Origin of the sequence: Nonomuraea aurantiaca (assembly GCF_020215705.1) — a bacterium.
Classification (GTDB): domain Bacteria; phylum Actinomycetota; class Actinomycetes; order Streptosporangiales; family Streptosporangiaceae; genus Nonomuraea; species Nonomuraea aurantiaca.
The window spans coordinates 56,471-168,642 of record NZ_JAIWNB010000022.1 but is presented as its reverse complement, the minus strand read 5'-3'; the positions used below and the strand labels follow the sequence as shown (position 1 = coordinate 168,642).

The window sequence follows — 112,172 nt, the reverse complement described above, 5'->3', positions numbered from 1 at the left end:
AGCGCGTCGCCGTCGGGTGACACGTGGCAGGCCAGCGCGATCTCGTCGGCCTTGCCGATCAGGTCGAGCGCGCGCCGCCAGGCGGGCTCGGGGATCACCGAGCCGGAAGGCGGCAGCGCGCCGTCCGCGCCGCTGGGCGGCGGAGCCTGGATACGACCCGGCCCCGCCGCGCCCGAACTCGCCGCGTCTGAACCCGACGTGTCCGGACCCATGCGGGGCGGCCGATCGGTTCTCTCGCGCACGTCGGGCGTCACGTCGCCGGCTGCCCGTCCTCGTCGGGCTTGCCGAGGAGGTCCGGCTCGTCGTCCTCCTCCGGCTTGCGGTAGGGATCGGGGTCGCCGGCGTAGGTCGCGCCCTCGGCCTTGCGCGCCACCTCGGCGTCCCTGGCCTTGGCGGCGTTGATCAGATCGTCGAGCTGGCGCGCGCTGTCGGGCAGCGGGTCGTGCTTGAACTCCAGCGTCGGAGTGAAGCGGACACCGGTCTGCCGGCCCACCTCGGAGCGGATGATGCCTCTAGCGCTCTCGAGGGCGGCCGCAGTGTCGGCCCGCTCGGCTTCGGAGCCGAACACCGTGTAGAAGACCGTGGCCTCACGCAGGTCGGCGGTGATGCGCGTGTCGGTCACGGTGACGAAGCCCAGGCGCGGGTCCTTGATCCGACGCTCCAGCATCTCGGCGACGATCTGCTGGATGCGGTCGGCGAGCTTGCGCGCTCGTGCTGCATCCACCATGTTCGCTCCCCCTCACGCACGACCCGGAGGCCGTGCAGTCGTTCAGTCTTCGTCGTTGTAGAGCCGATGTCTCGCCGACAGCAGCTCGATCTCAGGGCGGAAGGCCACCATGCGCTCGCAGGCGTCCAATACCTCTTGGCAGTTGCCCGCCGAACCCGAGACTACGGCGATGCCGACTTCCGCCCTGCGGTGCAGGTCGAGGTGGCCGGTCTCGGCCACCGCGACACCGGGAAAACGCCTGTGCAGCTCGGCGACCAGCGGTCGCACGACGGAACGCTTCTGCTTCAGCGAATGTACGTCGCCGAGCAGGATGTCCAGGGTCAGAGCACCCACATACATCGTTGGCAACCACCGCTTGTCCTGGAGTGTGAAGCGCACCCCGGCCCCGCTGCGGTGGAAAGCAGGGCCGGGCGTGCGAGAGGCGCCCGGCGGACGGTCCGCCGGGCGCCCGGCCGCGTGTTACGCGCGCGGCTTCTCCCGCATCTCGAACGTCTCGACGACGTCGTCGATCCGGATGTCGTTGTAGCCGACCCCGATACCGCACTCGAAGCCCTCGCGGACCTCGGTCGCGTCGTCCTTGAAGCGACGCAGCGACGAAACGGTCAGGTTGTCGGCGATGACGACGCCATCGCGGATGATCCGGGCCTTGCTGTTGCGCACGATCGTGCCGGAGCGGACCAGCGAACCGGCGACGTTGCCGATCCTCGGCACCTTGAAGACCTCGCGGACTTCGGCGGTGCCCATCTGGACCTCTTCGAACTCGGGCTTGAGCATGCCCTTGAGCGCCGCTTCGATCTCCTCGATCGCCTGGTAGATGACCGAGTAGTAGCGGATGTCGACGCCCTCGCGCTCGGCCAGGTCGCGCGCCCGGGGCTCAGGCCGGACGTTGAAGCCGATGATGACCGCGTTGTCGTCGGCGACGGCCAGGTTGACGTCGTACTCGGTGATCGCACCGACGGCGCGGTGCAGGACACGGAGCCTGACCTCGTCGCCGACATCGATCTTGAGCAGAGCGTCTTCCAGGGCCTCCACCGAACCGGACACGTCACCCTTGATGATGAGCTTGAGCTCGTCGACGCGACCCTTCTCGAGGTTGCTGAACAGCTCCTCGAGGGTCAGGCGGCGGCTCGACCTCGCCATGTCGGCGCTGCGCTTGCGCGCCGCGCGCTGCTGGGCGATCTGACGGGCCATCCGGTCGTCGGTGACGACGATGAAGTTGTCACCCGCGCCCGGCACCGCCGTCAGACCCATCACCAGGACCGGACGGGACGGCGTGGCCTCTTCGACCAGTTCGCCGTTGTCGTCGAGCATCGCCCGGACGCGGCCGTAGGCCTCGCCACAGACGATGGAGTCGCCGACGCGCAGCGTGCCGCGCTGGACCAGGACGGTCGCGGTAGGGCCACGCCCCTTGTCGAGGTGCGCCTCGATCGCGATGCCCTGAGCGTCCATCGCCGGGTTGGCGCGCAGGTCGAGCTCGGCGTCCGCGGTGAGCAGGATGGCCTCGAGCAGCTGCTCGATGCCGGTCCCGTTCTTGGCGGAGATGTCGACGAACAGCGTCGAGCCGCCGAACTCCTCCGCCACCAGGCCGTACTCGGTGAGCTGGGCACGGACCTTGTTGGGGTCGGCGCCCTCCTTGTCGACCTTGTTGACCGCGACCACGATCGGCACGTCGGCCGCCTGGGCGTGGTTGAGGGCCTCGATCGTCTGCGGCTTCACGCCGTCGTCGGCCGCGACCACCAGCACCGCGATGTCGGTCGCCTTGGCACCACGGGCACGCATGGCGGTGAACGCCTCGTGACCCGGGGTGTCGATGAAGGTGACCTTGCGCTCTTCGCCCTCGTGCTCGGTGGCGACCTGGTAAGCGCCGATGTGCTGGGTGATGCCACCCGCCTCGCGCGCCACCACGTTGGTCTTGCGGATGGCGTCGAGCAGCTTGGTCTTACCGTGGTCGACGTGACCCATGACGGTCACCACCGGCGGACGCGCGGCCAGGTCGGCCTCGTCGCCCTCGTCCTCGCCGAACTCGATGTCGAAGGCCTCGAGAAGCTCGCGGTCCTCCTCCTCCGGGCTGACGACCTGGATGTTGTAGTCGAGCTCGGAGCCGAGCAGCTGCAGCGTCTCCTCGTTGACCGACTGGGTGGCGGTCACCATCTCGCCGAGGTGCAGCATGATCTGCACCAGCGAGGCGGGGTTGGCACCGATCCGGTCGGCGAAGTCGGACAGCGACGCACCGCGCGGAAGGCGGATCGTCGCGCCGTTGCCGCGAGCGACCTGCACGCCGCCGATCGCCGGGGCCGACATGTTGTCGAACTCCTGGCGCCTCTGGCGCTTGGACTTGCGGCCACGCGTGGGACGGCCACCGGGACGACCGAACGCGCCCGCTGTGCCGCCACCGCGGCCACGGCCGCCGCCACCGGGACGACCGGCGAAACCGCCGCCGCCACCGGGACCACCGGTGCTCGTGCCCGGACGACCGGCGCCACCGCCGCCACCGGGACGACCGGCGAAACCGCCGCCACCGCCACCGGGACGACCGCCGCCGCCACCGCCGCCAGGACGGCCACCGCCGCCACCGCCACCGGGACGACCGCCGCCACCACCGGGACGGCCACCGCCGCCGCCACCGCCGGGACCGGCGGGACGACCCTGAGGCATCATCATCGGGTTGGGACGCGGACCGCCGGGACGGGGACCACCCGCACCGGGACCGGGACGCGGACCGGCCGCACCGGGCGGACCAGGACGCGGACCGGCCGCGCCGGGCCTGCCGTCGCCACGACCCTGCGGCGGACGCGGGGCCGCGCCGTCGCGCGGCGGACCGTCACGACGCTCGCGCTGGCCGGGACCGCTGGGGCCACCGTCGCGGTTGGCACCGGGACGCGGCGGCCGGGACTGACCCATGCCGCTGGCGTTGGACGAGAACGGGTTGTTGCCCGGACGCGGGCCGCGCGGACCCGGCTTGGGACCCGGACCCGGACGAGGACCGCCACCCGCGGGGGAACGGTCGGACGGGCCACGGTCGGACGGGCCACGATCGGACGGACCACGGTCGGAACGCGGAGCCGCCGGGCCACCGCCACCGGAGGGTGCGCCGGAACGCGCCGCGGGGCCGGGCTTGGGACCCGGACGGGCGGCGGGACCGGGACGCGGGCCCGGAGCGGGGGCGCCCGGAGCGGGCGCAGGACGGGTGCCGCTGTCGAAACGCGCCTGCGGAGCGCCGGACGTGTCGGCACGCTCCGGCTCAGGCTGCGGCTGGTGCGGCATCGGCACCGGCGGGCGCGGCTGACCGCCGCCCGCGGGACCTGCCGGACCCGGACGCGGACCAGGCCTGGGGGCCGGACCCGGACGCGGAGCTGATGTTGGGGTCGGCGCCTCCGCGGCGCCGTTACCGGCCAGGCTGTCCGCCGGCCGGGGAGCAGCCCTTGGCGGCTGCGGCTTGGACGACGAACCGCCGCCCCTCGAGGACCCACCCTTGGATGCGCCCAATGCTTCGGTGAGCCTGCGGACCACCGGCGCCTCGATGGTGGAGGACGCCGAACGGACGAACTCCCCCATCTCCTGGAGCTTGGCCATGACGACCTTGCTCTCTACGCCGAACTCCTTAGCGAGCTCGTATACCCGGACCTTCGCCACTGCACTCCCTTACTCGGCCCGGGAGGCTGGCTGTGCCGTCCGGACCGTCGCTACCTTGACATCTTCATCGCCGCGTGCTCATCAGGCGCTCATAGCAATCTGACTCCGCCCATCAACTCGGCGTCCTACATGACATTTCTTGGTTCTCCTTCTCCAGGTGCACCCGCACGCGCGAGACGTCAAGCGGACCCGGCACGCGGAATGCGCGCGGAAACGCTCGGCGACGCTCGGCAAGCTCCAGACACTTCTCGGACGGATGCAGTGACGCACCTCGACCAGGAAGCCGTCCTCGCAGGTCAGGGATCACGTGATCCTCGACCCGCACCAAGCGGAGCAGGTCGGACTTGGCCGTACGGACCCTGCAGCCCACACAGGTGCGCTGTGGAGCCGCGTGGCCACCATATTCCAGCTTACCGTGTTGACGCATCTACGGAACCGGCAGCATCCTCGGCCTGGGTGTCAGGCCGGATGTCAATCCGCCATCCAGTGAGCCTGGCGGCAAGCCGGGCGTTCTGCCCCTCTTTGCCGATTGCCAGGGACAACTGGTAGTCGGGCACGGTCACCCGCGCGACCCGGCCTTCGAGATCGAGGACCTCAACGTGGGAAACGCGGGCGGGCGACAGGGCATTCCCCACGAACTCGCCGGGGTCCTCGGACCAGTCGATGATGTCGATCTTCTCGCCGTGCAGCTCGGTCATCACGCTGCGCACGCGCGAGCCCATCGGGCCGATGCACGCGCCCTTGGCGTTGACGCCCTGCCTGCGTGACCTGACCGCGATCTTGGTACGGTGACCGGCCTCCCTGGCCACGGCGGCGATCTCCACCGTGCCGTCGGCGATCTCCGGCACCTCCAGCGCGAACAGCTTCTTGACCAGGCCGGGATGGGTACGCGACAGCGTGACCGAGGGGCCCTTGTGGCCCTTCTTCACCTGCACCACATAGGCGCGGATGCGCTCGCCGTGCACGTAGTCCTCGCCGGGCACCTGCTCGTTGTGCGGCAGGACGGCCTCGATCTTGCCGAGGTCGACCAGCGCCACGCGCGGGTCCTTGCCCTGCTGGATCACGCCGGAGACCAGCTCGCCCTCACGGCTGGCGAACTCGCCGAAGTTGATCTCGTCTTCGGCGTCGCGCAGCTGCTGCAGGATGACCTGCTTGGCGGTGGTCGCCGCGATTCTGCTGAAGTTGCCCGGCGTATCGTCGAACTCCCTGACGATCTCGCCCTCGTCGTCGATCTCGGCGGCGAAGATGGTCACGTGCCCGCTCGTCCTGTCGAGCTCCGCGCGCGCCTTGGGCGCGGCACCCTCGGTGCGGAAGTAGGCGATCAGCAGCGCGTCTTCGATCGCCTTGACGACCAGGTCGAAGGAGATGTCCTTCTCCCGCTCCAGGCTGCGCAGGACGCTCATGTCGATGTCCACGAGGCTTTCCCCTTAGCCTTCGTCGCCGTCGACGTCTTCGTCGTCGAACCGGCGGAACTCCACCTGCACCCGTCCACGGGCCAGGTCCTGATAGTCGAATCGGCGTCCGGCGCCGTCGACGTCGAGCTCGACGCCGCTCTCGTCGGCGGAGCGCACGCGGCCCTCCACCACGGAACCATCTCTCATCTCGGCCTTGACCAGCCGCTTGGCCGCGCGCCGCCAGTGACGCGGCTCGGTCAGCGGGCGGTCGACGCCCGGCGAGGAGACCTCCAGCGTGTAGGCCGACTGGCCCATCGCGTCGGCGTCGTCGAGCGCCGCGGAGACGGCCTGGCTGACGTCGGCCACGTCGTCGAGGCTCACGCCGCCGTCGCGGTCGACGATCACACGCAGCAGCCGGCGCTTGCCGGCCTGGGTGACCGTGACGTCCTCCAGATCGAGGCCCTCCGCGCCGACGACGGGCTCAAGGAGCTTCATCAGGTGGTCGCGGGGTGATGCGCTGCCCATATCGACCTCCCTATTGTCATGTCTCAGCCGGGCGGACCTCGCCTCTGGCTCTCAAGTCGCCTGGCCGCTCAGCCAGCTACGACAGTTGACACCCTATCTGTACGAGGGCACGAAGAGAGCGCCACTCGGCACGCGCGAATGGCGAGCGTCGCCTGACACGGGGAGCGAGCGCAAGACCGTACGATGCTATCTGCGTTCCGTTTACAGGAGGTCCCTGCCCGTGCGCCCGCGTTCCCTCTCACGGCGAGCCGTGCTGGCGGGCGGAGCGGCCGCCGCGGCCCTGTCGGGATGCGGCGCGTCCGACACCCCCCAGCCGTCGCCCACCCCGTCGGACGATCCTGAGCGGGCGCTGCTGCGGCAGCTGATCGCCGACAAGGAACACACGATCGCCCTCTACTCCGCGCTGATCGCGGGCGGCGCGACCAAGCTGACCCCGTTCCGCGACCGCCACCAAGCTCACCTCACCGAGCTGCGCAAACGCCTGCCCGGCGGCCCCGCGTCGTCCGCACCCTCGCCCAAGACGGCCGCCCCCGTCCCCAAGACGTCGCTGTCGCGGCTGCGCGAGGCCGAGCGCCGGTCGGCGGCGCTGCGTGTCCGCCAGCTCGCCGGCGTCTCGCCGCCGCTGGCCCAGCTCATCGCCGCCATCGGCGCCTGCGAGGCGGCCCACGCCCTGGCTCTGCCGAGGTCGCTGTGACGCCGGCCGATGTGGAGAAGCTGCGCAAGGCGCTGTCGGCCGAGCACGCCGCCGTCTTCGCGTACGGGCTGATCGGCGCGCGCACCACGGGCTCGCTGCGGACGCGGGTCACGAACGCGTTCGACGCCCATCGAGCCAGGCGCGACCAGTTGCGCACCGCCATCACCACCCGGGGCGGCACGCCGTCCGAGGCCGAGGGGGGCTACGCCCTGCCGATCGTGCCGTCCACGGCGGCGCAGGCGGTCCAGCTCGCGGTCCACGTGGAGAGCGGGATCACGGCCGCCTATCTGGAGCTGGTGGCCTCGGAGGACGCGTCGCTGCGCCGGTACGCCGCGCTGGCCATGCAGGAGTCGGTGGCCCGCTCCTACTCCTTCCGTCCCGCGATCACCACGGCCTTCCCCGGCATGTCGGGACCGACCGGCTGAGAGCGGCTCACCGTCCACACGACCGTCTCGATCCCTGTGACGGTCCGTGGTGGCTGAGGTCCTTGGGAGGAGACCCCTGCGGGGGCGAGGAAGAAGACCGTCCGTCGTGGCAGGGGTCCCCAAGGAGGGGGAGCCGGCCCGTCGTGGCTGAGGTCCCACAGGAGGGACACCCCCTCCGGGGAGCGGGTGAAGACGGTCTGTTGTGGCTGAGGTTCCTATGGGGTGATGCCCCCTACGGAGTGAGGGAGAAGACGGCGGGGACCCCGTGGAGGGATGGCCCCTCTGTGGGGGCGGGAGCAATCGGCTGCGAGCGGCTCAGCGGTAGAGCACCGTCAGCAGGTCGGTGCCCAGGCGTTCGATCGCCTCGGCGTCGAGTTGGTAGTAGACCACCGAGCCGCGCCGGTGCACGTGCACCAGGGCCGCCTCCCTCAGGTGGCGTAGGTGTCTTGAGACCTGGGGGGCGGTCATGCCCAGCTGGTTGGCGAGTTCCGAGGTGGCCACCGGGTTGCGCAGGATGGCGTAGCAGAGCTTGAGACGGGTCGGGTGCTGGAGGACGGCCAGCCGCTGCCGGGCGGTCTCCAGTGACACCCCGGCCGAGGTGCCCACGCCGTACTGGATGACCACCGGATGGCCCGGGTAGTGCTTGACCACGAAGTGCGGGCGGCCGTACAGGCTGGGGACGAGCAGGCAGGGGCGGTCGGCGCCGATGCGGGCCGTGGCGTTGTAGAGCTTGTCAAGGACGATCCTGCGGCCGCCCTCGACGGCCGTGGCGGTGGGGAAGTCGGCCAGCGCCATGGGGCCGTGCACCGCGATCGCCCGCTCGCGCACCGCGGCCTCGGCGGCCAGCGCCGTCCGCAGGCCCGGCCAGTCCGCCTCGAAGGCCGCGGCGGCGAAGTCCGCCAGGAAGCCGGTCAGCTCGCGCCGGAAGGCCCACGGGTCATCGTGTACGCGGGTGCCGAGCTCCACCCGGCTGGAGGAGATCAGCCTGAGGCGCTGGAGCACGTCGCCGCCGACGCCGGCGCTGTTCTTGCCGATGAGCGCCTGGAGGGTCATGGCGGTGAAGTCGCCGATCGGCAGCGCCTCGATCGCGGCCAGCTCGTCCTCGAGCGTCCTGGACCGGCCGGCGGACAGCGGCAGCAGGTAGCGGGCCCGGAAGGCGCTCCACAGGGGCGCCCACGCCGTCGCCCTGGCCAGCAGGTCCTCGTCGGTCTCCGTGTGGACCCTGGCCACCCAGCGGGCCGCCGCGGGGTGGTGCCCCGGCTCGTCGAGCGCGTGCAGGCAGGCGCAGAGCTCGGCCAGCGGGGAGACGCCCACGGTGATCGAGGCCGGGTCGGTGGAGGACAGGAGGAGCGTGACGGGCACGTTGCACATTACCGCGTTGGCGGCAATCTCCTTGTCCGGAACTGGATATATGTCCAGGCTGTGGCGCCATGGCCACGGCACCACTACACGAGAACGGCGGAGTGAAGCACCCCCGGGAGTTCTACTTCAGCGGGTCCACCACCATCTTCGCCTCCCGATACGACCAGCGCTTCTCCTACTGCCTCTACGTGCCGACGGCCCATACGCCCGACGGCCCGCCGGTGCCGATCGCCGTCCTGCAGCACGGGACGGGACGGCGCGGGCCGCAGTACCGCGACAACCTCGCCGAGTGGGGTGAGCGGCAGGGCTGCCTGGTCCTGGCGCCGCTGTTCCCCGCGGGCATCGAGGACGCGGACGACCTGCACGGCTTCAAGTTCATCAACTACCGCGGCATCCGCTTCGACCACGTGCTGCTGGCGATGGTCGAGGAGGTCGGCGAGCGCTTCAACGTCGACACCGAGCGGTTCCTCCTGCACGGCTTCTCCGGCGGCGGCCAGTTCGCCCATCGGTTCGCCTACCTGCATCCGGACCGGCTGGCCGGAGTGTCAATTGGGGCACCAGGGCGGATATCGTACATCGACTGGGAGAGCCCGTGGTGGATCGGGCTCAAGGGGTTCGAGGAGGAGTTCGGCCAGCCGCCCAGGATCGAGGAGCTTGGGGCGGTGCCGGTACAGATGGTCGTGGGTGCCGAGGACGTCGAGACCTGGGAGATCAACAACCAGGGCGATGCCAACTGGATGGACGGCGCCGACGCCTACGGAACCACCCGTGTCGAGCGGCTGGCGGCGCTGCGTGACAACTTCGCCGCGCACGGCATCAACGTCAGGTTCGACGTCGTGCCCGGCGTGGCGCACCAGCCGATGAGCGTGCTGGAGCCGGTCAAGGACTTCTTCACCTCGATTCTCACCCCCCGGGAGACCTCATGAAGATCATCGTTGCCGCGGCCGCCCTGACGGTCCTGGCCACCGGCTGCGCGGTCGGCGAGAGCGCCGAGGCGGGCGCCGAATACCCGAGCAAGCCTCTGACGATCATGGCGCCGGGCAGTCCCGGCGGCGGCTGGGACACCCGCGCCCGCGGCATCGCCGGCGCGCTCAGCCAGTGCAAGATCACCACCGCGAAGGCCACGGTCGTCAACGTCCCCGGCGCGGGCGGCACGATCGGGCTGGCCCAGTTCGCCAAGAGCAAGGGCGACCCCTACCAGCTCATGGTCATGGACAGCGCGACCATGCTCGGCGGCATCGTCAACAACCACTCGCCCGTCGACCTGACCACGCTCACCCCGATCGCCGGGCTGAGCAGGGGGCCGAGCGCGATCGTGGTGCCGAAGTCCGCCCCGTACGCGGACCTGAAGTCCCTGCTGGCCGCGATGAAGAAGGACCCGCACGGCGTCAAGTGGACCGGCGGCTCGCTCGGCGGCCCCGGGCAGATGACGGTGGCGGGGCTGGCCAAGGGCCAGGGCATCGACGCCAAGCAGGTCAACTACGTGCCCACGGCGGGCGGCGGCGAGTCGATGAACCTGCTGCTCAGCGGCGCCGCCACCGCGGGCATCGACACCGTCGCCGAGCTTCGCGCACAGCTCCAGGCCGGAGAGCTCAAGGCGCTCGCGGTGGACGGCGACAAGAGGATCGAGGGCATCGACGCGCCGACGCTGAAGGAGCTGGGGCTGTCGGATCAGGCCATCTCCACGATGGCCGGCGTGCTCGCCCCGGCGGGGCTGTCGGCCGAGCAGCAGCAGGACGTCGTCAAGATGATCGACAAGATGCGGCAGACGTCGTGCTGGCAGCAGGTGCTCAAGCAGAACAACTGGGTCGATGCCTGGACCCCGGGCGACTCGTTCAAGCAGGTGCTCACCGAGCAGCGCGGCCAGATCACCACGATCCTGGGCGAGCTGGGACTCGGCAAGTGAGCACCCGGCTCGTCTCCGCGGGGTTCCTGGCGGTCGCGCTGGTCGTGCTGGCGCAGGCGTTCATGATCCCCGACGGCGGCGGTTACCAGGCGGTCGGGCCCCGCGCCTTCCCGCTCCTGGTCGGCATCGGCATGGGGGTGGTGGCCGTGATCGGGGTGGTGCAGGCCTTCCGCGAGCCGGCGACCCGCGAGGGCGAGGACGAGGGCGTGCACTGGCGTCCCGTGCTGCTGCTCATCGGCGCGCTCGCCCTGTACGCGGTCCTGCTCGCGCCCGTGGGCTACTGGCAGGCCACCACGCTGTTCTTCGTCGCGGTCGCCCGCGTGCTCGGCAGCCGCAAGCCGGTGCGCGACCTGGTCGTGGGCCTGCTGCTGGCACTGGCCACGTATTTGCTGTTCGACCGGGTGCTGGGCATCACGCTGCCTCCGGGCCTGATCAGATTGGCGATCTGAGATGAGCGTACTGGGCCACCTGCTCGACGGCTTCGCGCACGCGCTCACCCTGCAGAACCTGCTGCTCGGCCTGCTCGGCGTCACCGTCGGCACGCTCGTGGGCGTGCTGCCGGGCCTCGGCCCGGCCACGACGATCGCGCTGCTGCTGCCGCTGACGATGGTGTTCGACCCGGTGGGCGCGTTCGTGATGTTCGCCGGGATCTACTACGGCGGCATGTACGGCGGCAGCACCACCGCGATCCTGCTCAACATCCCCGGCGAGACGGCGTCGATCCCCACCACACTCGAGGGCTACCCGATGGCGCGCAAGGGCCGGGCCGGGGCCGCACTGGCCACGGCGGCCATCGGCTCGTTCGTGGCGGGCACGATCTCCACCGTCGTGATCACGTTCCTGGCGCCCGGGATGTCGGCCATCGCCAAGTCGATCCAGCCCGCCGAGTACTTCTCGATCATGGTGCTCGCCTTCGTCACCGTCACCTCGCTCATGGGCGACTCCATCGTGCGCGGCCTGTCCAGCCTCTTCCTCGGACTGGCGATCGGCATGGTGGGCATCGACCAGATGACCGGCCAGCCGCGCCTGGCCTTCGGCGTGCCCGACCTGTACGAGGGACTGCCGGTCGTGGCGCTGGCCGTGGGCCTGTTCGCCGTGGCCGAGGCGGTCGCCACCGCGGCCCGGCGCAACCTGCAGGAGCAGCCGCCGGTGAAGGTGACCGGTCGCATCGGCATGACCCGCGACGACTGGCGCCGCTCCTGGCGGCCGTGGCTGCGGGGCACCGCGTTCGGCCTGCCGATCGGCTCGCTGCCCGCGGGCGGCGCCGAGCTGCCCACCTTCCTCAGCTACAACGTCGAGAAGCGGCTGGCCAAGGATCCCGAGGAGTTCGGCCACGGCGCCATCGAGGGCGTGGCGGGGCCCGAGGCGGCCAACAACGCGGCGTTCTCCGGCGTGCTGGTGCCGCTGCTCACGCTCGGCATCCCCACCTCGGCCACGGCCAGCATGCTGCTGATCGCCTTCCAGATCTACAACGTGCAGCCGGGACCGCAGCTCTTCGACCAGCAGCCGGTGCTCGTGTGGACGCTGATCGCCAGCCTCTACATCGGCAACGTGATGCTGCTGGTGCTGAACCTGCCGCTGATCCGGCTGTGGGTGAAGCTGCTGAGCGTGCCGGCCGCGCTGCTGACGGCGGCGATCCTGACGTTCGCGACGCTGGGTGTCTACGCCACCTCGCAGAGCGTGTTCGAGATCCTGGTGGCGTACGGATTCGGGCTGGTGGGGTTCGTCCTGCGGCGGGCCGGTTATCCGGTGGCGCCGCTGATCCTCGGGGCGGTGCTCGGGCCGTTGATGGAGGTGCAGTTCAGGCGGGCCCTGGCGTTCAGTGAGGGGGATCCGGCGGTGTTCTTCACCCGGCCCGTGTCGCTGGCCATCCTGGTGATCGCCGCCGCCTGCCTGATCGGGCCAGTGGTGCTCCGGCGCCGCGGCAAGATCTCCATGCCCGCCGCCATGGACTGACAACCCCTGGCAGAGCAGCACGGCTCCCCCTTGGACGAAGGAGGAGCCGTGCTTCGCGTTATGCGCAGGCGGCCAGCACGCGGTCGGCGGCCGTGTCGAGCGGGATCTCCTCCTTGACGCCCGTGGCCCGGTCGCGGAGCTCGACCACGCCCTGGGCCAGCCCGCGGCCCACGACCACGATCGTGGGCAGGCCGAGCAGCTCGGCGTCCTTGAACTTGACGCCGGGCGAGACCCCGGCCCGGTCGTCGACGAGCACCCGCAACCCGCGGGACTCCAGCTCGTCGGCCAGCTGGAGGGCCGCCTCGATCTGGTTGTCCTTGCCCGTGCCCACGATGTGCACGTCGGCGGGCGCGATCTCGCGCGGCCACACCAGCCCGAGCTCGTCGTGGGCCTGCTCGGCGATGACCGCCACGGCGCGCGAGACGCCGATGCCGTAGGAGCCCATCGTGATGCGGATCGGCTTGCCGTCGGGGCCCAGGGCGTCGAGCCCGGCCGCGTCGGCGTATTTGCGGCCGAGCTGGAAGATGTGCCCGATCTCGATGCCGCGGTCGATGGACAGCGGCGAGCCGCAGCGGGGGCACGGGTCGCCGGCGCGCACCTCGGCGGCCTCGATCGTGCCGTCGGGGACGAAGTCACGGCCCGCGACCACGTGGGCGGCGTGCTTGCCGCGCTCGTTGGCGCCGGTCACCCAGGAGGTGCCGGTGACCACGCGGGGGTCGACGAGGTAGCGGATGCCGAGCTCGCGCAGGATCTGCGGGCCGATGTAGCCGCGGATCAGGCCGGGGTGCTTGGCGAAGTCCTCGGCCTCGAAGATGGCGGGCTCGCCGGGGGCCAGCGCGGCCTCCAGGCGCTTGAAGTCGACCTCGCGGTCGCCGGGCACGCCGACGATCAGCGTCTCGACCTTGTCGGAGCCGGGCGTGGTGACCTTGACGACGACGTTCTTCAGGGTCTCGGCGGCGGTGATCGACAGGCCGTGGTGCTCGTTGACGTAGGACACCAGCGACTCGATGGTCGGGGTGTCGGGGGTGTCGAGGACGCGCTGCGGCTCCAGCCCGTCGAGGGCGCGGGCCGGGGGCGCGGTCGTGGTGACGGCCTCGGCGTTGGCCGCGTAGCCGCAGGAGCGGCAGGCCACGAACGTGTCCTCGCCGGTCGGCGTGGGCGCCAGGAACTCCTCGGAGGCCGAGCCGCCCATCGCGCCCGACGTGGCGAACACGATCTTGTAGTCGATGCCGAGCCGGTCGAACGTCCGGATGTAGGTCTCGCGGTGCTGCTCGTAGGAGTGCTTGAGCCCTTCGTCGTCGAGGTCGAAGGAGTAGGCGTCCTTCATCAGGAACTCGCGGCCGCGCAGGATGCCCGCGCGGGGCCTGGCCTCGTCGCGATACTTCGTCTGGATCTGGTAGAGCGTGACCGGATAGTCCTTGTACGAGGAGTATTCGCCCTTGACCATGTCGGCGAAGAGCTCCTCGTGCGTGGGACCGAGGAGGTAGTCGACGCCCTTGCGGTCCTTGAGCCGGAAGAGCGTGTCACCGTATTCGGTCCAGCGACCGGTGGCCTCGTAGTATTCGCGCGGCAGCAGGGCGGGGAAGAGCACCTCCTGGCCGCCCATCCGGTTCATCTCCTCGCGGACGACCTTGGCGACGTTTTCCAGCACCATCTTGCCGAGGGGCAGCCACGAGTAGATGCCGGGCGCCACCCGCCGGACATAACCGGCGCGGACCAGGAGCTTGTGGCTCGGCACTTCCGCGTCTGCCGGGTCGTCCCGCAGGGTGCGAAGAAACAACGACGACATGCGCAGCGACACGGCTACTCCTTGTTCGGCCTGGATACAGAGGACTACAGGCTATCGACTCGGAGCCACCCGCCGCCCGGCCTTATCCCGCGACGGGGACCCAGCCGCCCAGCGCACCGGCCACTCCGACCGCGAACAGGCCGACGAGCACCGCCGCCAGCGACAGCGCGCGCACCCGGCCCGCCGTGCCGCGGCGCAGCGCCAGCACCAGTCCGACGGACAGGGCGCCGACCACGAGCGCGGGACCGGGCCAGAAGGCGGGGTCGCTGTGGATGAAGCCGGGCGTCGCCCGGTCGACCACGTCGGCGAGCAGCAGGGCGCCGATGAGGCCCGCGGCCAGGTCGCCCCAGCTATCCGCCCTCCTCGTCACGTAGGCGAGCAGGCCCAGTCCGACCAGCAGGCAGAGCGTCCAGTTCAGCCCGGCCGCGGAGGCGCCGACGCCGCCGCCGCCGATGTCGGGCGCGCCGCGCAGCATGCTGCCGCCCAGGGTCACCACGATCATGGACAGGGAGGCCAGGAACGTGGTGAGCAACGCCCACCCGAAGCCCGACGCGCTCGCCCCGACGAGCAGAGCCAGGCCCAGATACATGTAGGGGTCATAGAGATGGTCGAGCCATTGGGGGCCGCGGCCGGCGGCGAGGATGCCCACGAGCCCGACGACCAGTCCGCCGAGGAAGGCCCCCAGCACATGGCGCTCGATGCAACGCTGATCACGGTCGTACGCGGCGAAATCCGCGTAGTCGATCGTGCTCTCTTTTATGGCCATTGCCTGGTCAACCCTCCCTTCTCAGCTGGTCGCAATACCACAACCAGATTATGTGGCCGTCCAGAAAAGGCAAATTTCGGCCAACCAAATGTAACGAAGCAATCGCTTGGTTACACTGTCCCGGTGACCGTCACAGACGAGCTGCGCTCCGTCGTCCGCGCCTATCTCGCCGACCGCCCCGCCGCGCCCTGGGCGGCGTTCGCGCGCGACCTGGGCACCGCAGGGCTCGCCGTCCCGGAGGAGTACGGCGGAGCGGGCTGCGGCCCGGCCGAGATCGCGGTCGTGGCGGGAGAGCTGGGCAGGACCCTGTCCCCGTACCCCTTCCTGCAGAGCGCCGTCCTGGCCGTCGAGGCGCTCAAGGCGGGCGGCGACGAGGCGGCGATGGGCCGGCTGCTGCCCGCGCTGGCCGACGGATCGGTGACGGCGACCGTCGTCCTGCCGGGCGACGGCGACCTGACCCTCCGGGGAGGTCTGCTCACGGGCGTCGTCCCGTACGCGCTGGAGGGCGACGTGGTGCTCGCCTACGCGGACGGGCTCCTGTTCGAGGCGGTGCCGACGCGGCGCGTGGCGCACCGGACCATGGACGAGAGCCGCCCGCTGGCCGAGCTGTCGTTCGACCGCGTCCCGGCGCGGCCGGCGGGCGACGGCGCGGCGTGGAGCCGGGTGCGCGACCTCGGCGTCGCGGCGCTGGCGGCCGAGCAGGTGGGCGGGGCCGAGCGCTGCCTGGAGATGGCCACGGAGCACGCGAAGCTGCGCCACCAGTTCGGCAGGCCGATCGGCTCCTTCCAGGCCATCAAGCACAAGCTGGCCGACCTGCTGCTGCTCGTGGAGTCGGCCAGGTCGGCGGCGCAGGCGGCGGCCGGGTCGGAGGCCCTCGCGGCGATCGCCGGGTCCTACTGCACCGAGGCGTATCTCACGGCGGCGGGCGAGAACATCCAGGTCCACGGCGGGATCGGCGTGACCTGGGAGCATCCGGCCCACCGCTACCTCAAGCGGGCCACCTCCGACGCCCAGCTCTTCGATCCGCCGCAGGCGCACCGCGAGCGGCTGGGCGCGCACGTCTTCCAGGCCAGGCTAACCGCCCAATAGCGTTTCCCAAGGGCGCGGGGCGTTCGTGGCGCGGGTGGTGTCGAGCGCCTCGGCCAGCCGCCAGAAGCCCGGCTTGTCGCGTACGCGCTCGCGGCCCAGCGGATCGATGGCCCGCAGCTCGAAGCGGACGCCCATCACGTCGAGCACCGCCGACCGGCTGTCGCCCGGCCCGGCGGGCGTGCCGAGCTCGTCCTCGTAGGCGGGAGCGCGCACCTGCTCGGCCAGCAGCGCCGCCACCTCGGAGGCGTACGGGCCGTCGCGCCACTCGATGTGCCAGCTGTGGTCGGCGCCACGCCACCAGGTCAGATCGCGGCAGGACTCGATGAACTCGGCCTCGGTCGCGAGGGCGGCCATCACCCGGCCGAACGCCTCGTACGTGCGCCCGCTCGTGAGCGAGAAGTCATCGGCCCGCATATCGGGGAGCGTGCCATCTTTCGGCCGCCTTCGCGCGTGCTTTCGCCTCACGTGCATCACTCTGATCGCGAACGCGCCCTTCCCGCAAGTCTTTGGTGCTGGTAGTCTCTACCAAGCGAGCGCTTGGTTCACTACTTTCGCCGGAGGCGCGATGACGTCCCTACGGATCAGCCTGGGCTACGAGCTGGAGGTGCGCGGGCGCTCCCGCGAGGTCGAGCAACAGGCGTTCCAGAACGTGATCGATCAGGTCGTGCTCGGTGACAAGCTCGGCTTCGACACCGCCTGGTTCGTCGAGCACCACTTCACGCGGGGGTTCTCCCACTCCTCCGCGCCGGATCTCGTGCTGGCCGCGATCTCCCAGCGGACCGAGCGCATCCATCTCGGACTGGGCGTGGTGCTGCTGCCGTTCCAGTCGCCGATCCGCACGGCGGAACGCGTCGCCACCCTCGACGTGCTGAGCGGCGGCCGGGTGGAGTTCGGCACCGGGCGGGGGGCCTCGCCCCTGGAGTACCAGGCGTTCCAGCGGCCGTTCGAGAAGTCCCGGCAGATCTGGGAGGACTCGCTGGACGCGACGCTGGCCATCTGGCGGGCCGACGGGGAGCCGGTCAGCCGCTCGAACGAGTACTTCGAGATCCCGGACGTGGCGGTCTACCCGCGCCCCGTGCAACAGCCGCATCCGCCGGTCTGGGTGGCCTCGACGTCGCTGGAGGGCTATCTGGCGGCGGCCGACCACGGCTACAACCTGCTCGGCATGACCATGGTCAAGGGCATCGACGACGTGGCCGCCGACATCGCCCAATACCGCGAGCGCCTGGCCGCCGCCGGGTTCGACCCCGCCTCCCGCCGGGTCGCGCTGATGATCCCCTGGTTCGTCGCGCCCACCCGCGACCAGGCCAACGAGGCGGCCGCCGACGCCGTCCTCTGGTACATCCGCCGGCAGGTCAATCTCGTCACCCCGCCTGACTACTACGACGCCCGGCACGCCACCCATCGCGTCCTCGGCCAGCTCGCGGCCGGGATGCCGCCCGAGGAGGCGATGGCGACGCTGCGAGAGCACCTGATGGTCGTGGTGGACGACGTGGCGGGTTCGCGCAAGGCGCTGGCCAGAATCGCGGAGGCCGGGGCGACGGATCTGATCATCCAGGCGCAGGTGGGCGGGCTGGCGCACGGACGGGTCTGCGAGGCGATGAAGCTGTTCATGACCGAGGTGACCAAGTGACCAGCCCTGAGCCCGCCGGTGCGCGGTGGCTGACGCGGGACGATCTCCGTGCGGGCGCGCGGTCCGCGACAGGGCTGCTGCAGGTCGCCCCCGACGCCTCCAGCGCCTTCCCGCTGGCGCCCGGCGACCGCGCGGCGGCGGAGAAGCTGACCGGCGCGGCGCTGCGGGCGGCGGGCGTGGGCGACCGCGACCGGGTCGTGGTGGCGCTGGCCGAACCGGCGGGCGCGCTCTGGGCCGCCGCCGCGGCGGACGTGGCGTCGGCGGCCGCCTCGGTGGGGCCGCGAGGCCGCATGCGGTTGATCCACACGCTGTCCACCCTGGGGGCCACCACGCTGGTCGCCACCCCCACGGGTGCGATGGACCTGCTGGCCAGGCTGCACCTGGAGTTCCTGCTGGACCCCCTTGACCTGGGGCTGCGGCACATCGTCCTGACCGGGGAGATCGCCTCGAAGCGGACGCTCAGCCACCTGGCGGGCGAGTTCGACGCCCACGTGACCGAGGTGTACGCCGACCCGTTCGGCGGCGGCGCCCTGGCCTGGCGGGCGGCGGAGGGCGACCCGCTCACCCCGCTGGCGGACGGCCTGCTGCACCTGGCCGCGCTGACCAAGGACGTGCTGCGGCCGTCGGAGCCGTCAGGGGTGGCCGAGTTGGTGATCACGCCCCACGGCCACTCGGCGCTCGGCGACGCCGTCCTGCGTACGGGCCAGGTGGTGCGTACCGACTCGGCCGCGGCCGATCCCGGACTGCCCGCTCCCGTCCACACGGTCGGCGAGCACGTGCTGGTGCGGGGCGTGTGGCTGTCGCTGCCGCGGATCGACAAGGCCCTGGCCAAGATCGACGGCGTGTCCAGGTGGGAGCTGGCGATCAGCAGGCAGGGCACGCTCGACGCGGCGGTGCTCACCGTCACGTTCGGGAGGGAGAGTCTCGTGCGCAACCCGATGTGGCGCAACCGGATCCAGCAGGCGATCCAGGGGCTCACCCCGATCGCGCTCGGCGTGGAGATCGCGCCGGAGATCGCCGAGACGCCGAGCCCCGGCGTGCTGACCGACCTGCGCGGCCACCACCTGGGCCGCGACCGGGCGCTCATCGTGTAGCCGCCCGCCCGTCCAGGGTCCGTACGGGAGCCGAGGTCCGTACGACAGCCGGGCGCTCGGCCTGTGGAGCAGGAGGCGCGAACCGATGGGACCGATGCCGGACTGGGGGACGCTCCCCCGCATGCTCCGCGACCAGGCGGACCGTCATCCCGACGCGGTGGTGATCGTCGACGGCGACACGCGCGTCACCATGGCCGGGCTCCGCGCCGGAGCCGCCCGCGTCGCGCACGAGCTGATCGAGCTCGGCGTCCGGCCGGGCGACCGGGTGGCCCTCTGGGGCGTGAACGATCCGTACTGGGTGACGCACGCCTTCGGCATCTGGGACGCCGGCGCGGTGATCGTGCCGCTCTCCTCGCGCGCCAAGGGCCTGGAGGCGGCCGCGATGATCGAGAAGACCGGCGCCGAGGTGCTGGTCACGGGCGAGGGCCCGCCCGGCGTGGTGCTCGCCGATCTCCTGCCGCCGGGCGCCGCCCCGCGCCACGTCCTGAGCCCCGGGCGAAGTCTCCGCACGGAGCCGCCGGACGTCGAGGAGCGGGCGCTGGCCGTACGGCCCGGCGATCTGTGCGAGATCATGTCCACCTCCGGCACCACCGGCACCCCCAAGGGCGTGATGCTGGACCACGCCCAGGTCCTGCGCGGCTACTGGGACTGGTCCGAGATCGTCACCCTCGACGAGCACGACCGCTACCCGGTGATCGCCCCGTTCAGCCACGGCTTCGGCCTCAACGCCGGGCTGATCGCCTGCGTGCTCCGCCGGGCGACCATGATGCCGATCAGGGTCTTCACCCCTGACGCCCTCATGTCCCTGATCTCGGCAGGCCGAGTGAGCATCTTGGCGGGCCCGCCCACGCTGTTCCACCGGCTGCTCGACGAGCTGGACCGCGCCGACTGGGACGTCTCGTCGCTGCGCGTGGCCATCTGCGGCGCCGCCGCCGTACCGGCCGCGCTGATCACCCGCCTGGTCGAACGGGTCGGGCTGGAGCGGATGATCAACGCGTACGGCCTGATGGAGGGCACGGTCGTCTCCATGACCAGGGCCGGCGACCCGATCGAGGTCATCGCCGCGACGACCGGCCGGGCGGTGCCGGGCATCGAGGTGCGGATCGTCGACGACGACGGCAAGGAGGTGGCCGCCGGGGAGCGCGGGGAGATCCTGCAGCGCGGGTACGGGGTCATGCGCGGCTACTGGGGCGAACCCGGCAAGACCGCCGAGGTGGTCGATCGGGACGGCTGGCTGCACACGGGCGACATCGGCGTGCTCGACCCGGCGGGCAATCTGGCCATCGTGGACCGCAAGAAGGAGCTCTACATCGTCAACGGCTTCAACGTCTCGCCCGCCGAGGTGGAGTCGCTGCTGTTACGTGAGGGCTCACTGGCGCAGGCGGCCGTGATCGGCGTGCCCGACCCGGTCTCCGGCGAGGCCGGCTGGGCGTACGTGGTGCCCAGGCCGGGGATGGCGGTCGATCCGGGCACGCTGCTCGCCTGGGCGAAGGACAACATGTCCAACTACAAGGTGCCGAAGCGGGTCATCGTGGTCGAAGCTCTGCCGGCCAACGCCAACGGCAAGATCGACAAGATGGCCCTCCGCGCCCGCGCGTCCGCCTCCTGAAGGCGCTGCCGCCCCATTCGCGAAAGATGGGTTCATTCGTACCGGCGATCGGGGATACATCGATCACAGTGCCGGGTTGCACTGGTGGGACGCATGCCCCGTGTAACAGAATCGCCCACATAGAGGAGGCAGCGTGACGTTGCGCGTGGCGGTCATCGGGTCGGGCCCTGCCGGTATCTACACGGCCGAGGCCCTGGTCAAACAGGCGCAGGAGGACGTGCAGGTCGACGTCGTCGAGCGGCTGCCCACTCCCTACGGGCTCGTCCGCTACGGCGTCGCGCCCGACCACACCTCGATCAAGTCGATCGCCAACTACCTGCGCCGGGTGCTCGAACTCCCCGAGGTCCGCTTCCTCGGCGGCGTCACGCTCGGCGAGCACCTGTCGGTCGAGGACCTGCTGAGCAGCTATGACGCGGTCGTCTACGCCACGGGCGCGATGGTCGACAGGAAGCTCGGCATCCCCGGCGAGGACCTGCCGGGCAGCGTGGCCGCCACCGACTTCGTCAACTGGTACTGCGGCCATCCCGACGTCTCCGCCTCCATGTTCACCCTCGACAGCCCCGAGATCGCGGTCATCGGCGTCGGGAACGTGGCCGTCGACGTGGTCCGCGTCCTGGCCAAGACCGCCGAGGAGCTCAGCTCCACGGACGTACCGCACGACGTGCTCGAACGGCTCGGGGAGAGCCAGGTCAAGGCGATCCACATGATCGGCCGCCGGGGTCCTGAGCACGCCAAGTTCACGCTGAAGGAGCTGCGGGAGCTCGGCGAGCTGGCGAACGCCGACGTCTGCGTGCGCGAGGAGGAGGCCGTGGTGCTGGGCGGCGACTTCCCCCGGCAGATCCGCGGCAACATCGACGTCCTGCGCTCCTGGGCGGCCCGCGCCCCCGTCGGCCGCCCGCGCCGCCTCGACGTGCGCTTCTGGCTGCGCCCGGTGGAGATCCTCGGCACCGGCCGGGTGGAGGGGCTCAGGCTCGAACGCACCCGGCTGTCCGAGGAGGGCCGGGTGGTCGGGACGGGCGAGTTCGAGACGATCCCGGTCGGCATGGTGCTGCGCTCGGTCGGATACCAGAGCGTCCCCCTGCCGGGGGTGCCGTTCGACGAGCGGTCGATGACCGTGCCCAACGAGGCCGGCCGGATCCGTGAGCGCGAATACGTGGCGGGCTGGCTCAAGCGCGGTCCCACCGGCGTGATCGGCACCAACAAGTCGGACGCGGCGGAAACGGTCCGCACCCTGCTGGCCGACCTGGCCGGCCGCGATCGGCTACGGTCGGCGCCCATCGACGCGCTGCTGGACGACAGAGGCGTACGGCCGGTGACCTACGACGAGTGGCTGGCCATCGAGGCGGCCGAAGGCGCCCTGGCCAAGTCGCTGGGCCGCGGCGAGCGGGTCAAGCTGGCCGGCCTGGAGGCCATGCTGCGGGCCTGCCGGCCCTGACGGCATGCGTGTAACCGTGACCGACCAGTCCCTGCCAGGGTTCGCCGAGGCCCACCGGCTCCAGCGGGCCCGCTATCCGGCCGCCGAGCCGGGTTGGCGGCCGGATTGGCAGCCCGTGCACACCGTCTACGTCCCGGCCGACCGGGTGTCGCCGAGCACGGTCGCGGGGTGGGGCGCGCAGGCGCTCGACCTGGTCAAGGAGCATCTGAGCGGCCCGGACGAGCTGGCCGGCGTGTTCGGGCCGCCCGGGGCGCCGGCGCGGGACGTACACGAAAGGGTGCTGCGCAAGCTCGCCCGCGAGCCGATCGAGGACCTGCGGATCGACTTCGAGGACGGGTACGGCGGGCGGCCCGGCGACGAGGACGGCCACGTGGAGCAGGCCGTCGTGGCCGTGGCCGCGATGCGGGCGGCCGGAGCGCTGCCGCGCCGGTGGGGGCTGCGGGTCAAGTCGTTCGCCGACGGGGACCCCGGGCGGTCGGTGCGGACGCTCGACGGGTTCGTCACCGGGGTCGTCGAACGGGTGGGCGAGCTGCCCCCGGGGTTCGTGGTCACCTTCCCGAAGGTGCTGATGGAGTCGTATCTGGGGCAGTTCTGCGGCTTCCTGGAGCGGCTCGAACGGGAGCTGGACGTCCGGCTGCGGTTCGAGATCCAGGTCGAGGCGCCACAGACCGTGCTGTTCCTGCGCGGTGAGCTGGCCGAGTCGTTCGGGGGGCGGCTGGCGGCCGCGCACTTCGGGGTGTTCGACTACACGGCCGCCCTCGGGCTGCCGCCGCACGAGCAACGGCTCGACCATCCGGCCTGCGACCACGCCCGGCACGTGATGCGGACGGCGTTCGCGGGCACGGGGGTCGAGCTCTCCGACGGCTCGCTGGCCGCCTCTCCCGCCTCCGGATCGGCCGCGGACGTGCACGCGCTGTGGCGGCGGCACGCCGAGCTCGTCCGGCACTCGCTGGGACACGGCTTCTACCAGGGCTGGGACATGCACCCCTCACACCTGGTGAGCCGGTTCGCCACGGTCTACGCCTTTCACCTGGCGCGCTACGACTCCTACCGGGATCGGGTGCGGGCCTGGGAGGAGCGGCGCGCGGCCGGGGGCGGCGTCATGGACGAGCCGGCCACGATCAAGACCCTCGTCGCCGCGCTCCGCCGCGCCGACGCGGCGCTCCCGAGCTGAGCCCGCCCGACGACCCTCGGATCAGTCGCGGTCGACCAGGCTGCGCCACTGACGGACGCGGCGCTGGTCGACCGGCTGTGACCAGCTCTCCCGTACGGCCGAGCCCACATGGAACGCACGGATGCCGTAGTCCAGCAGCGACGGCACGTAGGCCGGTTTGAGCCCGCCGCCCGCCAGGATGATCGAGCCGTCGCCCGCGTCGGCCCGGCTCTTGAGCAGCGGCAGCCCGAACCGCACGCCGGCGGGCGAGCCCGCGGTGAGCACCGTGGCCAGGTTGGGCAGCAACCGCACCGCCCGCCACGACGCCTGTACGTCCGCCGCGTGGTCGACGGCCCGGTGGAAGGTCCACGGCAGCGGCGACACCGCGTGGATCAGCGCCTCGGTGGCCGCCAGGTCCACGACACCCGCGTCATCGAGGAAGCCGAACACGAATCCCGCGGCGCCCGCCTGGGCCAGCGCCTTGACGTCGAGACGGAGCCGGTCGAGCACCTCGGCGTCGGCGGTGAAGTTCGCCGCGCAGCGCAGCATCACCATCTGGGGCAACGGACACTCCGCGGCGATCGCGGCGACCGTCTCCGGAGCGGGGGTGAGCCCGTCGGCACCCATGTCGGCGACGACCTCCAGACGGTCGGCTCCGCCCTGCTCAGCGGCCACGGCGTCGCGCACGTTCAGCGCGATCACCTCTAGGAGGGATCCGGTCATGCTGGAGAGGTTATATGGTGCTGTGTCCCTTTGTGCCGGAAAGCGCCAGGTGACCTGGGCGGGAACGCGGCTGGGGCCGTGCCCCACCGGGGAGCAGGGCACGGCCGTGGCGGCCGAGGCCGATCAGGGCGTCAGACGCCGATCAGCTCGGCGACGGTGAGGTCGCGGAAGGCCGTCGTGGCGGCCTCCTCCGCGGGCCGCTCGAAGAGGGCGCCCGAGGAGCGGTGTGGCAGATCGACCGTCCGCACGTGCCGGAAGCCGCGGCGCCGGTAGTAGTCCTGCAGCCGCGGGTTGTTCTTGGCGCAGTCGAGCCGGAGCTTACGCAGCCCGGAGGCGTGCGCCGCGGAGCCCGCCCAGTCCAGCAGGGCGTCGCCGAGGCCGAAGCCGGCCCAGGGCCGGGCGACGGCGAGCTTGTGCACGTACATGGCGGCGCCCGGGTCGTCGGATCGGCGCCAGAACTCCGGGTCGGCGTGGTCGTCGAGGGCGATCGTGGCGACGGGCGGGGCCTCGTCATCCAGGTCGAGATACCGGAGCTCGTCGTCCACGAGGTAGAGCACCCGCTCGGCGATGAGGGGCTCGATCCGCTCGGGCCCGAAGCCGCCGCGCGGCCACTGCCGCACGCCCTGGGAGTACAGCCATTCGGCCGTGTCGGCGAGCAGGGTCAGGACGCCCGGCAGATCGGAGGCGTCGGCCCGGCGGAGAGCGAGCGGATGGAGCAGGGTGTTCGAAAGCACGGTTCAGCCCTTCATTACATCGGGTGTCCATGCAGCCACAGAACGTAATGGTTGGAGCGCGCGCTGGGTCGCATGGGGGGTTTGAGGCGACATCTATCGATAAATCGCGCATGAAGGGAGTGCGCAGGACTCCCTCTGCCCAGCGAGGCGGGAGGCTCGTCTTAGGCGGCCGGTGGGATCACCCCCAACCGAGCTCGCTCAGCGGCGATCGAGCTCGTATCTGATCAAGTGCTTGTCGGCGGGGAGCACCGACACCGCGACACGCACTGGCATGTCGCCGTTGTCGTAACCAACGCGGACGTAGACCACGACCGGTGTGCCGAGCTCCAACTGGAGACGCTCGACTTCTTCCTGGTTGGGCATCCGCGCCCAGATGTCATCCACCACCCGCACCTGCTCGTGACCGAGCTCTTCCAGGACCCGGTTCGCCCCCCGCGGAATGTCGCCCGGCCGGGCGATCTCCGTGCTGGCCACCAGGTCACGTGGAAAATAGGAATCATTGGTGTTGTACGGCTGCCCGTCGACGAACCGCAGACGCCGCCGTACGACGGCCAGTTCGCCTTCGGCCAGCTCGAGTCGGCTGGCGATCTCCTCGACCGGAGAGACGGTCAAGACCTCTATGTACTGGCTGGGGGCACGACCTTCCTGCGTCACGGCGAAGGCGAAGGCCTCTCGCAGCTCGCCGGACGGTTGCGGCTCCAGCTCTCGCTGCGGGTAGATCAGCAGCGGCCGGCGGTCCCGGACGACCGTGCCACGCCGCGGGGTTCGCGTGACCAACCCTTCGTTGACCAGCTCCCCTAGGGCGAGTCGGACGGTGTTGCGGCTCACCCCATGGTCTTCCATGAGCTGCGCCTCGGTCGGCAGCTGCGCCCCGGGGCCGAGTACACCGGAGTAGATGGCTCTCCTCAGCTCCGAGGCCACCAGCTGGTACAGGACCGACCTTGCCACTTTCACCCCTTTTGTTCCAACAATTTAGACGATCTGGTTCTAACAGGCCACAACCCCTTGACCGATGGCCATTGACAGCCGCATCATCCAATCGTTGGTACAAATCCATCGAAAGGCCGGTGAGGGGGTGAGGGCCCGGTGTTACCGGTCCACGCGGGTACGCCATACCTGCCCTGGCAAGACCCTTGTGAAGCAACACGTTTACTGCGTTACGCGTTGCCGCGCCAGGGACTCAGCAACACCTACCAGAGCAACAACCGTGGCATGTCCGTTTTATCCGTGTTGACCGAGGTAACTGCGTGGAGCACAGACGGTTCCTTCATCTGGAATGAGGAGGGCGCCACCGTCTCACATCCCATCGATGACCCCCTCGGTGCGGCCCAACGCATCGCAGACCACTACCGACATCCGGAGTCCTCGCAAGAGGGTCGCTCCCCCATGAACTCCGTGTGCGAACACTCGACCTAGGACTCCATCCCTCGCCGGAGTCCTGGCGTCGCCGCACACGGGGCAGGAAGCGCGTCCTGGCGGGTCCCCCACGCCCGCCAGGGCGCGCGTTCCTCCTTTTTCTCATGATTTACGGCGCTTCGCGCCTTTTACCACCATTCTTCGCGCCAAGTCATACCCGCGCCATGGACCGACCCCGGTAGAGCCCCGCCGGTGTCCGGTAGGCGTGGCCGGCCGCAGGGATCAGGCGGCCGGACCGGGATTGGCCTTCTGGCCCATTGGTACCTATCGTTCCTGACTTGGTGGCGCCGCGAAGGATTTCACGGGGATGCGTGCCACTCAGTCGGCCGCCAATTGAGCAGTGCCAGGTCATCGCCCATGTCCGCGTACACCCCTTCGACCGCCTGACCGTACTCGGGCTCGCGATCGCCGTCCCATCCGCCGTGGATCAGGCAGCCGGGCACGGCGGCGAGCCGGACCAGCACCACGATGTACGGCTCGCTCGCTCCGGGCATGAACGGCCGGCGGTTGACGATCCAGCTCTCCACCGTGCCCGCCGGCTCGACGGCCGCCCAGCGCCAGTCCTCGGTACGGCAGACCGGGCAGAAGGCCCTGGGCGGGAAGCGGGCCGTGTGGCAGGTGTCGCAGCGCTGGACCGCGAACTCGTGGCCGGCCAGCCGGGCCCACCAGTCCTTGGAGTCGCGATCAGGCGTCGGCCGCACGCCCTGGGGCGGTCTGCCGTACCGTTCGGGCATGGGTCAGCCCTTTCTGAGCAGGAGGGCCGAGGTGGCGGGCAGGATGTAGCCGGGCTGGGCGGTCGACAGGGCCACCTCGGCGCCCGCGACCTGCCGGTCGCCCGCGTCCCCGCGGAGCTGGGAGACGGCCTCCGCTATGTGGTTGACGCCGTGGACGTAGCCCTCCGACAGGAAGCCGCCGTGCGTGTTGACCGGGAGCGCTCCGTCGAGGGCCGTGGCACCCGAGGCGACGTACGGCCCACCCTCGCCCTTGGCGCAGAAGCCGTAGTCCTCCAGCTGGACGATCACCGAGTAGGTGAAGCAGTCGTACAGCTGCGCCACGTCGATGTCGGCCGGGCCGAGCCCGGCCTGGGCGTACAGGCGCGGGGCCAGCGCGGCGGCGGCCGTGGTGGTGGGGTCGGCCCGGCCGCCGGACAGGTGCGAGTCGCCGCCGCCCCAGGCCGCGCCGGAGATCAGCACCGGCGCGCGGCGCAGGGAGCGGGCGCGGTCGGCGGTCGTGATGACCAGGGCGCACGCGCCGTCGGTCTCCAGGCAGCAGTCGAGCAGGCGGAACGGCTCGGCGATCCACCTGCTGGCCAGGTAGTCGTCGAGGGTGATGGGCGTGCGCATGAGAGCACGGGGGTTCTTGACGGCGTTCGCCCGCTGAGTCACGGCCAGCTGCCCGAAATGCTCCGCTTTAGTGCCATATTTCTGCATGTGGGCGCGGGCGTACATCGCGTATTGCTGGGGCGGCGCGAAATAGCCATAGGGCGCTTGATACTGCACCTCGGGGCTGACCGGCAGGCCCCGGCCGGTGCCGCCCATGCGGAACTCCGACCGGGCGTTGATCGCGCGGTAGCAGACGACGGTCTCCGCCACGCCGGCCGCCACGGCCAGCGCCGCCTGCGCCACGACCGCGTGCGAGACGCTGCCGCCGCCGAACTGGTCGAGGTACCAGCTCGGATCGGCCAGACCGAGCGCGGGCCCCACCAGGGACGGGGCCGCCGAGTCGCCCACGCGATGGGTCGCGAGGCCCTCGACGTCGCCGGGGCCGAGGCCGGCGTCGTCGAGGGCGGCCAGGATGGCGCGACAGGCCAGGGTGAGCGTGCTGACTCCCGAGTCCTTGGTGAAGGGCGTGTACCCGACGCCCACCACAGCCGTACGGTCCCGGAACTCAAGCAAGCGCTTGGCCATCCTGAAACGCTAGGCCGGACCGTCCACATATGTCAAACGAGGCGTATGCCTGGCATTTCGCTTGACACCTTTTCCGTCGCACGCCTACCGTCCAAGCAAGCGCTTGGTAAGATACGATGCAGACGGCGATGAGGAGGAGACCATGAGCACACACGCTGCCCGGCTGATCACGCCGGACGGCTGTGGCGGCCCCCCGGTGCCGTACCAGCGCAGGACTCTCAACGGAGCCTCGATGCCGAACGGCCAGTCCCACGAGAGCGGCAACGGCCAGCTCGACAGCCGGAGGTTCAGGTCGGTGCTGGGGAGGTTCGCCACCGGTGTGGTGGCGATCACCGCCCTCGACCCGGCCAGCAGCGAGCCATGCGGCCTGGCGGCCAACTCCTTCACCTCGGTGTCGCTGGACCCGCCGCTGGTCGCGTTCTGCGTGGCGCACACGAGCACGAGCTGGCCCAAGGTGCGCGGCGCCAAGGTCATCACCGTGAACGTGCTCGCCGAGCACCAGCAGCACGTCTGCGTCCAGCTCGCGAGCCGGGGCGGCGACAAGTTCGCCGGGCTGCGGTGGACCGGCTCGCCCGGCGGCAATCCGGTGCTCGAAGGGACCCTGGCCTGGCTCGACTGCGCGGTCGAGGCCGAGCACATGGCGGGTGACCACGTGATCGTGGTGGCCCGGGTGCTCCAGCTCGACACGCACGCGGACGGCGGCCCGCTGCTGTTCTTTCGCGGCGGCTACGGCGGCTTCGTTGAGCCCGGCTGACGGTGTTCCCTTGAGCCTGCGTGAGGAGGCGCGCGCCTGGCTGGCCGAGAACCTCACCGGCGACTTCGCGTACGCCCGCGGCCTGGGCGGCCCCGGGCGCGAGCACGAAGGTCACGAAGTACGGCTGGCCTGGGAACGCCATCTCGGCAAGGCGGGCTGGACCTGCCTGGGCTGGCCCGTCGAGTACGGCGGCCGCGGCGCCTCGCTCGCCGACCAGGTCGCCTTCCACGAGGAGTACGCCCTGGCCGACGCCCCCGCCCGCGTGGGCCACATCGGCGAGGGACTCATCGGGCCGACGATCCTGGAGTTCGGCACCGAGGCGCAGAAGGCCCGTTTCCTGCCACCGATCCAGCGGGGCGACGAGCTGTGGTGCCAGGGCTACTCCGAGCCGGAGGCCGGCTCCGATCTGGCCAATGTGCAGACGAAGGCGCACCTGGCAGGCGACGAATGGGTCATCACCGGGCAGAAGGTGTGGACGTCACTGGCCCATGTGTCCGACTGGTGCTTCGTGCTCTGCCGTACGGAAGCGGGCTCCCAGCGCCACCGTGGGCTGTCGTACCTGCTGGTGCCCATGGACCAGCCCGGCGTCGAGGTACGGCCGATCGTGCAGATGACCGGGACGTCGGAGTTCAACGAGGTGTTCTTCGACGGGGCCAGGACCGCGGCCGAAAACGTGCTGGGGGCGCCCGGCGACGGGTGGCGCGTCGCGATGGCCACGCTCGGCTACGAGCGGGGCGTCTCCACGCTGGGGCAGCAGATCGGGTTCCGGCGGGAGCTGGCCCGGGTGATCGAGGTCGCCGAGCGTACGGGCGCGGCCGACGACCCGGTGCTGCGCGACCGACTGGTGCGATCGTGGCTGGAGCTGGAGATCATGCGGCTCAACGCGCTGCGGGCCGAGCCGGGGCCGGTGGCGTCGATCGCCAAACTGTACTGGTCGGAGTGGCATCGCCGGCTGGGCGAGCTGGCTCAGGCCGTACAGCACAAGTCCGGACTTGTCGCCCGCGACGGCGAGCTCAACGACCTCCAGCGGCTGTATCTCTTCAGCCGGGCGGACACGATCTATGCCGGTTCCAGCGAAATCCAGCGGAACATCATCGCCGAGCGCACCCTGGGACTCCCCCGCTGACGGCCCTCTCTTCGATCGGAGCACCATGGCACCGCCCTATCCGAGAGCGCACGGGCTGCTCGACGGCAAGGTCACGCTGGTCACGGCCGCGGCGGGGGCCGGGATCGGCTACGCGACGGCCAAGCGCTGCGCCGAGGAGGGGGCCACGATCGTCGTCAGCGACCGGCACGAGCGCCGCCTGTCCGCCGCCGCCGACTCGCTGACCGAGCTCACCGGCGTCAAACCGCTGGCGGTGCCGTGCGACGTGACGTCGGAGGCCCAGGTGCTGGCGCTGTTCGACGCGGTGGTGGAGGCGCACGGGCGGCTGGACGTGGTGGTCAACAACGCCGGGCTCGGTGGTACGGCGTCACTGGCCGAGATGACCGACGAGCAGTGGCACACCGTCATCGACGTCACTCTGAACGGCACCATGCGCTGCACCAGGGCCGCGCTGAAGCAGATGATCGCCCAGGGCTCCGGGGTGATCGTGAACAACGCCTCCGTGATCGGCTGGCGGGCGCAGCGGGGGCAGTCGCACTACGCGGCGGCCAAGGCCGGGGTGATGGCGCTGACCAGGTGCGTCGCGCTGGAGGCCGCCGAGCACGGCGTCCGGGTCAACGCGGTGGCGCCTTCGCTGGCCGTCCACCCCTTCCTGGCGAAGGTGACCAGCGAGGAGCTGCTGGCGGAGCTGGCGGCCGCGGAGGCGTTCGGGCGTTCGGCGGAGCCGTGGGAGGTGGCGAACGTGATCGTCTTCCTGGCCAGCGACTACTCCTCGTACATGACCGGCGAGGTCGTCTCCGTCTCCTCCCAGCATCCGTGATTATATCCTGAGCGACAGGATATAGTGGGCTGGTGAATATAACGGAGCCCATGTTCCTGGCGCTCACCGCGCTGGTGGACGAGCCGCGGCACGGCTACGGCATCGTCCAGGAGGTCGATCGACTGTCCGGCGGGCGGGTGCAGCTCAAGATCGGCTCCCTCTACGGCGTCCTGGACCGGCTGGCCGGGGAGGGGCTGGTGGCGCTCGACCGGGAGGAAGTGGCACAGGGGCGGCTACGCCGCTACTACCGGCTGACGGACTCGGGGGCGGGGGCCCTGGAGGAGGAGGCGGCCCGCATGGCGGCCAACGCCCGCGCGGCGACCACCCGCCTCCGTGACCGGACCGCCCGCCTGCTCCCCGGAACAGCCACCGCGATCGCCGGAGGTGCCTGGTGAACGAGTTGCTCGAACAGCGCTACCGCACCGTCCTGCGACTGCTCCCCCGCTCCTACCGGGCCGAGCGGGAGGAGGAGATGGTGGCCGCGTTCATGGAGTTCTCCGGCGACGTGCCCGATGAGGAGAACCCCCGGCCGCGCTGGGACGAGATCGCCAGTGTGCTCGCCCTCTCGATGCGCGTACGGGTCGGCGCGGCGGGCGCGACGCCCCGGTTCGTCGCCTGGGGTGCGGCCGTCAGGCTGGTGGCGACACTGGGGCTCGCCTTCCACGCGGCGGCCGGCACCTTCACCCTCGCCTCCCTCGCCTTCATGACGCCCGGCTCGATGACGCGGCCACTCGGTGTGCTCGCGGCGGCCCTCTGGATGCCGGCGTTCGTCCTGCTGATGCGCGGTCACGTCCGGACGGCCAAGCCGGTGGCGCTCGCGGCCGGCGCGGCGGCCCTGGCCGAGCTCGCCGCCTGGCAGAGCTTGACCAGCCTGTTCGTGCCTCTGGACGTGGTGCCGCCGGCACTGGATGTCGTGGTACCGCTGGCGGCCCTGCTCGTCGGCTTCCACGACGACGTCCCGCCGGTGCGGCGGGCGTGGCGACCGACCGTCCTGCCGCTGGCCGCCGGGCTGCTGCTGAGGGCCGTCGTCCTTGCCCTCCTGGCGCCCGCGTTGGGGAAGGTGCCGCTGTTGTGGCCGTGGGTGGACCTCATGGGTCTGGCCACGGTGGTGCTCGTGGTGGCCGGGATCGTCTGCCTCGCGCGCGACCTGCCCGCGTACGTGCCGCTCGCGCTGGCGATCCTCGGGACGTTGATGCTGCCGTCGCGACTGTCGTTGATGGACAACAGCTACCTGAGCCTGGGGCCTTCAGCGCTGTGGGTGTCCAGCGTGAGCCAGTGCGTGGCGCTGGTCGTCATGGTGACCGTCCTCGCGGTCGCGGGCTTCCGCGGTTTGCCGTCCGTACGACAAGGGCGGGCCGTGGTCTAGCGTCAGGTCTCCTCCCAGGGGTGGAGTTCTTGGCGTACCGTCAGCGCCCAGCCCTGCGCCTGCTTCCTCTCGACCAGCTCCGCGACAAGTGCCCCGCCCACGCGCATGGCGGGGAAGCGCCGCGCGAACACGGGCTCCGGATCGACGGTCTCCCACTCGCAGTCGGGGTCGTCGGGGTCACCGAGTGGATAGGCCGCCAAGTAGTCGCCGGTGCCGATCGGCAGCCGCTCAGGTCGTGGCCCTTGCCCCACATGCCAGCGCAGCTCGGCGAGCTCGTCGTCGCCGAGGTCGGCGCGAAGGTCCATCGTCAGCACGAGCTCGTAGCTGTCTCCCACCGGCGCACCCTATCGATCTTCAGGCGTCCACCCTGACAGGGAAAGAGCAGGGTAGGCGCGCGAGCTGGGAAGACTTAAGGTCCGAGACATGGGCACACGCGCTTCCCACCTGCTAGATGTCCTCATGACGGAGTTCGGCGAGTCGATCAAGCGAGACCCCGCGGCGTTCAGGCGGAAATTTCGGAAAATGGCGGCCTCCCCTTTTGCGTTCTACCGGGGCAGCGCCTGCCTGTTCTACGCGGACCTCACCGAAGGCTTCGCGGACCCCTCCTACCTTGACGAACCGACCAGCCGCGTATGGATCCACGGCGACCTGCACGCCGAGAACTTCGGCACCTACATGAACGCCTCAGGCGTGCTGGTCTTCAACGTCAACGACTTCGACGAGGCGTACGTGGGACCGTACGTCTGGGACCTCAAGCGGTTCGCCGCCAGCGTGGCGCTGATCGGGTACGCCAAGGCCCTGTCGGACGACGCGATCAGCGGGCTCGTGAGCGACTTCGCCAGCGCGTACCTGGCCGAGCTGGGCGGCATCGCGCGCGGCGGGGACGACGCGATCGGGTCGCTCACGCTCGACACCACCACCGGCGTGCTGCACCGGGTGCTCCAGACGGCCCGGCTGAGCACGCGCGTGGCGATGCTGGACGTCGAGACCCTGATCGACGACTACGACCGGCGGTTCGCGATCATGGACGGGCGCGAGCCCGTCGACGCGGCGACCCGTGAGTCCGTGACGGCCGCGTTCGCGGACTACCTGACGACGCTGCCCACGCCGTCGAACCCGGTCGAGCACGTGATCAAGGACGTGGCGCTGCGCAAGGGCGTGGGGATCGGGTCCGCGGGGCTGCCGTCGTACAACCTGCTGCTGGAGGGGCGGTCGCAGGCGCTGGAGAACGACGTCATCCTCTACATGAAGCAGGCGCAGGTGCCCGCGGTGGCCCGGCACGTCCCCGACGAGAAGGTCGCCCGTTACTTCCAGCACCAGGGGCATCGAACCGCGGAGTCGCAGCGGGCGCTGCAGGCGTACGCCGATCCGTGGCTGGGCTACACGACGCTGAACGGCGTGGGGCAGTTGGTGGCGGAGGTCTCGCCCTACTCCGCCGACCTGGATTGGGACGACGTCAACGAGCCCGCGGAGCTGCGGTCGATCATGCGGGATCTGGGCCGAGCGGTGGCGCGCATGCACTCGGTGGCGGACGACGAGTCGAGCCACGACCTGGTGAACTTCTCGACGGAGGAGTCCATCATGGCCGTGGTCAACGGCGACAGGCCCGGATTTATCGGGATGTTGGTGGATTTTGCGCACCGTTATGGGGCACAGGCCCGGGAAGACCACCAACGGTTCGTCGACCTCTTCCGCAACGGCCGCCTTCCGGGGGTGTGACCGCCCCGCCCCGTGCGGGTGGCCGCCCCGCGGGTGTGGCCGCCGGCTCTCCCGGCACGGTCCCGAGCGCGTGGCCCGGTTGTTCGGACGTGGTTCGAGCAGAGGCGTGGGCTGGAACGTGGGCGGAGACGTGGAAGGGGCATCGTGAGGCGTCTGGTGGGGTTACTGCTGGGGACGGAAGAGGACTGGCCGTCGGCGTTCGAGACGGTGCTGAGGCGGTTGGGGCCGGTCAAGGGGGTCGGCGAGTTCGACGTGGAGCGCATCACGATCGAGCCGTTCGACCTGCGCGACCAGCCCCGGCACGATCTGGTGATCGACCGGCTGGCGTACTGGTACTACCACCCGCGGGAGTGGCTCAAGAAAATAGCCATGATGGACGACGTCTATCTGCTGAACAGCCCGTTCACCTTCCAGTCGATGGAGAAGCACGCCGCCTACTGCGCCATGATGCGCCTCGGGCTGAAGGTCCCGAAGACGGTGCTCGTGCCGTACAAGAACCCGCCCGACAACACCAAGTACGCCTACACGGCGTCCCGCTACAACCAGCCGTTCGATCTTGACGCGGTCGCGGAGGGGATCGGGTATCCGCTGTTCATGAAGCCGTACGACGGCGGCGCGTGGCGCGGGGTGTCGCTGGTACGGGACCCCGACGAGCTCCATCGGGCCTACGACCAGAGCGGCGAGATGCTCATGCATCTGCAGAAGGCGGTCGAGGGCTACGACGCGTTCGCCCGTTCGCTGTCGATCGGGGCGGAGACGATGGTGATGCGGTTCCGGCCCGAGGAGCCGATGCACACCCGGTACGTCGTGGACCACGAGTTCCTCGCCCCGAGCGTGGGCGACGAGGTGGTCACGATCGGGCGGCTGGTGAACGCGTTTTTCCGGTGGGAGTTCAACTCCTGCGAAACCCTGGTCAAGGGTGCGGACGTGCACCCGATCGACTACGCCAACGCCTGCCCGGACGTGGCGCTGACGAGCCTGCACTACTACTTCCCCTGGGCGATCAAGGCGCTGGTCCGGTGGAGCGTGTTCTGCGTGGGCACCGGGCGGCGGCCGCGGCTTGATCTGGACACGCGGGAGTACTTCGCGGTCACCGGGTCGTACGAGGAGCGGCTGGCGGCCTACCGGCAGCTGGCCGACGCCTACTTCGAGACCGACCGTTACCAGGACTTCTGCGACAGTCGGCTGCGCCATCTCGACGAGATCGTGCTGGACTGGGTGGCGGGGCCGGACTTCGACCGGCTGCTGGTCGACACGGTGACGGCCACGTATCCCGCGCACGAGAGGGACCGCTTCGTGGAGCACTTCCGCGGCCTGCTGGGGCTGTGGGTGAAGGACTCCGGCTGAGCGCCGCGCCTTCGGTGAGGACTCGCGAGGTCGGCTGGCTCCCGCGCCTTCGGTGAGGGCTCGCGAGGTCGGCTGGCTCCCGCGCCTTCGGTGAGGCTCGCGAGGTCGGGTGGCTACCGACCGGTCGGTATGGCATGCTTCCGGAACATGACGCTGTTCTCGGTGGAAGGCAAGACCGTCGTCGTCACCGGCGGCTCCCGTGGCATCGGACGCATGATCGCGACCGGGTTCGTCGAGGCCGGGGCGACCGTGTACATCTCCGCGCGCAAGGTCGCCGAGGTGGAGCAGACCGCCAAGGAGCTGGGCTGCGTGGCCGTGCCGGCCGACCTGTCCACGCCCGAGGGGGTGGACGCGCTGGTGGCGGCCGTGGACGGGCCGCTGGACGTGCTGGTGAACAACGCGGGCGCGGCGTGGGGCGCGCCGCTGGAAAACTACCCGGAGCACGCCTTCGACAAGCTCTGGAACATCAACGTCAAAGGGGTCTTCTTCCTGACCCAGCGGTTCCTGCCGCAGTTGCGGGCGGCGGCCAGGGCAGAGGATCCGGCACGGGTGATCAATATCGGGTCCATCGACGGGATCCGGGTGCCGTCCGTGGAGAACTTCGCCTACTCCGCGTCGAAGTCCGGCGTACACATGCTGACCCGGCACCTGGCCAGGCAGCTGGCACCTGAGCACATCACCGTGAACGCCATCGCGCCGGGACCGTTCGACTCGAAGATGATGGCGTTCGCGCTGGATGATCCGGCCATTCGGGAGAGCATCGCGGCGAGTGTGCCGATGGGCCGGATCGGCCACCCCGACGACATGGCCGGGGCGGCGATCTACCTGTCCTCACGCGCCGGGGCCTACCTCACGGGCACGGTCATTCCGGTCGACGGCGGCATCTCCTGCTGAGCCCCCATCCCATGGAGACGGATTTCAGAGGAGCTCGCGGAGCGCGGTGGCGAGGTTCGCGGCCGCGCGGGGCTCGTAGCGCAGGAACAGGTACGGCTCGGTGAGCTCGACCTCTATGACCACCGGGGTGCCGTCGGGGAGCCGGACCAGGTCGATCCTGGCATACAGAAGGGCCTGGGGGATGGCGGCAAGCACCTTCTCAGCAAGTTCGACCTGGTCCGGGGCCGGTGTGCGCGGTTCGGCCCGAACCTGATCCGCGCCCGTCTTTCCCGGAGACAGCATGGGGTTGCGCCGGACGGCATGACTGAACCGGCGGTTGAAGTACAGCAGTGAGGTCTCGCCCTCCAACTCGACCATGTCGAGGTAGGGCTGGACCATGGGGGTGCGCCCGGTGGCCGCCAGCGCAACGGCGTGCGCCTCGGCCTGGTCGCGGTCGGCGGTCCTGATCGTGTCCCGGGCACCCGCCGAGATGGCGGGCTTGACGACGTACTCCTCCCAGTGCGGCAGGTCTTCCGCGGACCAGTGGGTCGGCACGATCGGCACGCCCAGATCCCGGAGATAGGTCTTGTCGGTGTTGGATTCGAGCACGGCGGCCGGGTTGAGCAGCTTCGTGTCGCGCTCCACCCGGCGCGCCCAGGCGAGGAAGTCGCCCCGGCGATCGAGGTAGTCCCAGACCGAGCGGACGACCACCGCGTCGTAGGCGCTCCAGTCGACGGCGGGATCGTCCCATTGCTCGGCACGCCCCTCGATGCCCGCTTCGCGCCAGGCGGCCAGGGCGACGTCCCGCTCATCGTCATGGTCGTCCACATTGTGAAACATCGCATATGCACAGATAGCCATCCGGCGATGCTAATACGCCGCGAGACCGACCATTCCGGACCCCGTTTGCGGGCTGACATAGCGTCACCGCACTAGTCGGAAGTGGTGCTCACACCCACGCCGCTACGGTGCGTGGCCGTGGCCGCGTTGCCATTGACGTTGTTGACGTTGGTGCTGGAGCCGGTGCCTCTGTTGTTGGCCTGGACATTGCCGAAGGTGTTGCCCGACTGCGTGGACGCGGAGTTGGTGCTGGAGCTGCTGTTGCTGGTGTCGGTGTCGGCATGGGCCGGAGCGGCCAGCAGGGCCGTGCCCGCGGCGACGACGACAGCCGCGATGCCAAACTTCTTGATCATGTCGATGTCCTTCCAGACGGTTCTCATGGACTTCGGGCTCCCGCCGGACGGCGGCGACCGGATGCGAGGAAGGGGGAATCGGGGTCAGTAGAAGATGTAGGTCACCGTGGTGCTGCCGTTGGTAGCAGTGGCGGCTATGCCGTTGATGTTGTTGACGTTGGTCGCCCGATCGGCACCCTCGTTGACCGCTGCGATGTCGGCGAGACTGTTTCCGGACTGGGCCGAGTAGGTGTTGCCGCTCCAGGCGTCGGACCAGGTGTCAGCGTGAGCGGGGGTGGCCGGCAGGATGGCGCCGGCGGCCGCTGCCACAACGGCACCGGTGACGCACAGCTTCTCGATCACTTCAGCTCCTTCGCCGGTGGGCGTCTCGCGTGAGGCAGCACCGGCTCAAGAGCACACCGCCATCCCCGTTGACCTTCTTTGACCTTTGAGGATCAAAGCCAAGGCGATCATATAACTAAGCGTAGCGATTCCGTGACTCTTAGAAGTCAGAACATTCTTCTGGGACCTCGTCGCTGACAGCCGGTGTCAGTGATCGGCTCGTAGCATCCGCGCATGATTTACGAGTTGCGCAACTACACGATGCGTCCCGGCCGGCGAGACACGCTGATCGAGTTGTTCGAGCGCGAGTTCATCGAAGGGCAGGAGGCGGCCGGGATCGGGGTGGTCGGTCAGTTCCGGGACTTGGACGATCCAAACATGTATCCGTGGATGCGGAAGTTTCCGGACATGGAGGCTCGGCGCGCGGCCCTCACGGCCTTCTACGGCGGCCCGATCTGGAAGGCCAACCGGGACGCGGCCAACGCGACGATGATCGACTCCGACAACGTGCTGCTGCTGCGCCCAGTGCCCGTACCCTCCGCCGACGTGCCACGCGGGTCCGCTCTCCGTCGCTCCGGCCTCTCGCACGGGTCCACTGCCGGCTCCTCTCTCGATCCCTTTTCCGGTACGGTCCGGCCGCCCGTCGGCGCAACCGTTCTGCCCGAGTCGCTGTACGTCGCGATGATCTACCACGTCGAGGACGGGTTCGCCGAGTTCTTCGCCAAGGAGGCCGTACCCGTGCTCAGTGAAGCCGGGGTGCCGCCGGTGGCGTGCTTCGAGACCGAGGCCGCCGAGAACACCTTTTCCGCCCTGCCCGTACGTACAGGGGAGCAGGTGTTCGTGTGGTTCGCCCGGTTCGATCGGCCCTCGGACGAACGGGATGTGGCGCTGCCCGGACTGGAGTCCCGGCTGACCTCTCCCCCGCAGCGCCTCCGCCTGGCTCCTACGGCTCGATCAGCGCTTCGCTGAGGCTCCGGCCAGCGGGGGGGTCGGGGTGTCGGGTCAAGGCGCGGACAATGGTGGGCATGGAGGTAGTGATCGTGTCCGGGCCGCCGGGGGCGGGCAAGTCGACCGTGGCCCGACTGCTGGCCGATGCCGTCACGCCTAGTGTGCATCTGCATACGGATGACTTCTGGGCGTTCATCCGGCGAGGTGGCATCGCGCCGTACCTGGCGGAGTCTCGTCGGCAGAACGAGACCGTCATGAGCGTGCTGGCGGGCGCGGCGTTCGGATACGCAGACGGCGGCTATCACGTGGTGGTGGATGGCGTTGTCGGGCCGTGGTTCGTCGATGCCTTCGCCAAGGTACGGCGGGCGCCGCTGCACTATGTGGTGCTTCGGCCCAACCGGGAGACGACGTTGATCAGGGCGACCGGGCGGGGGCTTGACGCGCTTACGGATCCCGAGCCGGTGTTGCAGATGTACCAGCAGTTCGTCGACCTGGGTGAGCTGGAGTCGCACGCCTTCGACTCCAGCGGCCTGACCGCCGAACAGACGGCCGCCGAGATCCGCACCCGACTGTCCGACGGCGCCTACCTGCTCAAGCCGTAGCCGTAGCCGACGCCTGTTCCGGAGTCCGCCTCGCACCGTGAACGGGCCTCACATCCCGCAGGCGGGCCTCACGCCGCGAACGGGCGTCATGACGGAGGACGGGCCTGCACCACAGGCGGGGCCTCACGTCGGAGACGGGCCTCACGACGGAGGCGGGTTGGCACCGGAGACGGGTCTCACGCCGTGAACGGGCCGCACGGACGGAAACGGGGCTGCGCTACAGGCGGGAGCTCACATCGGAGACCGGCCTTACGACGGAGGCGGGCTCGTGCCGTAGACGGGCAGTGGGTCGGGGGCGTCTTTCAAGAGCTTCGCGACTGCGTCGCCCACCTCGGCGGGGGACCAGCGGGCGCCGCGATCCGCGCGTGGGCCGTGGGTCCAGCCGGTGGCCAGGGAGATCACTCCGCCCTCCACCTCGAACACCCGGCCCGTCACCGCCTCCGACGCCGTCGAGCCGAGCCAGACGACCAGTGGTGACACGTTCGCCGGGTGCATCGTGTCGAAGCCGGAATCCGGCGCGGCCATGGTCTCGGCGAAGACCTCCTCGGTCATGCGGGTGCGGGCGGCGGGGGCGATGGCGTTCACCGTCACGCCGTACCGGCCCAGTTCGGCGGCGGCCACCTGGGTCAGCGCGACGATGCCCGCCTTGGCGGCGGAGTAGTTGGACTGGCCGACGCTGCCGAGCAGGCCCGCGCCCGACGAGGTGTTGATCACGCGGGCGGCCGCGGCTGAGCCGGACTTGGCTCGTTCGCGCCAGTATGCGGCGGCGTGCCGCATCGTCAGGAAGTGACCCTTGAGGTGGACCCGGATGACCTCGTCCCAGTCGTCTTCGCCCATGGAGACCAGCATGCGGTCGCGGACGAACCCGGCGTTGTTCACCAGCACGTCGAGCCCGTCGTACGCGCTGACGGCGGTCTTCACCAGCCGGGCCGCGCCGTCCCAGTCGGCCACGTCGTCGCTGCTGGCCACCGCCTGGCCGCCGAGCGCGCGGATCTCCTCGGCCACGGCCAGCGCGGGCCCGCCGGACCTGCCGTCGCCACCGAGGCCGGTGCCCAGGTCGTTGACCACGACACGGGCGCCCTGCCTGGCGAACTCCAGCGCGTGCTCCCTCCCGATGCCCCGCCCGGCTCCGGTCACGATCACGACGCGGCCGTCACAGATTCCCACACGGACCTCCCAGGAAGATCAAGCAGAGATATCAGGAAATGTCGCTTGAAGCCAGGTGTTGCCAGGCGGGAATCTCGCCGCCCCCGTGCACGTGTACCTGCGCCCCCGTCACATAACCGGGCGCGGCCAGCCACAGGCAGACCGAGGCCACGTCGGCGGGCGTCGCCATCCGCCCGGCCGGGATGGCGGTCCCCACGTCCTGACCGCCGTAGTGGTCGGCGGAGTCCTCGGTGGCGGCCAGTCCGACGACGACCGTGTTGACGCGTACGCCGGGAGCCCACTCGGCGGCCAGGCAGTTCGCCAGGTGATGCAGTCCCGCCTTGGCCGCGCCGTACGCCGAGGTGCCCGGCGAGGGCCGAACCCCGCTGGAGCTGCCGATCATCACGACGGAGCCGCCCGAGACGGCGAGCAGCGGGTAGGCGCGCTGCGCGACGAGCAGCGGGGCGATCAGATTGAGCTCGATGACCCGCGCGTGCAGCCGCGGTGAGGTGCCCTCCAGCGGCGCGTACGGCGAGCCGCCCGCGTTGTTGACGACCACGTCCAGCCGGTCGAGCCCGGAGAACAGCCGCTCGAGGTCGTCGGCGGCCCGCACGTCGGCCCGCACGAACCGTACCCCTTCGACCGGCGCCGCATCCACGGCCGAAGGAGGCGGCGGTGGTGACGACGCATCCACGGCCGAAGGCCCGAGCGAAGGAGGCAAAGGCGTGCCCACGGGTGCAGGTGGCGGGTCGTGGCGGGCGCAGACGATCACTTCGGCGCCGGCCGCGGCGAAGGCGGTGGCGATGCCCGCGCCGATCCCCCGAGTCCCACCGGTCACCAGGACGACCTTGCCCGTGTAGTCGTAAGTCACCGTCACGAGTGCTACCGTACCAAGCAAGCGTTAGGTGCAACCAGGGAGCGGGATGGGAATCACGCTGCGGGACGGCCCGATCGCCGAGGTCGTCGTCGACGTCCCACCGGTGAACGCGCTGCCGGCGCGAGCCTGGCACGAGCTGGCCGGCGCCGTGACGACCGCCGGGCAGGACGAAGAGACCAGGGTCGTCGTGCTACGAGCCGAGGGCCGGGGCTTCAACGCCGGCGTGGACATCAAGGAGATGCAGGCCACGGAGGGCCACACCGCCCTGATCAATGCGAACAGGGGGTGTTTCGCGGCGTTCGCGGCCGTCTACGACTGTCCGGTGCCCGTGATCGTCGCCGTGCACGGCCACTGCGTCGGCGGCGGCGTCGGCCTGGTGGGCAACGCGGACATCGTGCTGGCCAGCGAGGACGCCTACTTCGGCCTGCCCGAGGTGGACAGGGGCGCGCTCGGCGCCGCCACCCACCTGTCCCGGCTGGTGCCGCAGCACCTCATGCGGGCCATGGTCTACACGTGCCGGAACGTGACGGCGGCCGAGCTGCACGCGTTCGGCTCGGTGCTGGAGGTGGTGCCGCGTGACAAGCTGCGGGACGCGGCGCTGGAGGTGGCGGGCCAGATCGCGGACAAGGACCCGTACGTGATCCGCCGCGCCAAGGAGTCGCTCAACGGCATCGACCCGGTGGACGTGAAGCGCTCCTACCGCTTCGAGCAGGGCTTCACGTTCGAGCTGAACCTGATGGGCGCGGGCGACAGGCACCGGGACCGTTTCGTGGAGGGCTCGTGAGCAAGGTCATGTCCGTCGAGGAGGTCGCGGCCGAGGTCGAGAGCGGCATGACGGTCGGCATCGGCGGCTGGGGGTCGCGCCGCAAGCCGATGGCCCTGGTCGCCGGCCTGCTGCGGTCGAACGTCCGGGATCTCACCCTAGTCTCGTACGGCGGCCCGGACGTCGGCATGCTCTGCGCCGCCGGGAAGGTGCGCAGGGTGGTGGCCCCGTTCGTGACGCTGGACTCCATCCCGCTCGAACCGCACTTCAGGCGGGCCAGGCAGGGCGGCGCGATCGAGTTCACCGAGTATGACGAGGGCATGTTCATGTTCGGGCTGCTGGCGGCGGCGCACCGGCTGCCGTTCCTGCCCACGCGGGCCGGTCTCGGCTCCGACGTCATGCGGGTCAACCCCGGTCTGCGCACGGTCCGCTCGCCGTACGAGGACGGGGAGGAGCTGGTCGCCGTGCCCGCGCTGACCATGGACGTCGCGCTGGTGCACCTCAACCGGGCGGACCGGCGCGGCAACGCGCAGTATTTGGGCCCCGACCCGTACTTCGACGACCTCTACGCCAAGGCGGCGGCCCGGTGCTTCGTGTCGTGCGAGCGGCTGGTGGACACCGCCGACCTGCTGAAGGAGGGGCCGGTGCAGTCGCTGCTGATCAGCCGGTCGATGGTGACCGGCGTGGTCGAGGCGCCGGGCGGCGCGGGCTTCACCGCGTGCGAGCCCGATTACGGCCGCGACGAGCAGGAGCAGCGGCGCTATGTGGACACGCCGTGGGAGGAGTTCCGTGAGCAGGGCTGATGTGTGCGTGGTCGCCTGCGCCGAGGCGTTCAGGGGTGACGGGGAGATCCTCGCGGCCGGGATCGGCGGGGCGGTCACCGTGCTGGCGGCCCGGCTGGCCAGGCTGACGTTCGAGCCCGACCTGCTCACGCATGACGGCGTCTGCCTGCTGACGGGCGACGTGCCGGCGCTGGGCGAGCGGCCCGAGGTGGTGGAGGGCTGGCTGCCGTTCCGCGATCACCTGTGGCTGGTGCTGAACGGCCGGCGGCACGTGATGCTCGGCGCGAGCCAGATCGACCGCTTCGGCAACTCGAACATCTCCTGCATCGGCGACTGGGCGCGGCCCAAGGCGCAACTTCTCGGCGTGCGCGGCGCGCCGGGCAACACGCGCTGCGACCCGACGAGCTACTGGATCCCCCGGCACTCCCCCAAGGTGTTCGTGCCGCGAGTGGACCTGATCAGTGGTCTCGGGACCGACCGGGGGGCCCACGACCTGCGCCGGGTGGTGACGAACCTGGCCGTGCTGGACTTCCGCACGCCGGACGGGTCGATGCGGCTGGCCTCGGTGCATCCGGGGGTGAGTGTCGCGGAGGTGGTCGCGGCGACGGGGTTCGAGCTGACGATCCCTGAGGACGTACCGGAGACCCGTGAGCCGACCGCCGAGGAGAGCAGGCTGCTGAAGGAGGTGCTCGACCCGCACGAGTCCCGCGAGCGCGAGGTGGCCGCGTGAAGACGGCGCGAAGCTACGCCGAGGGGGCGGCGTGAGAACCGCGCTGACCGACCTCGTGGGGTGCCGTTATCCGATCGTGCAGACCGGCATGGGGTACGTCGCGGGCGCGCGGCTCGCGGCGGCCACGTCGGAGGCGGGCGGGCTCGGGATCATCGCGGCCGCCACGATGTCCGTCCGCGAGATGACCGAGGCGATCAGCGGGGTGCGGGAGCGGACGGACGCCCCGTTCGGGGTGAACATCCGCTCCGACGCCGACGACGCGGCCGAACGGGTGGAGGTGATGATCCGCGAGGGCGTGCGGGTGGCGTCGTTCGCGCTGGCGCCGCGGCGGGAGCTGATCGACCGGCTGAAGGGCGCGGGCGTGGTGACGATCCCGTCCGTGGGCGCGCGGCGGCACGCGGAGAAGGTGGCCGCCTGGGGCGTGGACGCGGTGATCGTGCAGGGTGGCGAGGGCGGCGGCCACACCGGGCCGGTCGCGACGACGCTGCTGCTGCCCCAGGTGGTGGACGCGGTCGACATCCCGGTGATCGCGGCGGGCGGCTTCTTCGACGGGCGCGGGCTGGTGGCGGCGCTGGCGTACGGGGCGTGCGGCATCGCGATGGGCACCCGGTTCCTGCTGACGAGCGACTCGTCGGTGCCTGACGAGGTGAAGAAGGTCTACCTGGCGGCGGCCGACACGCTGGTCACCACCCGGGTCGACGGCGTGCCGCATCGGGTGCTCAGGACGCCGTTCGTGGAGTCGCTGGAGCGCTCCCGGCTGCTCAGGGCGGTGGTCAACGGCGCCAGGTTCAAGCGGCTGTCGGGGCTGACGTGGGCCCAGATGATCCGCGAGGGGCGCCGGATGCGGCACGGCCGCGAGCTGACGTGGGCGCAGGTGCTGCAGGCGGCCAACACGCCGGTGCTGCTGCGGGCCGCCATGGTCGAGGGGCGGGCCGACCTGGGGGTGATGGCCTCCGGGCAGGTGGTCGGGGTGCTCGACGACCTGCCGTCCTGCCGGGAGCTGATCGAGCGGGTCATGTCCGAGGCGGAGACCGTGATGGATCGGCTCAGAGCACCGTGATGCCGCGCGCGGCCAGGATGGCCGCCGCCTGGACGGGGTTGATCGTCGCCCCCTGGAAGGCCCGCAGCTTGGCGTCGTCGGGCTCGCCCAGGTCGGCGCCGCGCAGGTCGGCCTTGGCGAACACGGTCTTGAGCAGCTTGGTCCCGCGCAACCGGCAGTCGCTGAACGTCGCCTCGGTGAAGTCGCAGCCCGACAGGTCGGCGTCGTCGAAGCGGACGCCCTCGATGAACTCCCCGCGCAGCGAGCAGCCGCCGAGGTTGGCCATGGTCAGGTTGGACCGGGAGACCTTGAAGCCGGTGCCCCGCGCTGCGGTGAGCGACGCGCCGATCATGCGGCAGCCGGTGAAGGTCACGTCCGTCACCAGCGCTCCGCCGAACTGGGCGGAGGACAGGTCGACGTCGGTGAACGTCACGTCGATGAGCTCGGCGTCGTTGAACCTGATCCGCATCCCGCCGCCGCCCGTGAACACCGCGCCGTCGAGGTCGGCCCGCCGGAAGTCGGCCTGTTCGAGCACGCACGACTCGAAGCGGGCGCCGGCCAGCGGGGCCCGCCGGAGGTCGGCCTCGGTCAGGTCGCAGTTGCGGAAGACGTGGGTCTCGTCCGGCGCGAGCCGGTCGGTGAGCGCGGTCTGGGAGAGGTCCTCGTCTTCGAAGTTCACGGTGTCAAAGGGTACCGGTGATCAGTTCGGCGGCGGCCTGGCCGCAGACCCTGGCCGAGCCGTACGTGGCGATGTGCACCGCGCCCAGGTCGGACCGGGCGGGCAGGCCCATCTCGACCACCACGGCGCCGGGGCGGGCGCTGAGCAGGTGCCGCAGCGCCTCGCTCTGCCAGGGGTGGCGGTGCGCGTCGCGGACCACGATGACGAGGGGGCGCCCGGCCGCGGCGGCGATGAGCCGCTCCAGCACGGCCCCGGTCGCCTCGCCGGCCACGAGGCGGGTCACGGCGGTGCCGGGCAGCAGCCTGCCCAAGGGCTCGCCGACGCCCCACGGCGTGTTCCTGTCGATGGCCAGGTTCATCTCGGGGGCCAGCTCCACCACGTGCGCCGCGGCGGTGAGCGGCAGGACGGGGTTGTTGGTGCGGCGAGTGATCCTCAGAGCGCGGCGGGCAGCGGCCAGGCCGAGGTGGCCGTCCTCGGGGACCGGGGTGCCCGCGGCGGCGGTCCAGGCGGCCAGCTCGCCGACCCGGCGCGCGGCGTCGGCCAGGCGCTCCTCCGGCAGCAGGCCGTCGCGCACGGCCTGGGCTATCGCGTCGCGCACCTCGACGGCGGTCGCCTCGCCTGAGTGCTCGCCGCCGACGCAGATGGCGTCGGCCCCGGCGGCGATCGCGCGCGCGGCGGCGCCTCCGATCCCGTACGGCCCGGAGACGGCGGCCATCTCGATGCCGTCGGTGACGATCAGTCCGTCGAAGCCCAGCTCCTCGCGGAGCAGCCCGGTGAGCACCTTGGGGCTGAGCGTGGCGGGCAGGACGGCGTCGTACGCGGGCACCAGCAGGTGGCCGGTCATGACGGCCTTGACGCCTTCCTGGATCGCGGCGCGGAAGGGGCCCAGCGCGTACTCGATGCCGTCGGTGCCCACCACGGGCACGCCGTGGTGGGAGTCGATCGAGGTGTCACCGTGGCCGGGGAAGTGCTTGGCGCAGGCGGCCACCCCGGCGGACTGCAGGCCGCGGACGAACGCCCTGGTGTGCCGGGAGACCAGCGCCGCGTCGGCGCCGAAGGAGCGCAGGCCGATGACCGGGTTGTCGGGGTTGGAGTTCACGTCGGCCGAAGGGGCGAAGTCGATCGTGATGCCCGCAGCCGCCAGGTCCGCGCCGAGGTCCCTGGCCACGGCCTCGGTCAGCGTCACGTCGTCCACGACGCCGAGCGCGTAGCCGCCGGGACGGCTGCTGCCGGTGGCCACCTCCAGCCGGGTCACCTCGCCCGACTCCTCGTCGATGCCGACCACCACGGCGGGGTTCTCCGCGCGCAGGACGGCGGTCAGCTCGGCCACCTGGGCCGCTCCCGTGATGTTGCGGGAGAACAACGCCACCCCGGCCAGCCCCTCTCCCAGGCGGCGGCGAAGCCAGTCGGGCGGGGTCGTCCCCTCGAACCCGGGCAGGATGACGGCATCGGCAAGGCACAGCAGGTCACCGCTCTTGAGCATGACCCGCAATCTAATAGGAAAGTTTCCTATTTGCTAGTGGCATCGCCGGACGTCATAGGCGTTCGATGATGGTGACGTTCGCCTGGCCGCCTCCTTCGCACATCGTCTGCAGGCCGTACCGGCCACCGGTCCGCTCCAGCTCGTGCAGCAGCTTCACGGCCAGGACCGCGCCGGTCGCGCCGAGCGGGTGGCCGAGCGCGATCGCGCCGCCGTTCGGGTTGACCCGGGCGGGGTCGGCGCCGCTCTCCTTCAGCCAGGCGAGCACGACCGAGGCGAACGCCTCGTTGATCTCCACGGCGTCGATGTCGCCGATCGTCAGCCCGGTCTTGCGCAGCGCGTGCTCGGTGGCCTGGATCGGCGCCGCGAGCATCATGATGGGGTCGCCGCCGCGCACCGACAGGTGGTGCACGCGGGCGCGCGGGCGCAGCCCGTGCTCCTGTACGGCCCGTGGCGAGGCGATGAGCAGGGCGGCGGCGCCGTCGGAGATCTGCGAGGCCAGGGCGGCAGTGAGGCGTCCGTCCTCGACCAGGGGCTTGAGCCCGGCCATCTTGGCCGGAGTGGTGTCACGGCGCGGACCCTCGTCGGTGGTGACGCCCTCATAGGGAGTGATCTGGTCCGCGAAGCGGCCGGTGTCGATGGCGGCGATGGCCCGGCGGTGCGACTCGTAGGCGAACGCCTCCATGTCCTCCCGAGAGATGTCCCACTTGGCGGCGATCTGCTCGGCTCCGGTGAACTGGGAGACCTCCTGCGTGCCGTACCGGGAGAGCCAGCCCTTGGAGCCGCCGAAGGGGGTGTCGTGGCCGAGGGGGCGGCCGGCGAGCATCGCCGAGGAGATGGGGATCATGCTCATGTTCTGTACGCCGCCGGCCACCACGAGGTCGCTGGTGCCCGAGAGCACGGCCTGGGCGGCGAAGTGCAGCGCCTGCTGCGAGGAGCCGCACTGGCGGTCGACCGTGACGCCGGGCACCTCCTCCGGCAGCCCCGCGGCCAGCCAGCAGGTGCGGGCGATGTCGCCGGCCTGCGGTCCGATGGTGTCCACGCAGCCGAACACCACGTCCTCCACGGCCGCCGGATCGGCGCCCGTGCGGGCCATCAGCTCTTGCAGTGCGTGCGCGCCGAGGTCGGCGGGGTGGGCGCCGGCGAGGCCGCCGTTCCTGCGCCCGACCGGGGTCCTGACCGCGCCGACGATGTATGCCTCGTTCACTCCCGCATCGTAGCAAGCGCTTGGTCGCACGTGGAATGCCGGGTGAGCTGGGCGGGTTCGGTGAACAAGCGATTGTCTGAGGGCTCATAATGGAGGCGTGACAACGCGAAAGAACTCCGGGCAGAGCGCGGCCGCCCCGGCGAAGCGCCAGCGCGCGACCTCGTCCGGTCCGGCGTCGGAGCGCCGTGACCACCTCGTCAAGCTCGCCGCGGAGCTCTTCGCCCGCAAGGGCTTCCAGGCCACGACCGTACGCGAGATCGCCGACGAGGCGGGCATCCTCTCGGGAAGTCTCTATCACCATTTCGATTCCAAGGAGACCATCGTCGACGAGGTGCTCTCCACCTTCCTCGACGACCTGGTCGCCCGTTACCGCACGGCGATCGCCTCGGGCTCCGACCCGCGGACGATTCTGTCGGAGATGGTGCGCATCGGCTTCGGCACGCTGGAGCCGCACCGGGCCGCGATCACCGTGATGCAGAACGACTGGAACTATCTGCGGCAGTTCGAGCGGTTCAACTACCTGGTCAAGGCCGAGGACGAGGTCGAGCAGATCTGGGTCGCGCAGATCAAGGCGGGCCAGGCGGCCGGGCAGTTCCGCGCCGACGTGGATCCGAAGCTCACCTACCGCATGATCCGCGACACGATCTGGGTGGCGGTGCGCTGGTTCCGCCCCGGCGGGCGGCTCAACACGACGGGCCTGGCCGAGCACTACATCACCGTGCTCTTCGACGGCCTGGCCACGGGTGAGCGGACCAGCCAGCAGGCATGACCCTTGCCACGGCGGTGCGTCAGGCACTGCGGGAGGCGGCGGAGCCCGAGAAGGCCGCCACCATGCGCGCGTACATGAAGTCCGACATGCCCTTCCTAGGCGTCCAGGCGGTGCCGAGGCGGGCCCTGCTGCGGCGGCTCTTCTCGGCCCACCGCATCGGCACGGCGCCGGAGTGGCGCCGGACGGTGCTCGGCCTGTGGCGCGGGGCCGAATACCGCGAGGAGCGCTACGCGGCGATCGAGCTGACCGGCTATCACCTCTACCGGGAGTTCCAGACGCTCTACACCGTGCCGATGTACGAGGAGATGATCGTCAGCGGCGCCTGGTGGGACCTGGTCGACGAGCTGGCCACGCACCGGATCGGCGGCCTGCTGTCCGCCTTCCCCGACTCGATGCGCCCGCTCATGCTGGACTGGGCGCGCGACGGCGACCTGTGGAAGCGCCGCACCGCGATCCTGAGCCAGAACAGGTTCAAGGCCCGCACCGACACGGCCCTGCTCTACGCCTGCATCGAGCCGAGCCTGTCGGACAACGACTTCTTCGCCCGCAAGGCGATCGGCTGGGCGCTGCGCGAATACGCCAAGACCAACCCGGCCGAGGTCATCCGCTATGTACGGGCCAAGGGAATCTCGGGTCTGAGCCGCCGCGAGGCCCTGCGCAACCTGCCGGCTACCTAGTCCACAGAGCATCCTGTACGGCCTGCACCAGGGCCATCAGCTCGGGCGTGACACGCTCCCTGGCCCAGGCCAGCGCGTACGTGATGCGCAGGTCACCCACGTCGAGCGGGACGAACCTCAGGTCGTCGCGGCGGATCGTCCTGGCCAGCAGCTGCGGGATCGGCAGCACCCCGGCACCCGCAGCGACCAGGTCGAGCGCGGCGGCGAAGTCGTCGTCGGCCACCATGCGCGAGCGTCCCGGCAGCCCGGCCCACGCCCGGCTGCCGGGGGTCAGCAGCACCTGCCCGGCCAGGTCGGCGGCGACGACCTTGGCCCTCGGCGCCAGCGCGTGCCCCAGCGGCACCGCGAGCTGGTCCACCGAGACGTGGAACCTGGCGGCGGTGACGAACCGCGCGGGCGCGGGGGTGGCCAGGATCGCCGCCGACACCTCGCCCCGCTCCAGCACGTCGGCGGCCGCCCCGCGCCCGGCGACCGTGAGCTCCACGCCGATGGCCGGCGTGCGGGCCGCCAACCGGCGGGCGACCCGGGCGGCCAGCGCGCCGACGAGTGGTGGATAAGCGAGGTGAATGGTCGGCCGGGCCAGCCGGGCGGCTTCGGCCGCGAACGCGCCGGCGGCGGCCAGCAGCTCGTCGGCGTGCGGAAGCAGGGCCCGGCCCTCGGCGGTCAACCGCACCGCGCGGGCGCTCCGGTCGAACAGCCTGGTCCCGGCCGCGCGTTCCAGCCTGGTGATGGCCTGGCTCATGGCGGGCTGGGACATGCCCAGGTCCGCGGCGGCGATCGAGAAGCTGAGCCGGGCCGCCACGCGGGCGAAGCACTGGACCTCCTTGAGCATAAGCAGCACGAATACAGGATGCATCAGACGGGACCGGTGTGGTGGATTCTCGGCGTTCGATCAAGTCAACGCAGGGAGCAGTCGATGTCGTCATTTCCCCGGTCCACTGTGCTCGGATACCCGAGGATCGGCCCGCGAAGGGAGCTGAAGCGCGCCCTGGAGTCCTACTGGGACGGCCGCTCGAGCCGGGCGGAGCTGGAGGAGACGGGCGCCGAGATCCGGGAGCAGACCTGGCGGCGGCTCGACGAGCTGGGCCTGGCCGGGCTGCCGTCCAACACCTTCTCGCTCTATGACCAGGTGCTCGACACGGCCGTACTGCTCGGCGCGGTGCCCCGGCGCTATCAGGAGGCCGAGGACCCCTACTTCGCGATGGCCAGAGGCACCGCCGGGCTGGCGCCGCTGCGGATGACGAAGTGGTTCGACACGAACTACCACTACATCGTGCCGGAGATCGACGCTGAGACCGTGTTCGAGCTCGACGCCGCCAAGCCGCTCGCCGAGCTGCGGCAGGCTCGGCGGCTGGGCTTCGAGACGCGGCCCGTGGTGGTGGGGCCCGTGACGTTCCTGCTGCTGGCCGACGCGCTGGAGCGGCTGGATGAGGTGCTCGGCTGCTACGAGGAGCTGCTGGCGATCCTGGCGGCCGAGGGCGTGGAGTGGGTGCAGCTCGACGAGCCCGCGCTGGTGGCCGACCGGACGCCCGAGGAGCTGGCCGCCGTCACGGCCGCCTACGAGCGGCTGGGGTCCGCGCCTTCGCGCCCCGGGCTGTTCGTCGCCTCCTACTTCGGCGATCTGGGCGAGGCGCTGCCCGTCCTGGCCGCGACGCCGGTGGAGGCGATCGGGGTGGACCTGGTGCGCGGCGGCCTGGACCGGCTGCCGGCGCTGGCGGGCAAGACCGTGGTGGCGGGCGTGGTGTCCGGGCGGGACGTGTGGCGTACCGCTCCCGGACGGGCGCTGAGCCTGCTGCGGGCGGTGCGGGAGCACGCGGCGGACGTGGTGGTCAGCACCTCGTGCTCGCTCCTGCACGTGCCGTACGACGTGGCGGGGGAGGAAGGGCTCGACCCGGCGCTGCGGGCGCGGCTGGCCTTCGCCGAGCAGAAGGTGGCCGAGGTGGTCGAGCTGGCGCGCGCCGACTTCCGGGGCGCCGAGGCGCCGGCCGCGTCGGTGGCGCTGGCGGACCCGGTCGTGTTCGAGGGGCGCGGGCCGTACGCGGAGCGCGCCGCGGCCCAGGCCGCGCACCTGCGGCTGCCCGTGCTGCCGAGCACCACGATCGGGTCGTTCCCGCAGACCGGCGAGCTGCGCGCGGCCCGCGCGGCCGTGGCGGCGGGCACGCTGGCGAAGGCCGACTACGAGCGGCGGGTCGAGGCGGAGATCGAGCAGGTCATCCGGCTGCAGGAGCGGCTCGGCCTCGACGTCCTCGTGCACGGCGAGCCGGAGCGCAACGACATGGTCCAGTACTTCGCCGAGCACCTCGACGGCTTCGCGGTGACCGCCAACGGCTGGGTCCAGTCCTACGGCTCCCGGTGCACCAGGCCGCCGATCCTGCACGGCGACGTCGGGAGGGCCGCGCCGATCACCGTGCGGTGGGCGCGCCACGCGCAGTCGCTGACGGACAAGCCGGTCAAGGGCATGCTCACCGGGCCCGTCACGATCGTCGCCTGGTCGTTCGTCCGCGACGACCTGCCGCTGCGCGACGTCGTGTTCCAGGTGGCCGACGCGGTCCGGGACGAGGTACGCGACCTGGAGGCGGCGGGCGTGTCGATCATCCAGGTGGACGAGCCCGCGCTGCGCGAGCTGCTGCCCCTCAGGCGGGCCGCGCAGGCCGACTACCTGGAGTGGGCCGTGGCCGCGTACCGGCGGGCCACCTCGGGGGCCAGCGACCGCATCCAGATCCACACGCACCTGTGCTATTCGGACGCCGACCAGATCCTCGAGGCGATCGACGGCCTGGACGCCGACGTCACCACGATCGAGTCGGCCCGCTCCGGAGCGCGGATCCTGGGCGCCGTGGGCTCCTTCGGGCGGGGGCTCGGGCCGGGTGTCTACGACATCCACTCGCCGAGGGTGCCGAGCCAGGCCGAGGTGGCGGAGTTGTTGCGGGAGACGTTGAAGGTGCTGCCCGCCGAGCGGGTCTGGGTGAATCCGGACTGCGGGCTGAAGACCCGGACGTACGAGCAGGTGGAGGCGGCGCTGGCGAACGTGGTCGGCGCGACCGAGCGGCTGCGCGACGAGCTCAGCGCTAGGTGATCAGCTGAAGGTCCACTCGAGGTGGGCCAGGGCGGCGTCGGCGTAGTGGCGCGGGCCGGTGCTCAGGCCGTAGGCGAGGTCCTCGATGAGCGCGCACCTGGCGTAGAAGACGACCCTGGCCCGGTCGAGCTCGTCGAAGTCGCGGTCATAGTGCGACAGGGTCCGCTCGAAGACCTCGGGGCCCAGGTCGCGGTAGATGAGCGCGAAGTCGTGCGCCGGGTCGGTGACGGCGGCGTCGGTCCAGTCGATCACACCCGTCAGCGTGCTGGTCGCGGCGTCGGCCAGGAGGTGCTCGCTGCCCAGGTCGTTGTGGCAGAAGCGCAGGTCGCGTGGCTCGTCGGGCGGTGTGCCGCGTAAGAACCGCTCCACGAGCGGTCGCTGCTCCGCCGGCACGTGCCGCTCGACGTCGCGATAGTCGAGCCCGGCGTCCACCAGCAGGGTGGGCGCCGGGTAGAGGTCGAGCGGCGCCAGCTCGCGCAGGTCCTCGGCCGGGGCACTGTGCAGGGCGCTCAGCAGGTGGCCGAGCGGGGCGGCCAGCGCCACGGGGTCAGGCACCGGGTGCTGGTTGAGCGGCTCGCCCGGCAGCTTGCGGTAGGCGATCACGCCCTGCTCGAAGTCGGCGAAGACCACCTCGGGCACCGCCACGGTGGCCAGCTCGCGGACCGCGGCCAGCAGCTCGACCTCGCGCCGGGCGGCCGCCGGATCGGCGGTCTTGCCGCCCCGGACGATCAACTCTCCGTCGCCCTCGTGTAACTCGACCTCATAGACCTCGTGGTCCAGACCCTGCCCGGACTCCGTGACGGAGCACACCTCGACGTCGGGGAGGTGGCGGGCCAGCAACGCGCGGATGTCGCCGATCACACCCGCAGCCTAGGTCCGCCAGGTCGGGCGCGCGAGAGGATATTTACTTGAGCGCCCCCGCGGTCAGTCCCGACTGGATCTGGCGCTGGAAGACCGTGTAGACGACCAGCATGGGCAGGATGGCCAGCGTCAGGGCGGCGAACAGGGCGGACCAGTCCTGGTCGTAGCCCGCGGCTGTCGAGATGTCGGCGATGCCCTGGGTGAGCACCCACTTGTCGCGCTCCTGCAGCAGCACCAGCGGCAGCTGGTACTGGTTCCACTGGCCGAGGATGTTGAAGATCGTGATGCTGACCAGGCCCGGTCTGGCCATGGGCAGCATGATCTGGAAGAACACGCGAGTGTGCGAGGCGCCGTCGACCATGGCCGCCTCCGCCACCGCCGTGGGCAGCGTACGGAAGAAGGCCGACAGGAAGAACACGGTGAACGGCAGCGAGTAGGCGATGTAGACCAGCACGAGGCCGGCGTGCGTGTTCAGGCCGATGAACGGGCCGATCAGCGGGACGTTGCCCATGTTCTGCACGACGAAGAACAGCGGCGACAGCGCCAGGTAGACCGGGAAGGCCAGGCCCGACACGAACAGCAGGTAGATGGCCCGGTTGCCGCGAAAGGGGTAGCGCGACAGCACGTACGCGGCCATCGAGCCGACCAGCATCGTGCCGAACACGCTGAAGGCGACCACGATGACGCTGTTGAGCATGTACTGGCCGATGTGCGCCTGCTCCCAGGCCCTGGCGAAGTTGTCCCAGTGCAGACTGGACGGCAGGGACCAGGCGTCACCGAAGATCTCGTCCTCACTCTTGACCGACGCCAGGAACGTCCACAGGATCGGCACCACCGTGAGCACGGTCCACAGCAGCAGCGCGAGGTGCGACAGGATCGCCATCGGCCCGAGCCGTTTCCGGCTCTCCTGGCGGGCCAGCTTGCGGGAGTTCGCCACCGTCCACGAGGTCGTCGTCATCAGTACTCATTTCGCTAAAACTCATTTCGCTAGAACTCGATTCGCTCGCGCCGCGTCAGACGCAGCGAAAGGATCGCGAACCCGACGGTGAAGAAGAACATCACGACGCCCAGGGCCGAGGCGTATCCGAAGCGGAAGTATTGGAAGGCGTTGCGATAGACCTCGGCCGCCATGACCGTGGTCGACCAGTCGGGCCCGCCGTGCTGGTCGGTCATCACCCACACGATCGCGAACACGTCGAGGGCGATGATGCCGAGGTAGACCCAGGCCACCTGGACGGTGTCCCAGAGCAGCGGCAGCGTGATGCGGAAGAACAGGCTCAGCCGCCCGGCGCCGTCGATCTGCGCCGCCTCGAACATGTCCCTCGGGATGGAGGCGAGCCCGGCGGAGAAGAGCACCACGTAGAACCCGACCGCCTGCCAGACCATGACGCCGAGCACCGACCAGAACGCGACGCCCGGGTCCGACAGGAAGCCGATCGGCTTGCCGCCCAGCGCCATCAGCGGCGCGTTCAGCATCCCGCTGCCGTCCGGCCGGAACACCTGCTGGAACAGCACCGCCACCACCGCGACGGCCAGCACCTGCGGGAAGAAGAACACCACGCGGTAGAACTTGGAGCCCCTGATCCCGCCCACGGCCCGCCCGCCGCCGCCCACGTTGAGGAGGAAGGCGAAGAACAGGGCGAGCACGATCGTGATCAGGGGCAGCAGGACGAGCAGCCCGGCGTTGTGCGTGACCGCTTTCCAGAACGTCCCGTCTTCGAGGAGCCGGCGGAAGTTCTCCAGCCCGATGAAGGCCGGCGTGGCCGAGACGCCGCGCCAGTCCGTCATCGAGATGTAGAACGCCTGGATGTACGGGGAGATCACGTAAACCAGGTAAAGGGTCACCGGGGCTGCCAGGAACGCGGTGATGAACAGCCCTCGGCGATACCTGTTGAACAGCATCAGCGCTTGTACTTCTTGATCGAGGAGTCGTTCTTGATCTCGTCGGACTTCTTCTGGAGGCGCTCCAGGTACTTGTCCGGGGTGAGGCCGCCGGACATGAGCTCGCCGGTGGCGGCGATGGCCTCGTCCTTGAGCTGGGCGTACCAGGTCTGCCAGCGGTAGTAGACGATGTTCGCGCCCGCCGCGGTGTAGGCCTTGGTCGCACTGGCGGCGCCCGGGGAGAGCTGACGGCCGTCGCCCGCGCCCTTGACCGTCGAGACGGTCTTGACCATCTCGCTGAAGTCGCCGGCCGCCTTCTTCGACAGCATCGCCCGCAGGTACTCCATGCCGCCCTGCGGGTTGGCGCCCTTGGCCGGGACGATGAAGTTCTCGCTCGGCTGGCTGTGCAGCGTGCCGTAGGGCATCTTGTCGGAGCCGGTGAAGTCGGGGACGGGGAACATGCCGTACTCGAAGTCGGCCGGGGTGGTGGTCTTCTGCTCGTTCTCCAGCCAGGAGCCGGAGGGCAGCATGGCCACCTTGTACTTGTTCTGGGCGGTCTGGGTCTGCACGTGGTCGAGGCCGGCGGTGCCCTCCATGAGGTACTTGGCGCCGATCTCGGCCCAGGCCGTGGCGGAGGTCTTCATGGCCTCCGAGGTCCAGGCGCCGTCCTCGAGGTTGTCGATGTTGACGAGGACCTCGGGGCCGCCGATCTTCGCGGCCATGGTGAGCAGCACTTCGTACAGATATTGCGGGAATTTTCCGGCGTAGGTGAAGGGGGCCATCTTGCCGGACTTTTTGATCGTCTCGTTGAGCTTGAGGAACTCGTCCCACGTCTTGGGAGGCACCCAGCCGTTGTCCTTGAACGCCTTCTGCGAATACCAGATGCCGAAGATGTAGTTGACGTAGCCGAGCACGCTGAACGTGCCGTCGTAGGTGCCGATGTCGATGACGGCCTTGTCGATGGTGTCCCTGACCTTGGTGCCCGGGTCGTCCCAGCTCGGCGCGTCAAGCAGCGGGGTGAGGTCCTGGAGCTGGCCGTCCTGGGCGAGCGCGCCGAAGTCCATGGCGTTGGCGCCCGAGTTGTCGATCACGTCGGGCGGATTGCCGCCGGCGAACCTCGGCTGGAGGACCTTGGTGATCTCCTTGGTGGCGTTGTGCTTGATCTCCACCTTCGGATACTTCGACTTGAACAGCGGCTGGTGGATGTTCTTGGCGTAGTCCTGGCCGAAACCGCCGTCGAAGATCCACACCTCGAGCGGCTTGCTGTCCGAGACCCCGAAGGGGTTGGCCGCGCTGGTCGCGACCGGGGCGGCCGACGACGAGGCTGACGGCTTGGCGGCCGGGGTCGCGCACGCGGCGAGCGCGCCCGCCACGGGGACCAGCGCGGCGCTCCGGAGAAGCTCGCGCCTGGTGAAACGGGGGGTGTCCGGCATATTTCTACTCCTGACTAGTCATGCTCCACGTCGGATCCGCCCTGCGTAGCGGCTCTCCAGGGCCTTGTTGTGCTCGTCGCCGCCGGCCACGTTGACCGACAGGTAGATGGGCGGCGTCTCGCCGAGCGCCACGAGCACGGCCACCGCCTCGGTGACCACCATCTGCGCGAGCAACGCCGAGGTGACGGTCGAGATCGCGCCGTAACCGCCGCCGCCCGGCAGTTCGAGGATCGCGTCCCCGTACGGCGCGCCGTTGTCCAGCACGACGTCGGCCAGGTCGAGCAGCTTGCTGCCCGACGGGTGGCGCGAGGTCATCTGGCTGCTGTGCTGGACCGAGGTCAGCGCGATCAGGGGATGGCCGCGGTCCTTGACGAGCGTGGCCAGCTCGACCACGGCTCCGTTGATGCCCGAGCTGGAGATCAGCACGAACACGTCCTGCGGCGCGACGGGCGCCAGCTCGTAGATCCGGTGGGCGATCTCCGGATCGCGTTCGAGCTCGGGGGTGAGCACGCTCGGCGGCTGACCGCCGTACAGGACGAGGTCGCGCGGGGTGAGCCGGTTGCTGGGCACCAATCCCCCGGCCCGGCCGGCGATCTCCATCGCGATCGCCTCGGAATGCCCGGACCCGAACGCGTTGACCACGCCGCCCGCCCGGAGCGACGCGACGAGCAGCGCGGCGGCGCGGCGTACCGGCTCCGCCTGTGTCTCCACGACCTGGTGTGCCAGCTCCAGGGCCTTCGTTGCGAACGTCATTCAGCCTCTCTCCACCCGATGGCTCTCCACGGCGCTGATCGTGAGCCCGAACGCCTCGTTGGTGCGCTCGTACGTTCGTTGGGCCACCGCCACATAGACGGCGTCGAGCACGAACAGCTGCGAGTGGACGGCCGCCAGGCCGCCGAGCCGGAAGGTGGTCTCCCTGCTCGCGGTGGTGAGCACCAGGTCGGCCAGCTCGGCGAGCGGCGAGCGGGCGAACGAGGTGACGGCGACCGTGGTGGCGTCGTGACTGCCGGCCTCGGCCAGGGCCTCCATGACCTCACGGGTCCGGCCCCGGTGGCTGATGCCGATCGCGACGTCGCCCGCGCCGAGCAGCGCGGCGTCCGACAGCGCGACGTGCGCGTCACCCGCGCTCCAGCCCGGGATGCCGATGCGGCGCAGCCGGCCTTCGAACATGGTGGCGACGTTCCCGCTGGTGGAGACGCCGATGAGCAGGACCCGGCGGGCGGCGACGATGGCGTCGGCCACCTGGGCGACGATCTCCGAGTCGAGCTGGGCGGCGGTGTCCTGGATGAGCCGGGCGTCGGCCGCGGCCATCACCTCGATCGCCGAGTCGAGCGGGTCGTCGGGCCCGATCTCGTGCCCCACGCCCGCGCCCCAGCCCGCCTGCGCGGCCCGGCCGGTCTCGGTGGCCAGCGCCACGCGCAGCTCGGCGTAACCGGAGAAGCCGAAGGCCCGGCAGAACCTGGTCACGGTCGCGGGCGAGCTGCCCGCGCGCTCGGCCAGCGCGATGATGGTCGACCGGGCCGCCTCGGCCGGATCACCGAGGATCACCTCGCCGACTCTGCGCAACGCCTCCGGCAAACCGGGTAGTTCTGTTTCCACACGCCCGAGGGCCCCTGAAGTCACGAATATTCCTTCCGGATACCCGGTCTTCCGCCGAAAATTATTCTTGCTTCTCCGCGGAGTCAAGTCCCACAATCGGACCGTGACCAATTCGCTCACCATCGGACTCGCCCTCGGGGTGGATGCCGGCGCCACCTCCACCCGCGTCTCGGTGCACGCTCTCGACGGCACCCGCGTCGGGTACGCCAAGGCGGGCGCGGGCAATCCGAGCGCCCACGGCCTGGCGAACGCGGTGGCGGCGATCGAGACCGCGCTCACCGGGGCGCTGGCCGGGCTGGACGCCTCGTCGGTCGTCGCCTCGCTGGCCGGGATCTCGGGGTTCGTCGACGAGATGGTGCCGGCGCTGGCCAAGGTGTGGGCGGGGCATGGCATCGCCTCGGCGCCGCGGCTCATGGGCGACACGGTGATCGCGTACGTCGCGGGGTCACCCGAGCCGGACGGCTCGCTGCTGCTCTCGGGGACGGGGGCGGTGGCGGCCCGGATCACCGGCCACGAGCTGGACGTGATCGCCGACGGGCTGGGCTGGCTGCTGGGCGACGCGGGATCGGGCTTCTGGATCGGCCGCGCGGGCGCCAAGGCCGTCGTCGCCGAGCTGGACCGCGGCTCCTCGGAGGGCGTGCTGGTCGAGCTGGTCGTCGAGCACTTTCTCGGGGCCGAGCGCGGCCCCACGCCGCGCAAGGTGGCCGATCGGATCGTCCGGCTGGCGCAGGCCGACCACATGCGCCTGGCCGCCCTGTCGGCGCTGGTCAGCCAGGCCGCCGAAGCGGGCGACCCGCTCGCGCTCGGCATCGCCCGCCAGGCCGCCGAGCACCTGGCCGCCACGGTGCGGCGGGTGCACCGGTCCGGGCCGGTGGTGCTCGCCGGGAGCGTGCTGACGAGCGAGGGTCCGGTACGGCAAACCGTACGCGAGCTGCTGGCCGGTGAGAGCGTGGCCACGGCGCGGGACGCGGCGGGGGCGGCGGCCTGGCTGGCGGCGCGCGACCTGCTGCCGGAGGCCGACCGGCGGGCCTCGCACGCGGCGTTCACGGCCGGTTCTTGACGGCCTGGGCACCCCTCTAACCCGACCGCCGGTCCTGATGGCCTGCGCACCCTTCTACCCCACCAGGAGCGCCGCGCTTCCGTAGCTGCCGCCGAAGCCCGTCGCCAGCGCCACCTCACGGCCGCCGCGCACCTCCCGGACCGCCTGCGCCACGTTGTTCAGGCCGTGCACGTAGCCCTCCGACAGCAGGCCGCCGTGCGGGTTGATCCAGGCGTGCCGCCGCTCCAGCAGGTACGGGCCCAGGTCCTCGCGGCGGACCAGGCCGAAGTCCGCCAGTTGCCGAGGGACCAGCCAGGAGTAGGCGTCGTAGGGCAGCGCCGCGTCCACGTCCGACGGCCGCATGCCCGACGCCTCCCACAGCATGGGGGCCACGTACTCGGAGAAGACGGCGCTCACGTCCGGCGCGCGGTCCATCGAGGAGCAGCCGGGGCCGCCGCCGCGTACCACCGCCTGGATGCGCGGGCCGCCGAGCACGCCGCTGACCAGCAGCGCGCACGCGCCGTCGGTCTCCTGGCAGCAGTCGGCGGTCCGCAGCGGGGTGCAGACGTACGGTCTGGCCAGGTACTCCTCGTACGACAGCGGCTCCCGGCGCAGGGCGCGGGGGTTGGTCTTGGCGTTGTCCCTGGACTGGGCGACGACGGCGTGGAGGTGTTCGGGGCCGAGGCCCGTGTCGTGCAGGTAGCGGGTCGCGGCCAGGGCGAAGAGCGGGATCGGGCCGGCCATGCCGTAGGTGAACCGCTCCTGGGGACCGGTGGAGACGGTGTTCATGCGCTTGCCGGAGCGGCCGTTAAGCGCCCGATAGATCAGGATATTTCGCGCTAAACCGGCGTGTATCAGCATGGCCGCGTCGCCCAGGATCGAGGCGGCCTGGGTGCCGCCTCCGGCGATGTCGTTGTGCCAGCCCAGCCGATCGATGCGCAGCGCGCGGGCGACCTGGGTGACGGGGGCCGAGTCGTTCATGTGGTAGCTCAGGACCGCGTCCACCTCTGTGGGCGCGATGCCCGCGTCGGCGCACGCCGTACGGCAGGCCTCGACCGCCAGGTCGAGCTCGGTGCGGCCGGACTCGCGCGTCAGCGCGGTCATGCCGACACCGGCCACGGCCGCCCGGCCGGCGAAGGGCTGCATGCCCACCTCCTGCCCGGCTGACGGGCATCGGGTCACTCGCCGGGGCGGGGCGCGATCCACCCCGGCGGGTGACGCATGTGGTGCTCGCCCGTCACGCTAACGCGGCGGCGGTTTCCACACAAGCGCTTGCTCGGCGTCTCCCCGCCGACGACCGCGCGAGACACTGACCAACCGGCCGCGGAAACAGTCACCCCGTGGTGACTGAACCCCTTCACAGCAGCTAGTCCGTTCTGTAATACGGAGGTGCGACGATAGCCCATCCCCATCACCTCGAGGTGAGCGATGGATCTACGCCACGTACGCTACGCGATCACCATCGCCCGTGCGGGCAGCCTGCGCCGTGCGGCCACCGTGCTCCACATCGCCCAGCCCACCCTTTCCGAGCAGCTCAGGGCGCTGGAGAAGGAGATCGGCGTCGAGCTGTTCACCCGCTCGTCCAGCGGGGTGCGGCTCACCGAGGCGGGTGAGGTGTTCCTGGCCCAGGCCACGGTGGCCGTCGACGCCTTCGAACGGGCCGTGGCCGCCGCTCGGGGCAAGGGGCAGACGGTACGCCTGGGGGTCGCCGACGGGCTGGGGGATGTGGTGGCCCGGCTCCTGTCGCAGGTTCAGGAGTCGCGGCTGCGGGTCGCGCCGATGTGCACGGCCGAGCAGATCATCTCCATCATGGACGGAACCCTCCAGGCCGGGCTCGGGTACTCCCCCGGCTCGCTGCCCAGGGGCGTGGCCCGGATGCTCGTCCAGCGGGCTCAGGTGCTCGCCCTGCTCCCCCGCGATCACCGGCTGGCCTCGGTCGAGCGGCTGCGGCTCGCCGATCTGGCGACGGAGCCGCTCGTCATGCCGGAATCCGACGCGGTGGCGGGTGCGCGCCGGTTCCTCGAAGGGTTCGTCCGGCTCGGCCTGCATCCTCGGCTCGGCCCCGGGGCGCCCACCCATGACGCGGCCGTCGCCATGGTCGAGTCGGGCGCCGGCTACACGCTCTGCGTGCGCGGCGGCCTTCCGGTGCCGGAACGCCTCACCTTCATCCCCGTCGCCGAGGAGATTCCGCCCCTTGAGGTGGTGTTCCTCTGGAACCGGCAGGCCGACGTGGACGACCTCGTACACGCGGCCCGGCATCTCGCACGCTCTGGATAGCGCTATTATCTAGCGATGCGCGTTTCGGAGCTGAGTGTCGAGTCCGGTGTGGCGATCGCGACGATCAAGTACTACCTCCGCGAGGGCCTGCTGCACCAGGGCCGGCAACTCGCGGCCACCAGAGCCGAGTACGACGACTCCCACCTGCGCAGACTCCGCCTGATCAGGGCGCTGCTCGAAGTGGGCCGGCTGCCCGTCGCCGCCATCAAGCAGGTCATCGAGGCGGTGGAGGACGAGTCGCTCTCGGTGCACCACATGCTCGGCACCGCCCAGTACGCCCTGGGCCCCACCATCGAGCCGGAGCCCGGTGAGGAGTGGGACGCGGCCCGCGGCCAGGTCGACCTGCTCATCGAGGAGCTGGGCTGGGACGTCGCCGCCACCGCCCCCGCGCGGGACGAGCTGACCCAGACCGTCATCAGGTTGGGCCAGCTGGGCCTGTCGAGCGACCTGACGGTCTATGCCCAGACGGCTCAGCGACTCGTGACCGAGGTGGAGATGGACACGGTGCCGTTCGACGGGCCGCGCGAGGCCGCCGTCGAGGCGCTGGTGCTGGGCACGGTCCTGTACGGGAGGGCCTTCGACGCCCTGCGCCGCCTGGCCCACGAGTCGGAGTCGGCGCGCCGGGTCGGCGGCGTTCCCGAAAATCCGAGCGTTCCGGAGAATGTGGATGGAAGCGGTCAGCCGGGGTAGGCGCGGGCGGATGTTCGACGACTTCGTGACCGACCGGATCGACGTGGGCCAGGCCGAGCTGTTCGTCCGCCACGGCGGCTCCGGGCCGCCCGTCCTGCTGCTGCACGGCCACCCGCGCACGCACGCCACCTGGCACCGGGTGGCCCCGCTGCTCGCCCCCGACCACACCGTGGTCTGCCCCGACCTCAGGGGCTACGGGCGCTCGTCCAAGCCGCCGACGACCGCCGATCACGCGCCGTACTCCAAGCGCGCGATGGCCGGGGACATGGTCGCGCTGATGCGTGCGCTCGGCCACGATCGGTTCGCCGTCGTCGGTCACGACCGCGGGGCGTATGTGGCCCAGCGGCTGGCGTTCGACCACGCCGACGCGGTCACGCATCTCGTCGTGCTGGACAGTGTGCCCATCGGGGAGGCCCTCGCCCGTTGCGACGCCGGCTTCGCGGCCCGGTGGTGGCACTGGTTCTTCCTGGGCCAGACCGCCAAACCGGCGGAACGCGTGATCAACGCCGACCCTGACGCCTGGTACGGCGCGGGGCCGGAGCAGATGGGCGCCGAGGCGTACGAGGACTTCCACCGGGCGATCCACGACCCCGAGACCGTACACGCGATGTGCGAGGACTACCGGGCGGGCCTCGGTGTCGATCGGGCGGCCGACGACGCGGACCGGGCCGCCGGGCGGCGCGTCGCCTGCCCGGTGCTCTTCCTCTGGGCGACAAGGGATGACATGGAGGATCTGTACGGCGATCCGCTGGCGGTCTGGCGCGCGTGGGCGTCCGACGTGCGCGGCCACGCCCTGGACAGCGGCCACCACCTGGCCGAGGACGTCCCGGACGAACTGGCCAAGGCCATCCGCTGCTTCGTGGCCGGCGCGTAAGGGCTCAGTCGGTCACGGCCACCGGGCGTTTCAGCAGCCACAGGGCGGCCCGTTGCAGCAGCGTGCGGTGGATCTCGTTCTCGTAGGACCTGACGTCGTGCCCCAGCGCGTCGTACACGACCCGCCCCCGCCGCACCGGCCGCGCCCACACCAGCGGCTGACCACTGGCCGACGAGGCGAGCGGCCGCACGTCCGGCAGCACGTCGAGGTCGCTGTAGACCTCGTCCACCAGGTCGAAGTCGCGCAGCCCCTCGACGATCGGGTGGCCGCCGTGCACGCGTACCCCGGTCCAGCCCAGCGGCAGGTGGTGGGACTTGGGCCAGGTCCAGCAGCCGCCCAGCACGCGTGGCCAGCCCTGCCAGTCGTCGAAGCAGATGGACGCCGTGTGCATGCACAGCAGCCCGCCGCCCCGGTCCAGGTGGTCGAGCAGGGTGGTGCGGGCCTCGGCGGGCAGTTCGAAGCGCCACTCGTCACGCAGGTCGGCGAAGCGGTCGAGGCCCATCTGCCAGCGCAGCGCGTTGACGGTGATGAGCTGAACCTCCGACGGCTCGCTCAGCGCGCCCGCGATGTCCTCGGTGATCTCGGATTCGATCCCCACCCCGGCGAGCACCTCGGCGAGCACCGCCGACGTGGCCTCGAAGTCATGGAACAGGCCTCCCGAAAGAATCAGATTTCTCGCCACGTCCCAACCTCATCATGCTTGACCCGGCATTTCTAGCCGCGGCCTTGGCGACCGCCCCTCCTCGCTGTCGCGGCATGATGCCGTGGTGGACTTCGAGGAATACCGCCCGCTGCTGCTCGGGCTGGCCTACCGCCTGCTCGGCAGCATGTGGGACGCCGAAGACGTGGTGCAGGAGGCGTGGCTGCGCTGGCAGGCCACGGAGCACGCCGAGATCAGGGAGCCCCGCGCGTTCCTGGTGACCTGATGGAGCGCCTGACGCCGCCCGAGCGGGCCGTGTTCGTGCTGCGGGAGGCGTTCGAGCTGCCGTACGAGCAGATTGCCGAGATCGTCGGCTGCTCGCTCGCCAACGCCGCCAGCTGCACCACCGCGCCACGGCGCGCCTGGCGGGGGCCGCGACCGCTTCCAGCCATCGAGATCCGCGACGGCCGCATCCACGGCCTGTACGGTCTGCTCAACCCGGACAAGCTCTCACGGATACGGAGCACCTGACGACCTATAGTCACCTTCATGGATCTGGGCATCAAGGGCAAGGTCGCACTGGTCACCGGAGGCAGCGCGGGCATCGGCCTCGCGGCGGCCAAGAGCCTGGCGCGAGAGGGCTGTGCCGTCTGCGTCAGCGCGCGCAATCCGGAACGGCTGGCCGACGCGGTGGTCGAGCTGCAGGAGTTCGGCGGCGTGGTGCACGCCGTGCTCGCGGACGTGGAGGACCACGACGCCGCGGTGCGGGTGGTCGCCGAGACGCGTGACGTGCTCGGCCCCATGGACATCCTGGTGGCCAACGCGGGCGGGCCGCCCCCGGGCCGGTTCGTGGACGCCGGACTGGGCGACTGGGACGTCGCGGTGCAGCGCAACCTGCTCGGCACGGTACGCCTGATGTACGCCGTGCTGCCGGAGATGCGCGCCCGCGGCTGGGGCCGCATCGTCACGATCACCAGCGGGTCGGTGCGCCAGGCGATCGACGGCCTGGCCCTGTCGAACGCGACCCGCTCCGCCGTGGCCGGGATCGTGCGCACGCTGGCCCGCGAGGTCGGCGGCGACGGGGTCCTGGTCAACAACGTGCTGCCCGGCCCGATCGACACCGAGCGGCTGCGTGAGCTGGCGGGCGGCGACGAGGGCCTGGCCGCGCGGGCAGGCGGCGTGCCGGTGGGGCGCGTCGGGCGTCCCGAGGAGGTGGGGGACGTGGTGGCGTTCCTGGCCAGCGAGCGGGCCTCGTTCGTGAACGGGATCTCGATGCTGGTCGACGGGGGCGAGAGCCGCGTGATCGCCTGACCGCGACGCTGGTCGACGGGGGCGAGAGCCGCGTCATCGCCTGATCAGGGTCGCGACGATCGCGGCGGCCCACACGTCGGCCGGCTGGCGCGGGTCGGTGAAGAAGGCCAGGTGGGCGCGGTGGAAGCAGGCGCCCATCAGCAGCGAGGCGGCGGCCCCGGCGTCCATCGCGCCGTCCAGCCTGCCGAGCTCCTGCTCGGCCCGCAGGATCTCGGCGAGCACCTCGATCGGCAGGTGCGGGCCGGTGCCCGTCGCGGCCAGCATGCTCCTGAACCCACTCAGCAGCGACGGATCGGACATCATCCCCGAGCCGATCGCGGCCGCCCGGCCGTAGAAGTCGACGGCCGCCAGCGCGAACTCGGTGAGGTTGGCCGCCAGGTCACCCTGCCCGACGCGCCCGCGCAGCGCGGCCAGCGCCGGGGCGAGCGCGGGCAGCCGTTCGAGCAGCACCGCCAGGATCAGCGCCTCCTTGCCCGGAAAGTGCTTGTAGAGCAGCGCCTCGGAGCAGCCCGCCTGCGACGCGATGCGTTTCGTGGTCGCCCCCGCCATGCCGAACTCGTGAATGGCGTGCTCGGCGGCGTCGATGATGCGATCGCGCGTGTTCATGGGCGCATCTTAGTAGTGAGCGCTCACTGACTTGGCAGAACATGACATCCTTCCCTAAGGGACATAAGTGGGGAAGGTAGGGCCATGGACAAGCCGGTCATCGTGACGGTGGACGACGACCCGGGTGTATCGCGGGCGGTCGCGCGCGACCTGAGACGCCGCTACGGCCAGCAGTACAGAATCGTCCGGGCGGAGGCCGCCGACCAGGGCATGGAGGCGGTGAAGGAGATGCGGCTGCGCGGCGACGACGTGGCCGCGATCTTGGCGGACTACCGGATGCCGCAGATGAACGGGGTGCAGTTCCTTGAGGCGGCGATGGACATGTATCCATATGCGCGCCGGGTGCTGCTGACCGCCTACGCGGACACGGACGCCGCGATCCAGGCGATCAATGTGGTGGACCTCGACCACTATCTGCTCAAGCCGTGGGATCCGCCGGAGGAGAAGTTCTATCCGGTGATCGACGGTCAGCTGGACGCCTGGCACCGGACCGAGCGCATCGAGGTGGCCGAGCTGCGTGTGGTGGGCGACCGCTGGTCGGCGCCGTCGTACAAGGTGCGGGAGTTCCTGGCCCGCAGCCACGTGCCGTACCAGTGGCTGCTGGCCGAGGACCCGGAGGGCGCGGAGCTCGTGGCGGCGGTCGGCGCGGACTGCCGGCTGCCGCTGGTGGTCACCGCCGACGGCGTGTCGATGCAGTCGCCCGACCAGGCGTCGCTCGCCTCGGCCGTGGGCCTGTCGACCACGCCGGCGACCGACTTCTACGACCTGATCGTGATCGGCGGCGGCCCGGCGGGGCTGGGCGCGGCGGTCTACGGCGCCTCCGAGGGGCTCAACACCGTGCTGATCGAGGCGCACGCCTCCGGCGGGCAGGCGGGTCAGAGCTCCAGGATCGAGAACTACCTGGGCTTCCCCGACGGCGTGTCCGGCCAGCAGCTGACCGACCGGGCGCGCAGGCAGGCGCTGAAGTTCGGGGCCGAGCTGCTGAGCGCGCAGAAGGTCAGCCATCTGGAGCCGCGCGGTCAGGCCAGGGTGGTCGGGTTCAAGGAGGGCGGCGAGATCGCCGCGCACGCGGTGATCCTGGCGACCGGCGTCACCTATCGCCGCCTGGACGCGCCCGGCCTGGACGACTTCGTCGGCCGGGGCGTCTTCTACGGCGCGGCGCTGACCGAGGCGCCCTCCTGCAAGGACAGCGAGGTCTACATCGTCGGCGCGGCCAACTCGGCCGGTCAGGCGGCCGTCTACCTGGCGGGATTTGCGAGCAAGGTTCATTTGTTGGTGAGAGGTGACGGTTTGGAGAAGTCCATGTCGCACTACCTCATCGAGCAGATCACCGCGCTCCCGAACATCGAGGTGCACTTCCAGACGCAGATCACCAGCGGCGCCGGTGACGGGCACCTGGAGCGCCTCACGCTCTCGACGAAGGGCGAGGAGTGGGTGGCGGAGACGCAGTGGCTGTTCGCCTTCATCGGCGCCGAGCCCTTCACCTCCTGGCTCGGCGACACGATCGAACGTGACGACAAGGGGTTCGTGCTGACCGGGCCGGACCTGGTGCAGGGCGGCAAGCGGCCACGCAACTGGTCGCTCCGGCGCGAGCCGTACTTCCTGGAGACGAACGTTCCGGGAGTGCTCGCGGCGGGTGACGTGCGGGCCGAGTCGATCAAGCGGGTGGCCTCCGCCGTCGGTGAAGGCGCGATGGCAGTCGCGCTCGTGCATCGTTACCTGGAGAAGCAATGACGATCGACATCGACGAACTCCGCAAGCTCTTCCTGTTCGAGCGCCTGACGGACCACCAGCTCACCAAGCTGGCCCTCAGCGGCGAGATGCGCAACTACGCCCAGGACGAGATCATCATCCAGCAGGGCGACCCGGCGGAGTGCTTCGCCGTGCTGGTCGAGGGCGAGATCCAGATGATCCAGGAGACGGTCACGGCCGGGACCGTCGCCATGCCGCGCAGCGCCCAGCCGGGTGTCTACGGCGGGGCCACCAGCGCCTATCTCGGCGCCCGGGCCCCGGAGCGCTACCAGCACAGCCTGCGGGCCACGGCGCCCTCCCGGATGTTCCTGCTGCCGGCCAGGAAATTCGCGCACATCGTGGCCGAGTGGTTCCCGATGGCGATGCACCTGCTCGACGGCATGCTGTCGGGCGGTCGCATGCAGCGGGAGGTCATCGACCGCCGCCAGCGGCTGACCGCGCTCGGCACGATCACCGCCGGGCTCACCCACGAGCTGAACAACCCGTCGGCGGCGGCCGTACGGGCGGTGAGCGAGCTGCGCAAGCTCATCAGGACCTCCCGCGTGCAGCTGGCCCAGCTCGCCGAGGACGGCATCCCGCCGGAGCGGCTGCGGGCCCTGATCGACATGCAGGAGCAGTGCACCGCCGCCGTCGGCAACCTGCCGCCGCGCTCGCCGATGGAGATCTCCGACGCGGAGGACGACCTGGGCGAGGCCCTGGAGGAGCTCGGCGTGGACGACGCGTGGGAGCTGGCCCCAGCGCTGGTGAACGCCGGATTCAGCCGCGCGCACCTGGAGAAGGTGCACAAGAAAGTGGGCCAGGAGCACGCGGGCGCCGCGGTGCACTGGCTGGCCGAGGCGGTCGAGATCTCGCAGATGCTCGGTGAGGTGACCGAGGCGACGGAGCGGATCACCTCGCTGCTCGCCTCGGCCAAGCAGTACTCCCAGATGGACCGCGCGCCGTTCCAGGTCTGCGACGTGCACGACCTGCTCGACAGTACGATCGCCATCTTCCGCGGCAAGATCCCGCCCGGCATCACCGTGGTCACCGACTACGACCGGACGCTGCCGGCGATCCCGGCCTACGCCGGCGAGCTCAACCAGGTGTGGACGAACCTCATCCACAACGCGCTCGACGCGATGGACGGGGAGGGCACGCTGACCATCCGCACCGCGCACGACGAGGACGAAGCGATCATCGAGATCGGCGACACCGGCCCCGGTGTACCGGACGCGATCAAGGATCGGATCTTCGAGCCGTTCTTCACCACGAAGACCGTCGGCCAGGGCACCGGTCTCGGGCTGGACATCTCGTACCGGATCGTGGCGGGCCGGCACGGCGGCGAGCTCAAGGCGCGGTCGACGCCCGGCGACACGTGGTTCGAGGTACGGCTGCCGCTGCGCGAGCCCACGGTGACCGCCTCTCCGGCCGCGTAAGCGCCGGGGGAATGGTACCGGGGGGATGGTAACTGTCACATTCGCGTCGCGTGTCAGGGTCATGTCTCCTGGATAAGGGATTCATGTGCCCATCACACGCTGGACCAGCCAAGTCCTGCCCGCGATGCTCGACGACCTCAGGACGGTCGTCGAGCTGGAGACCCACAGCTACGACAAGGCCATGCTCACCCGAGGGCTGAGCACCGTCCGCGCCCTGGTGGAGGAGCGGCTCGGCGTGCCGGACCAGGCGGTCGTGCACGACGGCGGCCAGTACGGCGACGTTCTGGAGCTGACCTATCGGGGCACCGCCCCCGGAACCGTGCTCATGCTCGCCCACTACGACACCGTCTGGCCGACGGGGACGCTCGCGGATTGGCCGTTCACCATGACGGACGGAAGGATCACCGGGCCGGGCGTGTTCGACATGAAGACCGGGCTCGTGCAGTCGGTCTGGGCGCTCAGGGGCCTGCGCGAGCTCGGTCTGCCGCACCCGAGCCTGACCTACCTGTTCAACGGCGACGAGGAGATCGGCAGCCTGTTCTCCCGGCGCCACATCGAGGCCGCCAGTGCGGACGCGCTGGCGAGCCTGGTCTTCGAGGCGTCGGTGGACGGCGTGCTCAAGACCGCGCGCAAAGGCGTCGGGCTGTTCGAGGTGACGGTCAAGGGTGTCGAGGCGCACGCCGGGCTCGACCCCGACTCGGGCGCGAGCGCCATCCACGCGCTGGCCGAGCTCGTCACCCACCTCGCCGGGTCCGACGCGCGGGAGCTCGGCACCACCCTGAACGTCGGGCTGATCAGCGGCGGCACCGGGCGCAACGTCGCGGCGGGCCGCGCCACCTGCGGCATCGACGTCCGGGTCGCGCAGGCGCCGGAGATGGAACGTATGAACGAGGTGTTCGCCGGCCTGCGCGCCTCCGACCCGCGCGTGACGGTCACGGTGACCGGCGGCTGGAACCGGCCGCCCATGACGCCCAACCCGCCCTCACGCCGGCTGTTCAAGGAGGCGCGGGCGGTGGCAGCCGGGTTCGGCTGGGAACTGGAGGAGACGGCGGTCGGCGGGGCCAGCGACGGCAACTTCATCTCCGCGCTGGGCCGCCCGGTGCTCGACGGCATGGGCGCGGTCGGCGACGGCGCGCACGCGCGGCACGAGCACGTGCTGGTCGAGCACATTCCCGAGCGCACCGCCCTGACGATGGGGCTGCTCACCGCCCTCGCCTAGGAAACGGGGCCCGTGGTACGCTCCCAAGCGAGCGCTTGGTTAACCACTGAGGGGCCGCCGCATGAAGTTCTCGACCTTCCACCTCTTCCACCGGTTCGACGGGCAGAGCTTCAAGGACGTCTACGACTACCACCTGGAGCTCATCGAGCTGGCCGAGGAACTGGGGTTCGACGGGGTACGGCTGGCCGAGCACCACTTCCGCGACTACGGGGTCGCGCCGAACCTGTTCACCATGCTCGCCCACGCGGCCGCCCGCACCTCGCGCATCCGCCTGGGCACGGGCATCGTGGTGCTGCCCCTGCACAACCCGATCCACGTGGCCGAGGAGGCCGCGCTGGTGGACGTGCTCTCGGGCGGCCGGCTGGATCTCGGGATCGGGCGCGGCTACCAGAGCTTCGAGTTCGAGGGCTTCGGCATCGACCTGGCCGAGGCCCGCGACCGGTTCAACGAGGCGCTGGAGGTGATCCTGGGCCTGTGGACCCAGGAGACGTTCCAGCACGAGGGCAAGTTCTACAAGACCGGCGCCGAGGTGTCGCTGACACCGCGCCCCCTCCAGGCGCCGCACCCGCCGATCCACGTGGCCGCCGTCTCCCCCGAGACCGTCACCATGTACGGCGAGCGCGGGCTGCCCATCCTGGCCGACCCGGCGGCGACGTTCCGCAAGGTCGTCAAGGCGGCCGAGACCTGGCAGGAGACGGCCGCCCAGGCGGGGCACGCGAACGGGAACGAGCTGGTGGTGGCGCGGAGCGTCTACGTGGCGCCGACGGTCGAACAGGCCCGCGAGGACCAGGCCAGGTTCGAGGCGTCCTTCGACCGGTCGCGGATCTTCAACGAGCGCAGCGCGCCGATCGACCCGAAGACGGGCAAGGCCGCGCAGGGCTTCGAGTACTACCAGGACCGCTACCTCAAGGGCGGCTCCGTGTCGGCCGACTTCCGCTGGGAGCAGCTGGAGGTGATCGGCGACCCGGCGCGGGTCATCGACCAGATCTCACTGCTGCGGGACGCCGGGTTCGCCAACCTCCTGTGCGACTTCGGCAGCACCCGGCCGATGCCGCTGGAGGAGATGAAGAAGGTCATGCGGTTCTTCGCCGCCGAGGTCATGCCCGCGTTCCACTGACGTTCCCAGGAGCTGCGATGATCCACAGCCTGTCGCTGTCCGACGTACTCGCCGAGCACGCGCGCAGCCGCCCCCAGGTGACGGCGGTGGTGGACGGGGAGGTGCGGCTCACCTACCCCGAGCTGGACGAGCGGGTCGGCCGCCTCGCGGACGCCCTCGCCGGGGCGGGCGTGACGGCCGGCGAACGCGTGCTCTGGCTCGGCCAGAACGCGCACGCGGTGCTGGAGCTGCTGCTGGCGTGCTCGCGGCTGGGGGCGATCTTCTGCCCGGCCAACTGGCGGCAGTCGGCGGACGAGCTGCGCTTCGTGGTCGAGGACCTGACGCCGCGCGTGGTCGTACGGGAGCCGTCCGACTCCACCATGGCCCTGAGCGAGGGCACGGCGCTCTGGGTGGAGGCCGGGCCCGGCTACGAGCGGCTGGTCGAGAGCGGCACCGCCAGGGACTTCCCGCCCGTCGAGGACACCGAGCCGGTGCTGGCCCTCTATACCGCCGCCTTCGACGGCCGCCCCAACGCGGCGCTCCTCAGCAGCGCGGCCCTGCTGGCCCACGGCGCGTCCCTGCTCGTGGTGCGCCAGATGGAGCCCGGCTTCACCTTCCTCAACAACGGGCCGCTCTTCCACGTCGGCACGATGATGTTCTGCCTGGCCACCCTCCAGATCGGCGGCACGAACGTCTTCACCCCCGCCTTCGACGCCGAGGAGGTGTGCCGCCTGATCGACGCCGAGCGGGTCACGCAGGCGTTCCTGTTCGGCCAGATGATCGACGCCGTGACGAAGGCGAACACCGGCGGCAAGTACGACCTGTCGTCCCTGAGGTTCGTCTCCCACTCCGCGGAGTGGGACGCGATGATCACCGTGGACGACTCCCCCTGGTGCCGGTCCAAGATGGGCGGATACGGGCAGACGGAGGTCGGCGGCATGCTCACCTTCCTCGGCCTGGCCCCGGGCGCCGCGGGCTTCGCCGGGCGGCCGTCGCCGCTGGTCCAGGTCCGCATCCTGGCCCCCGACGGCGCCGAGCTGCCGGCGGGCGAGGTGGGCGAGATCTGCGCCCGCGGCAAGACCCTCTTTTCCGGATATTTCGCCCGACCAGACTTAAATGCGGCGAAGTCGGCGTACGGCTGGCATCACACCGGCGACCTCGGCCGTCGCGAGCCCGACGGCACGATCACCTTCATCGGCCCCCGGCTGCGCATGATCAAGTCCGGCGCCGAGAACGTCTACCCGGCCGAGGTCGAACGCGCGCTCAAGGCCCACCCGGCCGTCGCCGACGCCGCCGTGATCGGCGTGCCCGACGCCACCTGGCACCAGGCGGTCAAGGCGGTGGTGGCACTCAAGGAGGGCGCCGCGGCCACGGCCGACGACCTCATCGAGCACGTCAAGAGCGCGCTCGCCTCCTACAAGAAGCCGCGCGAGGTGGCGTTCGTCGACGCGATCCCCAAGCGCGGCTTCACTCCGGACTACGACGCCCTGGACGCCGCCCACGGCGGCGGCAACTATCCGGGCGCCTGACGGCTCATCGGCGCAGGAGAGCCCGCACCTGGCGGCTTCACAGACGCGGGAGGGCTCGCGTCTGGCGGCTCACAGGCGCAGGCCGTCCTCCAGATGGGCGAGGGCCTTGTCCATCTCGGCGGGCCCGTCCATCCCGGGATCCTTCACCCAGTCGAACCAGACCGCGAACATCACACCGGTGATCGCCCCCGTGATGTTGCGGATCTCCGGATCGGACACGTCCCGCCCCGCCCGCCTGGCCAGGATCTCCTGCATGGACCTGAGCGTCCCGGAGACGTTCGTCAGACTCGCCGTCCACAGCTCGGGCACCGTGAACATGAGCTTCTCCCGTTCCACCCCTTCGGCGAGCTCCTCGGCCGTCTGGGCCGCCGTCATCTCCCGCAGGGCGACGCGGATCGCGCGTATCGGGTTCAGATCGGCCGGAGCCGCGATCAGCGCCTCGGCGAAGAGCGGGAAGTGGTCGTTGAATACCAGATCCTCCTTCGAGGCGAAATAGCGGAACACCGTGCTGGGCGCGACCTCCGCCGCCTCGGCGATCTGCTCGACCGTGGTCTCGGTGTAACCCTGCTCGCGGAACAGCCGCAGCGCCTCCTTCTGGATCAGCGCCCGCGTCTTGGCCTTCTTCCGCTCGCGCAGTCCCTGGGCCGGTCGATCGCTCATGTCTCCGATTGTCGGGGTTGCGGCCCGGAGCCGTCCACTCACAAGATCCCAAAATTTGCTATACAACTATCAAATCGGAGTCTACTCTCAAAATATGCGACTTCCCATGGAGAGAACGCCCGGCTGCCCCTTCGACCCACCTCCCGAGCTGGGGAAGCTGCCGCCGATGGCGCGTCTGGACTACCCCGACGGGCACGCGGGCTGGCTCGCGACGGGCTACGAGGCCGCGCGGGTCGTGCTGAGCGACCCTCGCTTCAGCACCCGCCAGGAGCTCAAGCACAATCCGATACGCATGACCTCGCCGTTCGGTCAGGACCGGCCCGCTCCGCCCGGCATGTTCGCGACGACCGACCCGCCCGAGCACACCCGCTACCGCCGCCTGCTCACCGGCCAGTTCACGGTCCGCAGGATGCGGTTGCTCGAACCGCGGATCGAACAGATCACCGCCGACCACCTCGACGCCATGGCCGCGGCGGGGCCGCCCGTGGACCTGGTGCGGGCGTACGCGCTGCCGATCCCGTCCCTGGTCATCTGCGAGCTGCTCGGCGTGCCGTACGAGGACCACGACTTCTTCCAGGAGCAGACCGCGCGGCTGGTCGCGATCGACGAGGAGGGCGTGCCGGAGGTGGCGGCGCTCGCCGGCTATCTGGGCGAGCTGGTACGACGCAAGCGCGTCGAACCGGGCGACGACCTGATCAGCGGCCTGACCGGCGACCTCGACGACGAGGAGCTGACGAACATCGCGTTCATCCTGCTCGTCGCCGGCCACGAGACCACCGCGAACATGCTGGGCCTGGGCGTCTTCGCGCTGCTGCAGCACCCGGAGCAGCGGGCCGTGTTCAGCGGCGAGAGCGCGGACGCGGCTGAGGGGGCGGTCGAGGAGTTGATGCGCTGGCTGTCGATCCTGCACGTGGGCGCACCGACGCGTGCCGCGCTGGAGGACGTGGAGGTGGCGGGCGAGCTGGTCAGGAAGGGTGAGACGGTCGCGTTGTCGCTGCCGGCGATCAACCGGGACCCGAGCCGGTTCGCCGATCCGGGCGAGCTGCGGCTCGACCGGGCCGAGGCGCGGCGGCACCTGGCCTTCGGGCACGGCGTGCACCAGTGCCTGGGGCAGCAGCTGGCCAGGATCGAGATGCGGATCGGCTTCCGCAGGCTTTTCGAACGCTTCCCCGGCCTGCGGCTGGCCGTGCCCGCCTCCGAAGTGCCGCTGAAGGAGCGCGCGGCGGTCTACGGCGTGGAGTCCCTGCCTGTCACGTGGTGACCGGGCTCAGAGGATCGCCAGTGGGTTGAGCGGGCTCCCGGTCCCGCCCTCGATCCTGAGCGGGGCCGCGACGAACACGAACTCCGTACGGCCCGCCGCGCTCAGCTCCTCCAGCCAGAGCAGCTCGATCAGGTGGATGCCATGGCGGTGGAGCAGGATGAGGTGGAGATCGTCGTCGAGCGCCTCGTCGGCGAGCTGGTGGGCGTTCAGCCCGCCGATCGCGGCGTTGTCGGCGGCCACCACCGAGACGTCCCGCTCGGCCAGCCAGCGCCCCGCCTCGGCCGACAGTCCCGGCTGTCCCGACCAGTACTCCTCCCGCGACCGCTGCCACACGGCGGGCCAGCCGGTACGGATCACCGCGACGTCACCCGCGCGCGGCACGGCGATCTCCGCCAGCAGCTCCGCCGGGATACGGAAGTCGGCGGGCAGGTGGTCGAGCCCGAGGTGGCGGGGCACGTCGAACAGGACTCCCCTGGCGACGACCCCGCCCACCTGCTCGATGCCGCACCGGGTGGCGCCGTAGGAGCGTACGCGCGCGGCGGGGTGGCCGTTGTAGAGCTCGTCGCCCGACCACATGTGGCAGAGCGCGTCCATGTGCGTGGTCGTGCCGTGGTGGGTGACGATCAGCGCGTCGTCGGCCACCCGCAGCCCCGCGCCCACCGGCCGGGCGCCGGCCGCGTAGTCGCCGCCGTCTACCGACATGAAGTGCTGCGGCAGCGGGCGGCCCTTCAGATGGGGCACGGTGCCGGGCGCGGGCGAGGAGGTGGCACCCCTGATCGGCATGGACAGGCTGAGAACCTGGCCGGTCCGCGCGGTGGCCAATCCGGCCAGTACCAAGTTGCCAGTGAGCAGATTGAGCGTGCCCCGCTGGTCCTCTGGGCCGAAACGTCCCCAATTGTTAGGCTCGGCTGCCAAGTACGTGCTCCCTTCCTGTCGGAGGTCTTGATGCACTGCGATCCCCGGTTCTCCCGCGTGCGCGAGGCGTTCGAACGCCATTTCGCCGACGGCCTCGAGCTGGGGGCCGCGTTCGCCGTCTACCTCGACGGCGAACTGGTCGTGGACCTGTGGGACGGCGTGGCCGACCGCCGCACCGAACGGCCGTGGGAGGAGGACACCCCCGTCTTCGCCTACTCGTGCACCAAGGCGATCACCGCGACCGTGCTGCTCCAGCTGGCCGAACGGGGGCTGGTGGACGTGACCGCGCCGGTGGCGGAGGTCTGGCCGGAGTTCGGGGTGCGGGCCAAGCAGCGCGTCACCGTCGAGCACCTGCTCAGTCATCAGGCGGGGCTGCCCGCGCTGGACGAGCGGGTGCCGGTGGCGGAGTTCGAGGACCAGCCCGCGATCGCGGCGCGCCTGGCCGGGCAGCGGCCGATCTGGCGGCCCGGGTCGGCGCACGGGTATCACGCCCTGACGTACGGGTTCCTCGTGGGCGAGGTCGTACGCCGGGTGACGGGCAAGTCGGTGGGTGAGCTGGTGGCGGCGGAGATCTCCGGACCGCTCGGTCTCGACCTGTGGGTGGGGGCGCCCGACGACGTGATCGCCAGGGCCGCCCGGCTGACCGCGGAGCCGCCGCCCGGCAGCGAGAGCGGCCGGAGCCTGCCCACGGCCGGGAATGAGAGCGGGAGCGGGAGCATGCCCTCGGCCGGGGCCGGAAGCGGGCCGGCCCGCCGCGCCCCCGGTGTCCTGCCCCGCGTGCCCATCGGGCCGCCGAAGGATCCGATCGCCGCGATCGCCCTGGCCGCCGGGGACCCGAACAGCCTGATGAACCGCACCATGGGCAACCCGCGCATCCAGGACCTTCAGGGCGGGGCCAACAACCCCGTGATGCTGCGCGCCGGGTGGCCCGCCGTGGGTCTCGTCACGACGGCCAGGTCCCTGGCGGCGTTCTACCGCTCGCTGCTCGCCGGCGACCTGCTGCGTCCGGAGACGCTGGCGGACGCCATCCGGCCCCGGGCGTCGGGGCCCGACCAGGTCCTGCTGCTGGAGAGCGCGTTCGGGCTCGGCTTCATGCGGCCCGCCATGTCGTTCTTCGTGCCGTCCGTGACCGCGTTCGGGCACACCGGCGTGGGCGGGTCCATCGGCCTGGCCGACCCCAAGTACGGCGTGGCCGCCGGATATGTCATGAACAAGATGGCCGACGTCTTCGCCGGCAACCAGCGGGCGATCCGCCTCATGGAGGCCGTCTACCGATCCCTGTGATCGCGTCGGCCTCATCGGGGTCGTGCTTCGCGTCATGCGTCGCGTCGTCACTGCATCGTCACGCCGCCGCTGACCGACAGCGTCTGGCCGGTGATGTAGGCGGCGCGTTCCGTACACAGGTAGGCGACCAGGCCCGCCACGTCGGCGGGCGTGCCCAGGCGGCGGAGCGGGACGGTCCTGACGATCTTGTCGACCAGTCCTGGCTCGGCCGCCGAGACGCGCCGGAGCATCGGCGTGTCGGTGGGTCCAGGGCAGACCACGTTGGCGGTGACGTGCGCCCTGGCCGCCTCGCGGGCGAGCGTCTTGGCCAGGCCGAACAGCCCCGCCTTGGTGGCCGCGTAGGCGCCCTCGCCGCCGGAGCCCGCCCTGGCGCCGTCCGACGAGATGAACACCAGCCGCCCCCACTCCCGCTCGATCATGCCCGGCAGCATCAGCTTGGTCATCAGCATCGGGCCGCGCAGGTTGACCTGCCACATGAGATCCCAGTTCGCCGGGTCGCCGGCGATGAACGGCTCCACGATCGACACCCCGGCGTTGTGCACGAGGATGTCGACCGGCCCGGCCGCGTCACAGAACCGCTCGATGGAGGAGGGCGAGGCGAGGTCGACGGCCAGGGCAGTGGCCCCCGGCAGCCCCGCGGCCACCCTCTCGGCTCCCGGCAGGTCCACGTCGGCGACCACCACCCGGGCGCCCAGCGCGGCGAGGTCCGTGGCGATCGCCGCGCCGATCGCGCCCGCTCCGCCGGTCACGACTGCCACGCGCCCGTCGAGCCGCATCCCCTCCATCACCGCTCGCCGCCCGCCTTCCACTCCTCGACCAGCTCGGCCGCGGTGGTGCGGGCGGCCAGGAGGGGGATCGTGTGCTTCAGTACGGCCAGCGCGTAGCCGTCCGGTACGCCCGCGACGGCGTCGGTCACCACGGTGACCCGGTAGCCGAGGTTCACCGCCTCCAGGGCCAGCCCGGGGATGCCCAGGTTGAGCGAGAGCCCGACGGCCACCACGTGCGTGACGTCCAGCGAGCGCAGCGTCATGTCGAGCGAGGTCCCCGTGAACGGGGAGAACCCGTGGTGGCGCCGGCTCTCCAGATCCGTGTCGGCCAGCAGCTCGGGCAGCACCTCCACGGCCGGTGTGCCCTCCAGCATGTGGCCGGGGTCCTTGAGCAGGGCGGTGATGAACGGGCTGTTGTGGGTGTGGGAGCCGGCCCGGTCGGCGCGGAAGGCGGCGGTGCAGTGGATCACCGGGAGGCCGGCCGCCCTGGCCGCCTGGAGTACGGAGACGGCGTTGCGTACGACGCCACGCTGCTGGCACGCGACCACCAGGTCCGGAAATTTCGTTAGATCGCCGACGACGCCCCGCTGCATCTCCATGACCAGCACGGCCGTACGATCCATGCGAAGCCTCCACTTAGCCGAGCGCTTGCTTGGCTTCGAACATATCACCCGGGCCTCGGGGCCATAATCCCCTGACATCTGGCGAAATATCTGGAGTCGTGACAACCGGAACCCTGGATGAGACCGTCGAACGAGAGACGGCTGCGCTATGGGGGTTCGCCTTGGTCCCTGGTTACCGAGAAGTACGCCAGCTCGGCGCGGGGCACACGGGCCGCGTGTTCCTCGCCACCTACCAGGCCACCGGAGCCTACGTCGCGATCAAATACCTGAACGCGACCCTGCGCCGGGACACCGAGTTCATGGACCGCTTCCGGACGGACGCCCCCTCACTCGTCGAGCTCGACGACCCGAACGTGGTCCAGCTCTACGAGTTCGTGGAGACCCCGACCAGGGCCGCGGTGGTGATGGAGCTGGTCGACGGGGTGTCGCTGCGGACGATCCTGGCCGAGCACGGCAGGACCAGCCCGGAGGCGGCGCTGGCGGTGCTGAAGAGCACGCTCCTGGCCCTGGCCGCGGCCCATGACAAGGGCGTGGCCCACCGGGACGTCAAACCGGAGAACGTGCTGGTCCAGGCCGACGGCACGAGCAAGCTGACCGACTTCGGGGTGGTGGTGCACGCCGAGGAGCCGGGAGTGCCGGCGGGCACCCCGCCGTACATGTCGCCCGAGCTGTGGACGCAGGGGGACGCGGGGCCGCCCGCGGACCTCTACGCGGCGGCGTGCCTGCTGTTCGAGGCCGTCAAGGGGCGCCCCCCGTACAAGGCGGAGGACGTCCCGTCGCTGCGCGACAAGCACCTGGTCGAGCCGGTGCCGCTGGAGGTCGCCCCCGACTCGCTGCGCGACCTGCTCCGGCGCGGGCTGGCCAAGGATCCGGTGGTCAGGTACGCCTCGGCCCGGCAGTTCGCGGCGGAGCTGGAGGAGGACGCGGTCGCCGGCTACGGGCCCGACTGGGAGAAGCGCGGGCGCCGCCATCTCGGCGAGCTGGCCACGCTGCTCGCGCTCCGCTTCCCCCTGGCCAGGACCGACACGCCGACCGCCACCCTGGGGGCGGTCCGCCGCCGGCGGATCACCGTGCCCAAGCTGCCGCCGCACCTGTGGATCGCGGGCGCGACGGCCGTCGCCGTGCTGATCGCGGTGGTGCTCTCGGACGGGCGGCTGGCCCCCGGCCCGGCGGGCACCGTGCTCATGCCGCAGCCGAAGACGTCCGAACAGCTGGAACCCACCCCGGTCGACGACAAGACCCCGGTCCGCCGGACCTCGGCGACCAGCCGTCCCACGGCCAGGACGGCGACGGCCGTTCCCGTACCGTCGGCCACATCCTCTCCCCCCTTACCCTCTCCCACCGCCTCGCGGCAGCCCTCCCGGGCGCTGCCCAGTCCGGCCGTGCGGTCGGCGGACATCGTCCAGTGGACCGGCTCGGCGGGCGCGGTGCGCGTGGCCGCCGAGGGGCGGGGACCGGTGCGGCTGCGCATCACGTACACGCGGCGCGACGGCGACGGCCAGGCCCGCACGGTGCACCAGGAGACCCGCACGCTCACCGGACAGACCTCCTACACCGACGCCGTGGCCCGCGACCTGGGCGCCGTCGGCTGCGGCAAGCAGGCGCACTTCGGCCTCCTGCTGCTGACCGAGCCGGCGGCGGCCAACGGCCCGCAGGTCAGCGAAGTGACCGTGGACGGGCCGCCCTGCCCGGCACCCAGCACCTCGCCCTCGACGTCGGCCACTCCCACCCAGGAGCACGCCACCCCGACGCCGTCCCAGCCGCCCTTCGCCCTGCCCTCCGACCCGCCGCACACCGCCGACGCCCCGGCCTTCGCCTCACCGAACGCTGATTCGGTTTCGCCGAACGATTCGCTGACCTCGGAGGAGCCCGTGGCCTCGCTCGCCGAGGAACCCGCCGGCTAGGGTTGTCGCGCAACCAAGCGTGCGCTAGCTTGGCTAGCGATGACCTGTGACACCTCCGCCTACTGGGCCGCCTGCAGGCGCGGCGAGCTGGTCGTCCAGCGCTGTACGGCCTGCGATCGGCGGGTCCACCTCCCCGAGGCCGACTGTCCCCGGTGCGGTGGCGACCTCGTCTTCGAGCCGGTCTCCGGCGCGGGCGTGGTGCACACGTACACCGTGGTGCACCGCTCGTTCGCGCCCGGCTACCGGGGCCGCGAGCCGTACGTGCTGGCCTGGGTCGACCTGCCCGAAGGCGCGCGCGTGTTCGGCCAGGTCGTGGAGTGCGCACCGGAGGAGGTCCGCATCGGGATGCCGGTGCGGGTGACGTTCGTGGACGACCTACCGCATTGGAGGCCCGCGTGATCGTTGGCAACGTGCTCATACCCGTGGCCGACCTGGACGAGGCGATCGCCTTCTACGGGCTGCCGGTGAAGTTCCGTGACGGTGACAGGTTCGCCGCGCTGAACGGCGGTGGCGTCACCGTGGCGCTGGCCGGCCCCGCCGAGCATGTCACCGCCTCGGCCGCGCCGTCCTTCAAGGTGGACAGCGTACGGCAGGCCGTACCCGATCTGGTGGCGCGCGGCGCCGAAGTGGTGCGCGAGCCCGAGGACGGGCCGCACGAGACGCGGGCCGTGCTGCGCGATCCCTCAGGAAACGTCTTCGTCCTCTACTCACCCCTCTGACGGCACTTCACCCCCCTGACGACGGAGGCACCCCGATGGCGCGATCACCGTACGGCAACTATGGCCACGCGATCCTGACCGCCGCGGCGATGAGCACCCCCGACCGGGTGGCGCTCACCTACTGCGGCGAGCGGAGCTTCACCTATGACGAGCTGAACAGGACCGTCAACCGGCGCGCGCACGCGCTGCTCGCCGCGGGCGTCACCCCGGGGCGGCGGGTGGCCGCGCTGCTGAACGAGACGCTGCACGTGGCGGAGGTGTACTTGGCGCAGGCCAAGATCGGCGCGGTGACGGCGGCGCTGAACCCGTACTGGCCGGTCGAGACGCTGCGCGCGGTGGTGGAGCAGTCGGGGTGCACGGCGTTCGTGTACGACTCGACCGTGGAGGAGGTGGTCGCGGAGATCAGGCCGTCGCTGCCCGCCATCACCACCTGGATCAACGCGTCCGACCTCTCGGCCGGTTCGGAGGAGGAGCCGCCGCTCGGGGGCTTCCACGACGATCCGCTCGCGCTCTACTACACCTCGGGGACGACCGGGCTGCCCAAGCCCGTCGTCCACACGCACGCCTCGTCGCTGGCGACCGCGCAGATCTGGCTCGACGTGCCGCGCGGGCCCGACGCGGTGTTCGGCACGGGCGCGATCATCTGGGGCATCGGCTTCCCGGCCATCGTCGGACCCGCCCTGTACGCCGGGATGCGGCTGGTGCTGGAGCAGGACTGGGGCCCGGCGAACTTCCTGCGCGTCGTGCCGCGCGAGCGGGTCACCCACGTGTCGCAGATCCCGTCGTTCTACGCGGCGCTGCTCGGCTCGTCGGAGCACGAGGCGGTGGACCTGTCGTCCATCCGGGTGATCATGCTGGGCGGCGAGCCGCTGACGGCCACGATGCTCGGCCGGATCAAGGACCGGCTGCCCGATGCGGGCGTCTACTCCTACTACGGCCAGACCGAGGCCCCCTACACCTGCATGGGCCGGGTGGACGACGGCTCCACGCCGCTCGGCTCGTCCGGCCGGGCGCGCACCGGCAACGCCGTCCGGGTGACCGGCCCGTCGGGCCGCCGCGTGGTGGACGAGGTCGGCGAGATCAACCTGGCCGGGCCGCACCGGATGTCCGGCTACGACGGACTGCCGGACAAGACCGCGGAGGTGCTGCGCGGCGAGTGGTACGTCGGCGGCGACCTCGGCTCCGTCTCCTCCGACGGCGTGCTGCGTGTGCTCGGGCGGCGCGAGGACGCGATTCTCAAGGGCGGTGTCTGGACCCAGCCGGTCGCGGTCGAGGAGGCCGCGGCCGCGCTCGACGGCGTGGCGGAGGCCGGGGCGGTCGGGGTGCCCGCGCACGTGGAAGGGCAGGACGCCGCCGAGCAGCGGATCCTGCTGGCCGTGGTGGCGCGTGCCGGGCACTCGCTCGACGCGGCCAAGCTCGCGCGGACTCTGGACGACATCCTAGCGCCGCACCAGCGGCCGGACCACATCCTGGTGGCCGACGCGCTGCCGCACTTCGAGGATGCCTCCGGCGGGCCCGGCAAACTCTTACGCAGGGAGATCAGGGAGCGGCACGGCCACCTGCTGGAGAGCTGAGCGGTGGTCGCCGAGCACGAGGCCAAGGAACTGCTGCGCGAGGCCGGGGTGCCGGTGCCGCGCGGTGTGGTGGTGCGCGACATGGACTTCGCCCCGGTCGCGGAGTTGCGCGAGCCGCTGGTGCTGAAGGCGTACGGGCCCGAGATCGTGCACAAGTCCGAGGCCGGGGCCGTGACGCTCGGGCTGAGCCGGGCCGACGTCCCGATCGAGGCCACCAGGATGCTGGCCTCGGGCGTGGCGGCCGAGGGGTTTCTGGTCGAAGAGCAGGCCCCCGGCGGGGTGGAGCTGATCGTCGGGCTGGTCCGCGATCCGGGCTTCGGGCCGGTGCTGCTCGCCGGGCTGGGCGGGGTGTGGACCGAGACGCTGCGGGACACGGCGCTGGGCCTCTGCCCGATCTCGGAGGGGGACGCGCGGCGGATGCTGGGCTCGCTGCGCGGGTCTCCGGTGCTGTACGGGCTGCGCGGGCGTCCGGGGGTGGACGTGGACGCGGTGGTGAAGCTGCTCATGACGGTCGGCGGGCCTGGCGGGCTGTGGGAGCGGCTGGAACTGGGCGAGTTCGAGATCAATCCGGTCATCGCCACCGGGTCGGGCGTTGTGGCGGTGGACGCGCGGTATCTCCCGGTGGGCCACGCCTCGCACGGCGGCCAGGACGGCGTGCTCGGTGAGCCCGCGGACCTTGGGCCGCACTCCGAGCCTGCGAACATCCCACCGCGCTCCGAGCCCACGGACTTCGGGCCGCTCTTCGAGCCCAGGGCGGTGGCCGTGGTCGGGGCCTCCACCACGCGGCCGAACTTCGGGAACATGTTCCTCGAGTTCTACAAGGCCGCCGGCATCCCCTTGGTCGCGGTGCATCCCGAGGCGCGGGAGGTGGGCGGCGTGCCCGCCGTGCCGTCCCTGGCCGAGGCGGACGTGGACTACGCGCTGGTGGCGGTGCCCGCGGAGCGGTGTGCCCAGGTCGTACGTGAGGCGTCCGGCTTGCCGTACGTGCAGGTCATGAGCGGCGGCTTCGGCGAGGCGGGACGGCCGGAACTGGAGCAGGAGCTCGTCGCCGCGGCGCGGGCGGCGGGGACGCGGCTGCTCGGCCCCAACTGCATGGGCGTGTACTGCCCGCGCGGGCGGCAGACGTTCGTCGGCGGCGGGCTCGGCCCGGCGGGGACGGTCGCGCTGATCTCGCAGAGCGGCGGGCTGGCCGGAGAGGTGATCAAGGTCGGTGAGCGTCGCGGGCTGGCCTTCAGCCGGGTGGTCACCGTGGGGAACGCGGCCGACGTCACCCCGGCCGAGCTGCTCCGCTGGCTGTCGGCTGACTCCGAGACGCGGGCCGTCGGGCTCTACCTGGAGGACCCGCGTGACGGGCGGGCGCTGTACGAGGCGCTGGCGGCCGCTCCCGTGCCCGTGGTGCTGCTGGTCGGCGGGCGCAGCGCGCAGGGGCAGCGGGCCGCGGCCTCGCACACCGGCGGGCTGGTGAGCGACGGGCGGATCTGGCAGGCGCTCGCCGACCAGACCGGGGCGACGCTGGTGACCTCCCAGGACGACCTGATCGGCGTCCTCGCCTTCTTCCAGGCACACGGCGCCCGGTCGGCGGATCCGGCCTCTCAGGCGGCGGGTCCGCCCTCCAGGACGGCAGATCCGGACGGCGGCGAGGGCTCTCAGAGCGGAGAGTCGCGTGATGGGGCGCTGGTGATCGGACCGAGTGGTGGGGCGAGTGTGCTGGCCGCCGACGCCTTCGACCGGGCCGGGGTGCCGCTGGGGCCGCTGCCGGACTCGGTGCTCGGGGAGTTGCGCGGGCTCGGGCTTGGGGCCGGGTCCTCGCTGGCCAATCCGCTGGAGGTGCCCGTCGGCCCTCGGAGCGGGCCGGACCTGGTCCGGCGGGCCGTCGAGGCGATCGTGCGGCACCGGCCGTACCCGGATGTGGTGGCGCACGTGAACGTACAGAGCTTCTTCACCTACGGGACGCGGGCCGAGCCGCTGTTCGAGTACGCGCGGGCGCTGGCGGCCGCACAGGACGCCCTCCCGGGGACCAGGGTCACCCTGGTCACCAGGAACGGCGAGTGCGCGCCCCCCGGTGTCGAGGACGAGGTCAGGGCGATCGTGGCGGCGGCCGGGATCCCCGTCTACCGAACTATGGAGGCGGCCGCGGTGGCCGTCGCGGCGGGAGGTCGCAATGGGACTGCTTGACGGCAAGGTGGCACTGATCACCGGTGGGGCGCGCGGCATGGGCGAGGCGCATGTGCGGCTGTTCCTGGCGGAGGGGGCGCGCGTGGTGTTCGGTGACGTACTGGATGAAGAGGGCAAGGCGCTGGCCGAGGAGACGGGCGCGACCTTCGTCCATCACGACGTCACCGCTCCGGAGGACTGGGACCGCGCGATCGCGACCGTCATCGACCTGCACGACAGGTTAGACATCCTGGTCAACAACGCCGGGATCCTGAAATTTCGGCGTATCAGCGATATGACGGTCGAGGAGTTCGACCGCGTGATCGACGTGAACCTCAGGGGCACCTGGCTCGGCGTCAAGTCCGCGATCGCCCCGATGCGAGCCGCCGGGCGCGGCTCGATCGTGAACATCTCCTCGATCGAGGGCTTCGTCGGCGCCGAGGGGATGTCGGCGTACGCGGCCTCGAAGTTCGCCATCCGGGGGGTCACCAAGTCGGCCGCCCGCGAGCTGGCCCGCTACAAGATCCGCGTCAACTCGGTACATCCCGGGGCGATCAACACCTCGATGGCCATGGATCCCGAGATCATGAGCGAGGTGGACGCGGACGCGTTCCTCCGCAGCATGGTCATCAAGCGCTTCGCCAAGCCGGTGGAGGTGTCGCACGTGGTGGCGTTCCTGGCCTCGGAGCGGTCCAGCTACTGCACGGGCAGCGAGTTCACGGTGGACGGCGGCCTGCTGACCGGCGCCGGCTACTGACCGGTGCCGTCGGGGGCCGTCGGTATCGGGGGGCCGTTCAGCCAGGCGGTCGGGGTGATGAAGATGCCTGTCGCCTCGGCCAGCAGCGTGCCGTCCGGCAGCGCCACGCGAGCCTCCGCCCACGCCTTGCGCCCCTCCGTACGCGTGTGCTCCGCCGTCACGATCACCGGCCGGCCGTACGGCACGGGCGCCCGGTAGCGAATCGTCAGCGTGCCCGTCATGCCCGCCAACCCGGCGACGGCCACCGCCTGCCCCAGCAGGTGATCGAGGGCCATCGCGGTGATCCCGCCGTGCACGGCGCCGGGCGGCCCCTCGTGCAGCGGCCGGAACGACACCTCCGCCCGTACCCCGCCACTCGCCGACCGCTCCACGACCAGCGGCACAGCGAACGGGTTCGCGGCGCCGATGGCGGCGTTGCCCAGGTGGCGTACGGTGCCGTCCGCCGCGATGTCGAAAGGCCGCGATGACACGCGGGCGGTCGCTTCGAGCCGTTCGGTCAGGGCGGTCAGCTCGGCGGCCACGGCCACCAGCTCGTCCTCCTCGACCCCAGTGCCCATCACCGCGTCCATCAGGTCTCTGGTCTGCTGCGCCAGGGCGCACAGGGCGGCGGTGCGGGACTCGCCGGCGGCGACGTCGATCGTCATGGCCGCATCTTAGAACAGGTTCTACCAAAACACGTTCTAGACACCCAAAGGTAGATCTTTTACTATCAACCAGTCTTCTTTGGGACATTTCTGGCAAGCTTTTGACCTGCGGTTTAGGGTCGCATGACCTCTTGGAGCTACCTTGACCCGTACCTGACCTGCCCTTTCGTCACGGTAGCCTCCTTCAGCACGGAAGATGACAGGCCGCCGGTTTTGCCACATGCGTCCCTCTACCCAGGGCTGTGTGGGTAAACCCGGTCTTGCCCGGAAGGTTCCCTCGCACGTCAATGACGCCTGAGATGAAGAAGTACATCGACCTGCTCGAGAGTCAGCTCGGCTACTCCGAGAAGGCCGACGCGTACACCAAGTTCGGCCACTGGTACGGCAAGAACGTCGAGTTCGACGCCGACTACACCTCCGCCCCTTGGTGTGACATGTACCTGTCGTGGGCCGCTCACAAGCTCGGCTACCAGGACTGGATCGGACAGTTCGCCTGGACGGTGGGGCACGCCGAGTGGTTCAAGGAGCAGGGCGCGTGGGGCCACAAGCCCAAGCCCGGCGCCTTGGTCTTCTACGACTGGAGCGGCTCGAACGACATCGACGCCATCGACCACGTCGGCCTGGTGACCAAGGTCGAGGGCGACAAGATCTTCACGATCGAGGGCAACATCGACGGCGGCGTCGCCAAACGCAAGGAACGTGACACCAGCAAGGTCGTCGGCTACGGCTACCCGGAGAAGATCAAGACCCGCCTGGAGAACGAGGCCGCCAAGAACCAGGTCGAGGGCGAGTGGGACGCGCAGCACCGGGCTGACGACCAGGCGTCCACCTCCACGACCGACGTGGGCCAGCTCCAACTCCCCGACGGCACCCCGCTCGTCGACATGATCCCCCGCATCGGGCAAGGAGAGGCCCCGCTGGTCGCCCGCCCCAAGCAGGCCACGGGCGCGGACACTCCCCAGCAGGCCGCCGCCCCGGCCCCCACGGCCACCCGCAAGTCGGCGCCCGCGGCCACCACGAAGGCCGCCGAGCAGGCGCCCAAGAAGGGCAAGCACGCCAAGCCGGCCACCGCCGACACCAACGCGGTCACCAGCAACCCCGCGCCCCTTCCCACCGTCGTCGACGCCTCGTCCAGCGCACCGGTGCCCGCTCTCTCGTCCCCCGCGCTGATCGGCTCCACGCTGGTGGCCGCCCTCGCGGTCCTCGCCGTGGCCAAGACCAGGCAGCTGCGCGTACGCCCGGCCCGCGTGGCCGCCGTCACCGCCCCGGCCGCACGCTCCACGGGCCCGGCCACCCGCCACCGCCACCGTCGCAAGACCCGCGCCGGCGCGGCCCCTGTGCTGGTCGGCGCCGGTACGTCCACGGACGTCACCATCCCGGTGAGGACCCCGCTGGAGCTGGTGGGGTCGACCGCTTCGGCGGAGCTTTCGATGCCGGCAGCGGTCCACCTGGAGCCGGCCGAGCTTTTGGTGCCGACGGCGGTCCGCTCGGAGCCGGTCGAGCTTTTGGTGCCGGCAGCGGTCCACCTGGAGCCGACCGAGCCGATCGCCGCGTTGCTGTCCCTCGCCTCGATCCCCATCCCGGAGGCGACGACAACCTTCGACGCCTTCTCCCCTGTTCGGGAGGCGACGGCGACGTTCGACGCTTTCACCCCGTCCACCCGCCGTGCCGCCACCCCGCACCATCCCGCGTCCCGCTCCGCACAACACCCCGGGGGCCGTTCCAGTACCACCGCACGACGGGTCAGCGCCGCGTCGCAGCACCCCGGCGGGCGCACGCCGTACACGCGCGCGACCGAGCCCTGGCCCGCACCCGGCGAGCCGCACAGTCCTCAGACGGGCGGCGGCTACTACGGCCGACGTCGCCGCAGCGGGCACCCGATCGAGGAGCCGGCTCCCTTCACGTCCGAGGGCCCGCTGCGCGGCCGACGCCACCGCTCCGCCGCTCCTCACCCCACCGAGGGGTTCGCCCAGGACTCCTCGCCGCACGGCCGTCGTCACCGCGCTCCGCTGGCCGCCCCGTCCCATCTCGAGCTGTTCGGCACCGAGCCTTTTGACGCCACCCTCCATGGCCGCCGTCACCGAAACCACGAGAGCTTGGCGCCCACCTCCCTGGCGGTGGGAGGCGACGACGAGCACGCGGCGAACGACTTCCTACGGGCGGCCAGACGTACCGGGGACGACCGCCTGCAGACGGCCGCACACGCGCAAGGCGTCACCGTCGTCGAGGCGCGGGAGCCCCGCAAGCCGGGCTCCCGCAGGGGCCGCCACCGCGCCTGACCGGCCCTGGGATGCCCCTCAGGTCCACACTTCCGGGGGATGGGCCGTGAGAAGCTGGGCGACGAACACGCGCCGGCTACGGACGCCCGCCTTGGCGAAGATCGCTTTCAGATGGTCCTGCACGGTCACACGACTTCTGGTTGATCGACTCCACTACGCTGCTCATTTTGAGATTCGGGAACGATGACGTTCTCCTGGGCGTCGGTTCCTTACACCCTGAGGCACGCACCGCTAACGCGACGTGACGCCGTACTCGCTCGCAAACGTGGCCAGGCTGGAGACGGCGTCGCGGCTGCGCTTCCACGGGCGGACGATCAGCCGGTCCACCCCCAGCTCCGCCCAGTCCGTCACCTCCTCCGGCGACGCCAGCGAGTACGCGTGCGCCGTCACCGAGCAACGCCGCTCCCCCCGCAGCTCAGACAGCCGGGACAGCTGCGGTCTGATCGACTCCAGGGTGTGCGGCATGCTGATCCAGCCGTCACACAGCGTCGCCGCCCGGCGCAGGGCGGCAGGCGACTCGCCGCCGCACAGGATCGGCAGCCGGTGCTGTACGGGCTTGGGCTCGAACGCCACCTCGGGAAAGGAGTAGAACCGCCCCGAATGCGTGACCACCGGCGCACTCCACAGCCGCCTGGCCACCTCGATCGCCTCGTCCAGCCGGGCCCCGCGCGAGGCGAACGGAATCCCGGCCGCGTCCCACTCCCCCCGGTACCAGCCCGCCCCTACCCCGCAGATCGCCCGGCCCGACGACACCACGTCGAGCGTGGCGAAGGCACGGGCCGACACGAACGGGTGGCGCAGCGCGAAGAGGTGTACGGCCGTACCGAGCCTGATCCGGGAGGTCAGCGCGGCCAGCCAGCACAGGTACGCGGGCGCGTCGAACAGCGGCGTGCCCGGCTTGATGCCCGGCTCCGAGGTGCCCGGATAGAGGGCCAGCGACAGGTCGGTGCTGAAGACGAGGTGCTCGGGCAGCCACACGGACTCGAAGCCCAGCTCGTCGGCGGCCACCGCCACGTCCTTCCAGGCGGCCGGGTGGATGAGCCCGAGCGGGACGCCGTACCTCACGGGTACCGCCTCAGGTCGCCGCCGATCACCGATTCCCGTACGCGGGCCCGGTGTACGGCCGAGCCACCGTACGCGGCCGACAGCGACCAGGCCCGCGCCAGCCAGAACCGCAGGTCCAGCTCGTCGGTGTAGCCGATCGCGCCGTGCACCTGCAGCGCCACCCGGGCCGCCAGCGCAGCCGCCTCACCCGCCGCGGCCTTGGCGGCACTGACATCCCGATCCACGGTCGGCACCACCGGGTCGTCCACCGACAGCGCCGCGCGGTGGACGAGGGGTGCGGCGAAGTCCAGTGCGATGGCCACGTCGGCCAGCTGATGCTTGACCGCCTGGAACGACCCGATGGCCGCCCCGAACTGGGTCCTGACCTGGGCATGCGTCACGGCGGCCGCCAGCAGCTGCCGGCCCACCCCGATGAGCTGCGCGGCCGTCGCCACGGTGACCCGCCGCAGGGCTGGGACGTACGAGCGGTCCAGGAGTACGGAGTCGTCAAAGGAGACATCGAACAGCCGCCGGCACGGGTCGACACCGGGCCGGGACGTCAGCCGTACGGAATCCCTGGAGACCAGGTGCAGGCCGTCGGCGCGCGCGACCACGAGCAGGTCGGCCAGGTCGGCGTCAGGGGCGTACGCCTGGCCGGGCAGCAGCACGCTCACGCAGACCGACCCGGAGGCGAGCTTCGCAACGTCGTCCAGCAGGTACGGCGCCGCCACGGCGGTCTCCACGACCGGTCCGGGCAGGCAGGCCCGACCGGTCTCCTCCAGCGCGGGCAGGGCGTCCACCAGCCTGAGCTCGAGCCCGTCGGCGTCCGGCGGCAGGAGCAGCCCGAAGAACCCGATCTCGGCCAGCTGCTCCCAAGCCGGGCGGCGCTCGGAGCGCAGCGCGGCGGGTGGGCAGTGGGCGCGCAGCACATCCCGTACGGTCGCCGCCAGGGCCAGTTGCTCGTCGGTGAACACGAACTTCATCGGGGCAGCCCCAGGACTCGTTCGGCGATGATGTTGCGCTGGATCTCGTTCGTGCCCGCGTAGATGGGCCCCGCCAGCGCGAACAGGAACCCGTCGAGCCACGGCGTCTCCCCCGCCCGCTCGCCGAGCAGTTCCATGGCCAGGGTGTGCATCCGCAGGTCCAGCTCGGACCAGAAGACCTTGCCCATGCTGGACGCGGACCCGATCTCGGCACCCGACATGAGCCTGCGGGCGGTGGCGAAGGTGTGCAGGCGGTACGCCTCGGCATCGGTCCAGCAACGGACCGCCCGGTCGGCGAGTTCTGGACCCGCGTCGCGGGCCAGGTGGACGAGCCGGTCGGCGGTGGCCAGGAAGCGGCCGGGGCTGCGCAGGGCCAAGCCGCGTTCGGATGAGGTGGTGGCCATCGCGATCCGCCAGCCCTCGCCTGGCGCGCCGAGCACCATCGAGTCAGGTACGAAGACCCCGTCGAAGAACAGCTCCGCGAACCCGGGCAGCCCATCGAGCTGCGCGATCGGCCGGACCGTCACCTCGTCGAGGTCGAGCGACAACATGAAGTACGTCAGCCCCCGGTGCCTACCCTCCTCCGAGGTGCGGAAGAGGCCGAACCCATGTGAGGCGTAGGCGGCACGGGAACTCCACGTCTTCTGCCCGTACAGCCGCCAGCCCCCCTCCACCCGCGTCGCGCGGGACTTCAGCGCGGCCAGGTCGCTGCCCGCCTCCGGCTCGGACCACGCCTGCGCCCAGACCTCGTCGGCCTTGGCCATGCCGGGGAGCCAGCGCCGTCGCTGTTCCTCCGTGCCGTACGCCATCAGGGTCGGGGCCAGCAGGAAGATCCCGTTCTGGGTGACCCGGCCGGGGGCGCCCGCGGCCCAGTACTCCTCCTCGAAGATCAGCCACTCGATCAGGGAGGCGTTCCGGCCGCCGTACTCCTCCGGCCAGGAGACGGCGGACAGCCGGGCGGAGGCGAGCAGCGCCTCCCACGCGCGGTGCGCCTCGAAGCCCTCGGGAGTGTCCATCGACGGCAGCCCGTCGGGTACGTGACGGGCCAGCCAGTCGCGAACCTCGGCACGGAAATCCTGCTCGGCCGCGGAGAAGTCGAGATCCACAAGACCAACCTAGCGCACGCTTGGTCGAGTCGCCAGACAGCGATATTCGGACATACCCTGAAGCGGTGCAAGGACTGCTGCTCCGCCTGTCGACACTGGACACCGACGCGGAGAGCGCCGTGCGCGTCATCGCCTACTTCGACTCGCTGGTACGCGACCACGTGAGTGTCCCCGTGCTCCTCTCGGCGACCGCCCACCTGACCCAGTGCCCGGTGGGCCTGCTCGACGCGGCCACCGGCAGAGCCACCCGCAGGCACCCCGGCGGTCAGGTCGACCACGTCGACCACAACGACCGGCCCGGCGCGGTCAGAGAGCTGGCCGCCGGTCTCGGCGCGGTCTGGATGGAGCGTGAGGGCACCCCGCACGGGATGGACGAGATCGTCCTCGAACGGTTCGCGGCCGCGGCGGAGGTCACGCTGGAGCGCGCCGTCGCACTGGCCCGGGAGGGCAGGGACCCTGCGCTGGTGGAGCTGGCGCTGTCGGCGGAGACCGGCGAGGCCGAGCGGGCGCGGGCGCTGCGACTGCTGGGGTTCGATCCCGCGACGCCACTGCAGGCGCTGGCCATCGCGGTCCCCGCGGACAAGGGCTTCGCCCTGGTGCCCGGCCTGCGAACGATGGGGCACCACGTACGCGCGGCCCGGATCGGCGACACGGAGGCGGTGCTGGTGGCCTCCGCGCTGCCACGGCTGCCCGACTCGGCACGCGTCGGCATCGGCCCCGAGCTGCCCGGTTCGCGGGTGGCCGAGTCGTGGACGGGCGCGCGCACTGCGCTGCGCTTCACCGGCCCGCAGGACCGCGTGGTGCGCTGGACCGAGCTGGGCGCGCTGGCCCTCTACGCCGACGTGCCGGACGCGGCGATCGCCGAGCTGGCCGACGTGCGGTCGATGGAACGGCTCGGCGGCGAGGGCCGCGCGGCCGTGCGGGCGCTCTGCGCCGAGGGCTCGGTACGCCGGGCCGCCACCGTCCTGCACCTGCACCACAGCTCGATGGCCGTACGGATCGCACGGGCGGAGTCGGCCCTGGGCTTCTCCCTCGCCGACTCCGCCGGGCGCCTGCGCGCCCACCTGGCCCTGGCCCTTGTACGCCTGCGCGCCAACGGCGAAACAGGATGATCTTCAGGAGTGGGACCGGGTGACCGAGAACCAGAATGGCCGGCCAGGACACTGGATCCCGCCCGGCAAGCCCACCGACGTCCCACCGGGCGTGCAACCGGAGTCCGAAGGCAAGCTCATCTGCCTGGAATGCGGCTTGTGGTTCAAGCAGCTCGGCCAGCATGTCGTGGCGAAACACGTCATGTCAGCCGATGACTACCGGCGCGTCCATGAGCTGCCGCGCGGCTTCGGCCTGCACTCCACCCCGGTCAAAGCGGTTCGCAGGCAGGCGCAGCGCGCCAAGTGGGACACCGACCCGGAGTTCCGGGCCCAGCTGCGCCCCAAACGCTCCCGGCAAGAACTGGCCGAGCTGTCGAAGGCGGCCGGGCGGGACTCTCTGACCCGCGCGGGCGTGCGGGCCGCGCGGCGCACCGGCGGAACTGTGGTCAAATACGGTCATCTAGGGACCGCGGCCCGCAAGGCCAAGCTCGCGGCCGAGATCGCCGAGCGATGCCGGGCAGCGGGGTACGTCAGCATCGAGCAGCTCTTCACCCGCCACCCGGAGCTGACCAACCAAGAGATCGCCGCGCTGCTGGGCATCACGAAGGGCCGCGTCTACAAGCTGCGCCGGCGGCTGGGATTCGAGGCGCCCGGCCGCTGGGCCAAGGACTATGTCGTCAAGAATCCGTCGCTGCTCCCGGCGATCCCGGCCGGCGAGCTCGCGGCCGTGCCGCACGGTACACAGCCCACCCGCAACGGTCACCTGCTGTGCCTGGAGTGCGGGCGCTGGTTCAAGACCCTGGTCCAGCACGTGTCGGTGATGCACGGCGTCAAGATGGCCGACTACCTGGCCCGGCACGGCATCGATCCGCATGAGGCGCGGGCCCGCGAGCTCGGGTACGCCTCGCTGACCGCCCTGCTCACCGCCACCGCCGACTGGAACGGCACCGACCTGGCCGAGCTGCTGGGCGTCACCCAGCGCAAGACCCGTGAGCTACGCCACCGGCACGGCTTCACCCCGCCCAGGGGAGCGCGGCCGGTCGGCTTCGTGCCCCGGACACCGCGCCCCCATCCGCCACTGTCAACTGCTGAGCTGGCGGCGGTGCCGTACGGCCGACAACCCGAACGGGACGGCCAGCTCGTGTGCCTGGAGTGCGGTGCGTGGACCCGCGGCCTGGCCGCACACGCCGTGGCCAAGCACCAGATCGGCGCGCAGGACTACCGTGCCCGCCACGGCCTGCCCGCCGACCTGAAACTCCACCGCCGCCCGACCTCGACTCCGTAGCCCCCCAGCGGTCAGCCGCGCTATGAGCCGTCCTGCCGGTACGCCCGCTGAAGCGCCGCCAGCCGAGCCGCCCGCGCCCGCCTACTCAGCTCCGTGTCCGGAATCAACCCGTCAGACCCGTGGAAAGCGCCCGGGTAAAGGTGGAACTCCGTCGAAACCCCAGCCTGGACCAGCCGCTGCACATAGTCGATGCACTCGTCCCTGAACACCTCCAGCTCGCCCACGTCCACGAACGTCGGCGGCAACCCGGACAGGTCCGTGGCCCGCGCCGGAGCGGCATAGGGAGAGACATCCTCGGTCCCCGCCTTGTCACCGAGCAGGGCCTTCCACCCGAACAGGTTCGCGGCCCGGTTCCAGACCACCGCCTCGGCGAACTCGTGGCTGGACGGCGTGATGTTGCGGTCGTCGAGCATCGGGCAGACCAGCAGCTGGAACGAGATGTCGGGGCCGCCCCGGTCACGGGCCAGCAGCACGGTGGCGCCCGCGAGCCCGCCGCCCGCGCTCGCCCCGCCCACGGCCAGCCGGGCGGGGTCGATGCCGAGTTCGCCGAGGTTCTTGGCGGTCCATACCAGTCCGGCGTAGCAGTCCTCGACCGGCGCCGGATGCGGGTGGTCGGGCGCGAGCCGGTAGTCCACGGAGACGATCACGGCGTCGAGCTGCTCGGCGAACCCGATCATCATGAGGTCGTCCATGTCCGGCGTCCCGACGATCATGCCGCCGCCGTGGATCCAGTACAGACCGGGCCGGCCGGTGTCCGTCCCCGGCTTCCGGTAGATCCGCAGCCGCACGTCGGGCGCGCCTTCGGGCCCCGGCACGTACCGGTCCTCGATGACGACCTCGGTGTCCGGTCTGGGGGCGGCCGCGAGCATGGCGTTGATCTGCGCCCGGTGCCCGCTGAGATCGAGGGCCGGGTCACTGAGATCCGTCGACGGCATGACCAACTGGTCGAGCGCCGCCCTCAGCTCCGGGTCGAGATTGGGATGAACCGCCATGTCGCTTCCCTCCACGAGATCTCACCGTACGTCTCGATGATGGAAGGACGGCGACAGGGGGACAACCGCCAAGCGGCGGCGTTTCCGCCTCCTCCGCCCGCCAACCGGGCGCCCACTCCAGGCAGCCATCAGAATGCTGATATGTCGCTCTCGCTCGACCTGCTCCGGACCTTCCTCGCGGTTCACCGCACCGGCTCGATCACGGCGGCCGCGCAGACGCTCGGCCTGTCGCAGCCCGCGGTCACCGCCCAGGTCAAGACGCTGGAGGCGGCGCTGGACCGGCCGCTGTTCGACCGGCTGCCGCGCGGCGTCGCCCCCACCGCCGCCGCGGACGAGCTGGCGCGCCGGGTTGCCGGTTCGCTCGACGCGCTGGACGCGGTGGTGGAGGCGGAGCTGCCGTCGGAGCAGTCGGTCCATTTGGGCGGGCCCGCCGAGTTCGTCTGCGAGCAGGTGATCCCGCTGCTCGCGCCGCTGGTGCGCGACGGGTTGCGGCTGCGCACCACGTTCGGGCTGTCCGACGGCCTGCTCGCCGATCTGGCGGCCGGGCGGCTCGACCTGGTGGTGTCCACGATCCGGCCGCGCGTCCGGGGCGTCCAGGCGGAGCCCGCATACGACGAGGAGTTCCTGCTGGTGGCCAGTCCCGAACTGGCCGCGCAGGAGGATTGCGGGACCAGGCCGCTGATCGCCTACGCCGAGGACCTGCCCATCGTGCGCCGCTACTGGCGGACGGTCTTCGGCAAGCGGCCGGCGATGGCCGCGCAGGTGGTGATCCCCGACCTGCGGGGCGTGCTGAACGCGGTGCGGGCCGGGATGGGCGTCTCCGTCCTGCCCGCGTACCTGTGCCGGGCCGATGTGGCGGCGGGCCGGCTGGTCACGCTCGCGGAGCCGGAGCTGGCGCCGATCAACACCGGCTACCTCGCGGTCCGCTCAGGCGGCCTGGCCAGGGCCGCCGTCGCCAGGGTGCACACGCATCTGCTGGCGGCGCTCAAAGCGGCCCCAGGGTACTGACACGAGGCCTCATAGCCAGCAATAGTTGAAAGGCGTACGGTCAATGTATGGCTGAAACCCCCGAAACGGTGCACTGGCGGGGTGTGCACCACCTCGCCCTGGTGACTGCGGACATGGACGCCACTGTGCGCTTCTGGCACGGCGTGCTCGACGCTCGCCTCGTCACCACGCTGGCGATCCCCGCGTTCAAGCACTACTTCTTCGAGGTGGCGCCGGGTAACACCGTCGCCTTCTTCGAATACACCGGGCAGGAGCTCGACAGCTTCGCCAAGCCCGCCGGCGTCCCCTACGCCAAGGCCGCCCAGTTCGACCATCTGTCGCTGCATCTGCCCGACGAGGACGCGCTGGTCCGGCTGCGCGATCGGCTCAAGGCGCACGCCTGCGAGGTCACCGACGTGATCGACCACGGCTTCCTGCGGTCGATCTACTTCAGCGACCCCAACGGCATCGCGCTGGAAGCCTCCTGGTGGACGATCGATCCCACCGGCCGGCCGGTCGACTACGCGGACGAGCGCCTGTTCGCCGACCCCGACCCGGTGCCGGCCGTACGGGAGCTGCGCGAGAACGGGCGGCTGGACCACACGGTCAGCACCCGGCTGGTGGACGGGATCATCGAGGACCTCCGGCGGGAGGGAATCACGCTGGAGCCTTGATCACAGGGCGCGGCGCCGTCGTCAAGGCGGCCCGCTAAGAGGACCCCTCCCGGCGGACAGACTCCCGTCAGCCGAGGTAGGCGGCCCGCACCACCGGGTCGTCGCGGACCTGCGCCGGGGTGCCGGTGGCGATGACCCGGCCGAGGTCCAGGACGACGAGCCGGTCACAGGTGTCCATGACGAAGCCCATGTCGTGCTCGACCAGCAGCACCGTGGTGTCCAGCGCGGCGACGACCGCGCGCAGCCGTACCGTCTGGTCCGCGTCCAGGCCCGAGGTGGGCTCGTCGAGCAGCAGCAGGCGCGGCCGGTCGGCGATGGCGCGGGCCAGCTCGACCAGCCTGCGCTGGCCGACGGGCAGCGCGGCTGCGTAGGCGTCGCGCAGCGCGGCCAGCCCGCACAGCTCCAGCACCTCGGCCACGCGCGCCCGCCGCTCGCGTTCGAGCCGCCGCCGCGCGGGCAGGCCGGTCAGGTCGGCCATCAGGCCGCCCCCGCCGCCGTGCCAGTCGAGCGCCGCCAGCACGTTGTCGGCCACGGTGAGCCGCCCGAAGACCTGCGTCCGCTGGAAGGTACGGCGAACGCCCGCGCGAGCCCTCTTGACCGGCGGCACCACGGTCATGTCCGCGCCCGCCACGCGCACCCGGCCGCCGCTCGGCCGGCGCAGCCCTGACACCACGTCGAACAGCGTCGTCTTGCCCGCCCCGTTCGGCCCGATGACTCCGCAGACCTGCCCCTCGGGCACCTCGAACGTCACCGCGTCCAGCGCCGTTACCCCGCCGAACGTCACCGACACGTCCCGCACGGCCAGCATCACGTCGGTGCGCTCGACTTCCCGCGCGACGGACATCACGTCACCCCCAAGTAAACGGACATCACGTCACTCCCAGGTAGGCGGCGGTCAGGCGGTCGCCGTCCACCTCGGCGCGCGGCCCGGCCCACACGACGCGGCCAAGACGCATGAAGGCGACCCGATCGGCGATCGCCAGCGCCTCAGTGGCCTTCTCCTCGACCAGCAGCAGCGCCACCCCGCGCTCGCGCAGCTCGGCGAACACCTCGAACACCTGCCGTACGATCATCGGCGCCAGACCCAGCGACGGCTCGTCGGCGATCAGCACCCTGGGCGGCCGGGCCAGCGCGGGGGCGAGGGTGAGCAGCTGCTGCTCGCCGCCGGACAGCGCGCCGGCGAGCACCGTACGACGGGCCGCGAGCTGGGGCATCCGCTCGTAGACGGCGTCGGGCTCGGCCAGCCAGGTACGCAGGTTCTCCTCCACGGTGAGCCCGGGGAACACCCCTCGCCCCTCGGGAGCCAGCAGCACGCCTGCCCGGGCCCGTCGGTGGGCCGGCCAGGCGGTGACGTCGAGGCCGTCGAGCAGCACCCGCCCGGCGGACACGGGCCGATCGCCGGCCGCCACGGCGCAGGTGGTCGACTTGCCCGCGCCGTTGGCGCCCAGCAGCGCCACCACCTCGCCGGGCCGCACGTCGAGATCCACGCCCCGCAGGACCGTGCAGTCGGCGTACCCCGCCACCACCCCGTCGAGCCGGAACAGCGCTTCGGGGACGGATGCGTTCGGGGCGGCGGCCACGGGCTGCGCCGGGACGGCGAACGCGCTCGGGGCAGCGGCCGTGGCCCGTTCCGGGGTGGCGGCCACGGGCCCTAACGGATCGGCGGCCACGGCCCGCGCCTGACGCCGCCGGTGGCGGGACTCGGCGAGCTGGGCCAGCACCCCGTCCGGATGCTTGGCCAGGATCATCCCCCCGGCCCCGAACAGAATGGCCCCCACCTGCGCCGACACCCCCCACGTGGCCAGCAGCTCAGGCACCGCCACCGCCACGAGCCCGCCCAGCACGGCCCCGCCGATCCGCCGTACCCCCTGCAGCACCACCACCGCCAGCCAGACGAACCCCGAGAAGGCCGGCAGATCGGTGGCCGTGATGGACCCCTTGGACACGGCGAACAGCACGCCGCCCAGCCCCGCGATGGCCGAGGCCAGCGCGAACAGCACGATCTTGGCTCGCGGCCCCGACAGCCCGGAGGTGGTCGCCGCAGCGGGAGCCGAGCGGACCGCCAGGATCGCCCGCCCGGACGCCGATCGTTCGAGGTTGCGCACCAGCAGCCCGACCAGCCCGATCAGCGTGAGCAGCAGCACCACCCGCACCCGTGGATCGGAGGTGTCGGCGAACCCGAAGCCGAGCGCCGGCAGCGCCCAGCCGATCGTCCCGTTGCTGAACGCGTCCACCTGGAACAGCACCTGGTCGGCCAGCAGGGCCAGCGCCAGCGTGGCCAGCGTGAGGACTCGCCCGCCGAGCCGGAGCGCGGGCAGCGCCACCAGCAGGCCCACCGCGCTGGCCGCCAGCACCCCCACCACGATCGCCGCGAACAGCGGCCACCCGGCCGAGAACGCCCACCCGCAGGTCAGCGCCGCCATGGAGGCGAAGGCGGCCTGGGCCAGGTTCACCATACCGCCGATCCCGGTCACCACCACGAACGAGCAGAAGATCAACGCCAGCACGAGGCCCTGAGCGGCCAGGCCCACGTAGTACTCGGAACCGGCGAAGGTGAAGCCGAGCAGCGCCACCAGGCCGGCCACCCACGGCAGCCGCCGTCGCCACAGCGGCACGCCCGCCAGGTGGTCGGGCGGCGGCGCGTCCTCGGCCGCGCTCCCGGCCACCCGTTCGCGCGACCTGTTCAGCAGCACCAGCCCGGCGAACAGCAGGATGACCGGCACCGCCGTCCGCAGCCCGGTGATCTCCTGGAGGAAGTCGGTGTATCCGGCGACCAGGTTCTGCACCACGCCGAGCGCCAACCCGGCGGCGAACGTCCACGGGATCGACCGCAGCCGCCCGAACACCGCGGCCGTCGCCGAGGCGAACAGCAACACGGTGTAGGCGGTGGCGTCGAGCCCGAGCATCGGTACGGCCAGCACCCCGGCGAGCCCCGCCAGTCCCGATCCGAGCATCCAGGCCAGGGCCGAGGTGGCGTCCACGTCGATGCCGCGCAGCGTGGCCAGCCGCCGCCGGTCGACGGAGGCCCGCATGCGCAGGCCGTACGGCGTGTGCCGCATGAACGCCCACAGCCCGAGAGCCGCCACCGCCGAGAAGCAGAACGTGATGAGCTGGTCGGTGTCGAGCCGCGCGCCGAGCACCTCGAAGCCGAGCGCCGGATGCGGCCCGAGTCCGCGCGGCAGCGTCGTGCCGTCGGCGCTCGGCAGCCCGAGCAGGTCCACGACGAACAGGCCGAGCGCGGGCAGCGCGATCGTCAGGCCGATCGTGCCGACGATCTGCGCGGTCTCCCCCGCCCGGGCCAGCCCCCTGAACATGGCCAGGTGCAGCAGGTAGCCCAGCGCGGGCGCGAACACCCCGGCGGCCAGCAGCCCGGCGAGCCAGGCGGGCAGCCCCGCGGCCAGGTTGAGCTGGTAGAACACCAGCGCGGCCAGGAACCCGACGGCGCCGTGGGCGAAGTTGAACACCCCGGTCGCCGCGTACGACAGCGTCAGGCCGGACCCCATGACGGCGAAGATCGCCCCGGTGACCAGGCCGCTGAGCAGGTAGCCAAGGATCATTTGAGCGGCACGTTGTCGAAGCACTTCATGCTCTTGGCCACCTGGAAGGCGCCGCCCTCCAGCCTGACCAGGGCGCCACAACCGTTCGGCTCGTTGTGGTCCTTGGGGTATTGGACCCGGCCGAAGCCGGCGTTCTCGTAGGTGTACGAGCCGTTGCCGGTGGCCAGGAACTTCTCCCTGGTCAGGTCCTTGCCGGTCTTCTTCAGCATGTCGAGGAAGATGTCGGCCGCCCAGTAGCCGATGGCCATGTGCTGGGTCAGCGTGGCGCCGGGCGACACCTTCTCGACGTCGGCCTTGAAGGCGGCGATCTCTGGCGCGGTCGACTCGAACGGCTCGAACATCGGCGCGGCCACCACGCCCTCCAGTGCCTGCGCGCTGGCCGGGTCCTTCAGGATGGCCGGGTCGTAGCTGGTGGCGTCGGTCAGCACGCCCTTGTAGCCGGCCCGTTTCAGCGCCGAGTAGAGGCCGACGTTGAACTTGGTGCCGGCGATGATCGACACCAGGACGTCGGGCGCCTTGCCGCCATTGGACGTCATGATCTTGTTGACGTACGGCAGCCAGTCGGGCGGCGGCGCCGCGGCGGGCAGGCCGGAGTTGAGGCCGACCAGCTTGAACCCCGCCGCCTGGAACGACTGCGAGATCGTGGTGCCGCCGTACTTGCTGCCGCTGGAGTCGGTGGTCTGCACGTACACGGTCTTGCCGCTCGCGCCGCCGAGCAGGTCGGCCATCTGGCTGCCCCACCAGGTCTGCGAGCCCGCGCCCTTCTTGGGCGCCAGGCAGCCGCTGTAGCCGAACCCGGTCTTCGTGCCGCACCACTGCGGCCCGGTCGCCCAGCCGAACCACGGCACGCCCTGCTGCTCCAGGAAGGCGGCGCCGCCGAAGTTGGGCGCGTGCACCGGCACCAGCGCGAACACCTGGTCCTTCTGCACGAGCTTCTTGGCCGCGGCGTCGCCCTTGGCCGCGTCCTGGCCGTCGTCCTCCGCGCCGACGAACTCGATCTTCCGCCCGTTGACGCCGCCTTCGGCGTTGGCCCGCTCGAACCTGGCCTTCGCCCCGATCTCGGCGTCCTTGGTGGAGTAGCCGCTGGCACTGGTCTTCGTGAGCACCCCGCCGACCTTCACGCTCGTGTCGGTCACGCCCGCCGTGCCACCGCCGGCGCTCTTCTGCTGAGCCGCGCACCCTGCCAGCAGCGCTACCGCCAGCATCACCGCCGCGGCCCGCCGTTGATGTCGTCGCACCATCGTTCTCACCTTTGTACGGCAAGGCGCGCAGCCGCTTTGGCCTAGCGCTCGCTTGGTTTTTGGTCAGCGTAAATTTGCCTGCGAGGGGTGTCAACGGTGCCGAGCAATCGCTTGCTCACAATCGACTGCCCGGCTAGCGTGAGGCGCATGCTGATGCGCGCGGCCGTACTGACCGATTTCCACCAGCCCATGGAGATCCGCGAGGTGGAGATCGCCGATCCCGGCCCCGGGGAGGTACGCGTACAGATCAAGGCGTCCGGCGTCTGCGGCTCCGACCTCAAGGCCATCGACGGCAAGAGCCCGGTCGTCCACAAGCTGCCGTTCGTCCTCGGCCACGAGAGCGCCGGCGTCGTCGAGAGCGTCGGCACCGGCGTGACCGCCGTCAAGCCGGGCGACCACGTGATCATCTCCATGAGCGGGCCCTGCGGCAAGTGCCGCAACTGCGGCGCCGGCCGCTTCCCCTTGTGCTCCGGCCCGGCCAGGATGACCGCGATCATGGGTGGCGAGCCGCGGATCACGCTCGACGGCCAGGAGACCCGGCGCTTCATCGGCATCGGCTCCTTCGCCGAGTACGCCGTGGTCCGCGAGGCCACCTGCGTGAAGATCCCCAAGGACGCGCCGTTCGACTCCATGTGCCTGCTGGCCTGCGGCGTCATCACGGGCGTCGGCGCCGTCATGAACGTCGCCCAGGTCACGCCCGGCTCCAGCGTCCTCGTGGTGGGCTGCGGCGGCGTCGGGCTCAACGTCATCCAGGGCGCGGTGCTGGCCGGCGCGACCACGATCGTCGCCGCCGACGTGGCCGACCAGAAGCTCAAGCTCGCCGAACGCTTCGGCGCCACCCACACCCTGGTGCCCGACGACCTCCCCGCCCAGGTCGGCGAGCTGGTCAGAGGCGGCGTCGAGTACGCCTTCGACGTCACCGGCGTCCCCGGCGTGCTGGCGAGCGCGTTCGCGGCGACCGCGCCCGGCGGCACCACGGTCATGGTCGGCAGCCCGCCCGCCGGTCAGCCCGTCGAGATCGACCCGGCTCTGCTGTTCTCCTCACGCCGCCTGATGGGCACCCAGGGCGGCGACGCCGCCCCCCACCGGGACCTGCCGATGCTGGCCGGTCAGTTCCTGCGCGGCCGGCTCGACCTCAACGGGCTGATCACGGAACGGGTGGCGTTGGAGCAGATCAACGAGGCCGTCGAGCAGGTACGGCGGGGCGCGGTGGCCAGAACGGTGGTCGTCTTCTAACCTCGCATTCCATGAGGAACAGCGAGGAGTCACGACATGTCATACCCTGACGCGCGATACCTGGCCGACACCGGCGAGGCCAGCGGCGTTCTGCGCCCGGCCGCCACGCCACCCGACCTCCGCATGTACGCCCCCGGCGCCGACCCCCGGGGCACCGACGTCCACTACCTGGGCACCGGCGCGTCGACCAACGGCGCCTTCGGCCTGTACCGCTGGGAGATGGGCCCGCGCCCCGGCGGCGCCGGAGCGCACTTCCACCGGACGATCACCGAGTCGTTCTACGTCCTGTCCGGCACCGTCAAGCTCTACAACGGCAAGGAGTGGGCGGAGGGCAACGCCGGGGACTTCCTGCATGTACCGGAGGGCGGGGTGCACGGGTTCCGCAACGAGTCCGGCGCGCCCGTCTCGATGCTGATCCTGTTCACGCCGGGGGCGCCGCGCGAGGCGTACTTCGAGGAGCTGGCCGACATCGTCAGCACCGGCAGGCAGCTCACCGACGAGGAGTGGACGGACTTGTACCTGCGCCACGACCAGTACATGGTCCCGTGACGCCGCATTTCACCCTCTCGGCCACCGTGCTGGAGTCCACGGACGCCAAGGCCCTGGCGATCTTCTACCAGCGCCTCCTCGGCTGGCGCATCGGCGAGGACGAACCCGGCTGGGTGACCCTCCGCCCCCCGCACGGCGGCGGCGCCGGGCTGTCGTTCAGCACCGACGAGGCGTACGTGCCACCCGTCTGGCCGGCCGGTCCCGGCGACCAGCAGATGCTGATGCACCTCGACCTCGAGGTCGACGACCTGGACGAGGCCGGCGCCCACGCGGTGGCGGCAGGCGCGACCTTGGCCGACTACCAACCACAGGAGGACGTCCGCGTCTACCTCGACCCCGCCGGCCACCCGTTCTGCCTGTGGATCCGCTAGCCCTCTCCCCGAAAGGACCCCAGCCACCACGAACGCTCTAACCAGTGGTGACGAGGTCCTTGGCCGGGGCGGCCGAAGGCTCCTCCTCGTGCCCCTCGACCGACAGGTTCGGCAGAAGGCGGTCCAGCCAGCGCGGGCACCACCAGTTCAGCCGCCCGAGCAGCACCATGGTGGCCGGGACGAGGAAGCCGCGGATGATCGTGGCGTCCACGGCGACGGCCACGGCCAGCCCCACACCGAACGTCTTGACCATCGGGTCCGGATAGGCGATGAACGCGACGAACACCGCCACCATGATGAGCGCCGCCGAGGTGATCACCCGTCCCGTCGCGCCCAGCCCCTCGGCGACCGCGCGGCTGTTGTCACCATGCTTGAGGTACGCCTGCCGTACAGACGTCAACAGGAAGACCTCATAGTCCATCGAGAGCCCGAACAGCACCGCGAACAGCATCAACGGCACATAGCTCTCGATCGGCACACTGAAGAAGATCGTCTGAAGGTACGAGGCGTTGGACGGCGCGTCCATGCCGACCAGCCCGCTCCCCAGGCCCAGGGAGAAGACCAGCGCCAGCGCGCCGAAGGCGGCCCCCAAGGAGACCAGGTTCATCAGCGCCGCCTTGATCGCGACCACCGGCGCGCGGAAGGCCAGCAGCAGCAACAGCGCGCTGAGCAGCACGACCACACTGATCACCAGCGGCGTCCGCTCGGCCATGCGGTCGCCCGCGTCCACCATGGCGGCCACCTTGCCGCCCACGTGCAGCTCGACCCCCGGCACGGAGATGGCCCGGACGTCCCGCACCACCTGGGCGGAGCGGGTGTCGCTGGGCGAGTAGTCGGGGATGGCCTGGATCATCACCGAGCGGCCCGAGGTGTTCAGCTTGGCCGGGGCCACGTGCGCAACGCCGTCCACCGCGTCGATCTCCCGCGAGATCCGGTCCACGACGGGGTCGGTGGCCTGGGCGACCTTGCCGGGCAGCGTGGCGATGACGATCAGCGGGCCGTTGCCGCCGGGGCCGAACCCGGTGGCCATCAGCTCGTACGCGCGCCGCGAGTCCGACCCCTGCGCGCCGTACCCCGCGTCGAGAGGTCCGAGCTTGAGCGCCAGGGCGGGCGCGGCGAGGGCGCCCAGCACGAGCACGCTCGACAGCAGCGCCCGCCACGGCCGCCGCGCCACCCACGAGCCCAGACCGGCCCAGCCGGACCCCTCGGCCCGCTTCCTGCCGAGGAACGGGATCCGCAGCGAGTTGACGCGGTGCCCGAGCAACCCCAGCAGGGCGGGCACCAGCGTGACGGAGGTGAGCACGGCGCTCACCACGGAGACACCGGTGATCCACCCGAGCGTGCTGAGCAGCGGGAAGCCGCCGAACATCAGCGCGCTCAGCGCGATGATCACCGTGCCGCCCGCGAACACGACCGCGCCGCCCGAGCTCGCCACGGTACGCCGGACCGACTCCGTCACGCCCACGCCGGACCCCAGCAGCCGGCGATGCCGCGACAGCAGGAACAGCGCGTAGTCGATGCCCACGCCCAGCCCGATCATCGTGGCCATGATGCCCGCCTGCTTCGGCACGTCCACGACGTACCCGAGCAGGCCGATCACGCCCAGCCCCGCGGTGACGCTGACCAGCGCGGTGAAGATCGGCACCAGCGCCGCCGTCAGCGTCCCGAACGCGAACACCAGCACCAGCAGCGCGCACACCACGCCGATGATCTCGCTGGGCCCGGTCTTGATCTCCTTGTCGGCCGGGGTCGAGGCATCCGCGGGCACGACCTCAAGCCCGGCGGCCCGCGCCGGGTCCGCGGCCTTCGACAGTGCCTGCGTGGTCTCGGCGAGCTTGGTGTTGTCGTGCCCCTCCATGCGCACGGTGATGAGGCCGATGCGCAGGTTCGGGGCGAGGCCGCCGCTCCGGCCCGGCGTATCGACCGCCACCACGTGCGGCATCGTGCGGATGCGGTCCGCCGCCTGCTCCACGGCCCGCTTCCTGGCCTTGTCGATGAGCGTGCCCTTGTCCGAGTAGAGGACGAGCTGCACGGTCCCGCCCGGCGCGAAGCCGGGGCCGAAGCCGGTGAGCATCAGGTCGTGCGCCCGTTGCGCGTCGGTGCCGGGGATCGTCACGTCGCTGCTCACCGGACGGCCGAGCGCCAGGCTGCCGCCCATCAGTCCGGCCGCCGCGATCACCCATAACGCCAGCACGATCCGCCCGTGCCGCGCGCACCAGCCACCCAGTCGTCCAAGAAAGCGCGTCATCGCCCGATCCCCCAACTCGACGGCCGTCCTGTACGGTCGTACAGGACTACGTTAAACACGAAATGTCCGGAAGGCTGTAGATCACGGGGAAATGAGATGATGAACACACCCGACGACACGCGTTCCCGGATTCTGGCCGCCGCCAGGGAGCTGTTCGCGACCCATGGCTACGCGGCCACCTCGCTGGCCGACATCGCCGCCGCCGTGGGCCTGACCAAGACGGCCGTGGCCTACCACTTCCACCCGAAGGACCGGCTGGCCGCCGAGCTCACCGCGCCCGCCGGCGACGACGTCCTCGTCCTGCTGGACACCGACTTCGGGGGCGACAGGCAGGCGTTCGTCGAGGCGCTGGCGACCTTCGTGGTACGGCACCGCACGGTGATCCGCCTGCTGATGGAGGACATCGTCGGCGCCGACGACGCGCTGCCGGGCTCGCGGGGCGAGGCCATCAGGCCGTTCAGGGACGAGATCTTCGCCAGGCTCACCGGCCCCGACCCCGACGCCGCTGCCAGGATCCGCGGCTGGGCCGTGATCGGCGCCCTGCAATGGGGCGTCGTGCAGACGATGGACCTGCCCGAGGAGACCGTGCGCGACCTGCTGGTCCGCACCGCCCTGGCCATTTAGTGGCCCGTCACTCGCTTTCTCCCGCGTCCTCGGCGGCCAGCCCCGCCTGCTCCCTGACGGCGATCGCTTCCTCCAGATATGCCGGGTCCGCGGTCAGGTCGTACCGCGTCTTCAGCGCGAGACCGAGGTTGGACAGATACCTGCCCCGATCAGGGTGATCGGCGGAGCTGATGTGGACGGCCTGCCGCCACAGGGCGATGGCCTTGTCCAGATCCTCAAGCGACTCGGTCCGGACGGCCCGCGTCAGCAACGCATGCCCGAAGCCGGACAGCGATGCCGCTTGATGGGGAGACTCGGCGGGAAGGATCTGCAACACCTGCTCCCAGACGGGGAGCGCCGCCTCCGCGTGCGCGGGTTCCTCGGCCTGCCGGGACCACATCTGCAGCGTGTCACCGAGGTAGATCAGGTACGTGACCCGGTCGGGGTCGTCGGCGGTGGCGGCCTGCACCGCCTGCCTTCCGGCGGCGACCGCCTCCTCCAGATCCGCCAGTTCCAGCGTGTCCCCGAACCGCAGCAACAGCGCGACCCTGAGGTTGTTCAGTGCCGCGGCCCGGTTGGGATTGTCGGCGGACATGACGACCTCGATGCGTCGCCACGCGTCCACGGCCTGGTCGGCGAGGAGCGGATCGTCGGAGGTCGCTGTCCGGTGCAAAAGGTCGGTGGCCAGATCCAAGGCCTCGTCGAGCACATGAGGAACGATCATCTGCGGCAAGGGGGTGTCGTCATAGATCTGACAGCGGGCGAACGCCTTGACCGCCATTTCCTTCTCTTCCGGGCTCTTCCCGTCGAGCGCGATAAGCCGGAACCAGTGGAACCAGCCCACCGTTGAGAGAACCGCGATGTCGGGCTGTCCGTCATCGTGGGCCGCGAATAGGCGGCGGGCGTGTTCGAGCAGCGCCGGATCAAGGGTGCGGGAGACGTCCTGATCGGCACTGACGCGATCCAGGCACTGGTTCAGCAGGGCCAGCGATCCATTTCTCAAGGGTTCTCTCCTTTGTCGGCCGTTATCCCGCTATTTCATGATGCCTTGTTCGACGATCAGTGGCGGGGCACCGGCTAGAGGCCCAGCACCTCGCGTTCGACGTGGTCGAGCGCCAGCCGTACCCCGCCCAGGGCTACCGACTCGTCGCCGAACGTCGAGGCAACCACCTCGGGCGCGCTCAGGCAGAGCTCGGCCAGGTGCCGGCGCGTCGCGTCCGCGTCACCCGCGCCCGCCGCCGCGAACACCTCCGCCGCGCCCCCCTCCTTGCCCAGCTCCTTCGCGACCAGCTCCTTCGCGGCCAGCTCCATCGCGACCAGCTCCATCGCGGCGTCCTCCCAGCCGACCTGGCGCAGCGTGCCGATCTCGCCCACGGCTCCCGACCGGCCGCGGTGCATCCGCCCGCCGATGAGGATGCCCGCGCCCGGCCGGAGCTTGGTCAACTTTCGTGACCCTCTCTCATAACTTCCCTATTGACGACCAACTCCTCGGATTCCTAGCGTCGGCCGACATACGGTAACTGTTTACAGCGGCGCTCCCCCGGCAGGCGGACGCCGTGATCATCGCGACGCAGGACGCCGATCATGTCGAGCCCGCGGTGCGCTTCGCCGAGCTGGGCTACGACATCCTGCTGGAGAAGCCGATGGCCGTCTCCGAGGACGACTGCCGGGCGATCGTGGCCGCTGCCGAGCGCTCGGACGCGATCTTCGCGGTCTGCCACGTGCTGCGCTACACGCCGTATACCCGCGCGCTGAAGGCGTTGCTCGACGCCGGCCGGATCGGCGAGATCGTCAGCATCCAGCACCTGGAGCCGGTCGGCTGGTGGCACCAGGCGCACTCGTACGTACGGGGCAACTGGCGCAGGTCCGACGAGTCGACGTTCATGCTGCTCGCCAAGTCCTGCCACGACCTCGACTGGCTCGTCCACCTCACCGGCAGGCAGGTCACCAAGGTGTCGTCGTTCGGCGGCCTCCAGCACTTCCGGCCGGAGCACCGGCCCGAGGGCGCGGCCGACCGCTGCCTGGACTGCGCCGTCGAGGACGCCTGCCCCTACTCGGCCAAGCGCATCTACCTGCCGCTGGCGGGCAAGGATGCCTGGCCGCTGAACGTGGTCACCGACGACCTCTCCGAGCGCGGCGTCCTCGAAGCGCTCAGGACCGGCCCGTACGGCAGGTGCGTGTACGCCTGCGACAACGATGTGGTCGACCACCAGGTGGTGAACCTGGAGTTCGAGGGCGGCGGCACCGCCGCGTTCACCATGACCGCCTTCACCCCCGCCGCGCACCGGCAGACCCGGATCTTCGGCACCCGCGGCTCTATCGAGGGCGACGGCGACCGCCTCACCGTCACCGACTTCCTCACCGGCGGCACCGACACGGTCGACACCCGCTCCACGGGCGACGGCACCGCCGGCGGCGGGCACGGTGGCGGTGACGAGGCGCTGGTGGCGGCGTTCCTGACGGCGGTACGCACCCGCGACCGCGCCCCGATCCTCTCCTCGCCGAGCGAGAGCCTGCACAGCCATCTCATCGCCTGGGCGGCCGAGCGATCGCGCCTCCGGGCGAGATCACGGAAGTCACACCCGGCGTGGTCAGTCCGTCGGCGGAGGGGTCTCCACGGTGACCGTCGGCGTCGGCTCGGTCGGATCGGGATCGCCCTGGCCCCCGACGCCGACGGTCACCACCACGGCGGCCCCCGCCTTGGCGCAGCTCCCGGCCGCGACGCTCTGCGAGAGTGCCACGTCCACCTGCGCGTCGTCCGTGACCACCTGCGTCCTGAAGCTCACGGCGAACCCGGCACCCCGGAGCGCCGCTCGGGCCGCCGCCTTGGACTGCCCGACGACGGACGGCACCGTGGCCCCGTTGCGGGCGACGACCAGCGTCACCTTCGTACCGCCCGAGACCCGGCTTCCCGCCCCCGGCTCGCTGGACAGCACCTGTCCCTCGGGCCGATCGGAGCAGGTGCTCTTCGCCGCGCCCACCACCAGCCCGGCATTGACCAGCGCCGCCTCAGCCTGCTTGCGCTCCACCCCGACGACCGCCGGCACCGCCAGCCCGGCCGACACCTGAAGCGAGACCGTGCTCCCCCGCGCCACCGTGGCCCCACCGCCGGGACTGCTGCTCAGCACCTCGCCGATCTTCCGCCGCGAGTCGACCTGCGTGATCGCCCCCACCACGAACCCGGCCCGCTTGATCGCCGCGACCGCCACCGACCGCCCCATCCCGGCCACCACCGGCACCCGCACCCCGGCGAGACCGACGGACGGCCCCTGGGTGGCGGGCACATGGCTCTCCACCGGCTGCCCTCCCCGCTTGGTCCCCGCCCGGCCGGTCGGGGACGTGGCCGCGGGCGGCGCGGTCGTCACGACCGACGGCCGGACGGCGGCCGCCTGCGGACGCGCCTCCTTCTCGTCCCTGAACGTCGGCACCAGCACGCTGACCAACACGGCGCCACTCACGAGGAGCGCGGCGGTGACCGCGAGCGCCGCCCGGCCCACCGCCTGACGGGTGCCCTTCCCCGGCTCGTCCAACAGCCCCACGACCGGACGGGCGCTCCGCTCCGGCTCGCCCGGCAGCCCCACGGCTTGACGGCTGCCCTTCTCCGGCTCGCCTGGCAGTCCCACGGGACCGCCGCCGGAAGAGACGGCACCGTCGCGGGGCGAGGGGTCGGCGTGCCCGGCGCCGTTCCGCCGGGCGTCCGACTCCCCGGAGCCCTGCCGCGGAACCGTCGGCGACCAGGACGCGACATCCTCCGGCGAGGAGCCCGGCCACCGGTAGCCACCGGCCGCCCCCGTCGCCTCCGGCTCGGCCATCGGGTAGGGCGGCGGCAGCCGGTCCGGCCCTCCTTGCGGCACCGACGGGGCGGGCGCCACCCGCAGGATGTGCGACGGCGGCGAGCGCAGCACCTCCGGCGGCGCGGAGCCGGCGTCGCCCAGCAGCGCCAGCAGCAGCTCCCGGCTGGTCGGCCGGTTCCTGGCGTCCTTGTCCAGGCACGCCACCACCAGCTCCCGCAACGACCCGTCCAGCCGCCCGAGCTCCGGCGGCGCGGTCAGGATGCGGTGCAGCACCGGCGCCACCGAGTCCTGCCCGAACGGCGCCGACGCGTTCGCCGCGAAGCACATCGTGGCGGCCCATGAGAACACGTCCGCCGCGCCCGTGAGCGCCGACGCGGTGATCTGCTCCGGCGCCATGTACGCGGGCGTGCCCACTCCCCGCCCGCTCACCGTGGCCGCCGCGTCCAGCGCCCTGGCCAGCCCGAAGTCGATCACCCGTGGCCCGTCCGCGCCGAGCAGCACGTTCTGGGGCTTGAAGTCACGGTGCACGATGCCCGCCCGGTGGATCGCCGCCAGCGCGGTGACCGTGCTCACGGCGAGCCGTTCGAGCGCCGCGCCACGGCGCGGCCCGGTGAGCGCGACCTCGCGCTGCAGCGACGGCCCGTCCACGTACTCGCTCACGATGTACGGCCGGCCGTCGTCGAACCCGGCGTCCATCACCTGGGCCGTGCAGAACCGCGCCACCTGCTTGGCCAGCTCCACCTCCCGCAGGAACGCCACCTTCTCGTCCCCCACGGGCCCGTGCAGCAGCTTGACCGCGTAGACGTCCTCGGCCCTCGTCCCGAGGTACACCACGCCCTGGCCGCCCTCACCCAGACGCCCGGACAGCTCGTAGGCGCCGAGCCGCCGCGGATCCCCCGTTCTGAGTGGCTGTGCCGTTGGCACGGGGTTGCCTCCCCTCGCCGCCACCCACCTTCTGCATCCACTCTGCATCCAACTGAAGGCAACGGACGCCGGACAGTCAACGGTGATCGACGCAATGCCGCCTGACCGTGACACATCCCGTCAAGAATGTCGTGAGAGCGTGCCTGAATAGGTAATGTCCGTGTCACCCTGACGTGTCATCTTGATGACCACCTGGTCCGGCTCCGGTGTCGGGAACACCCGCAGCGTCCCCGGCACGCACCCCTCGCCCCTGACCCGGTCGAGCGCGAACACGAGTCTGCCCCTGGTCGGGCTCAGCCGCCCCGAACACCGCAGCCCCGCCCCCCACCGCAGAGCCGAGCCGCCGTCCGCCAACTCCATCGCCACCGGGAAGCCGGGCTCTGTGTCTGCCGACCCCGTCCACTGTCCGGCCAGCCCGGGGCTCTGCGCCCCCCGCAACCAGAGCACGAACCCGGCCACCCCCATGGCCAGCCCGACACCGGCCACGACCACCTGCCACGCCCGTGCCCGCCGCATCGCCTCGACCTCCTCCGGGAAGCCTCCGAGAGTACGGCAGTCTCAGATCAGCTGGGCGTACTGGTCGAGCAGCGGCAGGATCTCGTCGGCCGAGCCGATGGGCAGGCTGGCCACCGACTCCTCGATGCCCAGCTCGGCGTAGTAGTCGAGTTTCTCCCTGGTCGGCAACGTCCCGAAGGGGATGACCTTGGCCATCGGCCGGCCGGCCTTCTCGCAGGCTTCGCGCAGGGCGGGCAGCGCGGCCTTGATCCCCTTGCCGCCGATCGGGATCCAGCCGTCGGCCCACTCGGCGACGTGCGCGAACAGCTTCGGACCCGCCGCGCCGCCGATGTAGACGGGCGGGTCGGAGATCGGCTTGGGCCACGACCACGACGGCTCGAACCCCTCGAACTCGGCCACCTCGTCCCGCCACAGCTTCCGCATGGCCAGGACGTTGGCCCGCGCGACCTCGCGCCGCCGGTCGTACGCCACGCCGTGGTTCTCGATCTCCTCCACGTTCCAGCCGAAGCCGACGCCGACCACCACCCGCCCGCCGGAGAGGTGGTCGAGGGTGGCGATCGCCTTGGCCGTCACGATGGGGTCGCGCTGGGCGGCGAGCAGGATGCCGGTGCCGACGACCAGCCGCTCGGTGGCGGCGGCGGCGAACGACAGCGCGACGAGCGGGTCCAGCACGCGCTTGTACTCCTCGGGCAGCTCGTCCAGCCCCATCGGGTGCGGTGTGCGCCGCGAGACCGGGATGTGCGTGTGCTCCGGCACGTAGAGGGAGTGGAATCCGCGCTCCTCGGCCGCCTTGGCCAGATCCACGACCGGCATGCCCAGATCCGTGGTGAACATGGTGACACCAAGCCGCATACGACTCTCCTTGACGTCAACCAAGCGATTGCTCGGCTAAGATTTCTAGAGTAGCTTGCCGGTCAGAGAAGCGCCCCGCGGAAAGAGGTCTCCCGGTGAAGTTTTCCATCTTC

General features: G+C 71.1%; 112 protein-coding genes and 1 pseudogene (2 of these 113 running past the window's edge). 60 read left to right on the top strand and 53 right to left on the bottom strand.

Annotated elements, in window-relative coordinates; all coding sequences use genetic code 11:
• From LDL49_RS39680 to rimP, 7 genes are all read right to left on the bottom strand, one after another.
• Positions 1-242, bottom strand: the beginning of a protein-coding gene (locus LDL49_RS39680) for a DHH family phosphoesterase (protein WP_225299414.1). The gene continues 883 nt to the left of window position 1, outside the view; the window shows 242 of its 1,125 coding nt (coding positions 1-242); its start codon is at positions 240-242; its stop codon lies off the left edge, out of view.
• 8 nt (positions 243-250) lie between these two features.
• Entirely contained in the window at positions 251-727 is a 477-nt protein-coding gene (gene rbfA, locus LDL49_RS39675) for a 30S ribosome-binding factor RbfA (protein WP_225299412.1), read from the bottom strand.
• A 42-nt stretch (positions 728-769) separates the two neighbouring features.
• Complete coding sequence (locus LDL49_RS39670) at positions 770-1,066, bottom strand: DUF503 domain-containing protein (protein ID WP_225299410.1); 297 nt, start codon at positions 1,064-1,066, stop codon at positions 770-772.
• Between the two features lie 120 nt (positions 1,067-1,186).
• Positions 1,187-4,360, bottom strand: coding sequence for a translation initiation factor IF-2 (infB, locus tag LDL49_RS39665; RefSeq protein ID WP_225299408.1), 3,174 nt, complete (start codon positions 4,358-4,360; stop codon positions 1,187-1,189).
• Between the two features lie 112 nt (positions 4,361-4,472).
• Complete coding sequence (locus LDL49_RS39660; RefSeq protein WP_225299407.1) at positions 4,473-4,787, bottom strand: YlxR family protein; 315 nt, start codon at positions 4,785-4,787, stop codon at positions 4,473-4,475.
• Complete coding sequence (nusA, locus tag LDL49_RS39655; protein ID WP_225299405.1) at positions 4,771-5,775, bottom strand: transcription termination factor NusA; 1,005 nt, start codon at positions 5,773-5,775, stop codon at positions 4,771-4,773. Before nusA ends, LDL49_RS39660 begins: the two co-directional genes overlap by 17 nt.
• Before the next feature lie 12 nt (positions 5,776-5,787).
• Complete coding sequence (gene rimP, locus LDL49_RS39650) at positions 5,788-6,279, bottom strand: ribosome maturation factor RimP (protein WP_225299403.1); 492 nt, start codon at positions 6,277-6,279, stop codon at positions 5,788-5,790.
• Positions 6,280-6,499: 220 nt separating this feature from the next.
• Between rimP and LDL49_RS39645 the strand changes: the two genes are divergently transcribed.
• On the top strand, positions 6,500-6,973 hold the full coding sequence (locus LDL49_RS39645; RefSeq protein ID WP_225299401.1) for a hypothetical protein: 474 nt from the start codon (positions 6,500-6,502) through the stop codon (positions 6,971-6,973).
• Positions 6,970-7,398 carry a ferritin-like domain-containing protein gene (locus tag LDL49_RS39640; protein ID WP_225299399.1) on the top strand — a complete coding sequence of 143 codons (429 nt, stop codon included), beginning with the start codon at positions 6,970-6,972 and terminating at the stop codon, positions 7,396-7,398. Before LDL49_RS39645 ends, LDL49_RS39640 begins: the two co-directional genes overlap by 4 nt.
• Before the next feature lie 315 nt (positions 7,399-7,713).
• On the opposite strand, the gene LDL49_RS39635 is transcribed toward LDL49_RS39640, so the two are convergent.
• On the bottom strand, positions 7,714-8,760 hold the full coding sequence (locus LDL49_RS39635) for an ArsR/SmtB family transcription factor (protein ID WP_225299398.1): 1,047 nt from the start codon (positions 8,758-8,760) through the stop codon (positions 7,714-7,716).
• Between the two features lie 68 nt (positions 8,761-8,828).
• On the opposite strand from LDL49_RS39635, the gene LDL49_RS39630 reads away from it, so the two are divergent.
• Genes LDL49_RS39630 through LDL49_RS39615 form a run of 4 tightly spaced genes read left to right on the top strand, consistent with a single transcriptional unit; the run spans position 8,829 to position 12,622 of the window.
• Entirely contained in the window at positions 8,829-9,686 is an 858-nt protein-coding gene (locus LDL49_RS39630; RefSeq protein WP_225299396.1) for a PHB depolymerase family esterase, read from the top strand.
• A complete protein-coding gene (locus LDL49_RS39625) occupies positions 9,683-10,666 on the top strand; it encodes a Bug family tripartite tricarboxylate transporter substrate binding protein (protein ID WP_225299394.1) in 984 nt (327 codons plus the stop codon). The genes LDL49_RS39630 and LDL49_RS39625 overlap by 4 nt, the downstream gene beginning before the upstream one ends.
• The gene (locus tag LDL49_RS39620; protein ID WP_225299393.1) at positions 10,663-11,115 is read left to right on the top strand and encodes a tripartite tricarboxylate transporter TctB family protein; all 453 of its coding nucleotides are present in this window, start codon (positions 10,663-10,665) and stop codon (positions 11,113-11,115) included. Before LDL49_RS39625 ends, LDL49_RS39620 begins: the two co-directional genes overlap by 4 nt.
• Position 11,116: 1 nt before the next feature.
• The gene (locus LDL49_RS39615) at positions 11,117-12,622 is read left to right on the top strand and encodes a tripartite tricarboxylate transporter permease (protein WP_225299391.1); all 1,506 of its coding nucleotides are present in this window, start codon (positions 11,117-11,119) and stop codon (positions 12,620-12,622) included.
• A gap of 58 nt (positions 12,623-12,680) precedes the next feature.
• Here LDL49_RS39615 and LDL49_RS39610 read toward each other — a convergent pair whose 3' ends face one another.
• Positions 12,681-14,423, bottom strand: coding sequence for a proline--tRNA ligase (locus tag LDL49_RS39610; RefSeq protein WP_225299389.1), 1,743 nt, complete (start codon positions 14,421-14,423; stop codon positions 12,681-12,683).
• Between the two features lie 70 nt (positions 14,424-14,493).
• Complete coding sequence (locus LDL49_RS39605) at positions 14,494-15,177, bottom strand: hypothetical protein (protein ID WP_225299387.1); 684 nt, start codon at positions 15,175-15,177, stop codon at positions 14,494-14,496.
• Between the two features lie 123 nt (positions 15,178-15,300).
• Between LDL49_RS39605 and LDL49_RS39600 the strand changes: the two genes are divergently transcribed.
• Positions 15,301-16,266 (top strand): acyl-CoA dehydrogenase family protein, encoded by a 966-nt coding sequence (locus LDL49_RS39600; RefSeq protein ID WP_225299385.1) that lies wholly within the window; start codon positions 15,301-15,303, stop codon positions 16,264-16,266.
• On the opposite strand, the gene LDL49_RS39595 is transcribed toward LDL49_RS39600, so the two are convergent.
• Positions 16,252-16,680, bottom strand: coding sequence for a hypothetical protein (locus tag LDL49_RS39595; RefSeq protein ID WP_225299383.1), 429 nt, complete (start codon positions 16,678-16,680; stop codon positions 16,252-16,254). The genes LDL49_RS39600 and LDL49_RS39595 overlap by 15 nt on opposite strands.
• Before the next feature lie 151 nt (positions 16,681-16,831).
• Here LDL49_RS39595 and LDL49_RS39590 point away from each other — a divergent pair, with 151 nt between their 5' ends.
• From LDL49_RS39590 to LDL49_RS39570, 5 genes are all read left to right on the top strand, one after another.
• Positions 16,832-17,899 carry an LLM class flavin-dependent oxidoreductase gene (locus LDL49_RS39590; protein ID WP_225299381.1) on the top strand — a complete coding sequence of 356 codons (1,068 nt, stop codon included), beginning with the start codon at positions 16,832-16,834 and terminating at the stop codon, positions 17,897-17,899.
• Positions 17,896-18,993: a phenylacetate--CoA ligase family protein gene (locus tag LDL49_RS39585; protein WP_225299379.1), complete on the top strand. Its 1,098-nt coding sequence runs from the start codon at positions 17,896-17,898 to the stop codon at positions 18,991-18,993. The genes LDL49_RS39590 and LDL49_RS39585 overlap by 4 nt, the downstream gene beginning before the upstream one ends.
• Positions 18,994-19,078: 85 nt before the next feature.
• Positions 19,079-20,602: an AMP-binding protein gene (locus LDL49_RS39580; RefSeq protein WP_225299377.1), complete on the top strand. Its 1,524-nt coding sequence runs from the start codon at positions 19,079-19,081 to the stop codon at positions 20,600-20,602.
• A 133-nt stretch (positions 20,603-20,735) separates the two neighbouring features.
• Positions 20,736-22,037, top strand: a complete 1,302-nt coding sequence (locus LDL49_RS39575) for an FAD-dependent oxidoreductase (RefSeq protein WP_225299375.1) — start codon at positions 20,736-20,738, stop codon at positions 22,035-22,037.
• Positions 22,038-22,041: 4 nt separating this feature from the next.
• On the top strand, positions 22,042-23,211 hold the full coding sequence (locus LDL49_RS39570) for a DUF6986 family protein (protein ID WP_225299373.1): 1,170 nt from the start codon (positions 22,042-22,044) through the stop codon (positions 23,209-23,211).
• 21 nt (positions 23,212-23,232) lie between these two features.
• Here LDL49_RS39570 and LDL49_RS39565 read toward each other — a convergent pair whose 3' ends face one another.
• From LDL49_RS39565 to LDL49_RS39545, 5 genes are all read right to left on the bottom strand, one after another.
• On the bottom strand, positions 23,233-23,913 hold the full coding sequence (locus LDL49_RS39565; RefSeq protein WP_225299370.1) for a copper homeostasis protein CutC: 681 nt from the start codon (positions 23,911-23,913) through the stop codon (positions 23,233-23,235).
• 131 nt (positions 23,914-24,044) lie between these two features.
• The gene (locus LDL49_RS39560) at positions 24,045-24,647 is read right to left on the bottom strand and encodes a GNAT family N-acetyltransferase (RefSeq protein WP_225299368.1); all 603 of its coding nucleotides are present in this window, start codon (positions 24,645-24,647) and stop codon (positions 24,045-24,047) included.
• A gap of 198 nt (positions 24,648-24,845) precedes the next feature.
• Complete coding sequence (locus LDL49_RS39555) at positions 24,846-25,595, bottom strand: GntR family transcriptional regulator (RefSeq protein ID WP_225299366.1); 750 nt, start codon at positions 25,593-25,595, stop codon at positions 24,846-24,848.
• A gap of 767 nt (positions 25,596-26,362) precedes the next feature.
• Positions 26,363-26,797, bottom strand: coding sequence for a Zn-ribbon domain-containing OB-fold protein (locus tag LDL49_RS39550; RefSeq protein ID WP_225299364.1), 435 nt, complete (start codon positions 26,795-26,797; stop codon positions 26,363-26,365).
• Positions 26,798-26,800: 3 nt separating this feature from the next.
• A complete protein-coding gene (locus tag LDL49_RS39545) occupies positions 26,801-27,970 on the bottom strand; it encodes a thiolase C-terminal domain-containing protein (RefSeq protein WP_225299362.1) in 1,170 nt (389 codons plus the stop codon).
• A 142-nt stretch (positions 27,971-28,112) separates the two neighbouring features.
• Here LDL49_RS39545 and LDL49_RS39540 point away from each other — a divergent pair, with 142 nt between their 5' ends.
• From LDL49_RS39540 to LDL49_RS39520, 5 genes are read left to right on the top strand one after another with little or no spacing between them, the layout of a single operon-like run.
• Positions 28,113-28,724 (top strand): flavin reductase family protein, encoded by a 612-nt coding sequence (locus tag LDL49_RS39540; RefSeq protein ID WP_372470530.1) that lies wholly within the window; start codon positions 28,113-28,115, stop codon positions 28,722-28,724.
• Positions 28,725-28,734: 10 nt separating this feature from the next.
• Positions 28,735-29,850, top strand: a complete 1,116-nt coding sequence (locus LDL49_RS39535) for an acyl-CoA dehydrogenase family protein (RefSeq protein WP_225299360.1) — start codon at positions 28,735-28,737, stop codon at positions 29,848-29,850.
• Between the two features lie 25 nt (positions 29,851-29,875).
• Complete coding sequence (locus LDL49_RS39530) at positions 29,876-30,649, top strand: SDR family oxidoreductase (RefSeq protein ID WP_225299357.1); 774 nt, start codon at positions 29,876-29,878, stop codon at positions 30,647-30,649.
• A gap of 32 nt (positions 30,650-30,681) precedes the next feature.
• A complete protein-coding gene (locus LDL49_RS39525) occupies positions 30,682-31,044 on the top strand; it encodes a PadR family transcriptional regulator (protein ID WP_225299355.1) in 363 nt (120 codons plus the stop codon).
• Complete coding sequence (locus LDL49_RS39520; protein ID WP_225299353.1) at positions 31,041-32,015, top strand: hypothetical protein; 975 nt, start codon at positions 31,041-31,043, stop codon at positions 32,013-32,015. Before LDL49_RS39525 ends, LDL49_RS39520 begins: the two co-directional genes overlap by 4 nt.
• 2 nt (positions 32,016-32,017) lie before the next feature.
• On the opposite strand, the gene LDL49_RS39515 is transcribed toward LDL49_RS39520, so the two are convergent.
• A complete protein-coding gene (locus tag LDL49_RS39515; protein WP_225299351.1) occupies positions 32,018-32,350 on the bottom strand; it encodes a hypothetical protein in 333 nt (110 codons plus the stop codon).
• An 88-nt stretch (positions 32,351-32,438) separates the two neighbouring features.
• Here LDL49_RS39515 and LDL49_RS39510 point away from each other — a divergent pair, with 88 nt between their 5' ends.
• The 3 genes from LDL49_RS39510 to LDL49_RS39500 all read left to right on the top strand — a co-directional run bounded on the left by LDL49_RS39510 (position 32,439) and on the right by LDL49_RS39500 (position 35,975).
• A complete protein-coding gene (locus LDL49_RS39510; RefSeq protein WP_225299349.1) occupies positions 32,439-33,734 on the top strand; it encodes a DUF2252 domain-containing protein in 1,296 nt (431 codons plus the stop codon).
• Positions 33,735-33,878: 144 nt separating this feature from the next.
• The gene (locus tag LDL49_RS39505) at positions 33,879-35,081 is read left to right on the top strand and encodes an ATP-grasp domain-containing protein (RefSeq protein WP_225299348.1); all 1,203 of its coding nucleotides are present in this window, start codon (positions 33,879-33,881) and stop codon (positions 35,079-35,081) included.
• 147 nt (positions 35,082-35,228) lie between these two features.
• The gene (locus tag LDL49_RS39500) at positions 35,229-35,975 is read left to right on the top strand and encodes an SDR family oxidoreductase (protein ID WP_225299347.1); all 747 of its coding nucleotides are present in this window, start codon (positions 35,229-35,231) and stop codon (positions 35,973-35,975) included.
• Between the two features lie 24 nt (positions 35,976-35,999).
• On the opposite strand, the gene LDL49_RS39495 is transcribed toward LDL49_RS39500, so the two are convergent.
• From LDL49_RS39495 to LDL49_RS39485, 3 genes are all read right to left on the bottom strand, one after another.
• Entirely contained in the window at positions 36,000-36,794 is a 795-nt protein-coding gene (locus tag LDL49_RS39495; RefSeq protein ID WP_263656104.1) for a DcsG N-terminal domain-containing protein, read from the bottom strand.
• A gap of 92 nt (positions 36,795-36,886) precedes the next feature.
• Positions 36,887-37,147: a hypothetical protein gene (locus LDL49_RS39490; RefSeq protein ID WP_225299342.1), complete on the bottom strand. Its 261-nt coding sequence runs from the start codon at positions 37,145-37,147 to the stop codon at positions 36,887-36,889.
• A gap of 84 nt (positions 37,148-37,231) precedes the next feature.
• Positions 37,232-37,489, bottom strand: coding sequence for a hypothetical protein (locus LDL49_RS39485; RefSeq protein ID WP_225299340.1), 258 nt, complete (start codon positions 37,487-37,489; stop codon positions 37,232-37,234).
• 213 nt (positions 37,490-37,702) lie between these two features.
• On the opposite strand from LDL49_RS39485, the gene LDL49_RS39480 reads away from it, so the two are divergent.
• Both LDL49_RS39480 and LDL49_RS39475 read left to right on the top strand, forming a co-directional pair.
• On the top strand, positions 37,703-38,437 hold the full coding sequence (locus LDL49_RS39480) for an NIPSNAP family protein (RefSeq protein ID WP_225299338.1): 735 nt from the start codon (positions 37,703-37,705) through the stop codon (positions 38,435-38,437).
• Positions 38,438-38,493: 56 nt separating this feature from the next.
• Positions 38,494-39,018, top strand: a complete 525-nt coding sequence (locus LDL49_RS39475) for an AAA family ATPase (RefSeq protein ID WP_225299336.1) — start codon at positions 38,494-38,496, stop codon at positions 39,016-39,018.
• A 249-nt stretch (positions 39,019-39,267) separates the two neighbouring features.
• Here LDL49_RS39475 and LDL49_RS39470 read toward each other — a convergent pair whose 3' ends face one another.
• Positions 39,268-40,185 carry an SDR family oxidoreductase gene (locus LDL49_RS39470; protein ID WP_225299334.1) on the bottom strand — a complete coding sequence of 306 codons (918 nt, stop codon included), beginning with the start codon at positions 40,183-40,185 and terminating at the stop codon, positions 39,268-39,270.
• Positions 40,186-40,216: 31 nt separating this feature from the next.
• Positions 40,217-41,041, bottom strand: coding sequence for an SDR family oxidoreductase (locus tag LDL49_RS39465; RefSeq protein ID WP_225299332.1), 825 nt, complete (start codon positions 41,039-41,041; stop codon positions 40,217-40,219).
• 46 nt (positions 41,042-41,087) lie between these two features.
• On the opposite strand from LDL49_RS39465, the gene LDL49_RS39460 reads away from it, so the two are divergent.
• From LDL49_RS39460 to LDL49_RS39445, 4 genes are read left to right on the top strand one after another with little or no spacing between them, the layout of a single operon-like run.
• Positions 41,088-41,825, top strand: a complete 738-nt coding sequence (locus tag LDL49_RS39460) for an enoyl-CoA hydratase family protein (protein ID WP_225299330.1) — start codon at positions 41,088-41,090, stop codon at positions 41,823-41,825.
• 8 nt (positions 41,826-41,833) lie between these two features.
• Positions 41,834-42,607, top strand: coding sequence for a CoA transferase subunit A (locus tag LDL49_RS39455; RefSeq protein ID WP_225299482.1), 774 nt, complete (start codon positions 41,834-41,836; stop codon positions 42,605-42,607).
• Positions 42,567-43,316: a CoA-transferase subunit beta gene (locus tag LDL49_RS39450; RefSeq protein ID WP_225299328.1), complete on the top strand. Its 750-nt coding sequence runs from the start codon at positions 42,567-42,569 to the stop codon at positions 43,314-43,316. Before LDL49_RS39455 ends, LDL49_RS39450 begins: the two co-directional genes overlap by 41 nt.
• 31 nt (positions 43,317-43,347) lie before the next feature.
• The gene (locus tag LDL49_RS39445; RefSeq protein WP_225299326.1) at positions 43,348-44,376 is read left to right on the top strand and encodes an NAD(P)H-dependent flavin oxidoreductase; all 1,029 of its coding nucleotides are present in this window, start codon (positions 43,348-43,350) and stop codon (positions 44,374-44,376) included.
• Here the strand turns inward: LDL49_RS39445 and LDL49_RS39440 are convergent.
• Genes LDL49_RS39440 through LDL49_RS39430 form a run of 3 tightly spaced genes read right to left on the bottom strand, consistent with a single transcriptional unit; the run spans position 44,363 to position 47,721 of the window.
• On the bottom strand, positions 44,363-45,034 hold the full coding sequence (locus LDL49_RS39440; protein ID WP_225299324.1) for a pentapeptide repeat-containing protein: 672 nt from the start codon (positions 45,032-45,034) through the stop codon (positions 44,363-44,365). The genes LDL49_RS39445 and LDL49_RS39440 overlap by 14 nt on opposite strands.
• Positions 45,035-45,038: 4 nt before the next feature.
• Positions 45,039-46,517, bottom strand: coding sequence for a glycoside hydrolase family 3 protein (locus LDL49_RS39435; protein ID WP_225299322.1), 1,479 nt, complete (start codon positions 46,515-46,517; stop codon positions 45,039-45,041).
• Positions 46,518-46,569: 52 nt separating this feature from the next.
• Positions 46,570-47,721 (bottom strand): acetyl-CoA C-acetyltransferase, encoded by a 1,152-nt coding sequence (locus LDL49_RS39430; RefSeq protein WP_225299320.1) that lies wholly within the window; start codon positions 47,719-47,721, stop codon positions 46,570-46,572.
• Positions 47,722-47,818: 97 nt separating this feature from the next.
• Between LDL49_RS39430 and LDL49_RS39425 the strand changes: the two genes are divergently transcribed.
• Positions 47,819-48,490, top strand: a complete 672-nt coding sequence (locus LDL49_RS39425) for a TetR/AcrR family transcriptional regulator (protein WP_225299318.1) — start codon at positions 47,819-47,821, stop codon at positions 48,488-48,490.
• Positions 48,487-49,167: a DNA alkylation repair protein gene (locus tag LDL49_RS39420; protein ID WP_225299315.1), complete on the top strand. Its 681-nt coding sequence runs from the start codon at positions 48,487-48,489 to the stop codon at positions 49,165-49,167. Before LDL49_RS39425 ends, LDL49_RS39420 begins: the two co-directional genes overlap by 4 nt.
• Here the strand turns inward: LDL49_RS39420 and LDL49_RS39415 are convergent.
• A complete protein-coding gene (locus tag LDL49_RS39415) occupies positions 49,160-49,999 on the bottom strand; it encodes a LysR family transcriptional regulator (RefSeq protein WP_225299481.1) in 840 nt (279 codons plus the stop codon). The two genes, LDL49_RS39420 and LDL49_RS39415, sit on opposite strands and share 8 nt — an antisense overlap.
• Positions 50,000-50,083: 84 nt before the next feature.
• Between LDL49_RS39415 and metE the strand changes: the two genes are divergently transcribed.
• The gene (gene metE, locus LDL49_RS39410; RefSeq protein WP_225299313.1) at positions 50,084-52,243 is read left to right on the top strand and encodes a 5-methyltetrahydropteroyltriglutamate--homocysteine S-methyltransferase; all 2,160 of its coding nucleotides are present in this window, start codon (positions 50,084-50,086) and stop codon (positions 52,241-52,243) included.
• Here the strand turns inward: metE and LDL49_RS39405 are convergent, their stop codons facing one another.
• From LDL49_RS39405 to LDL49_RS39380, 6 genes are read right to left on the bottom strand one after another with little or no spacing between them, the layout of a single operon-like run.
• Entirely contained in the window at positions 52,244-53,104 is an 861-nt protein-coding gene (locus LDL49_RS39405) for a phosphotransferase (protein WP_225299312.1), read from the bottom strand.
• A 43-nt stretch (positions 53,105-53,147) separates the two neighbouring features.
• Positions 53,148-54,062: a carbohydrate ABC transporter permease gene (locus tag LDL49_RS39400; protein ID WP_225299310.1), complete on the bottom strand. Its 915-nt coding sequence runs from the start codon at positions 54,060-54,062 to the stop codon at positions 53,148-53,150.
• 29 nt (positions 54,063-54,091) lie between these two features.
• Positions 54,092-55,006 carry a carbohydrate ABC transporter permease gene (locus LDL49_RS39395; protein ID WP_225299307.1) on the bottom strand — a complete coding sequence of 305 codons (915 nt, stop codon included), beginning with the start codon at positions 55,004-55,006 and terminating at the stop codon, positions 54,092-54,094.
• A complete protein-coding gene (ngcE, locus tag LDL49_RS39390) occupies positions 55,006-56,418 on the bottom strand; it encodes an N-acetylglucosamine/diacetylchitobiose ABC transporter substrate-binding protein (RefSeq protein ID WP_225299306.1) in 1,413 nt (470 codons plus the stop codon). The genes LDL49_RS39395 and ngcE overlap by 1 nt, the downstream gene beginning before the upstream one ends.
• An 18-nt stretch (positions 56,419-56,436) precedes the next feature.
• Positions 56,437-57,171, bottom strand: coding sequence for a sugar isomerase domain-containing protein (locus tag LDL49_RS39385; protein WP_225299304.1), 735 nt, complete (start codon positions 57,169-57,171; stop codon positions 56,437-56,439).
• A complete protein-coding gene (locus LDL49_RS39380) occupies positions 57,172-58,041 on the bottom strand; it encodes a MurR/RpiR family transcriptional regulator (protein ID WP_225299302.1) in 870 nt (289 codons plus the stop codon).
• A 79-nt stretch (positions 58,042-58,120) separates the two neighbouring features.
• Between LDL49_RS39380 and LDL49_RS39375 the strand changes: the two genes are divergently transcribed.
• Positions 58,121-59,077: an N-acetylglucosamine kinase gene (locus tag LDL49_RS39375; RefSeq protein WP_225299299.1), complete on the top strand. Its 957-nt coding sequence runs from the start codon at positions 58,121-58,123 to the stop codon at positions 59,075-59,077.
• 54 nt (positions 59,078-59,131) lie between these two features.
• On the opposite strand, the gene LDL49_RS39370 is transcribed toward LDL49_RS39375, so the two are convergent.
• A complete protein-coding gene (locus LDL49_RS39370) occupies positions 59,132-60,208 on the bottom strand; it encodes a beta-ketoacyl-[acyl-carrier-protein] synthase family protein (RefSeq protein WP_372470528.1) in 1,077 nt (358 codons plus the stop codon).
• Positions 60,209-60,484: 276 nt separating this feature from the next.
• On the opposite strand from LDL49_RS39370, the gene LDL49_RS39365 reads away from it, so the two are divergent.
• From LDL49_RS39365 to LDL49_RS39355, 3 genes are read left to right on the top strand one after another with little or no spacing between them, the layout of a single operon-like run.
• Entirely contained in the window at positions 60,485-61,333 is an 849-nt protein-coding gene (locus tag LDL49_RS39365; protein ID WP_225299295.1) for a LysR family transcriptional regulator, read from the top strand.
• 15 nt (positions 61,334-61,348) lie between these two features.
• Entirely contained in the window at positions 61,349-62,023 is a 675-nt protein-coding gene (locus tag LDL49_RS39360) for a MerR family transcriptional regulator (protein ID WP_225299292.1), read from the top strand.
• A gap of 10 nt (positions 62,024-62,033) precedes the next feature.
• A complete protein-coding gene (locus tag LDL49_RS39355) occupies positions 62,034-62,897 on the top strand; it encodes an alpha/beta fold hydrolase (RefSeq protein WP_225299290.1) in 864 nt (287 codons plus the stop codon).
• A gap of 4 nt (positions 62,898-62,901) precedes the next feature.
• Here the strand turns inward: LDL49_RS39355 and LDL49_RS39350 are convergent, their stop codons facing one another.
• Entirely contained in the window at positions 62,902-63,579 is a 678-nt protein-coding gene (locus tag LDL49_RS39350) for a ThuA domain-containing protein (protein ID WP_225299287.1), read from the bottom strand.
• An 85-nt stretch (positions 63,580-63,664) separates the two neighbouring features.
• On the opposite strand from LDL49_RS39350, the gene LDL49_RS58710 reads away from it, so the two are divergent.
• From LDL49_RS58710 to LDL49_RS39340, 3 genes are read left to right on the top strand one after another with little or no spacing between them, the layout of a single operon-like run.
• Positions 63,665-63,823, top strand: a complete 159-nt coding sequence (locus tag LDL49_RS58710; RefSeq protein ID WP_308016253.1) for a sigma factor — start codon at positions 63,665-63,667, stop codon at positions 63,821-63,823.
• Complete coding sequence (locus LDL49_RS58705; protein ID WP_308016252.1) at positions 63,823-64,068, top strand: sigma factor-like helix-turn-helix DNA-binding protein; 246 nt, start codon at positions 63,823-63,825, stop codon at positions 64,066-64,068. The genes LDL49_RS58710 and LDL49_RS58705 overlap by 1 nt, the downstream gene beginning before the upstream one ends.
• Before the next feature lie 18 nt (positions 64,069-64,086).
• On the top strand, positions 64,087-64,848 hold the full coding sequence (locus LDL49_RS39340) for an SDR family oxidoreductase (RefSeq protein WP_225299285.1): 762 nt from the start codon (positions 64,087-64,089) through the stop codon (positions 64,846-64,848).
• 33 nt (positions 64,849-64,881) lie between these two features.
• On the opposite strand, the gene LDL49_RS39335 is transcribed toward LDL49_RS39340, so the two are convergent.
• A complete protein-coding gene (locus LDL49_RS39335) occupies positions 64,882-65,454 on the bottom strand; it encodes a TetR/AcrR family transcriptional regulator (protein WP_225299283.1) in 573 nt (190 codons plus the stop codon).
• A gap of 84 nt (positions 65,455-65,538) precedes the next feature.
• Between LDL49_RS39335 and LDL49_RS39330 the strand changes: the two genes are divergently transcribed.
• The 5 genes from LDL49_RS39330 to LDL49_RS39310 all read left to right on the top strand — a co-directional run bounded on the left by LDL49_RS39330 (position 65,539) and on the right by LDL49_RS39310 (position 72,465).
• Positions 65,539-67,188: an NAD(P)/FAD-dependent oxidoreductase gene (locus LDL49_RS39330; protein WP_225299281.1), complete on the top strand. Its 1,650-nt coding sequence runs from the start codon at positions 65,539-65,541 to the stop codon at positions 67,186-67,188.
• Entirely contained in the window at positions 67,185-68,621 is a 1,437-nt protein-coding gene (locus LDL49_RS39325) for an ATP-binding protein (RefSeq protein WP_225299279.1), read from the top strand. Before LDL49_RS39330 ends, LDL49_RS39325 begins: the two co-directional genes overlap by 4 nt.
• An 85-nt stretch (positions 68,622-68,706) precedes the next feature.
• Positions 68,707-69,840, top strand: a complete 1,134-nt coding sequence (locus LDL49_RS39320; RefSeq protein ID WP_308016251.1) for a M20 family metallopeptidase — start codon at positions 68,707-68,709, stop codon at positions 69,838-69,840.
• 61 nt (positions 69,841-69,901) lie between these two features.
• The gene (locus LDL49_RS39315) at positions 69,902-70,957 is read left to right on the top strand and encodes an LLM class flavin-dependent oxidoreductase (RefSeq protein WP_225299277.1); all 1,056 of its coding nucleotides are present in this window, start codon (positions 69,902-69,904) and stop codon (positions 70,955-70,957) included.
• Positions 70,958-70,974: 17 nt separating this feature from the next.
• Entirely contained in the window at positions 70,975-72,465 is a 1,491-nt protein-coding gene (locus LDL49_RS39310) for an AMP-binding protein (RefSeq protein WP_225299275.1), read from the top strand.
• Between the two features lie 69 nt (positions 72,466-72,534).
• Here LDL49_RS39310 and LDL49_RS39305 read toward each other — a convergent pair whose 3' ends face one another.
• Positions 72,535-73,125, bottom strand: coding sequence for a TetR/AcrR family transcriptional regulator (locus LDL49_RS39305; protein WP_225299273.1), 591 nt, complete (start codon positions 73,123-73,125; stop codon positions 72,535-72,537).
• 106 nt (positions 73,126-73,231) lie between these two features.
• Here LDL49_RS39305 and LDL49_RS39300 point away from each other — a divergent pair, with 106 nt between their 5' ends.
• A complete protein-coding gene (locus tag LDL49_RS39300) occupies positions 73,232-74,386 on the top strand; it encodes a cytochrome P450 (RefSeq protein ID WP_225299271.1) in 1,155 nt (384 codons plus the stop codon).
• A 6-nt stretch (positions 74,387-74,392) separates the two neighbouring features.
• Here LDL49_RS39300 and LDL49_RS39295 read toward each other — a convergent pair whose 3' ends face one another.
• Positions 74,393-75,301: a cyclase family protein gene (locus LDL49_RS39295; RefSeq protein WP_225299269.1), complete on the bottom strand. Its 909-nt coding sequence runs from the start codon at positions 75,299-75,301 to the stop codon at positions 74,393-74,395.
• Positions 75,302-75,331: 30 nt separating this feature from the next.
• Between LDL49_RS39295 and LDL49_RS39290 the strand changes: the two genes are divergently transcribed.
• The gene (locus LDL49_RS39290) at positions 75,332-76,585 is read left to right on the top strand and encodes a serine hydrolase domain-containing protein (protein WP_225299267.1); all 1,254 of its coding nucleotides are present in this window, start codon (positions 75,332-75,334) and stop codon (positions 76,583-76,585) included.
• A 47-nt stretch (positions 76,586-76,632) separates the two neighbouring features.
• Here LDL49_RS39290 and LDL49_RS39285 read toward each other — a convergent pair whose 3' ends face one another.
• Both LDL49_RS39285 and LDL49_RS39280 read right to left on the bottom strand, forming a co-directional pair.
• Positions 76,633-77,370, bottom strand: coding sequence for an SDR family NAD(P)-dependent oxidoreductase (locus LDL49_RS39285; RefSeq protein WP_225299477.1), 738 nt, complete (start codon positions 77,368-77,370; stop codon positions 76,633-76,635).
• A complete protein-coding gene (locus tag LDL49_RS39280) occupies positions 77,370-77,975 on the bottom strand; it encodes a cysteine hydrolase family protein (RefSeq protein WP_225299266.1) in 606 nt (201 codons plus the stop codon). The genes LDL49_RS39285 and LDL49_RS39280 overlap by 1 nt, the downstream gene beginning before the upstream one ends.
• Before the next feature lie 98 nt (positions 77,976-78,073).
• On the opposite strand from LDL49_RS39280, the gene LDL49_RS39275 reads away from it, so the two are divergent.
• Genes LDL49_RS39275 through LDL49_RS39250 form a run of 6 tightly spaced genes read left to right on the top strand, consistent with a single transcriptional unit; the run spans position 78,074 to position 85,083 of the window.
• Positions 78,074-79,879, top strand: a complete 1,806-nt coding sequence (locus LDL49_RS39275) for a serine/threonine-protein kinase (RefSeq protein ID WP_225299264.1) — start codon at positions 78,074-78,076, stop codon at positions 79,877-79,879.
• Positions 79,880-79,918: 39 nt separating this feature from the next.
• Positions 79,919-80,278 carry a Zn-ribbon domain-containing OB-fold protein gene (locus tag LDL49_RS39270; RefSeq protein WP_225299262.1) on the top strand — a complete coding sequence of 120 codons (360 nt, stop codon included), beginning with the start codon at positions 79,919-79,921 and terminating at the stop codon, positions 80,276-80,278.
• A complete protein-coding gene (locus LDL49_RS39265; RefSeq protein WP_225299260.1) occupies positions 80,275-80,598 on the top strand; it encodes a VOC family protein in 324 nt (107 codons plus the stop codon). The genes LDL49_RS39270 and LDL49_RS39265 overlap by 4 nt, the downstream gene beginning before the upstream one ends.
• Before the next feature lie 35 nt (positions 80,599-80,633).
• Positions 80,634-82,172 carry a class I adenylate-forming enzyme family protein gene (locus tag LDL49_RS39260; protein ID WP_225299258.1) on the top strand — a complete coding sequence of 513 codons (1,539 nt, stop codon included), beginning with the start codon at positions 80,634-80,636 and terminating at the stop codon, positions 82,170-82,172.
• A 3-nt stretch (positions 82,173-82,175) separates the two neighbouring features.
• Positions 82,176-84,347, top strand: coding sequence for an acetate--CoA ligase family protein (locus tag LDL49_RS39255; RefSeq protein ID WP_225299256.1), 2,172 nt, complete (start codon positions 82,176-82,178; stop codon positions 84,345-84,347).
• Positions 84,334-85,083 (top strand): glucose 1-dehydrogenase, encoded by a 750-nt coding sequence (locus LDL49_RS39250; RefSeq protein WP_225299254.1) that lies wholly within the window; start codon positions 84,334-84,336, stop codon positions 85,081-85,083. Before LDL49_RS39255 ends, LDL49_RS39250 begins: the two co-directional genes overlap by 14 nt.
• Here the strand turns inward: LDL49_RS39250 and LDL49_RS39245 are convergent.
• Positions 85,077-85,727, bottom strand: a complete 651-nt coding sequence (locus LDL49_RS39245) for a PaaI family thioesterase (RefSeq protein ID WP_225299252.1) — start codon at positions 85,725-85,727, stop codon at positions 85,077-85,079. The genes LDL49_RS39250 and LDL49_RS39245 overlap by 7 nt on opposite strands.
• A 287-nt stretch (positions 85,728-86,014) precedes the next feature.
• Between LDL49_RS39245 and LDL49_RS39240 the strand changes: the two genes are divergently transcribed.
• Positions 86,015-88,006 carry a CHAP domain-containing protein gene (locus LDL49_RS39240; protein ID WP_225299250.1) on the top strand — a complete coding sequence of 664 codons (1,992 nt, stop codon included), beginning with the start codon at positions 86,015-86,017 and terminating at the stop codon, positions 88,004-88,006.
• Positions 88,007-88,237: 231 nt separating this feature from the next.
• Here LDL49_RS39240 and LDL49_RS39235 read toward each other — a convergent pair whose 3' ends face one another.
• From LDL49_RS39235 to LDL49_RS39225, 3 genes are read right to left on the bottom strand one after another with little or no spacing between them, the layout of a single operon-like run.
• On the bottom strand, positions 88,238-89,071 hold the full coding sequence (locus LDL49_RS39235) for a TIGR03619 family F420-dependent LLM class oxidoreductase (protein ID WP_225299248.1): 834 nt from the start codon (positions 89,069-89,071) through the stop codon (positions 88,238-88,240).
• Positions 89,068-90,033 carry an acyl-CoA dehydrogenase family protein gene (locus LDL49_RS39230; protein ID WP_225299246.1) on the bottom strand — a complete coding sequence of 322 codons (966 nt, stop codon included), beginning with the start codon at positions 90,031-90,033 and terminating at the stop codon, positions 89,068-89,070. Before LDL49_RS39230 ends, LDL49_RS39235 begins: the two co-directional genes overlap by 4 nt.
• Complete coding sequence (locus tag LDL49_RS39225; RefSeq protein WP_225299244.1) at positions 90,030-91,139, bottom strand: acyl-CoA dehydrogenase family protein; 1,110 nt, start codon at positions 91,137-91,139, stop codon at positions 90,030-90,032. The genes LDL49_RS39230 and LDL49_RS39225 overlap by 4 nt, the downstream gene beginning before the upstream one ends.
• A gap of 65 nt (positions 91,140-91,204) precedes the next feature.
• Here LDL49_RS39225 and LDL49_RS39220 point away from each other — a divergent pair, with 65 nt between their 5' ends.
• Together LDL49_RS39220 and LDL49_RS39215 are read left to right on the top strand one after the other, a co-directional pair.
• Entirely contained in the window at positions 91,205-92,251 is a 1,047-nt protein-coding gene (locus tag LDL49_RS39220; RefSeq protein WP_225299242.1) for a helix-turn-helix domain-containing protein, read from the top strand.
• 19 nt (positions 92,252-92,270) lie between these two features.
• Positions 92,271-93,515 carry a MucR family transcriptional regulator gene (locus LDL49_RS39215; RefSeq protein WP_225299241.1) on the top strand — a complete coding sequence of 415 codons (1,245 nt, stop codon included), beginning with the start codon at positions 92,271-92,273 and terminating at the stop codon, positions 93,513-93,515.
• Positions 93,516-93,535: 20 nt separating this feature from the next.
• Here LDL49_RS39215 and LDL49_RS39210 read toward each other — a convergent pair whose 3' ends face one another.
• Entirely contained in the window at positions 93,536-94,507 is a 972-nt protein-coding gene (locus LDL49_RS39210; protein WP_225299239.1) for an alpha/beta hydrolase, read from the bottom strand.
• A gap of 141 nt (positions 94,508-94,648) precedes the next feature.
• Between LDL49_RS39210 and LDL49_RS39205 the strand changes: the two genes are divergently transcribed.
• Both LDL49_RS39205 and LDL49_RS39200 read left to right on the top strand, forming a co-directional pair.
• Positions 94,649-95,515 (top strand): LysR family transcriptional regulator, encoded by an 867-nt coding sequence (locus LDL49_RS39205; protein WP_225299237.1) that lies wholly within the window; start codon positions 94,649-94,651, stop codon positions 95,513-95,515.
• Between the two features lie 47 nt (positions 95,516-95,562).
• The gene (locus LDL49_RS39200) at positions 95,563-96,168 is read left to right on the top strand and encodes a VOC family protein (RefSeq protein WP_225299235.1); all 606 of its coding nucleotides are present in this window, start codon (positions 95,563-95,565) and stop codon (positions 96,166-96,168) included.
• Positions 96,169-96,235: 67 nt separating this feature from the next.
• On the opposite strand, the gene LDL49_RS39195 is transcribed toward LDL49_RS39200, so the two are convergent.
• From LDL49_RS39195 to LDL49_RS39185, 3 genes are read right to left on the bottom strand one after another with little or no spacing between them, the layout of a single operon-like run.
• Positions 96,236-97,012: an ABC transporter ATP-binding protein gene (locus tag LDL49_RS39195; protein WP_225299233.1), complete on the bottom strand. Its 777-nt coding sequence runs from the start codon at positions 97,010-97,012 to the stop codon at positions 96,236-96,238.
• 25 nt (positions 97,013-97,037) lie between these two features.
• Entirely contained in the window at positions 97,038-99,725 is a 2,688-nt protein-coding gene (locus LDL49_RS39190) for an ABC transporter permease subunit (RefSeq protein ID WP_225299230.1), read from the bottom strand.
• A complete protein-coding gene (locus LDL49_RS39185) occupies positions 99,722-100,966 on the bottom strand; it encodes an ABC transporter substrate-binding protein (RefSeq protein ID WP_225299228.1) in 1,245 nt (414 codons plus the stop codon). Before LDL49_RS39185 ends, LDL49_RS39190 begins: the two co-directional genes overlap by 4 nt.
• A 147-nt stretch (positions 100,967-101,113) precedes the next feature.
• Here LDL49_RS39185 and LDL49_RS39180 point away from each other — a divergent pair, with 147 nt between their 5' ends.
• Genes LDL49_RS39180 through LDL49_RS39170 form a run of 3 tightly spaced genes read left to right on the top strand, consistent with a single transcriptional unit; the run spans position 101,114 to position 103,122 of the window.
• Complete coding sequence (locus LDL49_RS39180) at positions 101,114-102,202, top strand: alcohol dehydrogenase catalytic domain-containing protein (protein ID WP_225299226.1); 1,089 nt, start codon at positions 101,114-101,116, stop codon at positions 102,200-102,202.
• Positions 102,203-102,238: 36 nt separating this feature from the next.
• Complete coding sequence (locus LDL49_RS39175; protein WP_225299224.1) at positions 102,239-102,751, top strand: cupin domain-containing protein; 513 nt, start codon at positions 102,239-102,241, stop codon at positions 102,749-102,751.
• Entirely contained in the window at positions 102,748-103,122 is a 375-nt protein-coding gene (locus LDL49_RS39170; protein ID WP_225299223.1) for a VOC family protein, read from the top strand. Before LDL49_RS39175 ends, LDL49_RS39170 begins: the two co-directional genes overlap by 4 nt.
• A gap of 37 nt (positions 103,123-103,159) precedes the next feature.
• Here the strand turns inward: LDL49_RS39170 and LDL49_RS39165 are convergent, their stop codons facing one another.
• Positions 103,160-105,370, bottom strand: coding sequence for an MMPL family transporter (locus tag LDL49_RS39165; RefSeq protein WP_225299221.1), 2,211 nt, complete (start codon positions 105,368-105,370; stop codon positions 103,160-103,162).
• 96 nt (positions 105,371-105,466) lie between these two features.
• Between LDL49_RS39165 and LDL49_RS39160 the strand changes: the two genes are divergently transcribed.
• Positions 105,467-105,994, top strand: coding sequence for a TetR/AcrR family transcriptional regulator (locus LDL49_RS39160; protein ID WP_225299219.1), 528 nt, complete (start codon positions 105,467-105,469; stop codon positions 105,992-105,994).
• A gap of 7 nt (positions 105,995-106,001) precedes the next feature.
• On the opposite strand, the gene LDL49_RS39155 is transcribed toward LDL49_RS39160, so the two are convergent.
• Together LDL49_RS39155 and LDL49_RS39150 are read right to left on the bottom strand one after the other, a co-directional pair.
• The gene (locus tag LDL49_RS39155) at positions 106,002-106,976 is read right to left on the bottom strand and encodes a tetratricopeptide repeat protein (RefSeq protein ID WP_225299217.1); all 975 of its coding nucleotides are present in this window, start codon (positions 106,974-106,976) and stop codon (positions 106,002-106,004) included.
• 74 nt (positions 106,977-107,050) lie between these two features.
• Positions 107,051-107,416, bottom strand: coding sequence for a hypothetical protein (locus LDL49_RS39150; RefSeq protein ID WP_225299215.1), 366 nt, complete (start codon positions 107,414-107,416; stop codon positions 107,051-107,053).
• A 113-nt stretch (positions 107,417-107,529) separates the two neighbouring features.
• Here LDL49_RS39150 and LDL49_RS39145 point away from each other — a divergent pair.
• Positions 107,530-108,462: pseudogene (locus tag LDL49_RS39145) on the top strand (Gfo/Idh/MocA family protein); the annotation flags it as partial.
• A 102-nt stretch (positions 108,463-108,564) separates the two neighbouring features.
• On the opposite strand, the gene LDL49_RS39140 reads toward LDL49_RS39145, so the two are convergent.
• The 3 genes from LDL49_RS39140 to LDL49_RS39130 form a co-directional block, all read right to left on the bottom strand.
• The gene (locus tag LDL49_RS39140; RefSeq protein ID WP_263656074.1) at positions 108,565-110,739 is read right to left on the bottom strand and encodes a serine/threonine-protein kinase; all 2,175 of its coding nucleotides are present in this window, start codon (positions 110,737-110,739) and stop codon (positions 108,565-108,567) included.
• A gap of 72 nt (positions 110,740-110,811) precedes the next feature.
• Positions 110,812-111,207, bottom strand: a complete 396-nt coding sequence (locus LDL49_RS39135; RefSeq protein ID WP_225299211.1) for a hypothetical protein — start codon at positions 111,205-111,207, stop codon at positions 110,812-110,814.
• A gap of 42 nt (positions 111,208-111,249) precedes the next feature.
• A complete protein-coding gene (locus LDL49_RS39130; RefSeq protein ID WP_225299209.1) occupies positions 111,250-112,059 on the bottom strand; it encodes a TIGR03619 family F420-dependent LLM class oxidoreductase in 810 nt (269 codons plus the stop codon).
• A 95-nt stretch (positions 112,060-112,154) separates the two neighbouring features.
• On the opposite strand from LDL49_RS39130, the gene LDL49_RS39125 reads away from it, so the two are divergent.
• On the top strand, positions 112,155-112,172 hold the start of the coding sequence (locus LDL49_RS39125) for an LLM class flavin-dependent oxidoreductase (RefSeq protein WP_225299207.1). It continues 1,230 nt past the right edge of the window; only the first 18 of its 1,248 coding nucleotides appear in the window; it begins with the start codon at positions 112,155-112,157; its stop codon lies off the right edge, out of view.

Coding starts and splice junctions, on each gene's coding strand:
- rbfA (WP_225299412.1), bottom strand. CDS start 727: ATGGTGGATGCAGCACGAGCGCGCAAGCTCGCCGACCGCATCCAGCAG.
- LDL49_RS39670 (WP_225299410.1), bottom strand. CDS start 1,066: ATGTATGTGGGTGCTCTGACCCTGGACATCCTGCTCGGCGACGTACAT.
- LDL49_RS39660 (WP_225299407.1), bottom strand. CDS start 4,787: ATGCGTCAACACGGTAAGCTGGAATATGGTGGCCACGCGGCTCCACAG.
- rimP (WP_225299403.1), bottom strand. CDS start 6,279: ATGGGCAGCGCATCACCCCGCGACCACCTGATGAAGCTCCTTGAGCCC.
- LDL49_RS39630 (WP_225299396.1), top strand. CDS start 8,829: ATGGCCACGGCACCACTACACGAGAACGGCGGAGTGAAGCACCCCCGG.
- LDL49_RS39625 (WP_225299394.1), top strand. CDS start 9,683: ATGAAGATCATCGTTGCCGCGGCCGCCCTGACGGTCCTGGCCACCGGC.
- LDL49_RS39615 (WP_225299391.1), top strand. CDS start 11,117: ATGAGCGTACTGGGCCACCTGCTCGACGGCTTCGCGCACGCGCTCACC.
- LDL49_RS39605 (WP_225299387.1), bottom strand. CDS start 15,177: ATGGCCATAAAAGAGAGCACGATCGACTACGCGGATTTCGCCGCGTAC.
- LDL49_RS39595 (WP_225299383.1), bottom strand. CDS start 16,680: ATGCGGGCCGATGACTTCTCGCTCACGAGCGGGCGCACGTACGAGGCG.
- LDL49_RS39590 (WP_225299381.1), top strand. CDS start 16,832: ATGACGTCCCTACGGATCAGCCTGGGCTACGAGCTGGAGGTGCGCGGG.
- LDL49_RS39580 (WP_225299377.1), top strand. CDS start 19,079: ATGGGACCGATGCCGGACTGGGGGACGCTCCCCCGCATGCTCCGCGAC.
- LDL49_RS39570 (WP_225299373.1), top strand. CDS start 22,042: ATGCGTGTAACCGTGACCGACCAGTCCCTGCCAGGGTTCGCCGAGGCC.
- LDL49_RS39565 (WP_225299370.1), bottom strand. CDS start 23,913: ATGACCGGATCCCTCCTAGAGGTGATCGCGCTGAACGTGCGCGACGCC.
- LDL49_RS39550 (WP_225299364.1), bottom strand. CDS start 26,797: ATGCCCGAACGGTACGGCAGACCGCCCCAGGGCGTGCGGCCGACGCCT.
- LDL49_RS39545 (WP_225299362.1), bottom strand. CDS start 27,970: ATGGCCAAGCGCTTGCTTGAGTTCCGGGACCGTACGGCTGTGGTGGGC.
- LDL49_RS39540 (WP_372470530.1), top strand. CDS start 28,113: ATGAGCACACACGCTGCCCGGCTGATCACGCCGGACGGCTGTGGCGGC.
- LDL49_RS39530 (WP_225299357.1), top strand. CDS start 29,876: ATGGCACCGCCCTATCCGAGAGCGCACGGGCTGCTCGACGGCAAGGTC.
- LDL49_RS39510 (WP_225299349.1), top strand. CDS start 32,439: ATGGGCACACGCGCTTCCCACCTGCTAGATGTCCTCATGACGGAGTTC.
- LDL49_RS39500 (WP_225299347.1), top strand. CDS start 35,229: ATGACGCTGTTCTCGGTGGAAGGCAAGACCGTCGTCGTCACCGGCGGC.
- LDL49_RS39495 (WP_263656104.1), bottom strand. CDS start 36,794: ATGTTTCACAATGTGGACGACCATGACGATGAGCGGGACGTCGCCCTG.
- LDL49_RS39490 (WP_225299342.1), bottom strand. CDS start 37,147: ATGATCAAGAAGTTTGGCATCGCGGCTGTCGTCGTCGCCGCGGGCACG.
- LDL49_RS39480 (WP_225299338.1), top strand. CDS start 37,703: ATGATTTACGAGTTGCGCAACTACACGATGCGTCCCGGCCGGCGAGAC.
- LDL49_RS39475 (WP_225299336.1), top strand. CDS start 38,494: ATGGAGGTAGTGATCGTGTCCGGGCCGCCGGGGGCGGGCAAGTCGACC.
- LDL49_RS39460 (WP_225299330.1), top strand. CDS start 41,088: ATGGGAATCACGCTGCGGGACGGCCCGATCGCCGAGGTCGTCGTCGAC.
- LDL49_RS39455 (WP_225299482.1), top strand. CDS start 41,834: ATGTCCGTCGAGGAGGTCGCGGCCGAGGTCGAGAGCGGCATGACGGTC.
- LDL49_RS39450 (WP_225299328.1), top strand. CDS start 42,567: ATGTGGACACGCCGTGGGAGGAGTTCCGTGAGCAGGGCTGATGTGTGC.
- LDL49_RS39435 (WP_225299322.1), bottom strand. CDS start 46,517: ATGCTCAAGAGCGGTGACCTGCTGTGCCTTGCCGATGCCGTCATCCTG.
- LDL49_RS39420 (WP_225299315.1), top strand. CDS start 48,487: ATGACCCTTGCCACGGCGGTGCGTCAGGCACTGCGGGAGGCGGCGGAG.
- LDL49_RS39415 (WP_225299481.1), bottom strand. CDS start 49,999: ATGCTCAAGGAGGTCCAGTGCTTCGCCCGCGTGGCGGCCCGGCTCAGC.
- metE (WP_225299313.1), top strand. CDS start 50,084: ATGTCGTCATTTCCCCGGTCCACTGTGCTCGGATACCCGAGGATCGGC.
- LDL49_RS39400 (WP_225299310.1), bottom strand. CDS start 54,062: ATGACGACGACCTCGTGGACGGTGGCGAACTCCCGCAAGCTGGCCCGC.
- LDL49_RS39395 (WP_225299307.1), bottom strand. CDS start 55,006: ATGCTGTTCAACAGGTATCGCCGAGGGCTGTTCATCACCGCGTTCCTG.
- ngcE (WP_225299306.1), bottom strand. CDS start 56,418: ATGCCGGACACCCCCCGTTTCACCAGGCGCGAGCTTCTCCGGAGCGCC.
- LDL49_RS39385 (WP_225299304.1), bottom strand. CDS start 57,171: ATGACGTTCGCAACGAAGGCCCTGGAGCTGGCACACCAGGTCGTGGAG.
- LDL49_RS39365 (WP_225299295.1), top strand. CDS start 60,485: ATGGATCTACGCCACGTACGCTACGCGATCACCATCGCCCGTGCGGGC.
- LDL49_RS39360 (WP_225299292.1), top strand. CDS start 61,349: ATGCGCGTTTCGGAGCTGAGTGTCGAGTCCGGTGTGGCGATCGCGACG.
- LDL49_RS39355 (WP_225299290.1), top strand. CDS start 62,034: ATGTTCGACGACTTCGTGACCGACCGGATCGACGTGGGCCAGGCCGAG.
- LDL49_RS58705 (WP_308016252.1), top strand. CDS start 63,823: ATGGAGCGCCTGACGCCGCCCGAGCGGGCCGTGTTCGTGCTGCGGGAG.
- LDL49_RS39340 (WP_225299285.1), top strand. CDS start 64,087: ATGGATCTGGGCATCAAGGGCAAGGTCGCACTGGTCACCGGAGGCAGC.
- LDL49_RS39335 (WP_225299283.1), bottom strand. CDS start 65,454: ATGAACACGCGCGATCGCATCATCGACGCCGCCGAGCACGCCATTCAC.
- LDL49_RS39330 (WP_225299281.1), top strand. CDS start 65,539: ATGGACAAGCCGGTCATCGTGACGGTGGACGACGACCCGGGTGTATCG.
- LDL49_RS39325 (WP_225299279.1), top strand. CDS start 67,185: ATGACGATCGACATCGACGAACTCCGCAAGCTCTTCCTGTTCGAGCGC.
- LDL49_RS39315 (WP_225299277.1), top strand. CDS start 69,902: ATGAAGTTCTCGACCTTCCACCTCTTCCACCGGTTCGACGGGCAGAGC.
- LDL49_RS39310 (WP_225299275.1), top strand. CDS start 70,975: ATGATCCACAGCCTGTCGCTGTCCGACGTACTCGCCGAGCACGCGCGC.
- LDL49_RS39305 (WP_225299273.1), bottom strand. CDS start 73,125: ATGAGCGATCGACCGGCCCAGGGACTGCGCGAGCGGAAGAAGGCCAAG.
- LDL49_RS39300 (WP_225299271.1), top strand. CDS start 73,232: ATGGAGAGAACGCCCGGCTGCCCCTTCGACCCACCTCCCGAGCTGGGG.
- LDL49_RS39290 (WP_225299267.1), top strand. CDS start 75,332: ATGCACTGCGATCCCCGGTTCTCCCGCGTGCGCGAGGCGTTCGAACGC.
- LDL49_RS39285 (WP_225299477.1), bottom strand. CDS start 77,370: ATGGAGGGGATGCGGCTCGACGGGCGCGTGGCAGTCGTGACCGGCGGA.
- LDL49_RS39280 (WP_225299266.1), bottom strand. CDS start 77,975: ATGGATCGTACGGCCGTGCTGGTCATGGAGATGCAGCGGGGCGTCGTC.
- LDL49_RS39270 (WP_225299262.1), top strand. CDS start 79,919: ATGACCTGTGACACCTCCGCCTACTGGGCCGCCTGCAGGCGCGGCGAG.
- LDL49_RS39260 (WP_225299258.1), top strand. CDS start 80,634: ATGGCGCGATCACCGTACGGCAACTATGGCCACGCGATCCTGACCGCC.
- LDL49_RS39250 (WP_225299254.1), top strand. CDS start 84,334: ATGGGACTGCTTGACGGCAAGGTGGCACTGATCACCGGTGGGGCGCGC.
- LDL49_RS39245 (WP_225299252.1), bottom strand. CDS start 85,727: ATGACGATCGACGTCGCCGCCGGCGAGTCCCGCACCGCCGCCCTGTGC.
- LDL49_RS39240 (WP_225299250.1), top strand. CDS start 86,015: ATGACGCCTGAGATGAAGAAGTACATCGACCTGCTCGAGAGTCAGCTC.
- LDL49_RS39230 (WP_225299246.1), bottom strand. CDS start 90,033: ATGAAGTTCGTGTTCACCGACGAGCAACTGGCCCTGGCGGCGACCGTA.
- LDL49_RS39210 (WP_225299239.1), bottom strand. CDS start 94,507: ATGGCGGTTCATCCCAATCTCGACCCGGAGCTGAGGGCGGCGCTCGAC.
- LDL49_RS39205 (WP_225299237.1), top strand. CDS start 94,649: ATGTCGCTCTCGCTCGACCTGCTCCGGACCTTCCTCGCGGTTCACCGC.
- LDL49_RS39200 (WP_225299235.1), top strand. CDS start 95,563: ATGGCTGAAACCCCCGAAACGGTGCACTGGCGGGGTGTGCACCACCTC.
- LDL49_RS39195 (WP_225299233.1), bottom strand. CDS start 97,012: ATGTCCGTCGCGCGGGAAGTCGAGCGCACCGACGTGATGCTGGCCGTG.
- LDL49_RS39190 (WP_225299230.1), bottom strand. CDS start 99,725: ATGATCCTTGGCTACCTGCTCAGCGGCCTGGTCACCGGGGCGATCTTC.
- LDL49_RS39185 (WP_225299228.1), bottom strand. CDS start 100,966: ATGGTGCGACGACATCAACGGCGGGCCGCGGCGGTGATGCTGGCGGTA.
- LDL49_RS39180 (WP_225299226.1), top strand. CDS start 101,114: ATGCTGATGCGCGCGGCCGTACTGACCGATTTCCACCAGCCCATGGAG.
- LDL49_RS39175 (WP_225299224.1), top strand. CDS start 102,239: ATGTCATACCCTGACGCGCGATACCTGGCCGACACCGGCGAGGCCAGC.
- LDL49_RS39165 (WP_225299221.1), bottom strand. CDS start 105,370: ATGACGCGCTTTCTTGGACGACTGGGTGGCTGGTGCGCGCGGCACGGG.
- LDL49_RS39160 (WP_225299219.1), top strand. CDS start 105,467: ATGATGAACACACCCGACGACACGCGTTCCCGGATTCTGGCCGCCGCC.
- LDL49_RS39140 (WP_263656074.1), bottom strand. CDS start 110,739: ATGCAGAGTGGATGCAGAAGGTGGGTGGCGGCGAGGGGAGGCAACCCC.
- LDL49_RS39135 (WP_225299211.1), bottom strand. CDS start 111,207: ATGCGGCGGGCACGGGCGTGGCAGGTGGTCGTGGCCGGTGTCGGGCTG.
- LDL49_RS39130 (WP_225299209.1), bottom strand. CDS start 112,059: ATGCGGCTTGGTGTCACCATGTTCACCACGGATCTGGGCATGCCGGTC.